General features: G+C 54.2%; 109 protein-coding genes and 1 pseudogene (2 of these 110 running past the window's edge). 48 read left to right on the top strand and 62 right to left on the bottom strand.

The genetic code is table 11. The annotated features are described in order from the left end of the window. From AC1XYH_RS06220 to AC1XYH_RS06210, 3 genes are all read left to right on the top strand, one after another. On the top strand, nt 1–2677 hold the 3' portion of the coding sequence (locus AC1XYH_RS06220) for a ribonucleoside-diphosphate reductase subunit alpha (RefSeq protein ID WP_483325764.1). It extends 203 nt beyond the left edge of the window; the window shows 2677 of its 2880 coding nt (coding positions 204–2880); the start codon falls outside the window, past its left edge; the stop codon is at nt 2675–2677. A gap of 267 nt (nt 2678–2944) precedes the next feature. Further along, nucleotides 2945–4195: a ribonucleotide-diphosphate reductase subunit beta gene (locus AC1XYH_RS06215; protein ID WP_483325763.1), complete on the top strand. Its 1251-nt coding sequence runs from the start codon at nt 2945–2947 to the stop codon at nt 4193–4195. Nucleotides 4196–4559: 364 nt separating this feature from the next. Further along, nucleotides 4560–5093 (top strand): REP-associated tyrosine transposase, encoded by a 534-nt coding sequence (locus tag AC1XYH_RS06210; RefSeq protein ID WP_483325762.1) that lies wholly within the window; start codon nt 4560–4562, stop codon nt 5091–5093. A 68-nt stretch (nt 5094–5161) separates the two neighbouring features. On the opposite strand, the gene AC1XYH_RS06205 is transcribed toward AC1XYH_RS06210, so the two are convergent. Beyond that, the gene (locus AC1XYH_RS06205; protein ID WP_483325761.1) at nt 5162–6394 is read right to left on the bottom strand and encodes a dicarboxylate/amino acid:cation symporter; all 1233 of its coding nucleotides are present in this window, start codon (nt 6392–6394) and stop codon (nt 5162–5164) included. Nucleotides 6395–6500: 106 nt separating this feature from the next. After that, nucleotides 6501–7172 carry a TVP38/TMEM64 family protein gene (locus AC1XYH_RS06200; protein ID WP_483326318.1) on the bottom strand — a complete coding sequence of 224 codons (672 nt, stop codon included), beginning with the start codon at nt 7170–7172 and terminating at the stop codon, nt 6501–6503. Nucleotides 7173–7473: 301 nt separating this feature from the next. Here AC1XYH_RS06200 and AC1XYH_RS06195 point away from each other — a divergent pair, with 301 nt between their 5' ends. Beyond that, entirely contained in the window at nt 7474–7992 is a 519-nt protein-coding gene (locus AC1XYH_RS06195) for a peroxiredoxin-like family protein (protein WP_483325760.1), read from the top strand. Between the two features lie 233 nt (nt 7993–8225). Further along, complete coding sequence (locus AC1XYH_RS06190; protein WP_483325759.1) at nt 8226–8933, top strand: substrate-binding periplasmic protein; 708 nt, start codon at nt 8226–8228, stop codon at nt 8931–8933. A 35-nt stretch (nt 8934–8968) separates the two neighbouring features. Here AC1XYH_RS06190 and AC1XYH_RS06185 read toward each other — a convergent pair whose 3' ends face one another. Further along, entirely contained in the window at nt 8969–9712 is a 744-nt protein-coding gene (locus AC1XYH_RS06185; RefSeq protein WP_483325758.1) for a class I SAM-dependent DNA methyltransferase, read from the bottom strand. 285 nt (nt 9713–9997) lie between these two features. Between AC1XYH_RS06185 and AC1XYH_RS06180 the strand changes: the two genes are divergently transcribed. After that, a complete protein-coding gene (locus AC1XYH_RS06180) occupies nt 9998–10798 on the top strand; it encodes a substrate-binding periplasmic protein (protein ID WP_483325757.1) in 801 nt (266 codons plus the stop codon). A gap of 163 nt (nt 10799–10961) precedes the next feature. Here AC1XYH_RS06180 and AC1XYH_RS06175 read toward each other — a convergent pair whose 3' ends face one another. After that, nucleotides 10962–12410, bottom strand: a complete 1449-nt coding sequence (locus AC1XYH_RS06175; RefSeq protein ID WP_483325756.1) for an alpha/beta hydrolase — start codon at nt 12408–12410, stop codon at nt 10962–10964. Nucleotides 12411–12471: 61 nt separating this feature from the next. Between AC1XYH_RS06175 and AC1XYH_RS06170 the strand changes: the two genes are divergently transcribed. Continuing rightward, nucleotides 12472–12645 (top strand): hypothetical protein, encoded by a 174-nt coding sequence (locus AC1XYH_RS06170; protein WP_483325755.1) that lies wholly within the window; start codon nt 12472–12474, stop codon nt 12643–12645. 178 nt (nt 12646–12823) lie between these two features. Further along, complete coding sequence (gene nadE, locus AC1XYH_RS06165; protein ID WP_483325754.1) at nt 12824–13651, top strand: ammonia-dependent NAD(+) synthetase; 828 nt, start codon at nt 12824–12826, stop codon at nt 13649–13651. Nucleotides 13652–13757: 106 nt separating this feature from the next. On the opposite strand, the gene AC1XYH_RS06160 is transcribed toward nadE, so the two are convergent. Next, nucleotides 13758–15956, bottom strand: a complete 2199-nt coding sequence (locus AC1XYH_RS06160) for an OsmC domain/YcaO domain-containing protein (RefSeq protein ID WP_483325753.1) — start codon at nt 15954–15956, stop codon at nt 13758–13760. 306 nt (nt 15957–16262) lie between these two features. On the opposite strand from AC1XYH_RS06160, the gene AC1XYH_RS06155 reads away from it, so the two are divergent. The 3 genes from AC1XYH_RS06155 to AC1XYH_RS06145 all read left to right on the top strand — a co-directional run bounded on the left by AC1XYH_RS06155 (nt 16263) and on the right by AC1XYH_RS06145 (nt 18980). Further along, nucleotides 16263–16586 (top strand): 2OG-Fe(II) oxygenase, encoded by a 324-nt coding sequence (locus AC1XYH_RS06155; RefSeq protein WP_483325752.1) that lies wholly within the window; start codon nt 16263–16265, stop codon nt 16584–16586. A gap of 199 nt (nt 16587–16785) precedes the next feature. Continuing rightward, nucleotides 16786–17484 carry a haloacid dehalogenase type II gene (locus AC1XYH_RS06150; protein WP_483325751.1) on the top strand — a complete coding sequence of 233 codons (699 nt, stop codon included), beginning with the start codon at nt 16786–16788 and terminating at the stop codon, nt 17482–17484. A 269-nt stretch (nt 17485–17753) separates the two neighbouring features. Beyond that, nucleotides 17754–18980 (top strand): GAF domain-containing sensor histidine kinase, encoded by a 1227-nt coding sequence (locus AC1XYH_RS06145; RefSeq protein WP_483325750.1) that lies wholly within the window; start codon nt 17754–17756, stop codon nt 18978–18980. A gap of 156 nt (nt 18981–19136) precedes the next feature. Here AC1XYH_RS06145 and AC1XYH_RS06140 read toward each other — a convergent pair whose 3' ends face one another. Then, nucleotides 19137–20336 carry an NAD(P)/FAD-dependent oxidoreductase gene (locus tag AC1XYH_RS06140; RefSeq protein WP_483325749.1) on the bottom strand — a complete coding sequence of 400 codons (1200 nt, stop codon included), beginning with the start codon at nt 20334–20336 and terminating at the stop codon, nt 19137–19139. Nucleotides 20337–20518: 182 nt separating this feature from the next. On the opposite strand from AC1XYH_RS06140, the gene AC1XYH_RS06135 reads away from it, so the two are divergent. Next, the gene (locus AC1XYH_RS06135) at nt 20519–21898 is read left to right on the top strand and encodes a sensor domain-containing protein (RefSeq protein ID WP_483325748.1); all 1380 of its coding nucleotides are present in this window, start codon (nt 20519–20521) and stop codon (nt 21896–21898) included. An 18-nt stretch (nt 21899–21916) separates the two neighbouring features. Here AC1XYH_RS06135 and AC1XYH_RS06130 read toward each other — a convergent pair whose 3' ends face one another. Both AC1XYH_RS06130 and AC1XYH_RS06125 read right to left on the bottom strand, forming a co-directional pair. Continuing rightward, a complete protein-coding gene (locus AC1XYH_RS06130; protein ID WP_483325747.1) occupies nt 21917–23185 on the bottom strand; it encodes a J domain-containing protein in 1269 nt (422 codons plus the stop codon). Then, nucleotides 23182–24882, bottom strand: a complete 1701-nt coding sequence (locus AC1XYH_RS06125; RefSeq protein WP_483325746.1) for an Hsp70 family protein — start codon at nt 24880–24882, stop codon at nt 23182–23184. The genes AC1XYH_RS06130 and AC1XYH_RS06125 overlap by 4 nt, the downstream gene beginning before the upstream one ends. A gap of 173 nt (nt 24883–25055) precedes the next feature. Between AC1XYH_RS06125 and AC1XYH_RS06120 the strand changes: the two genes are divergently transcribed. Then, the gene (locus tag AC1XYH_RS06120; RefSeq protein ID WP_483325745.1) at nt 25056–25454 is read left to right on the top strand and encodes a hypothetical protein; all 399 of its coding nucleotides are present in this window, start codon (nt 25056–25058) and stop codon (nt 25452–25454) included. Here AC1XYH_RS06120 and AC1XYH_RS06115 read toward each other — a convergent pair. The 4 genes from AC1XYH_RS06115 to AC1XYH_RS06100 form a co-directional block, all read right to left on the bottom strand. After that, nucleotides 25451–26629, bottom strand: a complete 1179-nt coding sequence (locus tag AC1XYH_RS06115) for an alpha/beta fold hydrolase (protein WP_483325744.1) — start codon at nt 26627–26629, stop codon at nt 25451–25453. The genes AC1XYH_RS06120 and AC1XYH_RS06115 overlap by 4 nt on opposite strands. A gap of 185 nt (nt 26630–26814) precedes the next feature. Further along, complete coding sequence (gene eat, locus AC1XYH_RS06110) at nt 26815–28218, bottom strand: ethanolamine permease (protein WP_483325743.1); 1404 nt, start codon at nt 28216–28218, stop codon at nt 26815–26817. An 88-nt stretch (nt 28219–28306) separates the two neighbouring features. Next, complete coding sequence (eutC, locus tag AC1XYH_RS06105; RefSeq protein WP_483325742.1) at nt 28307–29191, bottom strand: ethanolamine ammonia-lyase subunit EutC; 885 nt, start codon at nt 29189–29191, stop codon at nt 28307–28309. After that, nucleotides 29188–30594, bottom strand: a complete 1407-nt coding sequence (locus AC1XYH_RS06100) for an ethanolamine ammonia-lyase subunit EutB (RefSeq protein ID WP_483325741.1) — start codon at nt 30592–30594, stop codon at nt 29188–29190. The genes eutC and AC1XYH_RS06100 overlap by 4 nt, the downstream gene beginning before the upstream one ends. 206 nt (nt 30595–30800) lie before the next feature. Between AC1XYH_RS06100 and AC1XYH_RS06095 the strand changes: the two genes are divergently transcribed. Continuing rightward, nucleotides 30801–31748: a helix-turn-helix domain-containing protein gene (locus AC1XYH_RS06095; protein WP_483325740.1), complete on the top strand. Its 948-nt coding sequence runs from the start codon at nt 30801–30803 to the stop codon at nt 31746–31748. Between the two features lie 122 nt (nt 31749–31870). Here the strand turns inward: AC1XYH_RS06095 and AC1XYH_RS06090 are convergent, their stop codons facing one another. From AC1XYH_RS06090 to AC1XYH_RS06055, 8 genes are all read right to left on the bottom strand, one after another. Next, nucleotides 31871–33160: an MgtC/SapB family protein gene (locus AC1XYH_RS06090; RefSeq protein ID WP_483325739.1), complete on the bottom strand. Its 1290-nt coding sequence runs from the start codon at nt 33158–33160 to the stop codon at nt 31871–31873. A 544-nt stretch (nt 33161–33704) separates the two neighbouring features. Beyond that, complete coding sequence (locus AC1XYH_RS06085) at nt 33705–34382, bottom strand: glutathione S-transferase family protein (protein WP_483325738.1); 678 nt, start codon at nt 34380–34382, stop codon at nt 33705–33707. Nucleotides 34383–34621: 239 nt separating this feature from the next. Continuing rightward, the gene (locus AC1XYH_RS06080) at nt 34622–35194 is read right to left on the bottom strand and encodes an HNH endonuclease (RefSeq protein WP_483325737.1); all 573 of its coding nucleotides are present in this window, start codon (nt 35192–35194) and stop codon (nt 34622–34624) included. A gap of 86 nt (nt 35195–35280) precedes the next feature. After that, nucleotides 35281–35778, bottom strand: a complete 498-nt coding sequence (locus AC1XYH_RS06075; RefSeq protein ID WP_483325736.1) for an SMI1/KNR4 family protein — start codon at nt 35776–35778, stop codon at nt 35281–35283. A gap of 83 nt (nt 35779–35861) precedes the next feature. Beyond that, nucleotides 35862–36131, bottom strand: a complete 270-nt coding sequence (locus AC1XYH_RS06070) for a hypothetical protein (RefSeq protein ID WP_483325735.1) — start codon at nt 36129–36131, stop codon at nt 35862–35864. Nucleotides 36132–36390: 259 nt separating this feature from the next. After that, nucleotides 36391–37452 (bottom strand): ankyrin repeat domain-containing protein, encoded by a 1062-nt coding sequence (locus AC1XYH_RS06065; RefSeq protein ID WP_483325734.1) that lies wholly within the window; start codon nt 37450–37452, stop codon nt 36391–36393. A 121-nt stretch (nt 37453–37573) separates the two neighbouring features. Further along, the gene (locus tag AC1XYH_RS06060; protein WP_483325733.1) at nt 37574–39184 is read right to left on the bottom strand and encodes a hypothetical protein; all 1611 of its coding nucleotides are present in this window, start codon (nt 39182–39184) and stop codon (nt 37574–37576) included. 42 nt (nt 39185–39226) lie between these two features. Then, on the bottom strand, nt 39227–40420 hold the full coding sequence (locus tag AC1XYH_RS06055; RefSeq protein ID WP_483325732.1) for a hypothetical protein: 1194 nt from the start codon (nt 40418–40420) through the stop codon (nt 39227–39229). 684 nt (nt 40421–41104) lie between these two features. On the opposite strand from AC1XYH_RS06055, the gene AC1XYH_RS06050 reads away from it, so the two are divergent. Continuing rightward, the gene (locus AC1XYH_RS06050) at nt 41105–41551 is read left to right on the top strand and encodes a DUF3010 family protein (RefSeq protein WP_483325731.1); all 447 of its coding nucleotides are present in this window, start codon (nt 41105–41107) and stop codon (nt 41549–41551) included. Nucleotides 41552–41660: 109 nt separating this feature from the next. Here the strand turns inward: AC1XYH_RS06050 and AC1XYH_RS06045 are convergent, their stop codons facing one another. From AC1XYH_RS06045 to AC1XYH_RS06030, 4 genes and pseudogenes are all read right to left on the bottom strand, one after another. Next, nucleotides 41661–42419, bottom strand: a complete 759-nt coding sequence (locus AC1XYH_RS06045; protein WP_483325730.1) for an alpha/beta fold hydrolase — start codon at nt 42417–42419, stop codon at nt 41661–41663. A gap of 183 nt (nt 42420–42602) precedes the next feature. Continuing rightward, on the bottom strand, nt 42603–43307 hold the full coding sequence (locus tag AC1XYH_RS06040) for a methyl-accepting chemotaxis protein (protein WP_483326317.1): 705 nt from the start codon (nt 43305–43307) through the stop codon (nt 42603–42605). A 414-nt stretch (nt 43308–43721) separates the two neighbouring features. Continuing rightward, a pseudogene (locus tag AC1XYH_RS06035) lies at nt 43722–44573 on the bottom strand (nitrate- and nitrite sensing domain-containing protein); the annotation flags it as partial. A gap of 266 nt (nt 44574–44839) precedes the next feature. Beyond that, complete coding sequence (locus AC1XYH_RS06030; protein WP_483325729.1) at nt 44840–45475, bottom strand: FMN-binding negative transcriptional regulator; 636 nt, start codon at nt 45473–45475, stop codon at nt 44840–44842. A 250-nt stretch (nt 45476–45725) separates the two neighbouring features. Between AC1XYH_RS06030 and AC1XYH_RS06025 the strand changes: the two genes are divergently transcribed. The 5 genes from AC1XYH_RS06025 to AC1XYH_RS06005 all read left to right on the top strand — a co-directional run bounded on the left by AC1XYH_RS06025 (nt 45726) and on the right by AC1XYH_RS06005 (nt 49391). Further along, complete coding sequence (locus AC1XYH_RS06025; RefSeq protein ID WP_483325728.1) at nt 45726–46343, top strand: RNA polymerase sigma factor sigma-70 region 4 domain-containing protein; 618 nt, start codon at nt 45726–45728, stop codon at nt 46341–46343. Continuing rightward, a complete protein-coding gene (locus AC1XYH_RS06020; protein ID WP_483325727.1) occupies nt 46336–47070 on the top strand; it encodes a hypothetical protein in 735 nt (244 codons plus the stop codon). Before AC1XYH_RS06025 ends, AC1XYH_RS06020 begins: the two co-directional genes overlap by 8 nt. A gap of 99 nt (nt 47071–47169) precedes the next feature. Continuing rightward, the gene (locus AC1XYH_RS06015) at nt 47170–47748 is read left to right on the top strand and encodes an LOG family protein (protein WP_483325726.1); all 579 of its coding nucleotides are present in this window, start codon (nt 47170–47172) and stop codon (nt 47746–47748) included. A 162-nt stretch (nt 47749–47910) separates the two neighbouring features. Then, nucleotides 47911–48753, top strand: a complete 843-nt coding sequence (locus AC1XYH_RS06010) for an AraC family ligand binding domain-containing protein (protein ID WP_483325725.1) — start codon at nt 47911–47913, stop codon at nt 48751–48753. 50 nt (nt 48754–48803) lie between these two features. Then, on the top strand, nt 48804–49391 hold the full coding sequence (locus AC1XYH_RS06005; RefSeq protein WP_483325724.1) for a LysE family translocator: 588 nt from the start codon (nt 48804–48806) through the stop codon (nt 49389–49391). A 179-nt stretch (nt 49392–49570) separates the two neighbouring features. Here the strand turns inward: AC1XYH_RS06005 and AC1XYH_RS06000 are convergent, their stop codons facing one another. After that, a complete protein-coding gene (locus tag AC1XYH_RS06000; protein WP_483325723.1) occupies nt 49571–49996 on the bottom strand; it encodes a PACE efflux transporter in 426 nt (141 codons plus the stop codon). Between the two features lie 116 nt (nt 49997–50112). On the opposite strand from AC1XYH_RS06000, the gene AC1XYH_RS05995 reads away from it, so the two are divergent. Beyond that, a complete protein-coding gene (locus AC1XYH_RS05995; protein WP_483325722.1) occupies nt 50113–50991 on the top strand; it encodes a LysR family transcriptional regulator in 879 nt (292 codons plus the stop codon). On the opposite strand, the gene AC1XYH_RS05990 is transcribed toward AC1XYH_RS05995, so the two are convergent. Next, a complete protein-coding gene (locus tag AC1XYH_RS05990; RefSeq protein ID WP_483325721.1) occupies nt 50967–51239 on the bottom strand; it encodes a hypothetical protein in 273 nt (90 codons plus the stop codon). The two genes, AC1XYH_RS05995 and AC1XYH_RS05990, sit on opposite strands and share 25 nt — an antisense overlap. A 97-nt stretch (nt 51240–51336) precedes the next feature. Between AC1XYH_RS05990 and AC1XYH_RS05985 the strand changes: the two genes are divergently transcribed. After that, entirely contained in the window at nt 51337–51555 is a 219-nt protein-coding gene (locus AC1XYH_RS05985) for a hypothetical protein (protein ID WP_483325720.1), read from the top strand. A gap of 32 nt (nt 51556–51587) precedes the next feature. On the opposite strand, the gene AC1XYH_RS05980 is transcribed toward AC1XYH_RS05985, so the two are convergent. Both AC1XYH_RS05980 and algB read right to left on the bottom strand, forming a co-directional pair. Continuing rightward, nucleotides 51588–53366 (bottom strand): ATP-binding protein, encoded by a 1779-nt coding sequence (locus tag AC1XYH_RS05980; protein ID WP_483325719.1) that lies wholly within the window; start codon nt 53364–53366, stop codon nt 51588–51590. Next, the gene (gene algB / locus AC1XYH_RS05975; RefSeq protein ID WP_483325718.1) at nt 53363–54709 is read right to left on the bottom strand and encodes a sigma-54-dependent response regulator transcription factor AlgB; all 1347 of its coding nucleotides are present in this window, start codon (nt 54707–54709) and stop codon (nt 53363–53365) included. Before algB ends, AC1XYH_RS05980 begins: the two co-directional genes overlap by 4 nt. A gap of 244 nt (nt 54710–54953) precedes the next feature. Between algB and AC1XYH_RS05970 the strand changes: the two genes are divergently transcribed. From AC1XYH_RS05970 to AC1XYH_RS05955, 4 genes are all read left to right on the top strand, one after another. Beyond that, on the top strand, nt 54954–55385 hold the full coding sequence (locus AC1XYH_RS05970; RefSeq protein ID WP_483325717.1) for a BON domain-containing protein: 432 nt from the start codon (nt 54954–54956) through the stop codon (nt 55383–55385). Between the two features lie 74 nt (nt 55386–55459). Beyond that, nucleotides 55460–55762, top strand: a complete 303-nt coding sequence (locus tag AC1XYH_RS05965) for a DUF1328 domain-containing protein (protein ID WP_483325716.1) — start codon at nt 55460–55462, stop codon at nt 55760–55762. A 58-nt stretch (nt 55763–55820) separates the two neighbouring features. Continuing rightward, nucleotides 55821–56228 carry a GNAT family N-acetyltransferase gene (locus AC1XYH_RS05960; protein ID WP_483325715.1) on the top strand — a complete coding sequence of 136 codons (408 nt, stop codon included), beginning with the start codon at nt 55821–55823 and terminating at the stop codon, nt 56226–56228. Between the two features lie 273 nt (nt 56229–56501). Beyond that, nucleotides 56502–57218: a TorF family putative porin gene (locus tag AC1XYH_RS05955; protein ID WP_483325714.1), complete on the top strand. Its 717-nt coding sequence runs from the start codon at nt 56502–56504 to the stop codon at nt 57216–57218. A gap of 195 nt (nt 57219–57413) precedes the next feature. Here the strand turns inward: AC1XYH_RS05955 and dcd are convergent, their stop codons facing one another. From dcd to dctP, 4 genes are all read right to left on the bottom strand, one after another. Next, complete coding sequence (gene dcd, locus AC1XYH_RS05950; RefSeq protein WP_483325713.1) at nt 57414–57980, bottom strand: dCTP deaminase; 567 nt, start codon at nt 57978–57980, stop codon at nt 57414–57416. A 70-nt stretch (nt 57981–58050) separates the two neighbouring features. Continuing rightward, complete coding sequence (gene apbC, locus AC1XYH_RS05945; RefSeq protein WP_483325712.1) at nt 58051–59142, bottom strand: iron-sulfur cluster carrier protein ApbC; 1092 nt, start codon at nt 59140–59142, stop codon at nt 58051–58053. A gap of 175 nt (nt 59143–59317) precedes the next feature. Next, on the bottom strand, nt 59318–60697 hold the full coding sequence (locus tag AC1XYH_RS05940; protein ID WP_483325711.1) for an NAD-dependent succinate-semialdehyde dehydrogenase: 1380 nt from the start codon (nt 60695–60697) through the stop codon (nt 59318–59320). A 136-nt stretch (nt 60698–60833) separates the two neighbouring features. Then, nucleotides 60834–61991: a TRAP transporter substrate-binding protein DctP gene (dctP, locus tag AC1XYH_RS05935; RefSeq protein WP_483325710.1), complete on the bottom strand. Its 1158-nt coding sequence runs from the start codon at nt 61989–61991 to the stop codon at nt 60834–60836. A gap of 234 nt (nt 61992–62225) precedes the next feature. Here dctP and AC1XYH_RS05930 point away from each other — a divergent pair, with 234 nt between their 5' ends. The 3 genes from AC1XYH_RS05930 (at nt 62226) to AC1XYH_RS05920 (ending at nt 66027) form a co-directional block, all read left to right on the top strand. Next, nucleotides 62226–62819 carry a TRAP transporter small permease gene (locus tag AC1XYH_RS05930; protein ID WP_483325709.1) on the top strand — a complete coding sequence of 198 codons (594 nt, stop codon included), beginning with the start codon at nt 62226–62228 and terminating at the stop codon, nt 62817–62819. A 21-nt stretch (nt 62820–62840) separates the two neighbouring features. Beyond that, nucleotides 62841–64121: a TRAP transporter large permease gene (locus tag AC1XYH_RS05925; protein WP_483325708.1), complete on the top strand. Its 1281-nt coding sequence runs from the start codon at nt 62841–62843 to the stop codon at nt 64119–64121. 184 nt (nt 64122–64305) lie between these two features. Then, nucleotides 64306–66027: a methyl-accepting chemotaxis protein gene (locus AC1XYH_RS05920; protein WP_483325707.1), complete on the top strand. Its 1722-nt coding sequence runs from the start codon at nt 64306–64308 to the stop codon at nt 66025–66027. Between the two features lie 54 nt (nt 66028–66081). On the opposite strand, the gene AC1XYH_RS05915 is transcribed toward AC1XYH_RS05920, so the two are convergent. Further along, nucleotides 66082–66702 (bottom strand): alpha/beta family hydrolase, encoded by a 621-nt coding sequence (locus tag AC1XYH_RS05915; RefSeq protein WP_483325706.1) that lies wholly within the window; start codon nt 66700–66702, stop codon nt 66082–66084. A gap of 367 nt (nt 66703–67069) precedes the next feature. Between AC1XYH_RS05915 and ccoN the strand changes: the two genes are divergently transcribed. The 13 genes from ccoN to AC1XYH_RS05850 all read left to right on the top strand — a co-directional run bounded on the left by ccoN (nt 67070) and on the right by AC1XYH_RS05850 (nt 78824). Beyond that, complete coding sequence (ccoN, locus tag AC1XYH_RS05910) at nt 67070–68497, top strand: cytochrome-c oxidase, cbb3-type subunit I (protein WP_483325705.1); 1428 nt, start codon at nt 67070–67072, stop codon at nt 68495–68497. Nucleotides 68498–68509: 12 nt separating this feature from the next. Next, nucleotides 68510–69118, top strand: coding sequence for a cytochrome-c oxidase, cbb3-type subunit II (gene ccoO / locus AC1XYH_RS05905; protein WP_483325704.1), 609 nt, complete (start codon nt 68510–68512; stop codon nt 69116–69118). Between the two features lie 6 nt (nt 69119–69124). Further along, nucleotides 69125–69313: a cbb3-type cytochrome oxidase subunit 3 gene (locus AC1XYH_RS05900; protein WP_483325703.1), complete on the top strand. Its 189-nt coding sequence runs from the start codon at nt 69125–69127 to the stop codon at nt 69311–69313. Continuing rightward, nucleotides 69313–70203, top strand: coding sequence for a cytochrome-c oxidase, cbb3-type subunit III (ccoP, locus tag AC1XYH_RS05895; protein WP_483325702.1), 891 nt, complete (start codon nt 69313–69315; stop codon nt 70201–70203). The genes AC1XYH_RS05900 and ccoP overlap by 1 nt, the downstream gene beginning before the upstream one ends. 203 nt (nt 70204–70406) lie before the next feature. Continuing rightward, nucleotides 70407–71819: a cytochrome c oxidase accessory protein CcoG gene (ccoG, locus tag AC1XYH_RS05890; protein WP_483325701.1), complete on the top strand. Its 1413-nt coding sequence runs from the start codon at nt 70407–70409 to the stop codon at nt 71817–71819. Nucleotides 71820–71836: 17 nt separating this feature from the next. Next, on the top strand, nt 71837–72352 hold the full coding sequence (locus AC1XYH_RS05885) for a FixH family protein (RefSeq protein ID WP_483325700.1): 516 nt from the start codon (nt 71837–71839) through the stop codon (nt 72350–72352). A gap of 3 nt (nt 72353–72355) precedes the next feature. Then, complete coding sequence (locus AC1XYH_RS05880; RefSeq protein ID WP_483325699.1) at nt 72356–74827, top strand: heavy metal translocating P-type ATPase; 2472 nt, start codon at nt 72356–72358, stop codon at nt 74825–74827. Next, nucleotides 74824–75039 (top strand): cbb3-type cytochrome oxidase assembly protein CcoS, encoded by a 216-nt coding sequence (gene ccoS / locus AC1XYH_RS05875; RefSeq protein ID WP_483325698.1) that lies wholly within the window; start codon nt 74824–74826, stop codon nt 75037–75039. Before AC1XYH_RS05880 ends, ccoS begins: the two co-directional genes overlap by 4 nt. Continuing rightward, nucleotides 75036–75782: a sulfite exporter TauE/SafE family protein gene (locus AC1XYH_RS05870; protein WP_483325697.1), complete on the top strand. Its 747-nt coding sequence runs from the start codon at nt 75036–75038 to the stop codon at nt 75780–75782. Before ccoS ends, AC1XYH_RS05870 begins: the two co-directional genes overlap by 4 nt. A gap of 87 nt (nt 75783–75869) precedes the next feature. Then, nucleotides 75870–76601 carry a fumarate/nitrate reduction transcriptional regulator Fnr gene (gene fnr / locus AC1XYH_RS05865; protein WP_483325696.1) on the top strand — a complete coding sequence of 244 codons (732 nt, stop codon included), beginning with the start codon at nt 75870–75872 and terminating at the stop codon, nt 76599–76601. Between the two features lie 15 nt (nt 76602–76616). Next, nucleotides 76617–77162: an adenine phosphoribosyltransferase gene (locus AC1XYH_RS05860; RefSeq protein WP_483325695.1), complete on the top strand. Its 546-nt coding sequence runs from the start codon at nt 76617–76619 to the stop codon at nt 77160–77162. Nucleotides 77163–77216: 54 nt separating this feature from the next. Continuing rightward, the gene (locus AC1XYH_RS05855; protein WP_483325694.1) at nt 77217–78059 is read left to right on the top strand and encodes an ion transporter; all 843 of its coding nucleotides are present in this window, start codon (nt 77217–77219) and stop codon (nt 78057–78059) included. Between the two features lie 123 nt (nt 78060–78182). Then, complete coding sequence (locus tag AC1XYH_RS05850) at nt 78183–78824, top strand: response regulator (RefSeq protein WP_483325693.1); 642 nt, start codon at nt 78183–78185, stop codon at nt 78822–78824. Between the two features lie 62 nt (nt 78825–78886). On the opposite strand, the gene AC1XYH_RS05845 is transcribed toward AC1XYH_RS05850, so the two are convergent. After that, nucleotides 78887–80674 carry an ATP-binding response regulator gene (locus tag AC1XYH_RS05845; RefSeq protein WP_483325692.1) on the bottom strand — a complete coding sequence of 596 codons (1788 nt, stop codon included), beginning with the start codon at nt 80672–80674 and terminating at the stop codon, nt 78887–78889. Between the two features lie 154 nt (nt 80675–80828). Between AC1XYH_RS05845 and AC1XYH_RS05840 the strand changes: the two genes are divergently transcribed. Together AC1XYH_RS05840 and AC1XYH_RS05835 are read left to right on the top strand one after the other, a co-directional pair. Then, a complete protein-coding gene (locus tag AC1XYH_RS05840; RefSeq protein ID WP_483325691.1) occupies nt 80829–81386 on the top strand; it encodes a hypothetical protein in 558 nt (185 codons plus the stop codon). A gap of 120 nt (nt 81387–81506) precedes the next feature. Beyond that, nucleotides 81507–82541, top strand: coding sequence for an NADP-dependent oxidoreductase (locus tag AC1XYH_RS05835; RefSeq protein ID WP_483325690.1), 1035 nt, complete (start codon nt 81507–81509; stop codon nt 82539–82541). 205 nt (nt 82542–82746) lie between these two features. On the opposite strand, the gene AC1XYH_RS05830 is transcribed toward AC1XYH_RS05835, so the two are convergent. The 5 genes from AC1XYH_RS05830 to AC1XYH_RS05810 all read right to left on the bottom strand — a co-directional run bounded on the left by AC1XYH_RS05830 (nt 82747) and on the right by AC1XYH_RS05810 (nt 88116). Next, entirely contained in the window at nt 82747–83448 is a 702-nt protein-coding gene (locus AC1XYH_RS05830) for a TSCPD domain-containing protein (RefSeq protein ID WP_483325689.1), read from the bottom strand. 72 nt (nt 83449–83520) lie between these two features. Continuing rightward, complete coding sequence (locus AC1XYH_RS05825) at nt 83521–85674, bottom strand: adenosylcobalamin-dependent ribonucleoside-diphosphate reductase (protein ID WP_483325688.1); 2154 nt, start codon at nt 85672–85674, stop codon at nt 83521–83523. A gap of 253 nt (nt 85675–85927) precedes the next feature. After that, the gene (locus tag AC1XYH_RS05820) at nt 85928–86509 is read right to left on the bottom strand and encodes a DUF1285 domain-containing protein (RefSeq protein ID WP_483325687.1); all 582 of its coding nucleotides are present in this window, start codon (nt 86507–86509) and stop codon (nt 85928–85930) included. Between the two features lie 75 nt (nt 86510–86584). Next, nucleotides 86585–87184, bottom strand: coding sequence for a DUF4823 domain-containing protein (locus AC1XYH_RS05815; protein WP_483325686.1), 600 nt, complete (start codon nt 87182–87184; stop codon nt 86585–86587). Between the two features lie 32 nt (nt 87185–87216). Beyond that, nucleotides 87217–88116: a radical SAM protein gene (locus tag AC1XYH_RS05810; RefSeq protein WP_483326316.1), complete on the bottom strand. Its 900-nt coding sequence runs from the start codon at nt 88114–88116 to the stop codon at nt 87217–87219. Nucleotides 88117–88391: 275 nt separating this feature from the next. On the opposite strand from AC1XYH_RS05810, the gene AC1XYH_RS05805 reads away from it, so the two are divergent. Then, nucleotides 88392–90065, top strand: a complete 1674-nt coding sequence (locus AC1XYH_RS05805) for a carboxylesterase/lipase family protein (RefSeq protein ID WP_483325685.1) — start codon at nt 88392–88394, stop codon at nt 90063–90065. Nucleotides 90066–90103: 38 nt separating this feature from the next. Here the strand turns inward: AC1XYH_RS05805 and AC1XYH_RS05800 are convergent, their stop codons facing one another. After that, nucleotides 90104–91084, bottom strand: a complete 981-nt coding sequence (locus AC1XYH_RS05800) for an amidohydrolase family protein (RefSeq protein ID WP_483326315.1) — start codon at nt 91082–91084, stop codon at nt 90104–90106. 109 nt (nt 91085–91193) lie between these two features. After that, on the bottom strand, nt 91194–91844 hold the full coding sequence (locus AC1XYH_RS05795; protein WP_483325684.1) for a TetR/AcrR family transcriptional regulator: 651 nt from the start codon (nt 91842–91844) through the stop codon (nt 91194–91196). A 260-nt stretch (nt 91845–92104) separates the two neighbouring features. On the opposite strand from AC1XYH_RS05795, the gene AC1XYH_RS05790 reads away from it, so the two are divergent. Further along, on the top strand, nt 92105–93271 hold the full coding sequence (locus tag AC1XYH_RS05790; protein WP_483325683.1) for an aminotransferase class V-fold PLP-dependent enzyme: 1167 nt from the start codon (nt 92105–92107) through the stop codon (nt 93269–93271). Nucleotides 93272–93509: 238 nt separating this feature from the next. On the opposite strand, the gene AC1XYH_RS05785 is transcribed toward AC1XYH_RS05790, so the two are convergent. The 13 genes from AC1XYH_RS05785 to AC1XYH_RS05725 form a co-directional block, all read right to left on the bottom strand. Beyond that, complete coding sequence (locus tag AC1XYH_RS05785) at nt 93510–94289, bottom strand: TatD family hydrolase (protein WP_483325682.1); 780 nt, start codon at nt 94287–94289, stop codon at nt 93510–93512. A gap of 3 nt (nt 94290–94292) precedes the next feature. Further along, the gene (locus AC1XYH_RS05780) at nt 94293–94649 is read right to left on the bottom strand and encodes a PilZ domain-containing protein (protein ID WP_483325681.1); all 357 of its coding nucleotides are present in this window, start codon (nt 94647–94649) and stop codon (nt 94293–94295) included. A gap of 39 nt (nt 94650–94688) precedes the next feature. Beyond that, complete coding sequence (locus tag AC1XYH_RS05775; RefSeq protein WP_483325680.1) at nt 94689–95684, bottom strand: DNA polymerase III subunit delta'; 996 nt, start codon at nt 95682–95684, stop codon at nt 94689–94691. After that, nucleotides 95677–96309, bottom strand: a complete 633-nt coding sequence (gene tmk / locus AC1XYH_RS05770; protein WP_483325679.1) for a dTMP kinase — start codon at nt 96307–96309, stop codon at nt 95677–95679. The genes AC1XYH_RS05775 and tmk overlap by 8 nt, the downstream gene beginning before the upstream one ends. After that, complete coding sequence (mltG, locus tag AC1XYH_RS05765; RefSeq protein WP_483326314.1) at nt 96306–97373, bottom strand: endolytic transglycosylase MltG; 1068 nt, start codon at nt 97371–97373, stop codon at nt 96306–96308. The genes tmk and mltG overlap by 4 nt, the downstream gene beginning before the upstream one ends. Nucleotides 97374–97375: 2 nt before the next feature. Beyond that, nucleotides 97376–98203, bottom strand: a complete 828-nt coding sequence (pabC, locus tag AC1XYH_RS05760; RefSeq protein ID WP_483325678.1) for an aminodeoxychorismate lyase — start codon at nt 98201–98203, stop codon at nt 97376–97378. A gap of 14 nt (nt 98204–98217) precedes the next feature. Beyond that, entirely contained in the window at nt 98218–99459 is a 1242-nt protein-coding gene (gene fabF / locus AC1XYH_RS05755; protein ID WP_483325677.1) for a beta-ketoacyl-ACP synthase II, read from the bottom strand. A 206-nt stretch (nt 99460–99665) separates the two neighbouring features. Next, the gene (gene acpP, locus AC1XYH_RS05750) at nt 99666–99902 is read right to left on the bottom strand and encodes an acyl carrier protein (RefSeq protein ID WP_483325676.1); all 237 of its coding nucleotides are present in this window, start codon (nt 99900–99902) and stop codon (nt 99666–99668) included. A 178-nt stretch (nt 99903–100080) separates the two neighbouring features. Then, complete coding sequence (gene fabG, locus AC1XYH_RS05745) at nt 100081–100824, bottom strand: 3-oxoacyl-ACP reductase FabG (RefSeq protein ID WP_483325675.1); 744 nt, start codon at nt 100822–100824, stop codon at nt 100081–100083. Between the two features lie 10 nt (nt 100825–100834). Next, complete coding sequence (gene fabD, locus AC1XYH_RS05740; RefSeq protein ID WP_483325674.1) at nt 100835–101773, bottom strand: ACP S-malonyltransferase; 939 nt, start codon at nt 101771–101773, stop codon at nt 100835–100837. Between the two features lie 96 nt (nt 101774–101869). Beyond that, entirely contained in the window at nt 101870–102847 is a 978-nt protein-coding gene (gene plsX / locus AC1XYH_RS05735) for a phosphate acyltransferase PlsX (protein WP_483326313.1), read from the bottom strand. 36 nt (nt 102848–102883) lie between these two features. Continuing rightward, nucleotides 102884–103066: a 50S ribosomal protein L32 gene (rpmF, locus tag AC1XYH_RS05730; RefSeq protein ID WP_065335934.1), complete on the bottom strand. Its 183-nt coding sequence runs from the start codon at nt 103064–103066 to the stop codon at nt 102884–102886. A 19-nt stretch (nt 103067–103085) separates the two neighbouring features. Beyond that, a complete protein-coding gene (locus AC1XYH_RS05725; RefSeq protein ID WP_483325673.1) occupies nt 103086–103607 on the bottom strand; it encodes a YceD family protein in 522 nt (173 codons plus the stop codon). Between the two features lie 132 nt (nt 103608–103739). Here AC1XYH_RS05725 and AC1XYH_RS05720 point away from each other — a divergent pair, with 132 nt between their 5' ends. Further along, nucleotides 103740–104318 carry a Maf family protein gene (locus tag AC1XYH_RS05720; RefSeq protein ID WP_483325672.1) on the top strand — a complete coding sequence of 193 codons (579 nt, stop codon included), beginning with the start codon at nt 103740–103742 and terminating at the stop codon, nt 104316–104318. A gap of 13 nt (nt 104319–104331) precedes the next feature. Here the strand turns inward: AC1XYH_RS05720 and sppA are convergent, their stop codons facing one another. The 3 genes from sppA to rluC are packed head-to-tail and all read right to left on the bottom strand — an operon-like array spanning nt 104332 to nt 106977. Beyond that, on the bottom strand, nt 104332–105300 hold the full coding sequence (gene sppA, locus AC1XYH_RS05715) for a signal peptide peptidase SppA (protein ID WP_483326312.1): 969 nt from the start codon (nt 105298–105300) through the stop codon (nt 104332–104334). A gap of 29 nt (nt 105301–105329) precedes the next feature. Next, the gene (locus AC1XYH_RS05710) at nt 105330–106022 is read right to left on the bottom strand and encodes an HAD-IA family hydrolase (protein ID WP_483325671.1); all 693 of its coding nucleotides are present in this window, start codon (nt 106020–106022) and stop codon (nt 105330–105332) included. Next, nucleotides 106015–106977 carry a 23S rRNA pseudouridine(955/2504/2580) synthase RluC gene (rluC, locus tag AC1XYH_RS05705; RefSeq protein WP_483325670.1) on the bottom strand — a complete coding sequence of 321 codons (963 nt, stop codon included), beginning with the start codon at nt 106975–106977 and terminating at the stop codon, nt 106015–106017. Before rluC ends, AC1XYH_RS05710 begins: the two co-directional genes overlap by 8 nt. A gap of 707 nt (nt 106978–107684) precedes the next feature. Between rluC and rne the strand changes: the two genes are divergently transcribed. After that, entirely contained in the window at nt 107685–111053 is a 3369-nt protein-coding gene (gene rne, locus AC1XYH_RS05700; RefSeq protein WP_483325669.1) for a ribonuclease E, read from the top strand. Nucleotides 111054–111225: 172 nt separating this feature from the next. On the opposite strand, the gene murB is transcribed toward rne, so the two are convergent. The 5 genes in view from murB to lpxK are tightly spaced (at most 3 nt apart) and all read right to left on the bottom strand, a layout consistent with a single transcriptional unit that may run on beyond the window. Next, on the bottom strand, nt 111226–112257 hold the full coding sequence (murB, locus tag AC1XYH_RS05695; RefSeq protein ID WP_483325668.1) for a UDP-N-acetylmuramate dehydrogenase: 1032 nt from the start codon (nt 112255–112257) through the stop codon (nt 111226–111228). Next, the gene (locus AC1XYH_RS05690) at nt 112254–112730 is read right to left on the bottom strand and encodes a low molecular weight protein-tyrosine-phosphatase (protein WP_483325667.1); all 477 of its coding nucleotides are present in this window, start codon (nt 112728–112730) and stop codon (nt 112254–112256) included. The genes murB and AC1XYH_RS05690 overlap by 4 nt, the downstream gene beginning before the upstream one ends. Beyond that, nucleotides 112727–113485, bottom strand: a complete 759-nt coding sequence (gene kdsB / locus AC1XYH_RS05685) for a 3-deoxy-manno-octulosonate cytidylyltransferase (protein ID WP_483325666.1) — start codon at nt 113483–113485, stop codon at nt 112727–112729. The genes AC1XYH_RS05690 and kdsB overlap by 4 nt, the downstream gene beginning before the upstream one ends. A gap of 2 nt (nt 113486–113487) precedes the next feature. Further along, nucleotides 113488–113673, bottom strand: a complete 186-nt coding sequence (locus AC1XYH_RS05680; protein ID WP_483325665.1) for a Trm112 family protein — start codon at nt 113671–113673, stop codon at nt 113488–113490. A 3-nt stretch (nt 113674–113676) separates the two neighbouring features. Further along, nucleotides 113677–113949: the final stretch of a tetraacyldisaccharide 4'-kinase gene (gene lpxK / locus AC1XYH_RS05675; RefSeq protein WP_483325664.1), read on the bottom strand. Its footprint extends 756 nt past the window's final position; only the last 273 of its 1029 coding nucleotides appear in the window; its start codon lies off the right edge, out of view; its stop codon occupies nt 113677–113679.

The raw sequence follows: 113949 nt of genomic DNA, 5'->3' as shown, positions 1-113949 counted from the left end.
CTCCTCGCGCATTCGCCAGACCGTCGATGAAATGACCGACACCATCAGCGCCATCTTTAAGCGCCGCCTGCCCTCCGGCGGCACCCTGCACATCGAAGAGATTCAAGATCAGGTCGAGCTGGCACTGATGCGCTCAGGCGAGCAGAAGATCGCCCGTAGCTACGTACTCTACCGTGATGAGCACGCCCGCCAGCGCCAAGAGCGCCAAGCCACCGCACCGGCAGATGCCCACCCCAGCATTCGAGTCACGTTGTCTGACGGCACCCGCCAACCACTCGACCTGGGCCGTCTGCGGACTGTGATTAAAGAAGCTTGCGCTGGGCTGGCTGAAGTAGACGCCAATCACATTGAGCAAGAAACCCTGAAGAACCTCTACGACGGTGTGACCCAGCTCGACGTCAACACCGCCATGGTCATGACCGCCCGCACCCTGGTTGAACGCGAGCCTAACTACAGCCAGGTTACTGCCCGCCTGCTGCTCGACAACCTGCGCGCAGAAGCCTTGGGTCATCTGGGCGTGGCCACCAGCGCGACCCACAGCGACATGGCCGAGCTGTATGCCAAAACCCTTCCGGTCTACATCAAAGCTGGCATCGGTTACGAACTGCTCGACGCCAAGCTCGGTGACTACGACCTGGAAGCTCTGGGTGCAGCTATCGACCATAACCGTGACCAGCTATTCGGTTATCTCGGCCTGCAGACCCTGTACGACCGTTACTTCCTGCACCATGAAGGCACACGCCTTGAGCTGCCGCAGATCTTCTTCATGCGCGTTGCCATGGGCCTCGCGATTGAAGAGCAGGACAGAACCGCACGCACCATCGAGTTCTACAACCTGATCTCCAGCTTTGACTACATGGCCTCCACGCCAACCTTGTTCAACGCCGGCACCCTGCGTCCGCAGCTCTCTAGCTGCTACCTGACCACAGTGCCCGACAACCTGTCAGGCATTTACCACGCGATCCACGACAACGCCATGCTGTCGAAATTCGCCGGCGGTCTGGGCAACGACTGGACGCCAGTACGCGCCATGGGTGCCTACATCAAAGGCACTAACGGTCAGTCGCAAGGTGTCGTGCCCTTCCTTAAGGTAGTCAACGACACCGCGGTTGCGGTAAACCAGGGCGGCAAGCGCAAGGGCGCAGTGTGCGGTTATCTGGAAACCTGGCACCTGGATATCGAAGAGTTTCTGGAACTGCGCAAAAACACCGGTGACGACCGTCGCCGCACGCACGACATGAACACCGCCAACTGGATTCCTGACCTGTTCATGAAGCGTGTATTTGAGGACGGTCAGTGGACCCTGTTCTCGCCATCCGACGTACCCGATCTGCACGATCTGACCGGCAAGGCCTTCGAAGAGCGTTACGAGTACTACGAAGCGCTGATCGAGTACGGCAAAATCAAGCTGCACAAAACCATTAAAGCTGCCGACCTATGGCGCAAGATGCTCAGCATGTTGTTTGAAACCGGCCACCCTTGGCTGACCTTCAAAGACGCCTGCAACCTGCGCAGCCCGCAGCAGCACGCCGGTGTGGTTCACAGCTCCAACCTGTGCACCGAGATCACCTTGAACACGTCTGCCGACGAGATCGCCGTGTGTAACCTGGGCTCGATCAACCTGGTGCATCACATCACCGACGGCAAGCTGGATAACGCCAAGCTGGAGCGCACCGTAAACACTGCCGTGCGGATGCTCGATAACGTTATCGACATCAACTACTACTCCGTACCGCAGGCCAAGAACTCCAACCTCAAGCACCGCCCGGTTGGTCTTGGCATCATGGGCTTTCAGGATGCCCTGTACCTGCAGCACATCGCCTATGGCTCGAACGAGGCCGTCGCCTTCGCCGACCAGTCGATGGAAGCCATCAGTTACTACGCCATCCAGGCCTCCTGTGATCTGGCGGACGAGCGTGGCAGCTACTCCAGCTTTGAAGGCTCGCTCTGGTCCAAAGGCATCCTGCCCTATGACTCGCTCGACATCCTCACCGAGCAACGCGGCGCCAAATACATTGAAGTAGACCGCAGCACCACGCTGGACTGGGAGCCGATCCGTGCGCGTGCCAAGAAAGGCATCCGCAACTCCAACATCATGGCCATCGCGCCGACCGCGACCATCGCTAACATCACCGGCGTATCACAGTCGATCGAACCCACGTACCAGAATCTGTACGTTAAATCGAACCTGTCTGGCGAGTTCACCGTGATCAACCCCTATCTGGTTCGCGACCTGAAAGCCCGTGACCTGTGGGACCCGGTCATGGTTAACGACCTCAAGTACTACGATGGCTCGGTACAACAGATCGACCGCATCCCGGATGACCTCAAAGCCATGTACGCCACTGCCTTTGAAGTGGAAACCAAGTGGATCGTCGAAGCCGCTAGTCGCCGCCAGAAGTGGATCGACCAAGCGCAGTCACTCAACCTGTACATTGCCGGCGCCAGCGGCAAGAAGCTGGACGTGACTTACCGCATGGCTTGGTACCGTGGCCTGAAAACCACTTATTACCTCCGCGCCTTGGCCGCTACCAGCACCGAGAAGTCGACCGTCACCACTGGCAAGTTGAACGCCGTGTCCAGTGGCAATACGCCTACCGCCGCTGCACCGGCTGGTCCTGCTCCAGTGCCAAAGGCGTGTGCGATTGATGAGCCCGATTGCGAGGCTTGCCAATAAGCGCACGTATCTGAACGGCGCGCGCGTTGTTGCCGAGCTAGCCGAACCCGGTCACGTACATCAGTACGCTCCCGGGTCCGGCCAGCGCGGCGCCTAGCGCTCACTCGCTCAGCTCCGCGCTCAGACCGCAGCAGGAACTATCCCGCCTAAGCGGGAAGAACAAACCAAACAACAGCGCCGAACTCAAAACTGCTCGGCGCTGCCACACAAACAACTTGCCGCTTGAAGCTTACCGCTTGAGGCTGACGACCAAATGGAGCCAAACCCATGCTCAACTGGGACGAATTCGATAGCGAAGACACCACCACCGCACCTGCCCCGGCAGCCGCTACCAAAGCAGCGCCCACGCAGGCAGACCGTGAGCAGGAACAACAGGTAGCCGCCTCCATCGAACAAGCACGTAACGTAGATGATGCCGACTCCGCCGCCATCGCCCGCGCCAAAGCCGCGCTCGACAGCCTGGATGTAGAAGAAGGCCTGGAGGAGCTCGAAGGTTCCGCCGCACGCGTCAACGTAGACGCTAAACAGATGATCAACTGCCGCGCCGACCTCAACCAACTGGTGCCATTTAAATACGAATGGGCCTGGCAGAAGTACCTCGACGGCTGCTCCAACCACTGGATGCCGCAAGAGGTCAACATGACTGCCGACATCGCCCTGTGGAAGAGCAACGACGGCCTCACCGAAGACGAGCGCCGCATCGTCAAGCGCAACCTCGGCTTCTTCTCCACCGCCGATTCGCTGGTCGCCAACAACCTGGTACTGGCTGTTTACCGCCTGATCACCAACCCCGAGTGCCGCCAGTACATTCTGCGCCAGGCGTTTGAAGAAGCCATCCACACCCACGCCTACCAGTACTGCATCGAGTCACTGGGCATGGATGAAGGCGAGATCTTCAACATGTACCACGAGATCCCCAGCGTCGCGAAAAAAGCCGCCTGGGGCCTTAAGTACACCCGCTCGATCTCCGACCCGACCTTCAACACCGGCACCGTCGAGACCGACAAAGAACTGTTGCGCAACCTGATCGCCTACTACTGCGTATTGGAAGGTGTGTTCTTCTACTGCGGCTTCACCCAGATCCTCTCCATGGGCCGCCGCAACAAACTGACCGGCGTGGCTGAGCAGTTCCAGTACATCCTGCGCGACGAGTCCATGCACCTGAACTTCGGCATCGACGTGATCAACCAGATCAAGATCGAAAACCCGCACCTCTGGGATGCCGCCATGAAGGACGAAGCCACGCAGATGATCCTGCAAGGCACCCAGCTGGAAATCGAATACGCCCGCGACACCATGCCCCGCGGCGTACTCGGCATGAACGCCGCGATGATGGAAGACTACCTAAAGTTCATCGCCAACCGCCGCCTGACGCAGATTGGCTTGAAAGAGGAATACCCAGGTACCAGCAACCCCTTCCCATGGATGAGCGAAATCATGGACTTGAAGAAAGAGAAGAACTTCTTTGAGACGCGGGTTATTGAGTATCAGACTGGTGGTGCGCTGAGCTGGGATTGAACCTGCTCACTTGATCGTTCCCACGCTCCGCGTGGGAATGCATCCCTGGACGCTCTGCGTCCACCCAAGGCGCCATTGCAAGATTAGCCCTATAGCGAACCCGACGGGTTCCCACGCAGAGCGTGGGAACCATCACGATCGGCAAAACCACAAAGCGCTCGGATTTGCGCTCTGATCGTTGATCGTTCCCACGCTCTGCGTGGGAACGCAGCCCCGGACGCTCTGCGTCAAGACCCAGGATAGCGAGTGCGCAAGATCCGTGGCATCACCAGCTAACTCCGACTAGACTCTCCCAAAAAAAGCGCAGCAATTCGGCTACGCCAAGAGCCGTACAACCCCGCCGACCGATTCACGGAAGAATCCCATGGGCCGAAGCCGTTACATCATCACCGAACGTGAAAAGTCGCACTTCCTCACCTGCACGGTAGTTGAGTGGCTGCCGCTATTCACCCGCCCTGCACTGGTCGACATCCTGCTCGACTGCTGGCGTTACCAGCAGGCCAACCAGGGACTAAAACTGTACGGCTATGTGGTGCTAGAAAACCATCTGCACTATGTGGCTCAGGCAACTGATCTGGCCAAATGCGTCAGCGGGTTCAAGTCCTATACGGCACGTCAGGTACTCAATAACCTGGAGCAGCATGGCGCCAACTCCACTCTGCAGCGCTTAAGCTTCGCCAAGAAAGCGCACAAGCAGGATCGCGATTATCAGTTTTGGCAGGAAGGCAGCCATGCGGAACTGGTGTGCAGTACCGCGGTAGTGCGGCAAAAGCTGGACTACATTCACCTGAACCCAGTCAAGCGTGGTTATGTGGATCGTCCTGAACATTGGCGCTATTCCAGCGCGCGGAACTACGAAGGGCAGCCCGGGCTAATCGAGATTGACCGCTGGGAGTGAGGTGACGCGGAGCGTCTAGGGCTGCATTCCCACGCGGAGCGTGGGAACGATGAATCACTACACCAGCTTTAATCAGCTTCAACGCCGTCGTCTTTCTCACTACGGTTAATAATTGCCGCTCCCACCAAATCCCCAGTGACATTCAACGCAGTTGCGCCCATCCCCACCAGCGCATCAATGGCTGCGAGTAGAGCGACGGTTTCAATTGGCAATCCCACTTGGGCGAAGACGGTGGCGATCATGATGATGCCAGCGCCGGGAACGCCAGCCGTGCCTATGGTTGCTAGGGTGCCGACAATTACAATTTGCACCATTTGCATCAGGTCCAGCGGCACGCCTATTACGTTGGCGGCAAAGACGGCTGATATTGCGATTCTGATGGCAGCGCCATCCATGTTAATCGTTGCGCCCAAGGGCAGCATGAAACTGGATACGCGGTGAGACAGCCCCATGCTGCTGGCGGCATTCATGGTGATGGGCAAGGTGCCGGAGCTGCTTTGAGTGGCGAATGCGGTGATCATTGGCGTCCTTGCGTGGCGGATGAAGTTGCCGACTTTGACGCCCGATACCAACATGGCTACAACGTATAAACCCGCGTGCACGAACAAGGCGATATACAGTACCAAAACCATCCCCGCCAGCGACGTGATGGTGTCGGTGCCCTGCTTGGCGACGGTGCCGGCCACGATAGCAAATATGCCGATAGGCAAGTAATGCAGCACGCCACGCATGATCATCATGGTCGCTTCGTTAAGCCCTTCCACGACCGTCAGTACCTGTTTGGCTGCATTGCCATAAACCGGTGATTCACGCAGTTTCAGCAGGGCGATGCCAAAGGTCACGGCGGTAAATATGATGCCGAGCATGTTCATCTGCACAAAGGCGGCAAACAAATTGTCAGGCACGATACTGAGCATCACCTGCACAATACTCGCCTGATTCTTTACCTCGACTACGGCCTCACTATCGATCTCCATACCGGTGCCCGGCGCTAATACAGTCGCCACGGCAATGCCGACGATCATGGCAATGGCGGTTGAGAGTAAATACCAAACTATAGTTTTTCTGCCCAGGCGCCCCACCCCACCAACATCCCCTTGGTTTACACCCATGATCAGGGTGAATAGCACGATGGGGACAATCAAAAATTTCAGTAGCCTCAAAAGAAGCTCGCCTAGAGGGGCAAACAAATCTACGACCGATTGACTGGCGAATAGACCAACACCAATGCCTAATAGTAAGGCAATGGTGATGCGAAGTATCAGAGATGATTCTGTGTATTTTTTGAACAACACTTGCATAAAATCCTCTCTGAATTAAATGAGGTACTCAACGGGCACGCCCGCTGTAATAAAGGTTAGATGAGAGCGCACAGCGCTACTCAATTATTACTCTGACGACGCTGCGTCATACCTTTGGCCCTGCGGCATCCTGCTTGCTTAATTTCAGCCATCGCCCGAGCCTGGAATTAGGGTTGCGACTCACAGACCAAGGTAACCACACCATGACGGCCAGCATCACCAGTGCGGCTATTACAGTAAGTGCCGGATGCAATGTAAAGGTATTGCCGAGGCCGGCGAACACCATTGTCATGGGTAGCATGCCTACCAGAGTCGCGAGAGCAAAACGCCAGGTATGAATAGCGGTAACGCCTGCGGCGTAGCTGATCAAAGCGAACGAGAAGATCGGTATGAGCCGAGTCAGAAAAATCGTGATGGTCAAAAAACGTTGCGAGCCGTCACGCGCCAATATGGGGTTATCCGGAAAGTATTTGCAGACCGCTTCACGCCCAAGAAGCCGTGCAATCCAGAATGCAGCGAGAGCCCCAATCAGAGCGCCTGTGGCGGCAATCGCCGTGCCCATGGCCACGCCAAAGGCCAAGCCCGCAGTCGCGCTCACCGGAAGCGTAGGTATGGGGCCAACCACAACGGCGATCACCATCAGCAGCATGAGCAATAACGGCCCGACAGCGCCCTGACTGGTAAGCCACTCAGCCAGCATCTCTGGCGCGAGACTCGCGGGCATACCAAGCACCTGCAACAACCACCAGGCACTCGCTAGCGCAGCAGCGACAAGCATGGCGACGACGACCTTCAATGACACTCCGCAACCTCCGGGTAAAAGAACCTATGCATAACAATGGCGGCACGCATCCGCTGCAGCGCTATCTTGCCACTCAGCACAACTCGGCTCTCGTGTTCGGATGCATGTCATGCGTGGGGATTCTAACCCGGTAATCAGAGCATCACACGCCTAGCACTGCTGCGTAGAGCAAAAAGCACCCCAGGGTAAGACTGATCCAGTTATAGGAGCTAAGGAACCGCGGGTGATTCGGGGAGTCGGAAAAATAGGACTCATCCATGCAATGTAAGGTGAAAATATGACTCGGCAAGCGAAAGTCGGTCAGCCACTCCCCAATGTCACAGTAAAAACCCTCGATAATCAGACTGTCCAACTCGGGCAGCAAGACAGTGCCAAATGGCAGCTAGTTGTGGTCTATAGAGGCCTGCATTGCCCTATCTGCAAGACCTATCTAAGCCAGATAGAAGAAATGAAAAGCGAATTCGATGAGATGAACGTGGATGTGCTTGCCATCTCCACAGACCCGGAAGCCAAGGCCAAAAAATTCCGCGATGATAATGGTCTGAGCATGACCATCGGCTACGACTTGTCGATCAGCGATGCCCGCACACTGGGCTTGTTCATTTCCGATCCACTGAGCAGCGCGGAAACAGATCAACCTTTTGCCGAGCCCGGCACTTATCTGATTCGCCCGGACCGCAAGCTGCATATTATGGACGTCTCCAACGCGCCATTCTCGCGGCCCGACCTGAAAATGCTCAAGTCCGGTATCGCATTTGTACAGAAGAAGGATTACCCGATTCGCGGCGAGGGTTGAGCCACGGTGCCGTCGCTAGGGTTATAACTTCAACTAGCGGCGTCCCTGATCAAGGGCTGCCGCCAGTTGCGGCCGCCCTTGCTGCAGGTCTGCCGGGTCGGGCTGTGGGTTAGAAGTGGAGCGAGGGCTATACTGGTCATAATCGTTCAGTAAGACTCATTTCTGAAGATCGCCCAGACCACTAGGCACAATACGAGAAACCCTTTACTACTGCGGCAACGCTTCTCTGTTTATTGTTCAGCAGTCTCGCCTCGGCCGAGCAATATCAGGTTGTTACAGAAGAGTGGGCTCCTTACAACTATATGGAAGACGGCCAGCTCACCGGCATGACCACCGAGATCGTTCGGGCCATCATGCAACTGACCGGTGATGACTTTGATGTGACGCTGCTGCCCAGCATGCGCAGCTCCCGCGCGCTGAATACTCACCCAAAAACCATTATGTACTCGATGTTTCGCACCGCGGAGCGCGAGCATTTATACAAATGGGTTGGCCCCATAGTAGAAGAATCCATACATCCATATCAGCTGGCCAATACGCTCCAGCCGATCAATACCCTTGAGCAACTACTGCGCGCTCCCCAGATCACCACGCGCCATGCCGGCCTCATACCGGAGTTGCTCACGTCGCTGGGCTTTCGCAACCTGGACAAAAGCGCGACCGGGAACCTGCAGCTTTATCGAATGCTGCTGGCCGGACGTACGAGTATCATCATCGGCGACACCGCTGCGGGCGTGGCTTACTACAGCCGCCAGTTAAATATTGCTCCAGGCACGCTGCGACAGATCCCTATTGAGACGTATCGCTCAACGCTCTACATAGCCTTCAGCCGTGACTGTGACGATACCCTGGTAGACGCTTGGGCCAACGCTTTAGAACGGCTGCGTCATTCGGGTGAATTGCAGAAAATTCAGCAACGCTACGAACGCCCCGTCGGTTAATCGGAAGCGACCCCAGCGTAGCTCGCTATCCGTGTTTATATCTTCAGGCAGGCAAAGAGCGCATTCCCCGACACGCCATCCCAAGGCAATAACCGCTCGTAATCATGCTCCAGCACCTGTACCTCAAAATACGGCTTAAGCAGCTCAAACAACTCATCAAACCCTACTGCCACCATAGGGTGCTCGTCGCGCCATACTTGCTTTTCATCGTCCGTGGTTTTTTCAATATGCAGTTTTAACGACTGCTGCTCGCCTTCACCGCGGTAATGCCAACCAGAGCTAAAGCTAAACACGGATTCAGCGTGCTTTACGTTGTGTGACACCCAAGAACCGTTATCAATATGCTGCTTATCCACCGCGTTGAAACAGAAAAGCCCGCCCGTGACCAGTGCACTATGCGCGCTGGCGATACAGGCCCTCAGTCGCTCGATACTGGCACTGTAGTGGATGGAATAGAGGAAGCAGGTAATCAGATCGAGCGGCTCACTTACTCTGAAATCACACATATCCTGCAGCGAAAACTGCGCTTCCGGACAACGCACCTGCGCCTTGTCCAGCATGGGTTGGTTGATGTCGAGTCCGCTGCTTTGAAATCCCGCATCCAGAAAATGCCGGATATGCGGTCCTGTCCCACAGGCCAGATCAAGGTGCCTGTTGCCACCGTTCCCCAATAGCTGATGAAGACGTTGAACGCTGCGGCTTTGCGCGTTGTAATCGATATCCGCACACATCAAATCGTAGTAACCGGACAGGTCGGTGTAAATGGCATTGGAAGGCATGTTGGCTTGCTGGTGAGCGATGGGGCGCGAATCATATACCGGCGCCAGGAAATTCACCCGTAAATCTGGATGTACCCCATTACCTACTCATCACGCCCAGTCCTCACCGGCGGAAAACCCGGCATTTCACCTGCGCGCTTAACGCCACACCCGGTTTTGATTGCTCTATACCTCTGAAGCCAGAACGATGAACGCGGTCTTTAAGCGGGTAAACGGGCTTACTGATTCCCGCCCTGCACTGCTAGACTCTGCGTATAACCTATCAAGCCCGCATGAGTGACTAATTTGTCTGTAGCCTCTCACCGTCTACCCCTCGCCCTGCGCCGCAGCTTGATTACTGTCGTTCTGTTTATAGCTTGGCTACCCAGTCTGACAATGGCCGCTTGCGAAAAAACCCTGCGCTGGGATGACGATCCACCGCTCAGCATGCAATTGGCTGATGGCGCTATAGGCGGCATTTATGTAGACGTTAACCGCGCGGCTTTAGAGCGTTTGGGCTGTGAGGTAACCCTGCGGAAACTGCCTTGGGCACGTGCCCTCAAGGAGCTTGAACTAGGCCGTCTGGATGTATTGCCAGGCGCCTTCCGACGACCCGAACGTGAGGTCTATGCCTACTTCTCCGGCGAGGTATTGCCGCCGTCTCGCAACCTGCTGTTTGTGCAAACAGAGGCTTTTGAGCGCTGGCCGGTGGCGCGCTTGATTGAGTTACGGCGTATACCCTTTCGCCTCGGAGCACAGATCGATGTGCACTACGGGCCGGCCTATGAGCAGTTGATGAGTGACCCCGCCTTTGCCGACCGAGTAGCAATGGTCGCCACCCGCGCTAACCTCTGGAGCATGATCGACAAGCGACGCATCGACGGAGCCATAGCCGATGAACACACTGGCGCTTATGAGATCAACCAATTGGGTCTGAGCGAGCAGATCAAAGCCACCAGCGTGGTGGTGTCTAATACAGCTGCCGAAGTCGCTTTCAGCAAGCGTTCGAATACCCCGGAGTTTGTTCAGACTTATGCCGAGGCATTACAAGCATTGGTGGCCGATGGCAGCTACGAGCACATTGTACGGCGCTATATTACGCCGTGAGCCGCTGTATCTTTTTGGCAAAGTGCAGGTGAGTTTCGGCATTGGCCAAGGTCACCGGTTGGGTGATTGAACCAGCTGCTGATGAATAAACAGAGTAGAGGGAATGCTATAGCGGGTGGTGGGGTTAGCCATGGCGAAAGTTCCGCCATGGCCTCTTGTCTTACTATTCCGGGGTGCAGGCTGGTAAGCCCGAGCGCTGACCCACAGTGAAGTTACAGCCGTAGTTTGCATTCGATACGGTAGCTGGATTCAAGACATCATCACCGGACGGCTTGATGTCGTCGTTAACCCATTTCAGCCAATCATTGATCGCTGCTTGGTATTCGCCAGCAGAGAAATCACAGTGACTAGGTGCCCGAATCGCACGCTGTACCAACAGGTCAGCGTTGCCATTTTCCTGCGCGTGCTCACGGTAGAGTTGCTGGTGACGGAACGGTACGTAAAAGTCACCCAAGGTATGCATGGTTAGCACTGGCACATCAAAGTCGCCTTTGACCAGCGGAATCCAGCGCACACCATCCTCGCGCAACGGGTTTGCTTCAGGATCAGCGCTGATTCTGGAAACCTCTTCGTTGAACTCCAACTCTTCAGTTGTTGGCTCTGCACCGCTGGTCCAGCGATATACCGTGTTTTGGTTGTCATAGATGGAGCTCGCCAGGATCCCATTGATGTCTCCGGCTGAACCACCAGTGGCCAACACTATGTCATGTAGAACGGTATCAAACCCGTATTCAAAAATCGGACGCTCACCGCCCGACAAGTTCTCGGCAATAGCCATCAAGCGCTGACCAGCCAAGCCTTTGGGCGAGGTCCAATCTGGTCTACCACCAACCTTCTGGTTAAACAGCGCATTCACCATCGGTCCCGGGGCAACTAGCACTGATACCCTCCCGTCGTTGTAGAAAGTACCCACCAGGCTCTGAAACTCCGAATATTCCTGGTCGCCGTACCCCGACAGCTGCATCATCATGCGGGTGTAATCGCCCAGCCATTGGAACTCATTCTGCTCGGACTGGCAAAAAGGAGCGGCGCCTGCGTATTCAACTTTGAATTGGGTGCGTTCGATATTCTCCCGATCCACCGCTGCTGCGGCGATATGGCCGCCCAGAGAGCCGCCCGAAATAAGGTATTGGTTCGGCGTAGACAGTCTCGCGCCGTGATCCCGTTCGACATACTCCACCAGGTTCAGCGCCAGTTTGTTGGTATCTTCCAGGCCTGCACGCGCGTCGTACCAGTTAGCAGAGTAGGACGAGACAGCCCAAGCGTAGCCCGCACCTATTACCGCTTGCCGCCAAGCCTCCGGTGGCATTTGGAGACTGACCTCCAAAGTGTCGCCACCATAGCCGCGCGTCCACAAGATCAGACCATCACCGTCCCAGCCATCAGGCACTTCAACTCCATAAAGCGCATCGCCTTGCAGGCCGTCATATTTACCGAAATAAATTTGGGTACCTGGCAGTGCGGCCGGCAGAGTAACGGGAAGTTGGGCGGTAAAAACGCGATCATCATGTAAGCGGGTTACTTCCGGCGTTTGCGCGGCAGGCTGATCATCATCCCCTCCGCCACCTCCACCACTCAAACAACCGCTGAGCATAATCGCGGATAAAGCCATGGGCACAGCAGACCGGCACCAATGATGTGTTGGCAACATAAACCTCCAATGTTCTGTTCTTATGATTTTTATTATTGAGCTTGAGCCCAACGCGCTCGTTCTGCGCGTGCCGAGAATAATGAAGTTTCCAGAAAAATGCCGCATCATCATCAAAATTGATATGGTCTCCCATGCGCAAGCGATTATCTGGCTGCGAAGCGGCTGGGGAGGCTCTACCAAACGCGCTGGTCAGTAGCTTGCCTATACCGCGTGGAATGGAAAATAATCATGGCCGAGAGGCTATCTGCACATTAGCGTGATGAACGTCAGCGTTAGGCCGGTTTGCGTTTCTAGACGACTCAACCATGGGTTCTGAATTAACTCGCTCACGAATACCTTTAAAGTGCGGTTGATAGAATACTCAGGAGAAAAGTATGAACACGGTATCCAGTCGCGGCGCTCAGATTCGCGAAGCATTACAGGTGAATCCTGACCTAAAAGGCACAACCGAGATCCAGCGTGAGATCGAGCGACGCGTCGACTTTATCAAGGCGACTGTGCGGAGCTCCCATACCCAAGCGTTAGTGCTAGGCATCAGCGGCGGTGTGGACTCAACAACCGCGGGCCGGCTATGCCAAATGGCGGTTGAATCGCTACGCCAGGATGGCTATGAAGCCAGCTTCTACGCCATGCGCTTGCCCTATGACGTGCAGGCGGACGAAGCAGATGCACAAACAGCGCTGGATTTTATTAAACCGGATCATTTACGCACGGTAGACATCAAGGGCGCAGTGGATGGAATGATGGCGTGTTTTACCGAAGAGCAGGCTGAAGCCGGCAAACGCGACTTCGTCAAAGGCAACGTCAAAGCGCGTGCCCGCATGGTCGCGCAATATACCTTGGCCAATTTCTTCAATGGATTGGTCGTGGGTACCGATCATGCCGCTGAGGCAGTCATGGGTTTTTTCACCAAATTTGGCGACGGCGCTTGCGATCTGGCCCCGCTGACCGGGCTGACCAAAAGCCAGGTGCGGCTAATTGCGTCGGAGCTGAATGCGCCGGAGCAACTGGTGCACAAAGTACCTACCGCCGATCTTGAAGAGCTAAAGCCTGGCCGCCCGGATGAAGACGCCTACGGACTCAGTTATGAACAAATCGATACCTTCCTGCTGGGCGAGCCCCTCGATGAGGACGCCGCCCAACGGATCATTGAGCGTTACGATGCCACAGAGCACAAGCGTCAGGTGCCTTTAGCACCTTGAGCCGCATTCGCTAACAGATGACGCCCTAGCCCTGGCGCTGAACTTCGCGCAACGGGCAGGGCGTCACCCCACCTCCTTGCACGCAAAAATGTAATCGCTTCGAAGATTATTGCCCCGCTACCCTGCCCCGTGCGGCGTGCAACTTCTTATAGCTATCGATTAGGCGCTGATGACGGTCAAGACCTTCGAGCTTCATGCTGGTAGGTGCTAAGCCAAAGAAACGCACGCTGCCATCGACTGAGCCCAATACGGCGTCCATGCGCTCATCGCCAAACATGCGCCGGAAATTGGCCTGGTAATCCTCCAGTTCCAACTCATCGTCCAGCAGCACCTCCAGCACCACATTCAAGGCCTGATAGAACAACCCGCGCTCGACAGTGTTGTCGTTGAACTGCAAGAAGGTTTCGACCAGTTCTCTGGCTTCTTCAAACTGCTGCAAGGCGACATAAATCAGCAGTTTCAGCTCTAGAATCGTTAACTGCCCCCACACGGTATTGTCGTCAAACTCAATGCCAATCAGGGTGGTGATATCGGTGTAATCATCCAGCTCGCTTTCTTCCAAACGCTCAGCCAACGCTTGCAACTCGTCTTCGTCCAAGCTGTGCAGGTTCAAAATGTCAGCACGGAAAAACAACGCTTTGTTGGTGTTATCCCAAATCAAATCATCGACTGGGTAAATCTCTGAATATCCCGGCACCAGTATGCGGCAGGCGGTGGCGCCCAGGTCGTCGTACACGGCCATGTACGCTTCTTTGCCAAGGTCTGCGAGTATGCCAAACAGTGTGGCGGCTTCATCCGCGTTTGAGCTTTCGCCTTCGCCGGAAAAGTCCCACTCCACAAACTCGTAATCCGATTTGGCACTAAAAAAGCGCCACGACACCACACCGCTGGAATCGATAAAGTGCTCAACAAAGTTGTTTGGCTCGGTCACTGCCTGGCCTTCAAAGGTAGGCCTAGGCAAGTCGTTCAAGCCTTCGAAGCTGCGACCTTGCAGCAGCTCGGTAAGGCTGCGCTCCAACGCCACCTCAAAGCTGGGGTGCGCACCGAACGAGGCGAAAACACCGCCAGTACGTGGGTTCATCAAGGTCACGCACATGACCGGGAATTCACCACCCAGTGAGGCATCCTTTACCAGCACCGGAAAGCCCTGCTCTTCCAGCCCTTGAATACCGGCCAAGATACCGGGGTACTTAGCTAACACCTCCTGCGGCACATCGGGCAACGCCAGTTCGCCCTCTAGAATCTCGCGCTTTACAGCGCGCTCGAATATTTCGGACAGGCACTGCACTTGCGCCTCTGCCAGCGTATTGCCGGCGCTCATGCCATTGCTGAGGTAGAGGTTTTCAATCAGGTTGGACGGGAAGTACACCATCTCACCGTCTGACTGCCGCACGTAAGGCAACGAGCAGATGCCGCGCTCTATGTTCCCAGAGTTGGTGTCGTACAGATGCGAACCACGCAGCTCGCCCTCGGGGTTATAAATCGGCAGGCAGTACTCGTCGAGAATCTCCGTCGGCAACGCGTCTTTGCGGCCCGGCTGAAACCAACGTTCGTTCGGATAATGCACGAACGCGGCATGGGCGATGTCCTCGCCCCAGAACTGATCGTTATAGAAGAAGTTGCAGTTAAGGCGCTCGATAAACTCGCCCAGCGCGGAGGCTAGCGCGCCCTCTTTGGTCGCACCCTTGCCATTGGTAAAACACATTGGCGAGTGCGCATCACGGATATGCAACGACCACACGTTGGGAACAATATTGCGCCAGGAGGCGATCTCGATCTTCATGCCCAGGTCGGCGAGAATGCTCGACATGTTGGCGATGGTCTGCTCCAACGGCAAGTCCTTGCCGAGGATGCGAGTACCCTCTGCTGAGGCCAATTGGGGCATCAGCAACGCTTGCGCATCGGCATCCAGATTGTCCACTTCTTCGATTACAAACTCAGGCCCGTTCTGCACCACTTTTTTTACGGTACAGCGGTCGATAGAACGCAGAATGCCTTGGCGGTCCTTGGCAGAAATATCGGCTGGCAACTCAACCTGAATTTTAAAAATATGGTTGTAGCGGTTTTCAGGGTCAACGATGTTGTTTTGGGACAGGCGGATATTTTCAGTGGGGATATTGCGCGTGTCGCAGTACAGCTTTACGAAGTAAGCCGCACACAGCGCCGAAGACGCCAGAAAGTAGTCAAACGGCCCCGGCGCCGAACCGTCGCCTTTATAGCGAATGGGCTGGTCTGCCACCACCGTGAAGTCATCAAATTTGGCTTCAAGCCGGAGGTTGTCGAGAAAGTTGACCTTAATTTCCATGTGCGATTACCAGAGTTGCGAGCAAGACGAATTGGCCGCCATTATCCGGCTTTTGAGCGGGAAGTCATGCGCTGACTGCCACCCGAGCTAGACCTCCTTCCCTTATGGGTGCCTATTTTGTCTGCAAACCCATCACCCATATTGAACGATCGCTCAGAATTAATTTGACTGTCCTTGCGGCTACGCCTAGCATTTGATTAATTATTGAATGATCACTCAATTAACAAGCCTGATAGCTGTAGCCATTGGATTTTCAGAGTTCAGTTTTGCTTATGCCAAAACAAACCATTTTAGGAGGCGAGCACCATGGGCGCTGTCATCAATCGTAGCTTGCTGGCCACCCGGCGCTTGAGCGTCAACCTGGTCACCTACCCCGAAGGCCACCGCGTACCACGCCATAATGACCCCATGGGCGGAGGCAGCTATTACAAATTGAATCTGGTTTTGAAAAAGCCATTAGAAGGCGGAATTTTCCAGGTGGAACGGACCATTTTTTCTTTCTTCAATCGCGTGATTCTTTTCCGCCCCGATCTCTACGATCACAACGTTTCGACCATTACTCGGGGCAAGCGCGTGCTATTGAGCTTCGCTTTTTTAGCGCCGTGGGGAGCGACCGAACAGGGTTTTTAATCCCGTGGTCCAACACCCTTCCAGGTGGTGGTGAACCAAGGTGACGAATACTCGATGCGTGAAGAAGAACATCAGCAAAAGCGTACCGAACAGATAGTCTTTTTACGCGTCTGACGGTAGGTCAACATTCACTTTTGTAAATGTTCTGTGGAAACACTGTGTAGGCAAAGCCAACAGCCACAGGCAAACGAGGTTTTTTATGACTGAACAAAGCCGCACCCCGATTATCGTTTTCGATGTAAATGAAACCCTGCTCGATATCACCACTTTAGCTCCACTGTTCTCCCGCGTCTTTGGTGATAGCACCGTTCTACGCGAGTGGTTTGCGCAGCTGATTCTTTACTCGCAAACCATGACCCTATGTGGCCGTTACGCCCCATTTGGCGAGTTGGCTGTAGGCACCTTACATATGCTCGGCACGATTCATGGCGTGGCTATCAAGCCGAGCGATATTGATGAGTTCAAGCAGTTAATGAGCGTGTTACCGGCGCACCCGGATGCAGCCCCGGCACTGGACACATTGCGCAAGGCTGGGTTTCGGTTGGTAACGCTGAGCAATTCGGCGAGTAGCGCCTCGCCTACGCCACTTGAGCGCGCAGGTTTGGCTGATTTTTTTGAACACAGCTTTAGTGTGGATGCGGTGAAAAAATTCAAACCCGCGCCAGAGACCTATCAGTTCGTAGCAGAACAGCTAAAGGTGCCGATGGCCGATATTGTCTTGGTCGCGTGCCACCTGTGGGATACCGCCGGCGCGCAAGCGGCAGGTTGTCATGGCGCATTGCTGACCCGCCCACACAACGCCGTTCTGCCGCTAGCCGAATTGCCGGCGCCAGACATGGCTGATGCAGATTTGGGTGGGCTGGTTAAGCAAATCATTGATCGTTGGAAAGCGGCTTAATTGAATCAACCTAACGACGATAACCTCCTCGTTCGAGTAATAGGATAAGTATGTAAAGCCGCATTCTTCTGCGCGCAGATGGGTTCATATTTTGCTGGGCAACGCGGGGGGTATGGATACCGCCCGGATATAACCGGCCACTCAACTTCGACGCCATAACACTCGACGAATGCGCGCTAGCAAAACAGTCGCTACAAAATTGTTTTGTGGGCAAGCCTCAAAAAGGGGCATAAAATCGACGGAACTATTCATTCCGCTGCGGGTCGTCGATGTCCAATATTTCCCAATTTGACCGCGATATAAAGAACATCGCCAAGATCGACGCCGTCCCGCTGATTCTCAGCATGGTAAAGCAGACTACGGGCATGCGTTTTGCTACGGTCGCCAGGGTTACCGAGGCAAACTGGGTAGCCTGCGCGGTAAACGACTCAATCGACTTTGGCTTGGAACCCGGCAGTGAATTGGCGATAGACACCACTTTTTGTAACCAGATCAGCCAGAACCGGCAGCCAGTCATTTTCAAGCATGCGAGTGAACATAGCATTTACGCTACGCATCCCATCCCAAAACTGTACCAACTAGAAAGCTACGTTTCTGTCCCTATCGTCAGATCAAACGGCGAGTTCTTCGGCACACTTTGCGCCATCGACAACATCCCCGCGCACTTCGATGAAGAAACAGTGCTGGCGACATTAGGGCTTTTTGCGCAGCTGATTGGCGTTCAGCTAGATATGCAGGAAGCACAAGAAAAGGCTGAAATTGCGCTGAGCAACGAAGCCGAAACTGGCCGCCTTCGCGAACAGTTCATTGCCGTTCTAGGCCACGACTTACGCTCACCATTGACCGCTATCGGCATGAGTGCAGAGCTGCTGGAAGGCAAGCTGACCATCGAACGTGACCGTGGGCTGGCCACCTCGATCAAACAAAGCGCGACGCGCATGGGCGCGCTAATTGAAGACGTTCTGGATTTTTCCAGAGCGAGGATGGGCGGCGGCATTCCAGTCAAGCGCGTACTAACCGACCAGTTAACCTACGCTTTCACCTCGGTGATAAATGAGGTGGCGCTGTCTCATCCCAACGTGTCGATCAAGCATCATATCGCCACCCCGCCGCAGAGCTTTTGTGACGCCGGGAGAATGGGACAGCTGCTGTCAAATCTGCTGGTTAACGCGGTAAGCCATGGCTCGAAGGAGTCACCAGTAGAGGTTTCCGCGATAGTGGAGAACGGTAATGTAGTGCTCGCCGTTACCAACCAAGGCGTAACTATTCCGCCAGCGCAGATGGCGCTACTCTTTCATCCTTTCACCCGGTCAGAAGCGGGTGGAAGAGGTGAAGGCCTGGGTTTGGGGTTATACATCGCAGCGCAAATTGTTGCCGGCCACAATGGCACGCTCAGTGTGTCTTCCACTCCAGAGGCTGGCACTTGCTTCACAGCCAGATTCCCAAGCCTATTGGAAGACGTCCTAGTGTTACCCGCTGACGTCCAACTGGCATAAGCACTAACCGTAATGAGCTAAGTGTACTGGAAGGTCGAGTTCCATCTCGACCATCGCAGTCGCGCCCCACCAAGCTTGCCGAGATAGAACTCGGTCTCTCCAGGAGCTTAGCTAACATCATTCGCGTTGCACACTGATCAGCACTACTACTCGTCGTTAACGCCCAAACCGAAAAATATCGGCGTCTGAATTACTTTTCCCCATATAGAGATCCGCAATAATCTGCGCGGCAGTGACGCTGTAAGTGATGCCGTTGCCGCCGTAGCCGAGTGCAAAATAGGCGTTGGGGAATTCTTTCGTCTCACCTATATAGGCCAGGCCATCCTTGGTTTCACCGAAGGTGCCAGCCCAGGCATAGGCGACCTCAAAGGGTATTTCAGGCATCAGTTCGGCTAGCTTCTTGGTCAGTTTTTCGCGTTTCTTAGGCAAAGCTTTGTCACGCAACTCACTGTTTTTGAAAGGCTCATCCTCTCCACCGATGATAATCCGGTTATCACTGGTGGTGCGCATATAGGTATAGGGCCGTGCGGATTCCCAGAGCAGGCACTGTTTATGCCAGCCAGGAAATTTATCAACCGGCTCAGTGATAAGGGCAAAGGTGCTGTTAAGGTCGACCACTTTTTCTTCCAGCCAGGTTTGCGATTCATAACCGCAGGCAAACACCACCTTCTGAGCGCGAACCTTATGCCCTCTGTCGGTATGCGCTGTCACGCCTGCTTCGGTCTGGTCTATGTCACTCACGGTGGTGCGATCAAAAATCTGGGCACCGTTGCTATCTGCGCGCTGCAGCAATGCGTGGGTAAGCAAGAAGGGATCTACTTGGGCACCCTGTTTTGAATACAACCCGCAGGGCGAACTGAAATTGAAGCGCGAACTGATGTCTTCGCTGTTCCAAAGCTCGATATCAAAACCGGCTTCTTTACGCACCTGATACTCTTTCTCAATAGACTCAACATCATCTTCGTTAGATGCGAAATAAAAACTGGTGTAGCGAGAAAAGCCGCAATCCGGCAGGTCTTTGGTGATCTTGGCCAGCTTGTCTATTGCATCCGAACACAAGTGATAAGCTCGCTCCGCCTTGTCTTTGCCGATGCGAGTGATCAACTCGCTTAGGTGAGTGTCGATTTCGTATTGCAACATTGCGGTGGAAGCACTAGTGCTGCCGCGTGCAACGTCTCGGCGATCCAGCACCACCACCTTCAGCTTTTGTTGAACAAGGTAATCGGCGATCAAAGCCCCAGTGATACCCGCGCCTATCACCAGCACATCGCACTCAAGGTCCTGTGACAAACCAGGATACGACTTAACCAAACCTGACCGAATAGGCCAAAAACAGTCCCCGGAACGCAAATCCATGTTGTTATCCTCTGAAAGACGGGTTTGAAGTAAATAGCGATACCACCCAGCTCTTAAATGACAACGTCGTTACAGAAAAGTGCGCCCAACGTTTGGCGTAAGTACACTCGCCCTTGTCACTTTTAGGCAGCTGAAACACAAAAAATATTCCGTGCCAGAGGGCCTGCCGGTATAGTTGCCCCATGACATCAAACAGCCACTTACCCCACGACAAACTACTCGACATGCTGCTCGATGTTGTATGCATTGTGGATATAGAAGGCCGTTTTCTATCAGTCAGCGCGGCGAGCGAACGGGTTTTTGGTTTTCGACCCGAAGAAATGATTGGCCGCACGACCTTCGACATGATGCATCCGGATGATCGCGACTTCACTCGCGGACTTGTCGATAACATCAATCTCGGCAACCCATCCTCTGACCATGAAAATCGTTATATCCACAAAGACGGACATGTGGTTCACATCATGTGGTCGGCGCAATGGCTTGAAGCCGAGCAAGTGCGCGTGGGTGTGGCGCGAGACATAACCGAGCGCAAACGAGCAGAAGCAAAACAAGCGGCGTTGTACGCTATATCAGAGGCCGCCCATTCGGCTGGAGATTTGCAGGCACTCTACCAAAAGGTGCATGAGGTCATCAGCCAGCTGCTGCCTGCAGAGCATTTTTTTGTCGCACTTCACGACGCTACAACGGAGCAGATCAGCTTTCCTTACTCTGTTGATCAATATGACTCAACGCCTTCATCCAGAGCGATGACATCCTGCACGCTCACTGCTGAGGTGATCCGCACCGGCGCGCCCCTTCTGCGAACCCGCGACACCACCGCGCAACCCGTTACAAAGTCTGATACAGAAAAAGAACAGCAGGCTCTCGCCTGGCTTGGCGTACCGCTAACATCGGGTACGCAAACCATAGGGGCCATGGTACTCAAGAGCTATTCTGGTGCGGTGCGCTACACCGAAAAAGACCAGGAACTTTTGCAATTCGTATCGGACCAGGTCGCTACAGCAATAGAACTCAAACGCACTCGCGTACGCTTGGAGTTCTTGGCGCAATATGACCAACTGACTGAGCTACCCAATCGAACACTGTTTCAGGACCGCTTGAAAAACGCCCTGCACAAAGCCAGCAGGGGTGTTTTGCAGTTGGCAGTGCTTTATCTCGACATGGATAACTTCAAGCAAATCAACGATACCTTTGGCCATACCACCGGCGACCATTTGCTGCGCGAAGTAGCGCAGCGTCTCAGGCAGTGTGTGCGAGCATCTGACACTACCGGCCGCTTGGGCGGTGACGAGTTTGCCATTTTGCTGGATGGCATCAGTAGCCCGAAAGACGCGGCCTTGGTAGCCGAGAAGGTCATCGCCTCGCTGAGCGAGCCTTATCTTCTGGAAGCAGGAACGCTGATTACTGCTCCCAGTGTAGGCATTGCCACCTTTCCGGAGCACGGCAGAGATGACGTGCAGCTGGTAAAACGCGCGGACGAAGCCATGTACATAGCCAAACGCAGCGGCGGCAAGCGCTATGTCGTTGCCGCCCCGCCTGACGAGGCGTTAACCATCTAGGTAGAGAGAGCGGACGGCTCAGCTCATCATTGAATAAACGTTAAGTCCCCAGCTACAGATCACCACATACGCCAAGTTGGGATGAATGCAGCGTATAAAATTGCGCGCATGCGTTGCCATGCTGAGCGTACCCCCCCCTCGAAACAATTCTGCAAGCGCTACCTCATATAAATCAACAAACTTGCTTTGTGGGTTATTGGCATTCAACTCGCGCTCCCGGCCCAGCATAGCAAACACAAAAAAAGCAAAAGGCAGTGCAATGCCGACAAGTAAAGCAACCAGGATGTTAGTTCCGGAATCACCCAGCCGCTTCATATACGAAATGAGGAAGCTGTAAACCAACAACAACAGCGCTACAAGCCATACTTTATCTTGTAGACCACTCGGTAGAAGCGCATCGGTCAGACGCAGAACACTCGCTGCTATACCTAACACAGCCGCCATACCTAAAAGATATTCGCCGCGGGTAATTCGACCTTTTAAATTGAACATGGTCTGGCCTAACCAGCGCCAGCAAATCTTACGTGGTGGTGCCGCCAAGCTTTCGCGAGCGGCTGCAAGTAGCAGACTGAGTCGCTCAATAGACTCATCCTCCAGCGACCACTGCAAACTCTGATCAGCACCCCACTGGAAACACTCATCCAGACGGACCAAGATCTCAGCGGGGATGGGAGCACTCGCCCGATCGCTTAGCTTGCCCATTAATCCAACTAATAGGCCACGGCCCACTGCTAGTCTCACCTCGAGGCTGTGCAACTCCGGCTGCAGCAAGAAGGCCTCCCAACTCGCTGAGTCTGCGCATCGTTCGGGGTCATTTAATAGCCGCAGCCCATAGTCGACTAGCTCGTTCAAATGCTGCTGCGCACGGCCCCGTTCTTCGCGTAAAGCCTGCTCTCGCTGCCAGTGTTCCTGTTGGATCCGCGTGCGCCCATCCGCCAGAACTTGCCGCGCGGCTTCCCGTTCAGCTACATGTTTAGCCTGACTCTCTAACGAGACACCGGGTTCAGGATTGAGAGCCTGTTCCGGCATAGGTAAGGATTCGGGCGTGGATTCAGAATTAGGCTGCGACAGCCATTCGCTTTCAGGTCTACCTAAATCAGTATCAAAGACGCGGCGCGGCGATGCTTTGGGTCCCTTGGCCAACGCAAGCTCATAAGCTTCACGCAACGCCATAAAGTCTTCTGGGTGTTCTTCGGGATGTACATTTTTGAGTAGCCGGGCATAGGCACGTTTGATAATTCTCTGATCGCTGCCAGGTTCAACACCCAGTGTCTGCCAACAGCTCACCAGTGACCTCGCTGAGCTTTAATATCGCCTAGGCGTTTTTCAAGCTCAACTCGGGCTGCATCACAACGTCGCACATCCTGAGAATCCATCACCAGCTCAAACACTTGAATCAGCTCCTCGATGTATTCGCGCTCCTCGCCCAGAGATTCTGCCCACATACGCTCAGCTTCGCCCAGCAAGGCGATGTTGGCGCTGTGCTCGCGTGGATGAAACTTAAGCTTTTCCATCTCTTTTATTAGCCTCGCGAGTTGCGATTCATCCAGCTCAGTAGTCGTGTTCTGAATAACCAAATGTGAGCGCGTACCGGTGCTGATCACCTCGGCTTGGACTTCCAAAACACCGTTTATGTCGTAGGTAAAACGGACGTCCACTGACTCAAGACCCGCCTTATTACGGGGTACCGACACCTCTAGACGACCGATTTCTATGTTGTGACGCACGAGCCGCTGCTCACCCTGAAACACCACCAGCTGAACTGCTTTTTGATGATCGCTAACGGTATAAAAGCGGTCTACTCGACTTACCGGAACCACCGTATTACGCGGGATAATCACGTGATAAAAACCAGCTTTATGGCCCTGCGTGAGGTCCTTGGCGGTCTCAATGCCCAACGAAAATGGGCATACATCAGTGAGAACGGTATCGCGTAAGCTTTGATTACGTTGCTTCAGTGCTGCCTGAATAGCTGCGCCCATGGCTACCACCAAATCAGGGTCAATGATGCTAGAGGGAATGCGGCCAAACAGCCGACCAACAAAGTTGCGCACCAACGGCATGCGCGAGGCACCACCCACCAAAATCACCTCATCGAAGTCTTCACGGCCCATGCCCGAGTCGCGCACAGCCCGTTCAATCGGATCGCGAATGCGCTGGAGCAAAGCATCACAACAGGCGCTGAAATCCTCACGAGTAAAGCGAATATCTTGTGCGGCGCCACCAATGTTCGCGGTCAAATACACCTCATGTTGTTCAGCCAACGCCTTTTTCGCTTCATCACACAAGCGATACAGGTGCGCGCTCTCCTCTCGTGTAAGCGACTGACGCTCGCGCTTTAGCTGTTCGCACACAGCACCGACCATCGCAAAGGTAAAATCTTCACCGCCCAGGAAGCTATCGCCACTGGTGGCGTGTACTTCCAACAGGTCTTCGAATTTCTCAAGAATGGATACATCGAGTGTACCGCCGCCCAAATCGACTACTATAAATCGGCGCTCTTCTTCAGATTCCTGAATACCGTATGCCAGAGAAGCTGCCGTGGGCTCGTTGATCAAACGTTCAACTTTCAAACCAGCCAGTCGAGCAGCATTTAAGGTTGCAGTACGCTGATGGTTATTAAAGTACGCCGGTACGCTGATAATCGCCTCATCAACTGGCTCACCCAGATAATTCTCAGCATCTGCCTTGAGCTGTTTGAGCAACAGTGCAGATAGCTCCTCAGGGGAGTAAGTACGCTTGCCGAGCCTGACTTTTTCAGCTGAGCCCATCAAGCGCTTGAACTGGGACGCAGTGAATTCCGGATGGGTAACCAGGCGGTCTTTGGCAGACTTGCCCACCTGCACCATACCTTGCTCGTCCACACTGACCACCGAAGGGGTTAGCAGGTCGCCAAGCGCGTTGGGGATAATAACGCTGGCGTCGTCACGCCAAACACTCACCAGGCTATTGGTAGTACCAAGATCAATGCCGACCACGGCCATACAGCATCCTTTTATCGGGTTATCGACTTCGCGCGGAATTATACACGCGCCCTTCCGCAGAATTAGCGAAAACGGTCTTATGTAAATGTCTTGCTCTACCGTGGAGGGTAAGCTCATTGCGCCCAAGCGAGAAAAAACGCAGGATAATCACACACCCGATAGCGCAGCCTGCCATGACGTCTAACGCACTACGCCAACCTTGCCCGCCCTGCACCTGCGATTGTGATCGCGACGCCTTAGTGGATGGTCCAGCTGCTGACGCCCGCATTCTGCGGCTGACGCTGCATGAAGAAAAACGCCTGCTCGTGCGACTGGAAAGCATCACCGACCTGCCAGAGTTGGAAATGTTACAGCAGCGCATGTACGAACAATTGGGTATTGTTCTGGAGATAGGTCCCGGCCTGAATGAGGTGCGCACTATGCGTGGCATTGGCTTTCGCTTTGCGCCGCAAGCCGGGCTATGCCGCAAGACGCGCAAATCAATTCCCGCAGCGATTCGACGCAGCTTTGAAGCGCACCCAGAGATCGTCTACGCCCTGCTCGACAGTCAAGACCTCTTGCGCGGCGCTTAAGCTTTTTGCAGCGAGGCAAGGAACCCAAGTAGCTTCTCAATCACAATCTGGGGTTTTTCCAGCTCTAACCAATGGCCCGCACCGGGAATCAGATCGCAGCTGCGCATATCGCTGCAGGCACGGCTCTGCATTGCCTCAAAAGCCCCGGGGCTTTGGTAGATTCCCCAGTCACTGGCTCCTGCCATAAAACAAGACGGCACTGTAATCGTCTTGCCAGCAAACAACAGCATCTCAGCCTGATTCTCCGCCGAGCCCAGCGCGCGATACCACTGCAAACCGCCTTGCAAACCTGTGTCCGCAAAGACGCTCGAATACACCGCCAGCTCCTCGTCTGGCAGCCAATCGCAGGCTGCAATCTCACGCGCGGAGGGCATGGCAGCGGCAACAGTTTCCGGCATGGTTTTGCCCAGGGCCATAACATAGTACTCAGGCATGGCCGCTAGATCCGCAGCATTGGCCGATGCTAAAGGCGCGGGATCATTACCGGCCCAATCGGCACTTTTCATATGGTAATAGGCACGCAGAAAATCATGCATACCCTGCGGGCAAGCCAGCATGTGGGCATTGGCGTCCGGCATGCACAAGTAAAGCTGATAATGCAGACGCGGTGGCGTCAGCGCCGCTAGATCCTGATGCACCTTAGCCGCCTTTGCAGCGCTATTAACGCCATCAAAACGAAAACCGGGCACGCCGGGATAAGGTGCGCTCATGAGTGCTACCGAGCAGAAAACATCCGGGCGAGTCAGAGCGCAGGTCGCGGCCACCGGTGAGCCGATATCACGCCCCACCACGGCGGCCACTGACTTATAGCCCAAGGCAAAAACCAGTCCTAAAACGTCACGTACCATATTGAGCAAACGGTACTGACTGATATCGCCCTCATAGCGCGTATCGCCACCTTCGGTCAGGCCATAGCCTCGTTGATCCGGGGCGATCACGTGGTAGCCCGCTTCCGCCAGCGGCAACATGATTTTGCGCCACGTGTAAGCCAGCTCCGGAAAGCCATGCAACAACAACACACACTCGCGTCCCGGTTGCTCGAACCCGGCCTCCAGAATATGCATATTTAAGCCGTTGCCATTATCTATCTGGCGCGACCGAATGCCGGGCGGCAGTTGCGAAGCCAGGTTTGCTTTGATGGTGGCTGTAACCGTATTGGGGCTAACGTCAGGCATGCGGGTATCTTCTTTTTTAAGATGCTGCGGTAAGCAAGCACTTCACGCTAGCCATCCCGCCATCTTGGGTCAAGCAGTCCCGCGGCTGCTCTACTATGGCAATAGGCAGACATTTAACGAATGGATAAACCAAAAAAGGGCCGCTGAATTAGCGGCCCTTTTTTATAACTCGACGCCCTACTCGCTCAGCTTGCAACCACCAGATCAGACTCGGCCTCTGCCAGCATGGCAAATTCCTCGTCGGCGGTTTTAGCTACTAAGTGCTTGCGGCTATAGCCGAAGTAGTAAGCACCCCCGATTACGAAGAGCACCACGGTATAAAAGAACGCGCGTGGATCAAAGGCATACACGCCAGTCAGTGCGATCAACGATAGCACCAGCGCGATACTTGAGGTCACCACACCGCCCGGCGTCTTGTAAGGGCGTACCAGATCAGGTTGCTTAACGCGCAACAGGATATGACTCAGCGCCATCAACGCGTAAGAGACTGTCGCACCGACTACCGCCATCGCCAGCATCAAGTCGCCCTCACCGCTCAGAGAAGCCAAGAATCCGAAGATGCCCGGCACGATCAGCGCCCGTGCTGGCACCTTGCGCGACGTGGTCAATGACAAAGACTTGGGCAGATAACCCGCCCGAGACAGCGCAAACACCAAACGGCTGTAGCCGTAGATGATCGAGAAGAACGAGGCCACCAGACCCGCCAGACCCAGCACGTTAACCAATGTCGCCAGGCTGCCGTTGCCGGTAGCATTCAATGCATCGACTAGGGGCACCGCGCTTTCACCCATCAGCTTGGCGCCTGCTGCACCCGGTACCAGTACCACCACCATAAGCGCAGTAAACAGCAGGAAGACCATAGCACCGATGATGCCCTTGGGTACGTCCTTGCCCGGGTCTTTGGCTTCTTCTGCAGCCAACGGCACGCCCTCTACTGCGAGGAACAACCACATGGCAAACGGCAACGCCGCCCATACGCCGTACCAGCCCAGCGGCAGCATATCGCTTGCGCCCGCAGCATCGGTTACTGCGATATCAAACAGATTTGATGCATCAAAGTGCATCAACAACGCAATGCCAGTGGCAACAATCGCAAACACCGCCAGACCACTGATGACCATCATCACCTTCAGCGCTTCACCCACACCGGCCAGGTGAATACCCACGAACACCAGATAGAAAGCCGCGTATACCCAAGGGCCGTTAAAACCGAGTAGGGATTCCACCGCAGAGCCAATAAAGATAACGATAGCCGCCGGTGCTAATGCGTACTCAATCAACACTGCCAAGCCCGTCATAAAGCCACCGGTCGGCCCCATCGCCTGCCGGGCAAAGCTGTAACCGCCACCCGCTGCCGGGATAGCGGCGGACATTTCTGCCAGCGACAGCACCAGCGTCAGGTACATCACCGCCATCAGCACGGCGGCAATCGCAAAGCCGCCCCAACCCGCTTCCGCAATACCGAAGTTCCAGCCGGCAAAATCACCGGAGATCACATAAGACACACCCAGCCCCGCGAGCAGAATCCAGCCTGCGGTACCGCGCTTGAGTTGCCGTTTGGCAAGGTACTCCTGATTGTCTGTCGACATGGTGAATCCTCTACTTTTCTAGTTGAAAGTTACGTCTGGTTTAAAGCGCTTTATTGCTGATCTCCGAGCCATTGCTCCCTCTTCACCGCTACTCAGAAACCAAGAAATTCTTGCCCCCGCTGTGTTCAATCACATCGTCCTGGGTACGATCTTTCAGCTTCACGCCAGACAGCTTCAGGCGCCGTGCTTCGCGCAGCAGATACAGCACGCGCCGCGCTGCCTCGGCATAACTCAGGCCCGCCGGACGCACGTTGGAAATACAGTTACGCGCCGAGTCGTTAAGGCCGGGCTTGGCGTCCCACGTCAGGTACAGGCCCAGGCTGTCTGGCGAACTGAGACCGGGGCGCTCACCGATCAGCAGCAACACCGCACGGGCATTGAGCAGCTCGCCAATGTCATCACCCACAGCGACGCGGCCCTGCTCCACCACGCTGATGGGGGCTAAGCTCCAGGGCTCTTTCTCGGCTTGCAGTAACGCCAGCAGGGGCGACAAAAACGCAACCGTGTTCTGCTGCACCGCCAATGACGACAAGCCATCGACGATGACAATCGCGAGGTCGCTCTTGGCTGCGGCGCTGGCTGAAGGCAAAGCGATGATTTGTTCTCGTGAAGCGTCGTCCAACACACGGCCTAAATCCGGCCGCTGCAGATAACTCACGCGATCCGCTGCCTGTGAATGCAATCGCAAGGCAGGCGATTGCGATAGGCCAGGCAGATCGCTCAGCTCCCGGCACAACGCCTGCACATCCAGCGGAAAATGCACCGCGTCACGGGCCTGCGCATGGCACAATTGAAACGCCAGCATCTCACTGGTGGGTAGGCTGATACCGGCGCGACCAAGGCCAATGCGGGCGTCGGTAAATTCGCGCAGTCGACGCCAAGGATTTTCTACTACCTTGCCGTTTTGCAGGTGCTGTTCAGCCTGGCTATCTGCAGGCTGGACGCTAACGCCCTCCGGTTTGCGGTCGCTCATGCGCGGCCTCCCGGCATTGCCTTAAGCGAGCGAGCGAAAGGCTCGGGCAGCGCGTCGTTCAAGATGTGACGATCAGCATCACGCATGATCTGCATGCGAGTTAACCACTGCTCAAACTCCGGCGCCGGGCGTGAACCCAGCACACGGCGTACGTAGAGCGCATCGTGAAAAGAGGTAGTCTGGTAATTCAGCATGATGTCGTCTGAACCGGGAATACCCATCACAAAGGAGCAGCCCGCCACACCGAGCAGCGTGAGCAGATTATCCATATCATTCTGGTCAGCTTCGGCATGATTGGTGTAGCAAACGTCACAGCCCATGGGCACACCGAGCAACTTGCCGCAGAAGTGATCTTCCAGTCCGGCGCGGGTAATTTCCTTACCGTCAAACAGATACTCAGGGCCGATAAAACCCACCACGGTATTCACCAGCAGCGGTTTGAATTTGCGCGCTACCGCGTAGGCGCGCGCCTCACAGGTTTGCTGGTCCAGCCCACGATGCGCGTTGGCCGAGAGCGAGCTGCCCTGCCCCGTCTCAAAGTACATCACGTTATCGCCAACGCTGCCGCGCTTGAGGCTCAACGCCGCCTCTTGCGCCTCGGCCAGGGTATTCAGATTGAAGCCAAAGCTGCTGTTGGTCGCCTCTGTACCGCCGATCGACTGGAACACCAGATCTACCGGGGCGCCCGCTTCAATGCACTCGATGGTATTGGTCACGTGTGTCAGCACACACGACTGGGTTGGGATCTCGTACTTCTCGATCACCTCGCCCATCAACTGCATCAGTTTGATCGCTTGGGAAACGTTATCGGTTGCCGGGTTGATGCCGATCACCGCGTCGCCGTTGCCGTACAGCAGTCCGTCGAGAATACTGGCGGCAATGCCGTTCACATCATCAGTCGGGTGATTGGGTTGCAGGCGCGTAGAGAGATGGCCCGGCAAGCCGATGGTGTTGCGAAAGGCCGTGGTGACGTGACACTTTTTCGCGACCAGAATCAGATCTTGATTACGCATGATCTTGCTGACCGCCGCCGCCATTTCAGGCGTGATACCCCATTGCACGGCGCGCAGCACCTCAGGGGTAGCGTGATCGCTCAGCAGCCAGTTGCGAAAGTCGCCTACGGTAAGATGCGCAATAGGCGCAAAGGCCTCGGCGTCATGCTCATCCATGATCAGTCGGGTGATTTCGTCCTGCTCATAGGGCACCAGCGCTTCGTTCAAAAAAGTCTTGAGCGGTACATCAGCCAAGGTCATCTGCGCCACGGCGCGTTCTTCCGCCGATAACGCGATTACGCCTGCCAAGCGATCGCCTGAACGCTGCGGCGTAGCCTTGGCCATCAAATCGGCGAGGTTGTGAAACTGATAGGTCTTGCTACCCAATATGTAGCGATAGGTTTGGCTCATGGTTACCTCAGGCACAGAACTTGCTGCTAAAATGCGACAACGTCGCGTAACCGCAGCAATTGATACCTGTTAGCCTGCGACGACCGTACCAAACCACTATCAAATTTTGGCAAATCGGATTTTTTTATGTAATTCAGTGGCTTGGCGTCATACCAACACTTATGACGAACAATTCCTACGCAGAAGAAGACCCCGGGCGCCCACCCATGCAACCAACTTCATCGCTCAATGCACCAGGACGGAGCACACGCGAGGCACAGGACGCCGATGAACACGCCCACAACCTGACCAACTGGCAGCAGGAATATGACCAGTTAGCCGGCGGCCGATTTTATGGGCGTATTGACGAGGTCGCGCTGGAGGGATTTCAGCTCTTCAAGGAACACACCAACCGCGCCTTGAGGCAACAATGCAACGTCTGGAAGGAATCAATCTGGCTGGGCATTCCCGCGCAAACGGCGGACTGCCGCATCAACGGCCTGACCGTCGACAGCAATCAGTTGATGTGCCGCCCCGGCGACCGCGATTTTGAATTGATGACCCCAGATGCCTTCGACATCTACGGCATAGTCGTCAAAGAAGACGTATTGCTGCGCGCCGCAGAGCGTGAAGGCCGCACGCTAGACCTTGCTCGCCTGGAAGAGGCGACACGCCTGACCGTTGCCCAAAAGCGCCTGGATCAAGTGCGCTACCTGCTAGAAAGGGTGGTCAACCACAGCGCCAACGGCCTAAACAGCCAACTACAGCAAGATCTCGCCAGCAACGCCCTGCTCGAGCTACTCAGTGAAGACAACCTGACCACCGAGACAGCGCCCAGTTACACCCATCGCAAACAGGTAGTCGATAAGGTTAAAGCACACATCGTCGGCAACCCCAACGCCGCCGTGAGCATGACTGAACTCTGCGAACTCACCCACGTTAGCCGTCGCACCTTGCAATATAGCTTTGAAAGCATCCTCGGTATCAGCCCACTGCAATTTCTGCGCACCGCTCGCTTAAATCAGGTACGCCGTGCGCTAAGCGACCCACGGCACGAGACCCCCATCGCCATAACAGCTGCCAACTGGGGCTTCTGGCATCCGGGCCAATTTGCAAAGGATTACAAAGCGTTGTTTGGGGAGAACCCGTCGGAGACGGTGAGGCGTGTTAAGTAGGCCTTATTGAAAATACGTATGAAAAATGAGTGTTCAATCCCGAATGCTCTTCAAATATTGTCAATTAAAACAGCCAGATAGTTAGAATAAGAGTTAAACCATCTGTGATCATAGCTGAGTTATCAGGCCATCAACCATATGCACAGCAGCCCCGCAATAGGTGACAACACCATGGGCACAGCTACCTTGCGACCGAGACCATGTTTACCGATCGCCACCGCAAGCCCTGCCTTGAAGAGATTGTTCACAGAAGCAGCGATCACGATGCCTGTGACCGCAACGGAGGGATCAATAGTTTCGGCCACATTCAACCGGGTTAGCGACAAAGTAATAGCGTCTACGTCAGTCAGACCTGAAACGGCAGCTAATAGATAAATACCTGCATCCCCCAGCCATACCTGCAACCATTCGGCCAGCAATAGAATAATTACCAGCAACCCCCCAAGGATCAGGGCTGACTTGAGATCCAGTGGGTTCTTGCTCAGTTCAGGCTGACTGATATTGGCGCTTCGATCCCTATAGCCGATCAACAGGGCCGGTAAATACAGTACCAGCGTCATAACTAGTAACGGCAACACCAGCATGCTGAGTAAAGACGGACTGATAATCAGACAGTAGAGCAAGATACGCGGCAACATGGTGCCACAGGCTAGTAAAATGCCAGCCGCTAACAGCGATGAAAGCTGATTCTGGTTACGCGAAATACGGGCAAAATGCAGTGTTAATGCGGTTGAAGAGCTCAACCCAGCAAACAGGCTAGTGAACAGAATCCCTTTTTTGGGGCCAGCGATTCGTACTGCAAAATAGCCCACAAACGAGATCGACGCGATCAACACGACCATCCACCAGATCTCATACGGATTCAATGCCTGCCCAGGGCCAAATCCTTGGCGCGGCAAAAGCGGTAATACAACTACCGATATCACCAGTAGTTTTAGGGCTGCATCCAGCTCATACGCTTGCAGCTTTTTTAATGCACCGTGAATTTCCTGTTTATTGTCCAGAATCATGGTGGTGATCACGGCAGCCATTGCCGCTGGGACGACCTCGCCAGCGGTAGCCAACGCACCAAAGCTAAAGGTTAAAAGCAGGCCTATGATGCCGGTAATACTGTAATCATGGGTAGCCACGCTGCGAGCGTAATAGGCGCTGATAGCAAGCCCGGCGACCACCAGCAACATCGTTGGCAGCAGCCACAAAGTTACTGCCTGGGCCAACAATGTAGCTATGCCACCGGTGAGCCCCACCAACGCATGGGTGCGCAAACCCGCGATGCGCTCACCGGCTTGTTTATCACGCGCCTCCCAACCTCGTTGCAGGCCTATCAATGCGCCCAGCAACAGCGCCACAGTTAAGTGAAAGGCAGTTTGCATCTGGCCGGTGACGGCAAATGGCATTTGCAGCTCTGGCATAAACTCGCTTCAACCCGCGGAATCGCTTCTGAATCTGGAATGAAACCGTCCACCGCTATAGGTAAACGAAAAATGTACTTATTCTCTCTACCGTGCCCTGCAGCACAGTTTTATCTGCACTCCTGCCGCGCATTCTAAGTGCAGGCTCAAATCAGAGACGCCGTGCGCGGAGCGCTCCGCGACAAGGCACACCATAGCAGTAAACACCACCAACTCGGGCTTCTTCAATCTAAGGCCGTTAGCTAAAGAATGTTCAGGCTTTGTTTGAGGAGAATACGTCGGCGCCTGCATATTGAGGATAAGGTTGGGAACCAAACCCTGCTTCCAACACTGATTTGCCGAGCCAGAACAAACTCATCCATAAGTCGCCGCTTAGGCACCCATATGAAGGTCTAGGAGAGCCCCACACCTACAGACGCCGACTATCATTCGTAGATCAGCAAACAAGAAGTTAGAAAAGCATTAAACCCATGATTACACTCCTTCCCCTGACACACGCGTATGTGCCGGGGGAATGGAGCACTGGGTTAAAAAGCTACTAGCATTAGAACCCGTATAACATCTTCAAATGCGCCATAAAGCCCGGGCGATCTGCTTCTGCATCAGCGCGAATTTTCTTAACATGGGGCCGCTCTTCCATTCGCATGCAATAAGCATCCAAGCCCGGAACCTCGGTCAACAGATCCTTACCCAGGAATTTTTTACCCACGTTACGCACGATGGGAAGATTCAAGATGGCTGCAATATCCGCCAAGGTAAATTGGTCGCCATAAGCGAACTGCTCAAAAGTCGACAGTCTCTTGAGCGCAGCTACTGCCTTAACGAGGCTAGCCTCAACCTCTTTTAGCACGGTCGGATCCGGCTCGGTACCTGTCAAGAGATTAGGGATCAGGCGGCGAGCCACAAGCTCAAAGTAAAGCTCAATGAATTGTGCCAACTCATGCACTTTCGCAACGCCAAAAGCCGTATCTGGCAGAAGTGAATGATCCGGATATGCTCGCTCGATGTACTCTAAAATGGCACGGGATTCGCTGATAAAGCCTTCAGCTGTTTCCAGAGCCGGCACTTTACCCATCGGACTTTTATCAAGATATTCAGGCTTATACTTTGGACCCACACCGGTATAAGAAAGAACTTCTTCAAACGCAACCCCTTTCTCAAGGAGTGCAAGCTTAGGCACGTTATAATAATTGCTAGCAGAAAAACCGTGAAGTTTAATCATATTACTCTCATTATTCCTAATAGAAATACAAAGCTATAAGTGAAAGCTTAGCCACACTCAGCCAACAATAATCTTAATCTTGTAAAACCACCATAACAAGTTTACCGGTAGTTGGAATGACCTTTACTTATAACGTTTTATTGAGAGGCCGGCTTTAGCCCGCCCCGAGCGAAGCGCTGCGAACGGGGCCGGCTTTAGCCCGCCCCGAGCGAAGCGCTGCGAACGGTATGAGCCAGTTGTTAAAGTGCTTTATAGGCAATTGCAACTTCAGAATTAACTTTGACAGCAAGTACCTGTGATTCGCGCATGAGTGCCTGTACTCGCTTTAAATTATTTTGATGCTGTGCCCATATTTCATTTCCAACAATGGCCTCGAAATTCATTTTGGTTGGTGCTTTCGAAGCTTCGTAAATTTCTAAGCGCTTGATACGTTCATCAATGTCACTAACTCCGCGCACGGTAGGAGATAGTTGTGCGCTACTAAGCATCCATGCTTTCCAATTCTTGTTGCCCTTATATTGGTTACATTTTCCGCAAAATGGCACCAGATTATGAATTTCTGAAATAAAACCCGTTGGCTTCTTGTCTTTAATTAGAGGGCGAAGGTGATCCCATTCCGAAGCGATACCACCGCAATAGGCGCATTGATAGGTTTGCGGTGTCATACCCAGAATTTCTAATGCATTTTGTACTTCACAAGCGGTAGGGTAGACAACCGGAATTATGGAATTGATAAACGCATTCGTGATACTTGAAGATCGCCCTGTGATCTTCATTGGTGTTGGCATTCTGAATAGCGATAGGTGTTCCATAGAGAAGTACTCTGACCTAGCGCTTTGCGGCAATTTTGTAGCCGCGAAGCAGTGAATAAATTGTCCGGCAAAGGCGAATAGTTAGCCTAAGCTGCATAATACTCTATAAACCTTGATAGAAAACGGCAGAAGTTTTTATACACGATCAGTCTACCATCGCTATTTCCTATCACTTCATACTCCCCGTCTTTCAACCCTTTTCCGATATTAAAATAGGCTTCATGATGGTCACCTTCATAAAAGTAAAGTTTGTCGCTGGACTCTAGACCAAGATTCTTTTTATTAGAAATTGCATTAGAAACAATATCGCCACCAACGACGTTTTCAAACGCCATGCCGTAAATACTATAAATCTCATTACCGAAACCAACTTCACCGCCGCCAAAATTCTTCAACCACCATTTATATGAACCAGGCAGCTTATAGCCCAAATAATCTTCCGCCTTAACTATCCAATTCTCAGAGCAACCTTTGCCATAGTCATCGAAATACACATGCGGACTACGCAGCGTCAAGTCTTTCAGCATTTCACGTTCGCAGTCCAATATCTCAATCTCTGCTTGTTTAAAGGCTAACGCCGCCATTTGCGGTCGTAGTTTGATGGCGACTTTTATGCGTTTCTTTGCATAAAAGTTGACGGAAAACGGAGATCTGCAAGATGGCCTTGTTATGCATTATTTTGAACATACCAGTCAGTTAAGAAAGTTAACCGCTTACTTTCGACTAAACTAAATGATTGATTATTGTTACTAGTAAGAGATCTGAACCAACCAATAAAATCAGGAAAAACTACCCAAGGAGGAAAACTGGATTGCTTTGGCTCAGCAGACCTAGCATTAAAACTTGTATGGCCATGTTGAACTTTTACCGTTGCAATTCCTCGTTTACTTGCATACTCAATAGCACCATTTTGAAAACCTGATGTAGAAAAAACCATACCTTTATGAGCACCTGAGTGCTCTTAGCTTTGACTCCATTACCATAATCACATCACGTGTTACCTAACTGCTATACCTTTGGAAACAACGGGGTCAGGTTCGATTGAAAAGGTTAATCAAGGCTAGCAAACGCTAATCCTCGGCACCTCAATTTGACACAAGGTATTTATCAAAAATATATGCATACATTGAGGGGCAATGCTTTTAAAGTGTGCCTGTCAGGCATTTTTTCATTGATCATGCCTAGATATAGCTGTCTTAACGCAGTTCTCCTCCACCATCTATACATGACTGTTTAAAGTAAAAACTGTCTGAATTGTAGGCGTAAGAAATCTTTAAACCCCAAGAAGTCCTATAGGAGCAATTTGGAACTCCCACCTTACATGATGCTTCTACATTACCAAATGACTGAAAGCACAATGTTTTCATATCATCTATTTGTCCTTTATCATCCATTATGTACTCGTCACACTGATTTCTAGAATAAAAAGCACATGCGAAATCAATTTGAGGCGATGATGGTATAGAGATTTGCGTGGATGCTTGTGTTTCTCTCCCTTCTGCCTTTTTTTCCTCTAACGGAATTGGTTGAGCATTGCTCGCCGTACTCTTCGATAGAGGTTTATTAGACTCTTCTGATTGTGGAATCTGGTTCGTTTCAGCTGCCAATTGTTCTTGCTGGAGTTCTTTCGCATCTGATTCCGTCACGACAACGCTTGCATTTACCTCAGGCTCATTCATTGACTCTAATAATGCTACTTTCAACTTAGCCTCATCCGAGTGAAGTGCCTTCGGGTATTGCTCTAGATATTCTTTGAAAGCATTTATCTCGTTGTCTGACTTGGCTTTTTGCCAATCATTTTCATAGGAGTTAATCATTTCTTCAATGTCGTGATAGCCTTCCTGCTCTGCTATACCTAAAGGCGTTTCACCATCGGAATTTTCAATATTTGGGTCGGCGCCATTTGCTAATAGAATAGATGCATTCTTAATTGAGTTGCCCTTTACAGCTTCATGGAGAGGGGTTGTGAAATAACGGTATATACCTGAGTGACAGGAATTTACAGCCCCCCCAATTTTTATCAGGTACTCAAGAATTTCAGCGGTATTTTTATTATCAGCAAAGCCGCAAGTAGGAATTGTATAATGTGTGCCATCGTTTACCTGCGCTCTAAATCCAGGTGAATCCATCAGTGCTTTCATCTCATTAAAGTCAGCACCCATATCATACTTCCCGTATAGATCTCCTGTAGGAGTAGAAGTACAGCCAGTTAAAGCTGCGGTCGAAATTAATGCTAAGCTGATGGATCTTTTAATCATCGATTGAAGTCCTTTTGATTTCCATATTTCACTACAGGGATTAATTTGCTTGGGTACTTAACGCCGCGCTCTGCGGCAAATTTGGAGCGCAGCGGAAAATTTGTCCGACAGCAGCGCTTTGTTAGGCATGTTGCTCATTATCGCTCTCTAAGTCCAATTTCATAATTTCTTCGAAAAGAAAGTGCATTCCTAATAAAAGTTGATCGAACTCAGAAGCGTAGTCCCCTTCATCAATATTTAGCTTTGACATAGTCTTTTCGTATTCCGTACCTTTTCTATGTGCTACACCAGTTGATCTAACAGACTGAACTCCTTTCAATAGACTGGATAGAGCCGAAAAATGCGGGGATTCTAACTTTTCAAGAAGATTTTCCATTAATGATATTGATTTAGTCGATTTGTCAGTTACTCCGAGGTGATTTCTAAGAGACTTAACGTTTATTGAGTCTATCGTGATTTTTGTAAGAGCAAGTACTTGAGCGTCAAATTCCGACTGTTCATTACTTAGCATTGATCGCAACGATTCATAGAAATGCTCATCCTTAGTAGAAAGAGGCAAGAAAAGATACCAGCCGTATTTTTTGTACCAATATGCTTGGATGTCTCTAAACTTTTGTTTAAATCTGTGCTCTGGATTTTCAGCATCGTAGAAATTGCCCAAAAAGCTCCGCTCAAAGTTTGTTCTACTAATTTTTCTTCCGTCGGGTATCAAATTAAAGCTTTTCCAATAAACTTGTTCTTTACTCGGCAAATCCCTGCCTAAATCACCCAAAAATACTGACACATGATTTGGTGAATTATTATCAAACCTCAAACTCCACGCACCAGTCCTATATAAATGCCCATCTGTGATTTCATAATCAGAGGAACTATAGTATTTCTGCATAACTTCTTTACGAAAAAATACTGGAGTTAGGTAATGAGGAGCATCAGGATTAGCGCCGAAATAATTAGCCAACAAATCAGGGTTACACGAAAACATTTCGGGATCATCAATATCGCCACCAATAATGAAATCCTGATACACCTTCTCTTGCTCAAATGGCCATACACCACACTTTTCCACGGATTCACATCGAATCAGCTTTTTTCCTAAGATCCTCGAAAAAGATGTGTATCCATCTGAATATGAATCTCCGGAATAGATTGTGTAGGTAAGCGATTCACCATTTACGTCGTCAGAAAAGCCTGTTCTCTGCTCGTAATGCCGAGTCATTTCAAAATATAGAAGCAGGTTCATCTGGCGTGCGGCCATAAAGGAACGTAAGTATCGTTTTCGGATTTTTACTTCATTTCGTTCCACTTTTATCACTTCAACTTCATCACCGACTTCATCAAAGCTAAGAAAAGAGCCAGTTTTGTTGTCATGATATAGGTTGTGAAACAGGCGAAACTCTTCAAGAATTTCTATGTAGTCTTCCTTTCTTCCATGAAAATCTCGAACTAGAATTGGTCTCAAAAAATCATCATCTGAATTGGTGTAGTAAGTCGTAACTTCTTCACCATCTTGATATGACGTACAAAAACCCGGCCCCCCACTGCCTATCATCAAATCCCAGCCAGGTTGCTTTATTGCTTGTTCCGTTTTTTCTTGACTAACAAGGGCGCAATACATTCCACCATCATGATCAGTATTGTTAATTGGCTCGCGCTTATAGACTGTAACCCAAAGCTCTTCGCCGTGCTTGTTGGCTAAAAAGTCGATAAAGTCTTCAAAAGGATTATTTGGCATACTTAAATGTTATTTCCTTTTTCGCCGACAGCGGCGCTGTTGTTAGGCATTTTCTGGTCTCTTAGTCCAGGATGCGTTTTCGAAGTAACCGAGCTCCTTTTGTATTCCAGTTACTTTTTCTTCGAAATCATCATTCCATTCTGGGATGTCTACATAAACAATATCATGAGAGTACCCAACCTCTGACGGACCCAACTTATCTCTTGATATGCCAACTACAATTTTGACATCTGGAAGGCGACCTCTTACAACCAAGCACCTTAAGCCTAGCTCTTGAACCCTGGCTTCTCGATCACTGCTTGGCCCTAGATGGAATACAAATGCCGTGTTTTTGTGCGCCAAAACTACTCTTGCAGCAATTTTTAACTCAGGTTTCTGTAAAAACTCAGAAAAGGCATCGACTAGATTTGCTCTGTGGCCACGCGGCTGGAGGGCCATTTGAACAAGAGCCAGCTGATTATCAGTGACCTGATTTGTGCCGTATTCAAACATTCCGTCAGTAAGGAGATCGCCCACAAAATGCTCGATCAACTTGTCCCAAAAATATGAATCCTTATAGGACTCTTGGATCGCTTTGTAGTCATCAGAGTCTATGAACCCTCGAAAAACCGTATCATCAATTATTAGTAAATCAGCTTCTTCGTAAGGGAACGAATGATTGTTTAATAAGTAGATTGCCAATAAGTCTTCAATGCCACCGCCGCTGAAAACTATATTGGCTCTGTTTATTAGAGCCTCAACTTCGGAAAGAAAACCAACGAAGTCCGTGATCGTATCTAGAAGGCCAAAAATTGCTCCAAGGCTAAACTCATCGCAAACATGTACGACTCCATAACCTAGATCTCCAGACTTTGTGGGCATTCTTCGCTGAGCCCCAAGTGATACAGATACACGATGTACGACTCGATCCTCTTTTGGTGGCAATTCGACCTTTCTGCCATCGTGCCTGGTGAACTCAACAGAAGAATCTAGCCATCGTTCAGCGCCCCATATTTGAGAAGCCGATTTATCTATTGCTGCTTTAGTCCACCTCTTCCAGCCCGCTTCATCACCTGTATCTTTGTACTTAATATCCTTCACTGAAATAATAACGATATGGTTTCCGCAGACAATTAAGCAATCACAAAGCTCTTTTCCTTTCTTCCCAATTGGATTTGGATGAGTCCAAAGATTAAGAAAAGCTCTCTCACTTATAGAGTTCACAAATTTTTCTGATTCAGTCAATCCCTCGGACATGCAATCCTCTCTGCGTGATGCCTAACAGTGATTAGATAGCACGCGGCATCAATACATAACCGCGCGTTCGATATAACTCCGGGCGCCGGGCAGAGATCGCATAATTTTTTAAAATATAATCAAACTCTTACACCCCAACCTATAAACCCAAACGTATTCGCTTGACTTCGACATTTTGTGATTTCATTACTACTGTATGGCATGCAACTTGTCATCCATCTTGCAGCCGACGCCGAAGGGCGAATGACCACCAATGTATTTATTCCAGACGAATGAATGTGCCCGGCGATGCAAGTCAGAATGGGAAGCCAGAAAGATAGGATGGTTAATTTAGAACGGCGATTGCAATGCAGCAGCGCGGGCGGCTTAGCAAGGTTCTGTAGTGTTGATGCGTTGGGTACTTTGCTTGCCATCCGTGGGCTCCTGCGAACTGGCTCACTGCCATATTCAGAAGGTAACGCCATCGCGCTGTGGCGTAAAGTAGATCTCCGTCGCGAAACACGATTTATCTGTCGGAGCCGTTAGCTTCCCGCTTTGCTGATGTGTGAGCGGCCAGCATTCCCGCCTATCCTGCGTGCAGCCCAGGGGGCGACCTGCGCACGCACTGCGCCTGCTGCCTATAATCGAAAGATCGGCGCGGCGTTTTGCGCTACACTGCGCCCATCTAGTCAGGTTGGGTGTTCTATGAAAGTGTGCGGCGTTGAAATTAATAGTAACGATGTGAATGTATGTTTGCTGTCCCTGACAGGCGACATTTTTGAGCTACCTGATTTTCGCTCACGTCGGCTGACCTTAACGGACATTAATAGCACGCGCGAGCTACGCTATTTTCAGCAGACTTTTGCTAAGTTGATGCATGACTACCAGGTGGATAAGGTCGTCATACGCCAACGTCCGATGAAGGGCAAATTTGCTGGCGGCGCAGTGGGCTTCAAGCTGGAAGCGGCAATTGAGCTGATCAGTGAGCTTAATGTGGTGCTTATGTCGCCTACCGACATCAAGGAATCGCTCAAGCGCAACCCGGTACAGATCGCTTATGCAGATACTGGCCTGAAGGTTTATCAAGAAGTGGCTTTTAATACGGCCTTTGCCTTTTCTATGAAAGACAAGTACGCCTCTGACAGTGAATAACCATCAATAAAGATGGCTACCTGTTATTAAAAAAGGCGCCTAGCGCCTTTTTTAATGCCTGCATTTTACGAGCGCCTCGCGTCTTACGGCGCTATGTACAACAAAATTATCAGCCTTCCAGAAACTCCACTATTTCCCGCTGAAAACTTGGCCTGATCAGTACGCTTGAATGGTCCCCTGGCACAACCTTGAGCTGCGCGCCTGGAATCGCTTTCTGCAGTTTGCGCGGCTGTTTTGCGAACGGGTCTTTGTCACCGGCGATGATCAGCGTAGGGGCAGTAATCTGTTCCAGCGGGATGCGACTCGAATGAAACGCCAGTGCCTGTGCTGCCATGGCTTTACGGTCTGCCCAGACCAGATCAGCCAGCAGACGAAAACCCGCAAGGGTGGGATTGCGGATGCTCCAGCGGCTGGCAAGCATGGCACTCGATAGCGCTTTTCTACCTTGCACTTGGTAACGACTATCCAGATGCAGAACGTTGCCGCCAACACCGCCGGCCACCAAGCGTCGAATACGCGGTTCTTGTGTGCCGGCCAGTAGGGCCACAGTAGCGCCCATGGAGTAGCCGACTAGGTCTACCTCTTCCGGCCCCAGTTCATCTAATAGACAGCTGAGGTCTCTTGCCATGCGCGACTCGCCGTAGGCTTCGGGGTCGTGCGGTTTGTCTGAGCGGCCGTGACCTCGTGCATCCAGTGCGATGACGCTGCGCCCGGCCAGTGTAAGTCGCCGCACCATGCCGGGGATGACCCAGTTTATACGGGCGTTGGCCACATAGCCGTGGTGCAGCACTACCGGTGGTTCAGCGGACTTTTGCCCCCAGCGCTGGTAATAAATTTCTACCCCATCGAACGACTTGAATCGACTCATACGCCCTCCAAGACACGCGTCAGTGTTGGCATGAGTATTAAGCGCACCTGCCTGCGATGCAAATTACATTTTTGTGTTTTTTTGATACTAAAACGAAAAGGTCTAATTCAATGTTTTTTCGCTGACCGCGCAGGTCTTGTCGGTATGCGGATAGGTCAACGGGCTAGCTTATTTATCAAGTACTCATATCCGAAAACCCTGCGCCAGTACCTGCAACTCGCTGGCAAGTTCTGCCTGGCTAACCGTAACTTGCGAGATTTCCTGTGAGCCGCTGAGGGTTTGCAGGGAGGTTTCGCGCACTGACGCCATGCTGCGAGAAATGTCGCGGGTAACGGCGACTTGCTCTTCCGCTGCTGCGGCAATTTGCGTTGCCATGCCGGAGATGCGGTCGACGTCTTGCAGGATATCGGCGAGCGTGCCTTCAAGTTTTTCGGCTTCATCAGCGCTGGTATTGGCCAAGCTGTGGCTTTGGCTTACCGAGGTTTTTACGCTGTCGGCTATGTCGCGAAAGCCGCCGATCAGCGATTCGATTTCGACCGTGGAGTCGTGGGTCTGGCGCGCCAGGTTGCGCACTTCATCGGCTACGACGGCAAAGCCTCGGCCTTGCTCGCCTGCTCTGGCCGCTTCAATGGCCGCGTTCAGCGCCAGCAAATTGGTTTGGTCTGCCACGGCTTTGATGACATCAATCACCCGTGTGATGGACTCGCTGCTGCGCTGCAGGCGCTCCATCTGAGCGTTGACCTCGTCTATCGAACTGGCCAGATGTCGAATGCGCGCGACGCTCTGCTCCACCACCTTGCGGCCCGCGGCGTTTTTACCCGAGGCATTACTAGCGGCTTCAGCAACCTGTTGAGTGTTGCGTGAGATTTCCTCGGAGGTGCTCGACATCTCTTCTGCCGCCGCCGCGACCTGATCAACCAGTTGCTGTTGCTGGCCAACCTGATCCGAATTCTGGCTCGCTGTGGCGCGGGTCTGTTCGGAGGCTGAGGCCAGGCGCACGCTGGTTTGATCGATCTGGCTGAGGGCGCCCGAGAAAGTTTCTATTAGGCCATTCAGTGCGCTACCGATTAGGCCCATCTCATCTCGCGAGCAGACTTTGGTGCGAATCGAGAGGTCTTTCTCTTCCATGATATGGCGGAAGTCGCCGAGCAACTGATTCACCTGTCCGGTCACACCCAGAATGATCAACACCGCCAACAGCAGTACCCCAACCACTACTATGCAGCCGATGATTGCGGCATGCTGCAGTTGGCTGCGCGCGCTACCGATCACAAAATCGGTGCGAGCGGCCATCTCACCGGCGACGTTTTCCTTCAGTTGGTAAACGTCGTTGATGGCACCACTGGCACTGTCGAACCATTCAATATTGGCCATACCTAGAAAGCCGTATTCCGAGCCGATCAACTTGTTGCGTAACTCGGCAAAGCCGAGGAATTCCGGTTGTTCGCGCAATGCTTTTACGCGCGACTGCATGGCGTCGCCCAGTAAATCTGCGGCGGTATCCAATAGCGCTTGTTTACGTGCACCGGCAGCGCTGACGTCACCTGCGAGCCCCAGCGATACCTCTCCTTGACTCAACACTAGCGCGCCGGCAGCCATCTCACGCGCAGCCCATTCGGTCGACTGCGTTAGCGCGTAAAAAGCGCTCATCAGTCTAGTGAGCTGGGCCTCATCAGAATGGTGCAGAATCTCCGGGGTCAATGCGACTAACTGCTCTACAGCTTGGGTATAGACGTTGTAGGCAAGCGCCGCTTCAACGTCTTCAATCATGACCCGTTCGCGCAGCGGCATCAGCTCTGACAGTGCGGTCGATGCCCGCGCCAGTTGAGGTGCAATGGTGACTCTCACGCTGCCATCCAGCGTGGTTATCACAGACCGAAACTCTGACAGGCTGGCATCGGTTAGCTCCCGCTGGACTTCCAACCGTTCTACCACCCGCCCGTCTGAACCGCCGCTAGCGATAAGGAGCGCATTGAGGCCACGTTCTTTTTGCAGGTTCTCAACTAGCGGATCAGCTACCAACACGAGCCTGAACAGATCGCGCGATTCTTCCGTGCGCTCTAGGTTAGCGTAGCGGTCATTGACGGTCGTAATCGAGAAGTACAGCGTGCCCAGCAATGCTGGGAGAATGAGCAACAATAGTTTGCCGCGCATTGAAAGATTTCGAAGCATGGAGAGCATGATTGGCGCCTTGAGATAAAACCTGACTAAATGGACAGACTTATCTAAAGACAACAGCAAGAAGAGTGCCATCACTTTGCCACTCGCACTTCCGGCATTCGCACTGAAAGCGCCGCACCAGAGCGGTGCAAGGCTCGCTATCGACGAGCCAAAATGCAGCTTCTTTGTGATGGAAGACCGTGTGACGGACAAACGTAAAGTGCCCCATGAATGCAAGGTCCAACAGTCATTCGCGCCACTCAGTCGTTGCTTTGGTTTCTCATACTATTCGCTAGCGCACTCTGGCCCAGCGTATCCAGCGCTGCTGTTGCTCCATTCACATCGGCGGCAGTCTTGTTCTGGCTCAACTTAAATTTACCCACTAAGCGGTCTATCTCAATCTCAATACCCACGATCGCCGCCAACATCTGGCTGATATAGGCCGTACTGGAATCAGTCATTTTCCAGGGGCGGCTTTGCTGTGATTTACTCTCGTGGTCACGAGTCAGACGCGCTACCAGCCCTCGGACAAAACGCTCATCGTCACGCAGTCGAATACGGCCATGTGCATGCACAACCTGATAATTCCAGGTAGGCACCTGCCGGTGAGTTTCGTGCTTACTGGGGTACCAGTTCGGCGAGATATAGCCCTGCGGCCCGTTAAAGATGACCAATACCGGCATGCCATCGGTGATTTGCTCAATTAGGGGATTAGCGCGAGCAATATGGCACTGCAATACGCCCGGCTCACCCTCCTCTGCCAGCAGCTCAAAGGGGATGTGGTTTGCACACAGGCCTTCGCCGGTCTGGATAATCAGCGTGCCCAACGGGTAGGATCGCATTAAGGCATGCAGCTGATCAGGGCGATTTTCGGCAAAGTGCTCGGGCAAGTACACGATGGTAAAGCTCCATACGCAAAAATTGAAAACAGCGCCGATGCTAGCACGAAGATGCACCCTCCACTGAGCGTCGATAGCGGTTGGCTGATCAAGCAAAACAGCTGCATCAATACCTGCAGTCGCGTGACCTTACTCACAGTTATTAGCCAAATCAGGCTAATTTTGCAAAATTAGCCTTTTAAGGCTACATTTCATAATGTATGAAATGGAAATACCCACTATCAGTAGCCCATCACGGACCGCATAAATGAGCATCTCTGCCGTACTCACTGGTGACCTGATCGACTCGCAATCGGTGCAAGACACCAACGCCTATGTCGCTCAGCTAAAAGCCACGCTTGACCGGCTTGCTGCAGCCTACGACTTTAAGGCTGAGCAGTACCGTGGTGACGGCTTTCAGTTAACGCTCAACGAGCCAAGCCGGGCCTTTGAGTGCGCTGTGGTTTTGCGTGCTGGTTTAATTGCCAGCAGCCCAGACAACGAGCGCTTTGATGCACGTATCGCCATCGGCATTGGCGGGGCACCCAGCGACAATCATTACGGCGAGGCCTTTGTACTCTCCGGACAGGGGCTTGATGGTATGAAGAAGTCGACGCTGGGTATCTTCAGCCATGCCGAGCAGTTGCTCGACCGCACTGCGTTGCCCACCGAGTTTGTCGCGAGCATCATTGATGGCTGGACGCGGATAGAAGCGGAGACTTTTTTCCTGCACGCCACGCAGCAATCAAGCCAGAAGGATCTTGCCCAGCTGCTGGGCAAGTCCCGCGTGACCGTACACAAGGCGCTGCAACGCGCCAACGCCACGCTGATCGACCGTTACATTGAACGTACTCAAGATTGGGTGCGGGAGCTACACCATGTCTGAGGTCACTGCGCTGCTGCTGTTCATACTGATTCACATCGTCGCCACGATGTTGATCTACATGTTTCCGTTAGCTGCCGACGCTAGCGCCGCGGGCAGAGTGCGCTGGATTGCCGCCAAAGCCGTGCCCTATGGTTTAGCGGTCGGTTTGGTGATGCTGATAGCTGCGTTTGGTACAGGTTGGAGCCTGTTGATCGGGCTATTAGTGATGGCCAGCCAGTTCACAATGGAATGGTTAAAACAGTCCCGAGTATGCCGTTTTTCAGTTGACCTGGCACTCACCCACTTGCTGCCGCTGGCGGTCTTGTTGTTGGTCTGGTTCAGCCTCACCCACAACTGGTACGGGCTGGGTGAGCTTATTTTAGAGCTACTGGGACCAAAGCCGCTGATTGCGCTGATAGCCTATTTGTTTATTCTGCACCCCACCTCGGCGCTGATTTCACAGCTGCTGCGGCCCTGGCTGAACCATGCCGATCTCACCGATGAAGCGTCGCTGAAACATGCAGGCAAACTGATCGGCTTTCTTGAGCGCTTCCTGATAGTGACCTTCGTGCTGCTCGGCCAGTGGTCTGCCATCGGCTTTTTGCTCGCGGCCAAAAGTATTATGCGCTTCAACGATACGCGCACAGCCAAGCGCCCCGTCTCCGAATATGTGCTACTGGGTACTCTGTTGAGTTTTACCTTCAGCCTGATGGTAGGTATCGGCCTTTCTGGCGTCCTGAGTAGTTAGCTTAAAAAGGCTACTATGACAAAAGTAGCCTTTTTAAGGTAATGTCCCAGCATTGTTAGCCTCATAGGCTGGCCCACCTGTTTAAACCAAGGAGCAACTGTGCGAATTTGCGTTTTCTGCGGCTCTAGCGCCGGCAATAACCCTGTATATCGTGAAGCCGCTATTGAACTGGGCACCGCGCTGGCCAAGGCTGGCATAGGGCTGGTGTATGGCGGCGCGCAAGTCGGTTTAATGGGCGCGGTAGCGGATGCAGGCATGGCCGCTGGCGGCGAGGTGATCGGCGTAATCCCACGGCACCTGGTCGAACGCGAACTCGCCCACGACGGCCTGACCGAGCTAAAGGAAGTGGGTTCCATGCATGAGCGCAAAGCCATGATGGCTGACCTGTCTGACGGCTTTATTGCGTTGCCCGGCGGCGTCGGCACCTTTGAAGAGCTGTTTGAGGTCTGGACCTGGGGCCAGCTCGGCCATCATCAAAAGCCCTGCGCGCTGCTCAACGTGGGCGGCTATTACGACACACTGGTGACCTTCCTTGATCACGCCATGAACGAAGGCTTTATGAAGCAACCCTACCGCGAGATGCTGATTGTCGCATCCGACGTAAGCTCGGTGCTCGCCAAGGTCGAAGCTTACGAAGCACCAAAAGTGTCAAAATGGATGACAAAGAACGAGCGCTAAATAGGCGGTATGACGGCATCACCGAAAGGCGATGCCGTTGTAATGCTTAGCCCTACCCCGTCATCTTCACTTCAAGCCTGATACGCCTGCACAAATCTTCCAGACATAGCCCACCTCCGCGTTATTATTCGAGCACTCCCCTCACCTATCGACTGAATGCCCATGAGCGAACGCAACTGGATTGATCTCAAACAGGACGCCGATACGGGTATTGAGACCATCCGGGCGCACTTTGAGGGGCATGCGTACGATCCACATTGGCATGACAGTTATCTGGTGGGATTTACCGAGCAGGGACTGCAGCGCTTTCACTGCGGGCGCCAACGCTACGACAGCGTACCCGGCAAGGTAATGTTGCTGGAGCCGGGCGAAATATACGATGGAGAGGCACCAACAGCAGGCGGTTTCACTTACTCCATGCTGTATCTGGACCCCCACTGGCTGGAACGGGAGCTGCGGGGTCTGTTTGGTGACGCGCCCGAAGACTGTATACCCGCCATGAGCATGACCGTTGGGCAATCGCCCGAGCTTATCTTTGCTATTGCCAGCACCTTTCAAACGCTGCACCAACAGGAGCTACGCATCGTGCGGCAAACCGCACTGGACTACCTGCTAACCCAGCTGACCAGCCAGACCCATTGGCGCAAACGCAGCGAGTCGGATCCGCGCATGCCGCAGGTCGCGCGGCTGGCAAGAGATTACCTGCATGCCAATCTGCACGAAGAGACCAGCCTGACGGACCTGGCCAATGAAGCCGGAGTTGACCGTTTTCGTATGCACCGTGCTTTCAAAGCTGCGTTCGGACTGGCGCCGCATGCTTATCTGGTCCAACTGCGGCTGGCTCAAGCACGCCGACGCTTGGCGGCGGGCGAGACGCCCGCCTTCGTGGCTGTAGGGTTGGGCTTTGCCGATCAAAGCCATTTGGGGCGCTGGTTCAAACGCGCCTACGGTTTGACGCCAGCGAGCTATAGGCAACGCTGCACGCGCCTTCCAGACGCAACTTAAGCACTCCCCGACAATGACTCCCGATATCCATTACGATCGGGAGACCTGCCTTGACTCACCTGCTACCTTTTCTGCTGTTCGCCTTTGTCGCCTCCATCACCCCCGGCCCCACCAATTTACTAGCCATGAGCAGTAGCGCGCGCTTCGGCTTGCGCGCCACGTTACCCATCATCATCGGCGGTTGCCTGGCTTCAGCAGCACTGGTACTCGCGGTCGGGCTAGGCCTGGGTAGCATCCTGCTGCAAACCCCTTTATTGGCGCACATGCTTGGGCTGGGTGGAGCGCTCTGGCTGAGTTATCTGGGCTGGCAGATTGCGCGCACACCGGTTGAGATCGACGCCGGAACGCAAAGCGAGCGTCCCTTGAGCGGTTGGGCAGCGGCTCTGCTGCAGCTGATCAATCCCAAACCGTGGACAGTCGCGCTGGCCGTCGTCAGCGTATTCATGGCGAGCGCGCATGCACCTGCATGGCTGTTGGCGCTGCTATTTCTACTGATAGCGATTCCGTGCATGTTGCTCTGGGCGTGGTTGGGTGTGCGGGCACGAATCTGGCTGCACTCGCCTGTTCAACTGCGTAGATTCAATCAATTGATGGGAATGCTTTTGGCCGTCTCAGGCTGGCTGGGCCTACTAGGCTGAATGCTAACAATGAGCTCGGCACTGCCTTGGCTCCGAGTATCAGACGCTCTCGCAACCCCTGAATCGCGAAGAGTTTGTTTCTGACCGGTTGCGCAGGGTCGATAGTCGCGGCAACGCTGTATGGCTGGAAGCAACCTACAATCCAATCTTGGCTGCTGGCAAGGCAATAAAGCGGCTATTTAAGCCGCCGCCTGGGCCGACGCAGGCAAACCGAATACCTTGTCGAACCCCAGAGTAAATACGAAGGTGTAGCACACAAAAAACACCAACAACCCTAGGTCCAATACCAAAGCGTGATACAGCGAAATCTCCAGCCACCACGCCATAGCGGGCACCAGAGTCGCCAGCAATCCCAATTCAAACCCTAATGCGTGGGCCACGCGGCGCTTTATGGTGCGCGAGCGCTGTTGCTGCTGGCGCTCCCAGCGTTCAAACGCAGTGTTCCACACCAAGTTCCAGCTTACCGCCACGATGGAGGTAATGATCGACGCAACGCCTGCGCTGATCATCGGATGCCCTAAAACCAATAGGGTCAGGGTCACCACTGTTACAGCGATTAGTTCATAAAAGGTCACGTAAACCAGCTTGCGCTTAACGCCTTGCATATCAACAACTCCAACAACTGATACAGATAACTCAGCGGTAACTGAGGAACAGCCCGAATTTTATGTTTTAATTTCTGATAGAAAAAGAAACCTTCTATCAGAAAAACTGACAAGTCATGGCATTCACTAGCGAAACCGTAAAAGTATTCCTCGAAGTGCTGGATAGCGGCTCCTTTTCCGCGGCGGCGAGGCGCCTCAAGCGCGTGCCCTCCGCGATCAGCATGAGCATCTCCCAGCTGGAAGCCGAGCTGGATATGCAGTTGTTCGACCGCTCGGCACGTGAGGCCATCCCTACCGCGGCCGCACGTGCACTGGAGCCCAAAGCGCGCCAGGCTCAGCAACAGCTGCGCGAGTTGCAGACTCAAGCGTTGCAACTGCACCAGGGGCTGGAAAAACGCCTGACACTCGCCATTGCCCCGGAGTTACTCTCCGCCGCCTGGAACGGCCCACTGGCGACCTTGGCTCAGGAGTTCCCGGCGCTGGAAGTGGAAGTGAGATCGGAGCCGCAAGCAGATGCACTGCGTCTGCTACACGAAGGTGCAGTCCAGATTGCTCTGGTCTTTGAGCGACCAAACCTCGACGAACGTGAACGCTTTCAAGAATTCGGCAGCGAACTACTGGTAGCCGTTGCAGCACCAAATTATCCAGAACTCAAAGCCTATGGCGGGCCCATTCGGCAAGAGCACCTGATGAATATGCGCCAAATCCTGGTGGGTAGCGGTAACGTTACAAAAGCCGACACGCGCATGCCGCTGTCCAGAAAAATCTGGCTGACGGACAGCCATTTGGCAACATTAAGTCTGGTGCAAGCTGGTCTGGGATGGGCATGGTTGCCAAAAACACTGATTCAACATCTACTCAGTGCAGGGCAATTGGTGGAAATAGCCTTTGAGAATGTGAGCAACGAATTATGCCTATGGGTTGATATCGTATGGGTAAAAGACCGACCACTCGCACTAGGGGCTAAGCGCTACCTCGAGCTCATGCGCGCATAGCCTTCACGTGTCAACAATACCAAGTGAACTGTACTGGCATAGATTTGGCCTGAAGCCTTGAGGTCGTCTATTAAGGCTTTGTGTTCATCCGCCGGCAGATAGAAGTAGTCATGCCCTTGCTGCAATTGCGCTTCACAACGTTTGAATGCCTTGAAACTAGTGCCTTTGGGCACGGCGTTAAGCTCATCCAGTTGACGTAAGCTAAGGGTTTCGACACCCGCATGGGGGATCGGAGTGAGTATGGGCATGAAGCTCCTACTGTACAAAAATCAGACAAATCGCTTAGGACTCGAGGAGGAAATCAGTATACTTGCCGACCTTTTCCCATGCACAACCGAGCGAACTATGACCGAGCAAGCCAACAACGACAACATATCCGCGCCAGTAGCGGAGACCGCCACAGAGTCCAAGGCGTTGCCGGGGCTGGGTTCACTGTTTGCCGCCGCTGCCAGCGCCAATTCGCGCAAGGGCGATACGCCAAAGAAAGGCAAGACTGGCGACCAGCACGAGCAGCGTATTGGTATGCCGCCGCGCAATACACGGCGTTCGATGGGTAAGCGCTAAACACAAGCGAGTTACCCGGAGCACGTTGAAGGTTAAAGGGGCAGCGACACGTAGAACTGCGCGCCATGCCCCCGCTTGGACTGCACGCCGATATGACCACCGTGCAGTTGCACAATTTCTCTGCACAACGCCAGCCCCAAGCCAGCACCGCCTTTTTTGCCGCCTACCTGCACAAATGGCTCAAACACACGGCCCTGCTGACTGAAAGCGATACCTTCGCCGTTGTCTTCCACACTCAATAGAATACGTTCGCCCTGCCGGCGGGCTTGCAGGCGTACATTGCCATCGGTAGGCGTATGCCGCAACGCATTGCCCAGCAGGTTATCGAGCACGCGCTCAATCTGCAGACGATCCCATCGCGCGTGGGGCATCTCGTCGTGTATATCCACCTCAAGGTTGATATTCAACTCACGTGCCTGCACCGCGAAGCGTGCCGCGGCGTGCTCTACCAATTCGCCAGGATCACAGGGCGTCAGCTCCAATTTCTGCAGGCCGTTCTGATAGCGCGAGAAGTTCAGTAGGTCATTGATCAGATCAACCAGACGCCGCATTTCTTCGTCTACAACAATCAGTAAATCGGCCTCGCGGCTGCCTTCCGCGAAACTGGCACGCTCTTGAAATAGCGAAAACGCCATATGCATTCCGGTAACCGGAGTACGCAATTCGTGTGAAGCGCGTAACACAAACTCTCGACGCACACGCTCAAAGGCGCGCTCGTCCGTCACGTCGCGTAATACCATGACAGCTCCCTGCACCCAGGTATCGGTGCGCAGCACCGGGGTCAGGCTGTAGTCCAACAGGCGCATTTCGCCCGCCACTTCAACTTGCAGATCTTCCTGCTCGCTACTGCTATGCGGGTTGCCGGCTAAAACATCGCGTACCTGCTCATCCAACTCAGGCCGGCCCATAGCGACACCCAAGCTTTGCCCTAGCTCGCGCGAGTCCCAATCCAGTTGGCGGCGTGCTACCGGGTTAAAGTGCTCGACTTCACCATCCTGATCCAGAATCAAAAGACCATCATCAATGCTGTCGAGCACCGCCTGCAAACGGCGTTGTTCGCCTTGCAGGGCATTCACGTCGCTACTTTTGAATTCACGCAGCGCTTCAGCCATTGCGCCGAAGCGCCGACTCAGCGCTGAAATCTCCAACACTGGCGATATCGGCAGCAGCACATTGAAGTCACCGGTACTAATCTGATCGGCCGCCCGCGCCAAGCCTTCAATAGGCTGGGCGAAGCGCCTGGCGATGCTGTTCGCCGTGAGCAAACCTAACAACAATACAGCGAGGCCAATCAAGCCAAGCAAACCTGCAATCAACCACGCGCGCTGATGGGCAGCAGCTTCAGCCCTTTCTACTTTGTCAAGGTAGCGGTTTTGAATTTCGTTCAGTTGATCCCGCATGATCGAAATCTTGCTACTGAAGATATCATTGGACAGCAGTTCACGGCGCAGGGTGATTGGGCGCCGCAAGATATCGTCGTAACTGGCGTAAGTGGCTTCCAGCTCCGCCATCGCGACACGATCAGACTCGACTACCGCGTGCGCTTTGGCGACTGAGAGTGACCGTTTAAAGCGCGCATCCGACGCTTTGAGTTCCTCTCGATTTAGGTCTTCTTCCAGCAGCATGGTGACCTGCGTGCCTATTTCTTGCCGCATCGCCAACGTTGATTTGATGATGTTCAACGTGCTGGTCATCGACAGTTTTTGCGACTGAGTCAGACTCAGCACGCCAAACATGCCCACCACCAACCCCACCAGCGCTACGGTAATCAGTGCGCTGCTGCTAAGAAACAGTTGCGTGCGTAGCTTCATAACCCGAGCTGCTTCCTTTTGCGATAAAGCGTAGAAGCATCAATGCCTAGCGTCTTGGCGGCTTGGTCGAGCGTCGAGCTGGAGCCCAGTACCCCAGCAATGTGGGCTTTCTCAAGCTCTTCAAGGCTCAGCTCGGAACCGACCCGGGGCGCGCCGCTGTTGGCTTCAGCAGCACTTAGCCCTAAGTGAGCAACTTGCACCAGCTCTTCACCACAAATGATGCTGGCACGCTCAATTACGTTGCGCAGCTCACGGATATTACCTGGCCAGTTGTAACTCAACATAGCGTCTCGGGCCTCGCCGCTGAAGCCAGTGGCTGGGCGAGCATAATCCTTTACAAAACTGGCTAGAAAGCGTTCCGCCAGGGTCATAATATCGTCATGTCGTTCGCGCAGCGGCGGCAACATCAAGGTAATGACGTTCAAGCGGTAGAGTAGGTCTTCGCGGAAGCGGCCACTTTTGACCATTTCGCCCAAATCCAGATTGGTTGCTGCGAGAATACGCACATCGGCGCGGCGGGTGACCGGGTCGCCAACGCGCTCGTATTCTTTATCTTGAATGAAACGTAACAGCTTAGGCTGCAAAGTCAGTGGAAAGTCGCCAATTTCATCAAGAAAAAGCGTGCCACCATCGGCTTGGTTAACTCGACCTAGGGTATTCTCACTAGCCCCAGTGAAGGCGCCCTTACTGTGACCAAACAGCTCGCTTTCCATCAGCTCAGCAGTGAGCGAAGGGCAATTGATGGTCACGCACCCTTTCTTGGCGCGCTTACTCCAACCATGAATAACCCGAGACAACTCTCCTTTTCCGGTACCCGACTCGCCCAGAATCAAAATATTGGCATCCGTCACCGCTACCTGCCGCGCCGTTTCCAAAACCGCCATCATCGCTGGGCTTTGTGAATCGACCTTGGCGTGCGTTTGCTTTACTTCGCCCTCCAGTACTTCCAGACGCGCCGCCATCTGTCGCATTTCAAGCTGTTTGGTCGCCGCCATACGCAATTGGTCTGGGCTGCAGGGCTTGACTAGATAGTCAGAGGCGCCGGCCTGCATAGCATCAACGGCGGTATCTACTGCGGAATGTGCGGTGACTATCACTACGCGCATCCATGGCGCTATTACGCGCATCTTCGCCATCACATCCAGACCGTTGTCCTCACCCAGGCGCAGATCGAGAAAGCACAGGTCGAATACTTGGGTGTGTAACACAGACTCAGCCTGCAAAGCCGTAGCTGCGGTAGCAACATGATACCCCTCATCCTCAAGACAATAACGAAAGGTTCTAAGGATTGCTGGCTCATCGTCCACCAACAAAATCCGCCCTTTGGTCTGTGCTGCTTCCATTTTTTCGTCTGCTCCAGACTTGATATGAGGTATTAGTCAATGCGTATTCGTGCAAGTTGCATGACGCCAATGCGGCAATCTTGCAACTTGCACTTTGGCTCACGCAACAAATATTTTCAACTTATTGATTATAAAGGATTTTAATTATAAAAATAACTGGCACAGCTGTTGCTCTGTCTCACTATGAATAAGTCATGGCCCAAATCGCCGGCCTTGATACGGACATTGAATGGAGATTGATCCCATGCACAGCATCAACCGCACGGCTCTGCTTGCACTCTCAATCAGCTTCGCTAGTTTGCTGCCTCTTACCGCTCACGCGGAAGATAGCGACAGCAAAAGCCGTCCTATGCCCACAGAGCAACGCAAGGATCAGAGCCAACCCTTTGATGATGACCGCATTCTCACGGCCACTCTGCAGTCTCGTTTGCAGTGGGATGGTAACACGGACGGTATAAGCATTCGGGTGGCAGCACAGGACGGCGTAGTGAACTTAAGTGGCAATGTATTGCACACCAATGACAAGCGTGTTGCCATCGCGACAGCACGCAACACGCCCGGTGTACGCGCTATCAACGCTAGCGAGTTGAAGGTAGGGCGCATGTCTGCACTGGACGAGCCACGCTGGGCAACTACCAGTGTTGTTACAGATCGCGGCCCAACACTGCGTCTGTAAACCACTACTTTTTTGCTTAATTTTTTCTACTGGACCTCCACCGCACTTTTACTTTCGATTACGGACGACAACACATGAACATGGAGCAAAAGCCGGCTATCTACTTCCACATAAAGGAAGCCACCCTGCCCGGCGCGATCGAGTGTATGAGTAGCCAGTCCGGTAGCACCGCACACTTCAGGAGGCACCCCTTGCTTAACTGGGCAATCGCGTTTTTCGTCATGACAACCGCCGCTGCGGTATTTACTTTTGGTGGCTTTGGCGCAACAGCAGCCGTTCTGGGTCAAGCGCTTTTCGGTATTTTTCTGCTGATGCTGATCGGCACCATGTTGTTGAGCAAGTATCGCCGGACTAGCCCGCCACATTCCAGGCATTGAGCCGGTATGAGACAATAGCGCGTGACTCATCTTCCAGCGCGCGGCGACCAGACCCAGCATGCCACTCAGCACCAGCCAATTAGCAAGCGACCGCTACCCACTGGTCAACCGCTTCTACCGCCAACATCAACGCGGTACCAAAGCCAACAGTCAGCACCTTGTGTGGGTGGGTGAAGAGCATGGGCAGATCGTCTGTAGCCTCTGCCTGCAACCTGTTTCCAACGGCCACTGGCTAACCAGTCTGCTGGTAGCTCCGCAGTCCAGAACGCGCGGCTACGCCACTTCTTTGCTAGCACAAATTAGAAATCAATATACCGGCCCCATCTGGTTATTCTGTGCCCCAGAGCTCAGCGCATTTTACCTGCGCGCCGGTTTCGCAGAGGCTACGGTTTTGCCCGAATCGCTGGTTGATCGTTTGGCGCGCTATCGCCGCCACAAGCAGTTGGTGGCCTTGGCCAGCGAATAGATCGTCGTATTACCCACAGTCTTCCCCCCAGAAAAAACCCCACGCTCCGATATGGCCATTAGTGCGCCATTGCGCTGCCACGCTTTGCGTCATTGGCAGTTTTTGGCGCACCCCGACAGTGCAAGCGCACAGCACACACTCGCAAAAAAACCACTTAACATTGTTAAAAAAACATATAACCAACTGAAAATAAAAGAATTTAAAAAGATGGCAAGCAAAATGCTATGTGAGGACTGCCAACGCATTTAATCAAAACATTTGGGGAAACACGCGATGATGAAGAAACTTGCAGTTGCCGTTGCTACCGCCAGCACCTTGTCTTTTGCCAACATGGCACACGCTGAAGCGTTCGATACAGCCCTCGGCGAATTTGACACCAGCATGACTGCGACGCTTGCCACTGATTACATCTGGCGCGGTCAGTCACAAACTGATGGCGCTGGCGCAGTACAAGGCAGCCTGGACATCGCTCACGAAAGCGGCCTGTATATTGGTGCCTGGGCTTCTAACGTAGACTCCGAGGACTTCGGTGGCTCCAGCGTCGAATTTGACTATTACGCTGGCTACGGCGGCGCTATTACCGACGATATCGGTTACGACCTGCAATGGGCTACTTACACTTATCCTGGCAACAGCTCAATCGACGTACAAGAAGCTCTCGCCAGCGTGAGTTTGTATGGCTTTGTACTCGGCGCCAAATATGCTTATGACCCAGGCAGCGCGCTCTACACCTATATTGATTATGGCTTCGCACTGCCTTGGGATATGGGCCTGGGCCTGCACTACGGCCTGACCGACACTAAGGATCCATTGGATGGCGTCAGCGGTGACGAGGAGTACGGCGACTGGGCTGTCAGCATTGGCAAAACGGTTCTTGGTCTTGACCTTAACCTGATGTATAGCGACACCGACTTGGGTGACGACTGCGCCTACACCAGTTCCGACTCTTGCGACTCGAACTTCACTTTCTCAGTATCCAAAACGTTGTAAGGCCATACTCGGCGCCCTCCCGTGGCGCACATCAGCTGATGTAATAGCATTAAGCCAATCGAGGTGCGTTGTTCCACGACAACGCCTCTCTGATTGGCTTTTTACTGCGTGGCGCAACGCTGCAATTGCCATCACATTAAAGTGACCACAAAAAAACCGGCCAATGGCCGGTTTTAGTTTTGTCGCAAAAGTCCATCAAGCCCGCGGCAAGGTCACACCACGCTGCCCTTGATACTTACCACCACGATCGCGATAGGAGACTTCACAAGACTCATCGGATTCGAAGAACAGCATCTGCGCCACGCCTTCATTAGCGTAGATCTTTGCCGGCAAGGTGGTGGTGTTGGAGAATTCCAACGTCACGTGCCCTTCCCACTCAGGCTCCAGCGGCGTGACGTTGACGATAATGCCACAGCGCGCATAAGTGCTCTTGCCCAGGCAGATGGTCAGAACATCACGCGGAATACGGAAGTACTCAACAGTGCGGGCCAGAGCAAAAGAGTTAGGTGGAATAATGCAAACATCGCCTTTTACGTCCACAAAGCTCTTCTCATCGAAGTTCTTGGGATCGACGGTAGCGGAGTGGATGTTGGTGAAAACTTTAAACTCATCAGCGCAGCGCACATCGTAGCCGTAGCTGGAAACACCATAAGATATCACCCGATCGCCCTCATCACCGCGCACCTGGCGCTCAACAAAAGGTTCGATCATCCCGTGTTCTTGGGACATTCTGCGGATCCAACGGTCGGCTTTGATGCTCATGATGTTTCCTGAACTGGTCGAAAAAGAGCCTGCATGTTACCGGTTTATGGGTACTTACAAAAGACCGCGATCAGTCATCGCTGATGCTGATCTCTGGCATCCCCTGCGCGCCCGCCTGCTGAGTGATGCGCGCGCCCACATGTCGAGCCATATCCTGATAGATCATACTGATCTGGCATTCTGGTTCAGCAATCACCGTCGGTTTACCGCTATCGGCCTGCTCCCGAATCATCATCGACAAGGGCATGGAAGCCAGCAGATCAACTCCATACTCCTCAGCCAGACGCTCTCCGCCGCCTTCGCCAAACAAATGTTCGGCATGACCGCAATTGGAGCAAATGTGAATCGCCATGTTCTCGACCACGCCCAGCACCGGAATATTCACCTTCTCGAACATGCCGATACCCTTTTTGGCGTCCAGCAGTGCGAGATCCTGCGGGGTTGTCACGATAACAGCGCCGGTGACCGGGACTTTCTGAGCGAGCGTCAGCTGAATATCGCCGGTGCCCGGCGGCATATCGACCACTAGATAGTCCAGCTCATCCCAGGCGGATTGGGTCAACAACTGCATCAACGCGCCAGAAACCATGGGCCCACGCCAAACTACCGGAGTATTTTCATCAACCAGAAAGGCCATCGACATAACTTGCAAGCCGTGTGCACGCGGCGGTATGAACCACTTATTGTCGTGTACCTCGGGGCGAGTGCCTTCGGGCAGCCCCAGCATCATGCCCATGCTAGGGCCGTAGATATCAGCATCCAAGACACCAACCTTGGCGCCCTCGCGCGACAAAGCCAGCGCGAGGTTGGCGGCGGTAGTGGACTTGCCCACACCGCCTTTACCCGAGGCTACGGCAATTATATTTTTGACCTTAGCCAGCGCCGGCACCTTGCCCTGCAACTCGCCAGCAATCACTTCACAACGTACCTTTATATGCGCTTCGCTGACTTCGTCCAGATTCTCGACCGCAGTCTGAATCATGTGCGCTATACCGCCGACGATGGAACCAGCCGCATAGCCCAGCACCAGTTCGGCGCTAACCACACTACCTTCAATATCCAACTGCCGCAGACAACCGCTGCTGATCAAGTCAATTTTCAGGTAAGGGTCTTGGTATTGGGCGATAGCTTGCTCTACGGCAGCACGATCAACTTGGCTCATATCGGTATCCGGTTCACTAAGGAATGGGCGTTATGCTACTGATTCGCTAACGAGGATGAAAGCACGGGGTTTGCGCCGAGCGGCGCCGAGAACACCGATAAAGCGTAGGGAGCTAACCCTACACTTAAAATAGAAACGCCGCCCTGCGGTGAAAGACCACAGAGCGGCGAATGATTTACTGGTGAGTGATCATCACCGCTTTAATGTTAACGAACTCCCGAATACCAAAACCGCCATGTTCGCGACCATAGCCACTGTCTTTTACACCGCCAAAAGGCAGATGCGGATGAGCCAGGCCGTAGCCGTTGATATTCACCATGCCGGTATCGAAATGCAGGCGAGCTAACTCAATCGCCCGATCTTCGTTACGTGAGAAAATACCCCCACCCAGTCCGTAACGTGAGTCGTTAGCAATGCGCATAGCGTCTTCGTCGTCCTTCGCTTTAATCAACGAAGCCACCGGACCAAACAGCTCACCATCGTAGGCAGGCATCCCCGGCTTGACGTTTTCAAGCACGGTAGCTGGGTAATAGAAGCCCGCACCTTCCGGGATTTTGCCACCGGTACTGATTGTGGCGCCCTTACGAACCGATTCTTCCACCTGCTCGTGTAGGGTGTCGCGCAGGTCTTTACGGGCAATCGGCCCCAGCTGCGTGCCCTTCTGCGTTGGATCGCCGGTTTTGATCGCCGCCATCTGCTTCACAAACTGTTCGCGAAACTCATCGTAAACGTCTGCCGACACCACAAAGCGTTTGGCCGATACGCAGGTTTCACCGTTATTGACCACGCGCCCTTGCACACAGGTTTTCACTGCCAGCGCGATGTCCGCATCGGATAGCACCACATAGGCATCGTTGCTGCCCAACTCCAATACCGTCTTCTTGACCACTTTGCCTGCGGCCTGCGCGATCTTCTTACCGGTGTTGTCGCTGCCAGTAAAGGTGACACCGCGCACCTTGGGGTGCTCGACCAATTTGCCGGCACTGGCGCCATCGAGTAGCAATGATTGGAATACGCCTTTAGGCAAACCTGCTTCTAGATAAAGCTGCTCAATCTTCTGCGCCATGCCAAATACATTGCTGGCGTGCTTAAGCACCGTCGTGTTGCCCGCCATAATGTTGCAGGCGCTGTAACGAATAACCTGATACAGCGGGAAGTTCCACGGCTGAATACCCAGAATCACACCAATGGGCTGATAAGTGATCAAGGCTCGCCCGCCTTCCAGAGGCCGCGTCTCGTCTTTCAGCTGGTCGGGCCCTTGCTCCGCAGAGTACCGACAGATAGCAGCGCACAGCTGGCATTCTTGCCCGCCTTGCTCAATCGGCTTACCCATCTCACGTGTCATCAGCTGGGCCAGCTCATCGCTGTTCTGTTCAATCAGATCAGCCATTTTATTTAAAATTTTGCCTCGGTTGGCGAGGCTTTCCAGCCGCCATGTCTGAAAGGCCGCGTCTGCGCGATCAATCGCGGCGCCGGCCTGCTCTTCGCTCAGCAGCTGGTATTCGGCAATTTTCTCACCTGTGCTTGGCTCAATCGTGTTGACTGTCTTGCTCATGGTGTTCTCCGTTCGGGTGGTTAACTGGAGTACTTGCCATAGTTCCGACCACAAAAAACCCGGATCAGCTCACGCCGATCCGGGTTTTTCTGCAATAACTTACAGCTATTGCACCTACCTTGGAGTCTTCTGCTTATTAGGCAGCGTCATCCATGGCTGGCTCTTCAGCCTCAGCCTCTGGCTGCTCAGCTGCTGGCTCAGCTTTAGCTGCACCAGCCTTACCCGCTTCTGCTTTCTCGACTTGCTCAAGCAGTGCGTTCATCAAACGCGTACCACGCTCACCGACCATCTCAGAGAACACATCACGCACTGGCAAGCTAAGCTCACGGAAGGCTGCACGCTCTTCAGGAGTAAGATAAACCAGCTTGATATCGCTGTTCTCGGTGATGATATCCAAGCGCTCGGTATTTAAACGCGTTTGAACATCGTGGGTGTATGGCACCAGCTCGGTTACCACTTCTTCGATGACGTCCTTACGCTCTTGGCTCAGACCGTCATACCAAGGGCTATTAGCCATAAATGTGGCAATGAACTCAGCCTGGTTAGCGAAGATGAGATAATCCTGCACCTTGTAAAAGTCCATTTCTTGATGGGCAAATACTGGCTGGATATTGCCGTCAAGCTGACCCAGTTGCATGCCGCTGAACAACTCACCGTACTCCATGGTGGTCGGATCAGCGCCGTAGGCACTGTAGGTTTCGCGCAACAGGCGATTGTCCATGGTACGCAACGCTAGACCGTCAAGGTCGGCCGGTGAACGCACTTCTTTGTTGGCACTCCATACCTGCCAGCCTTCGGGCACAATCGCCAATGGCTGCAGATCACGCTCACGGAAAGAGGCGACCAGATCTTCGTTCTTACGGAACTCAGGTGCGTTGAGAATTTCAGCATTGGTTTTTTCGTTATCGGTCAGCACAAAGTTAAGGCTGAACAACTGCGACTCAGGGACAGTGCCACCAAGAAAACCAGAACCAAAAGCAAACTGCACCGCACCAGACTGCACTTGGTCATAGATGTCGGTCAAACCGCCCAACTGGCCATAAGTGTAGAGTTTCACCTCCACCTCGCCATCGGTTTTCTCATTGATCAGTTCGGCAAATTTAGCGCCGTACTCGTACTGGACGCTACCTTCGATTTCCTCCAGCGCAAAGCCCCAAGTTTCTGGTTCTGCTGCTGCGGTGGTTTCTTCTGCGTCTGCCTCAGGTGCTGAGGTATTTGCGGTCGGCTCTTCGTCGGACCCGCAAGCGGCCAGCAAAACCGCTGCTGCACCAATACATCCATTACGCCAATTCATGGAACGCTCCTTATAAATTGTTCTGGTTAGCTAAATAACCCTAACATACGACCGGCGTATGTCCAGCCGTGCAAAACCGCTTTGGATAAGGTATGTTCAAAAAGAGATCGGAATTGGGCAGCTCACTCACGAGCTGACTACAGCGTCGATCCACGTACACAAATTCAAGCCAGAGCGTGTTGCAAAGCGCGATGGTCAGAGCCTGACTAAACAGGCCAAGCAGAGGACAGCTCGATGCCCGAGCCTGGCGACACGTCGGCCAGACACTCTCCAACGGCATTGCTCAGCAAAGCGCTGCGCACCTTGGATCGCACGTCGGAACACATCGAAAAAACCATACTAGGAGCCAGCGTGCTGTTTCTTGCGGGGCTGCTGATCATCCATGTATTGGGTCGCCAGCTGTTCGGTAATGGCCTGACCGGCCAAGTCGAGTTAACGCAGATCAGTCTCATCATCATGACCTTCGCTGGCCTCGGCTACGGCGTGCGCCGCGCAAGGCATATCTGTATGTCAGCCTTCTACGACCAGCTCAGCGGCTGGCCGCGAAAGGCCTTGCTGGTATTCATCAGCTTGCTCACTGGCGCTTTGATGTTCTATTTCGCTTGGTACGCCTGGGAGTACGTCAGTTCGATTCACAGTCGCGGCCGCACCTCATCGGCACTGCAGATCCCACTGTGGATACCCTATCTAGCAGCTCCCATCGGATTCGCACTGGCGGGCATCCAGTATTGGCTGACCGCCATCCGCAACCTTACCTCTCGAGACATTTACCGTTCCTTCAATGAGAAGGAAGAGTACGACGCCGTTCCTGATGATGGCGCCATCTAACCGCTAGTTACTGGACCCTGCATGCTGACTCTGACCGTTATAACCATGTTCGTGCTGCTGATGCTGGGCTTCCCGATGATGGTGCCGCTGCTGGTGGCCAGTTTAATGCTGCTGTTTTTGGTGATCGACATGGGAAATGTCGGGCTGCTCATGGGCCAGATGATCAGTGGCGTGCAGTCGTGGGCATTGGCCGCAGTGCCGCTATTCATATTTGCTGCGGATGTGATGACCCGTGGACATACCTCACAACGCCTGCTTGATTTGGTACAGAGCTTCGTTGGCCACTTACGCGGCGGCTTGCCAATCACCACCGCAGCCAGCTGCACGCTGTTTGGCGCAGTCTCTGGCTCCACTCAGGCTACCGTGGTGGCAATGGGTGGTCCGATGCGTCCCAAGCTGCTGGAGAAAGGCTACTCCGACGCTTTCAGTATCGCGCTAATCATCAACGCCAGCGACATCGCCCTATTGATTCCCCCCAGTATCGGCATGATCATTTACGGGGTGGTTTCGGGCGCCTCCATCGGCGACCTGTTTATTGCCGGCATCCTGCCCGGCTTACTGATTTTGGTACTGTTTTCAGCGTATTGCTGGATCAGTTCGATCCGAATGGGCATAGAACCAGAAGAGCGCGTCGGCTGGGCAATGCGCTGGGAAGCGCTAAAAAAAGCACTATTACCCTTAGGTTTCCCGTTAGTGGTAGTTGGCGGTATTTATGGCGGTATTTTCAGCCCAACTGAAGCAGCAGCCATCGCGGTGCTCTACGCGCTGATTCTTGAAGTCATCATACTGCGCGCAGTGAAAGTGAAAGAACTTTGGGACGTGGCACTTTCAACCGGCCTGATCACCGCCGTAGTATTCATTCTGGTCGCAGCTGGTAACGCCTTTACCTACACCATTTCCTTTGCCGGCATTCCTCAGGCCATCCTGGACCCAGTCATCGCCAGCATTGGCGACAGCCCCACCCTGGTATTAGGGCTGATTGCAGTATCCTTCTTTGTCGGCTGCATGTTTGTTGACCCCATCGTTGTTATTTTGATTCTTACTCCACTGTTCAAGCCAGCGGTCGAAGCCTCCGGCTTGGATCCTATTCATGTTGGCGTCATCGTTACTCTGCAAGCCGCCATTGGTTCAGCAACACCGCCCTTTGGTTGCGACATTTTTACCGCTATGGCCATCTTCAGGCGCCCTTACTTTGATGTCATCAAGGGCACGCCTCCCTTTATTATGATCCTGCTATTTGCCACTCTCTTGCTGGTTCTGTTTCCCAGCTTGTCTCTGTGGCTGCCCTCTCTGGCTCACTGAAGCCAGTAAGCAGCTACAGTAACTTACAGAAAAGCTGAAAAATGACGCCAAAATTGGCGTAAATGGCCTATTGGTTTCTGCTACACCTGCCGATACTGTGTTTATAACGAGACCAAAGTCTCATTTTGTGACAGTCTGCTCACACAGAACTGCTCAATAAAAATAACACCGCAGCGAGCCAATCATGCCCAACGATTATTCCGCCACCTCTTTGTCCGCCAACCGCAATGACAAAGTCGCATCCGCCCCCTCCCTATCACCTGTGGCGCGCTGCATTGCCCTAATGGCCTGCGAACTGTTCTTCTTCATCGCCTTGATTTCAGTCAGTGATGGCATTCTTTTCTGGGTTTCCATTGGCATGGTGACCCCCACCCTGCTGCTGACCTGGATGGGATTGCCCTCCAGCGGCAGCGCCGGTGGTTCGATCAGTAGTCTTTTGAGCAAAACCAATAGCCAACAGATTGACCTGCGCGCCAGCAGCCAGCCCGCCAAAGAAGAATCTTCTCGCCAGTTCGCCGAATTGAACAACCGCTTGCGGGGCATCATGCTCGAGCTGCAGCAGAACAGCTTGGGTACGGCTCTCGCGTCTGCCAATAGCCGCCTGCTGTCCGAACAAGCCGCCCGCGATGCGGGGCAACAGCAGCAGTTATCAGAGCTTATCTTTCACGCCAGCGAGCAAACCACCATGGCCCTGCAGGACATTTCGTCCCGCGCGACCGGGGTAACTTCAGTCAACACGCGCAATCTGGACATGGCTCGCGAGTCGAAGGTGCAACTGGGTCACGCCCGCGACAAAATGAAGTTAATTAACGATGCCATGTCGGGTTTTCAGAACAATATCAATGCTTTGGATGCAACATCGAGCAAGGTACGTGAAATACTCAAAACAGTTCAGGACTTCTCCGCTCAGACCAACATACTGGCGCTGAACGCAGCAATCGAAGCCGCACGCGCCGGTGAGCAAGGCAGGGGCTTCGCCGTAGTCGCTGACGAGGTGCGCAACCTGTCATTCAAGGTAGGTAACGCCGCAGAACAGATCAGCCAGCTGATGGCACAGATGACCGATGCGATGGCCGGTGCTGAACAACAAACCCAAGGTATGCTTGAACAAACCGAAACAACCGGCGCCGCAGTAAGCAGCGCCGCGGATCAATTTGACACCCTGGTGGAAGACTTCCAGCAGACAAACGATGACCTGCTAATGGTCAGCAGCGCACTGGAGGAGTTAACAGCTACCAACGCAGAAACATTGCAACACGGCGGCGAAATTCGTGAACTCAGTATCACCATCAGCAAACACATGGAGAGCACCTTTACCCAGGCAGACTCTTTACGTGACAACACTAACTTGGCACTTCGTTCTCTCGCCGGTTTCCGCCTTGGCGAAGGTCATCTTGAGGCAGTAACAGAGCTGTTGATGGCCCGCCGACGCGAGCTGGAAGGTCGTCTGGAACAGCTGTCTGCCAGCGGCGTAGATCTGTTCGATCAGCACTACACGCCGATCGCCAATACCAACCCGCCCAAGCACGACGTCAGCTGGGCCAACCCCTTTATCGAACGCATACGCCCACTGCTGGACGAGTGGGATAAAGGCGGCAAAGACGGCGTGGTCTACACTGCGGCGGTCAACGAGAAAGGGTACCTGCCGACCAGCCGCAGCGCTTCTTCGCAGCCACCAACAGGCGACCCAAAGATCGACGCCGCGCGCAGCAACTACAAGCGTTTCGCGGTAACCAATGACACCGACCTGCGCATCATGGGCAGCTGTACCTACATCAACATGGGCACCTTTGTGCTGCCAGGCACCAGCATTGTGGTGTTCGTGCTCTACGTGCCGCTCTTCGTCAATGGCCGGCGCTGGGGCACCATGTCCGCGGCCATTATGCCGGCCGCTTTGGGCGTCTGATGGGCAAACAGATGGCGAGCCGTTGAGCGAAGGAGATAGATTGTTAACGGCTTGCTAGGCGTTCTGACGACAGAAATCAGCAGCACGTTCAGCGGCCTCCTCAATCAGTTGCTGCTGCGTCTGGCCGCTGGCCTTCAACGGCTTAAAATCGTGATCCCCGCTATTCAACCAGTGCAACTGCAGGCTCGAGTCGAGCGGATAGCTCGCTACTTCCTCCGGCTTGCCAAGAGGGTCTCGCGTACCCTGCAAAATCAAACCCGGGCATGTCAGCTGCTGCAAATGCGCTATGCGGGTTTTTTCCGGCTTGCTCGGCGGATGAAAGGGATAACCAAAGCAGATAAAGCCCCGCGCGCCTAGCTCGCCGGCTGACATGCTGGCGACTCGTCCGCCCATTGATTTGCCGCCGACAAAGAACGGTGCATCCAATCCTTCACATAGCTCGCGTAGATGGGCCTGCAAAGCTGGCATAGGGTTGGGTGGTCGCTTGCGCCCGTCAACACGCCTGGCCTGCATGTAAGGAAACTCAAACCGCAGCACGTGCACTCCGTGTTGCGCCAAACTTTGCGCCAACAACGTCATGAATGAGCTATCCATGGGCGCGCCCGCGCCGTGTCCCAGCAATAAGGTTGCCAAGGGCGCGGTAGCTGGCTCGTCGGAAAAAGTGCTATCGGACATATATATCCTCAAAAGTGTTATGCGACATCTTGTCACAGCTACAGCTGCTCAGCGCTCCGCTTCACATATCCACAAAGCACAACTACGCTAAATAAGAGTGCAGCGGCGCTTGAGGGTATGCCGACCAAGCAGCGATCAGAACGCCCGCCCAACAGCCGCAGGGGCTATCCGCGAGCCGATGACATGCCACGCAAATACAGACAATGTAAAGCATCGTTCAACAGTACCCTAATTGCTCGCAGCGCCGTTCCAGAGGCCTTTTCCCGCGGCCAAACAATGACCTATGTCATTGCAATGCGCGCGGGCTTTCCTCATACTTGCCAGCGCTTTAATACACATAAACTAACTGCTATCCGTGGAATCTCGCATGAGCACAGCTACCACTCCGACAGCCTATAATTATAAGGTGGTACGCCAGTTCGCCGTCATGACGGTCGTCTGGGGTATCGTAGGTATGGCCATGGGCGTCTTTATTGCCTCCCAATTGGTCTGGCCTGAACTTAATTTTGGCTTGCCCTGGACCAGCTTTGGGCGTCTACGTCCTCTGCACACAAACGCCGTCATCTTCGCCTTTGGCGGATGCGCCCTGTTCGCTACCTCCTATTACGTGGTGCAACGCACGTCACAAGCACGTCTGGTTTCAGACGGGCTGGCTGCCTTCACCTTCTGGGGTTGGCAAGCTGTGATCGTGCTGGCCGTTATTACCCTGCCGCAGGGTCTGACGTCTACCAAGGAATACGCCGAGCTGGAATGGCCGATCGATATTCTGATTGCAGTCGTCTGGATCAGTTACGCGCTGGTGTTTTTCGGCACCATCATGAAACGTCAGATGAAGCACATCTATGTCGGCAACTGGTTCTTCGGTGGTTTCATCATCACCGTCGCCGTGCTGCACATCGTTAACAGCATGGCTGTGCCGGTATCGCTGACCAAATCGTACTCCATGTACGCTGGTGCGACCGATGCGATGATCCAGTGGTGGTATGGCCACAACGCGGTTGGTTTCTTCCTGACTGCGGGCTTCCTGGGCATGATGTACTACTTCGTACCCAAGCAGGCCGAGCGTCCGATCTACTCCTATCGCCTGTCGATCGTGCACTTCTGGGCACTGATCTCCATCTACATCTGGGCCGGTCCTCACCACCTGCACTACACCGCGCTGCCTGATTGGGCGCAGTCACTGGGTATGGTGATGTCGCTGATTCTGCTGGCACCCTCTTGGGGCGGCATGATCAACGGTATGATGACGCTGTCGGGTGCCTGGCACAAACTGCGCACTGACCCGATCCTGCGCTTCCTGGTTGTGGCGTTGGCCTTCTACGGCATGTCCACTTTTGAAGGCCCGATGATGGCCATCAAGACCGTGAACGCGCTGTCCCACTACACCGACTGGACCATTGGTCACGTACACGCCGGTGCACTGGGCTGGGTAGCGATGATCTCCATTGGCTCGCTCTATCACATGATTCCGAAGATTTTCGGTCGCGAAGCCATGTACAGTACCCCGCTGATCAACGCCCACTTCTGGTTGGCAACTATCGGCACCGTGCTTTACATCGTCGCCATGTGGGTCAACGGCATCACTCAGGGTTTGATGTGGCGTGCAGTTAACGTCGACGGCACACCAACCTACTCCTTCGTCGAAGCGCTGGAAGCCAGCCATCCGGGTTACATCGTGCGGATGATCGGCGGCGCCTTCTTCCTGCTGGGCATGCTGCTGATGGCTTACAACGTGTGGCGTACCGTGCGTCACAGCAAGCCAGCGGAAGTTGTCGCTGCAGCCCAGACTGCCTGAGGGACGAATTAGATGAAAATGCATGAAACAGTAGAAAAAAACCTGGGCCTGATGGTCGTGCTGATGGTCGTTGCCATCAGCTTCGGTGGCTTGGTCCAGATCGTCCCGTTGTTTTTCCAGCCGGAAACTACACAGCCGGTCGAAGGCTTGCGCCCTTACACCGCGGTTGAACTGGAAGGTCGCGACCTCTATATCCGTGAAGGCTGCGTCAGCTGCCACTCGCAGATGATCCGCCCGTTCCGTGCGGAAACTGAGCGTTACGGCCACTACTCGGTCGCCGGTGAAAGCGTCTGGGAGCACCCTTTCCTGTGGGGCTCCAAGCGTACCGGTCCCGATCTGGCCCGTGTTGGCAAACGTTACTCCGACGATTGGCACCGCGCTCACTTGATCAACCCACGTGACGTGGTACCTGAATCCAAAATGCCCGCCTTCCCCTGGCTGCAAGACAACGTTCTCGATGGCGAATACACCGCCAAGAAAATGGAAGTACTGCGCGGACTGGGCGTTCCTTACACAGACGAAGACATCGCCGGCGCTCAGGAAGCGGTTGAGGGAGTTGCCGAAATCGACGCCCTCATCGCGTACCTGCAGCACCTTGGCACCGTCCTGTCGGACCGGTAAGCAACTATGGATATCAATACTCTCCGGGGCCTGGGCACCATCTTTGCGATGCTTGCTTTCATCGGTGTCGTGATATGGGCCTACAGCTCATACAAAAAGAAGGACTTCGACGAAGCAGCCCAGCTGCCCTTCGCCGACGAGAACGACGCCAAGGCCCGGGACGAGCAGCAAGATGATGCTAGGAGTAACAAGTAATGACTAATTTCTGGAGCGGGTACATTGTTGTCCTGACCCTGACCTGCCTGGGCCTGATTTTGTGGTTGCTGTTGGCTACACGCAAGGGCCAGCGTTCAGAACAGACCGATGAGAAGGTCGGCCACAGCTTTGACGGTATTGAAGAATACGACAACCCCCTGCCCCGCTGGTGGTTCGTACTGTTCATTTCTACCATGGTTTTCGGCGCTTTTTATCTATTCCTATACCCAGGCTTGGGTAAGTGGGAAGGATATCTGGAATGGACCTCGATCAAAGAGTACCAGGCCGAAGTCGCTAAAGCAGAAGAGCAATTCGCGCCGATTTTCGCACGCTATCGTGAGATGCCGGTTGAAGAAGTAGCCAAAGATCGAGACGCTACGCGCATCGGTCAACGCCTATTTGCGACCAACTGCTCGGTTTGCCACGGTTCAGACGCCCGCGGTGCATTCGGCTTCCCGAATCTGACCGACGACGATTGGCTGTATGGCGGTGAGCCGGAAACCATTAAAACCACATTGCGCGGCGGCCGTCAGGCAGCCATGCCAGCTTGGCTGGGCGTGATTGGTGAGTCCGGAGTGCGTAACGTTGCTGGCTATGTACGTAGCCTCTCAGGTATGGAAACCGAGAATGTCGATTTGACTGCCGGTGCGGAAACCTTCAAGAACACCTGTGTGGCCTGCCACGGCGCTGACGGCAAAGGTAACCACCAGATGGGCGCGCCGAACCTGACCGACGATGTCTGGCTCTATGGTTCGAGCTTCCTGCAAGTGCAGCAAACTCTGCGTTACGGCCGTAACGGCCACATGCCTTCGCAAGCACATCTGGGCGAAGACAAGATTCACATGCTGGCTTCCTACATTTACAGCCTGTCCCATAAGGACGAAAAGTAAGTTGTAGCTCGCAAGTAGTGCCGCGCAGTAGCAGATGGGGGAACTTGGTTCCCCCATCGTGTTTCTGGCAATCGTCAATTGCGACCACTGGTCGCATTGTGCGGCTGGCCGATAAGGTCTATTTTCAGTATTACAGGCAAAGTCTGACCCTACGTGAGGTCAGTCCGCCCACACTTCCCTTCGCCTGAGAGGGTCAGCCTGATATGAGCAGTAAAATCCCCCTGCAAGACGTTACACCCAAAGTAGAAACTTACGACCTTTATGCCAAGCGCGAGAAGATCCAGACGCGTTCATACACGGGCCTGTTTAAAAACATTCGCCTTGCCGGTGCGGGCTTTTTGTTTTTGCTGTATTTCGGCACCGTTTGGTTGAAGTGGGGCGATCGCCCAGCAGTACTTTGGGATTTGCCTGCGCGTCAGTTCCACATTTTCAGTGCTACCTTTCAGCCGGAAGACTTTTTCCTGCTGTCTTTCTTGCTGATCATCTGCGCCTTCGGCCTGTTCTTCATTACCGTATTTGCCGGCCGCGTATGGTGCGGTTATACCTGCCCGCAAACGGTCTGGACCTGGGTGTTCATGTGGGCTGAGCGCGTTACCGAAGGTGAGCGCAACGCCCGCATCAAGCTTGACCAGGCCTCCATGAGCCTCAACAAGTTCATGCGCCGAGCGGCCAAGCACAGTATCTGGCTGGCGGTATCGCTGGCCACAGCACTGACCTTCGTTGGCTATTTCACACCTATTCGCGGCTTGATCGTAGACATGTTTACTTGGCAAATGGCCGGGTGGTCATTGTTCTGGGTGTTTTTCTTCACCGCCGCAACCTACATCAATGCCGGCTGGCTGCGTGAGCAAGTGTGCATTCACATGTGCCCCTATGCGCGCTTCCAGGCTGTCATGTTTGACGCTGACACACTGATCGTCTCCTACGATGTAGCCCGTGGCGAGCCGCGTGGCTCACGCAAAAAAGGCGTAGAGCCGGCAGAAATTGGCAAAGGCGACTGCATCGACTGCGAAATATGCGTGCAGGTATGCCCAACGGGTATCGATATTCGCGATGGCTTACAGGTCGAGTGCATCAGCTGCACCGCCTGTATCGACGCCTGCGATGAGGTAATGGAAAAGATGGATTACCCGCCGGGGTTGATTCGCTACACCACCGAACACAGCCTGGCGGGCAAACCAACCAAGGTTTTCCGTCCACGCTTGTTCGGCTATGGCACCGCCCTGCTGGTGATGATCGGTCTGTTTATTATCACCGTTGGCAATATTTCAGAAGTCTCACTGGATATCGAGCGCGATCGAAATGTTCTGTTTCGAGAAACCCACGGTGGACAGATCGAGAACGTGTACATTGTCAAAATTTTCAACAAGGGCACCACTGAGCGCAGTTATGACCTGAGCATGCAAGGCCGCCCCGGGCTGACACTGCAGCTGCCTGACAGTCGCTTATTGGTTGGCCCCAGTAGCAAGCTGCAACTGCCGCTGAATGTGCAGATAGACCCTGCGCAGCTGAATGGTGAAACCAATATACCTATCACCTTTGAAGTTATCGCCACCGACGACGACAGCGTAATAGCTACATCCGAGAGCCGTTTCATGGCGCCCAAAGTACGTTAATGACCACAGGAACACGCATGCAAGCTGATAATCAAATCGCGCCCTGGTACAAGCAGTTCTGGGCGTGGTTCGTCATTGCCATTCTCGCCTTCGCCGTCTTCATTGGCCTTGGGCTGCTATTTATTGCCATGCTTAATCCCGACAGCCTGGTACGCGACAACTATTACACTGAAGGCAAGGCGATCAACATGTATCTGGGTCGCGACCATATGGCTCGCGATCTGAATGTGACCGCTAACTTTGATATTGACGAAGTCACCGGCGATATCAGCATGCAGCTACAGGGCGACTTTGCCGCCATGCCACGCAGCCTGACACTGGATTTGATTTCCCCCGCACATGCATCAAAAGATCGCGCGATCACCCTGCGGCAGATCAAGGACAACACCTACACCGGTCAGCTGGAACAGCAGATTGAAGGTCGTCGTTATATTGAGCTGAGTGATCCGGACAAGCCGGGTGACCATGGCTGGCGCGTGACCGGCGAGCTGCAAATGGCGCCCGGGCAGCAATACCAGATCACCGCGCAGTAACTGATGGCGCAACCCAACCCCTGTTTTCACTGCGGCGAACCGGTTCCTACCAGCGCTCCTTGGCACACGCAAATACTGGGCGAGCAGCGACCCATGTGCTGCCCCGGCTGTCTCGCCGTGGCGCAAGCTATTTGCGGTGCGGGACTAGAGTCCTATTACCAGCATCGTACTGAGCGCTCTGCCAACCCCGAGGCTATGCCACGGGTGTTGCAGGAAGAGCTAGAGCTGTATGACCGCGACGACGTGCAACAGCGTTATCTCCAGAACAGCCAGAGCAAGCAAAACAACGGTGAGCAGCCGCACATTCAACTGCTAATCGAGGGCATCAATTGCGCCGCTTGCTGCTGGCTGATTGAGCGCCACCTGCGCGCCCAACCGGGCGTGATTGATGCCAGCCTTAACATGGGCAATCAGCGCCTCAGCCTGAGCTGGCAAGCAGACCAGATTAAGCTTTCCAGCCTCATCGCCGGGCTACGCCGTATCGGCTATACCGCCCACCCCTATGAGCCTGACAAGGCCGCCGAACAGATCGCCACAGAGAACCGTCGCTACCTGCGTCGTTTGGGCCTAGCCGGCTTGATGTTCATGCAGGTGATGATGGCGACCATGGCGCTCTACGAAGAGTTTGATCAAGACCTCACCGAGGGCATGGCACACCTACTGCGCTGGGCCAGCTTGCTGATGACCACCCCGGTGGTGTTCTACAGCTGCGCGCCTTTCTTTCAAGGTGCCTGGCGAGACATAAAAAATCGCCGACTGAGCATGGATGTGTCTGTTTCACTGGCAATCGGTGGCGCCTATCTCGCCGGCATCTGGGCCACCATCACCGGCACCGGCGAAGTTTATTTCGACTCGGTCACCATGTTCGCCTTCTTCCTGTTGGCTGGCCGCTACCTTGAACGCCGCGCTCGCCAACGCACAGTAGAAAGCACCGCGCGACTGGTCAATTTGTTACCCCCCAGTGCTGTGCGCATCCAGCCTGACGGCAGCAGCCTGCGCATCATGCTGGATGAACTCAAGACCGGCGACACAGTAGAGGTTAAACCCGGCGAGAGCATCCCCGCAGATGGCCGCATCCTACACGGCAACAGCAGCGTGGATGAGTCGGCGCTGTCGGGCGAATACTTACCGATAGCCAAACGTACCGGCGACCCGGTAACCGCGGGTACGCTGAACGTCGAAGGTCCCTTGCAGATTGAAATTACCGCGCTAGGCGATCAGACCCGTCTATCGGCGATTGTGCGCCTGCTGGAACGTGCGCAATCCGATAAGCCTCGGCTGGCGCAGCTGGCTGATCAAGTAGCGCAGTATTTTCTGCTCACCGTACTGCTGGCAGTGGTCGCGGTAGGTAGCGCCTGGTGGTGGCTGAGTGATCTGAGTACCGCTTTTTGGATTGTCATCGCTATGCTCGTCGCCACCTGTCCCTGCGCGCTTTCTCTCGCCACACCCACAGCACTGACAACCGCCACCGGTAGCCTGCATAAACTCGGACTATTGATCACCCGCGGGCATGTGCTCGAAGGTATCAACCAAATCACCACCGTAATTCTCGACAAGACCGGCACCTTAACCGAAGGCCGTATGACTCTGGAGCAGATCCAACCCTTTGACGGCCACAACGCCGAGCAAGCACTGCACTGGGCACGTATGCTTGAGAGTTGCTCAGAGCACCCCATCGCCCGCGCGTTCGGCCGAAGCGTGCAGAGCGCCAGCAGCGTAGACAATGTGCCGGGGCAAGGCTTGCAGGGCGACTGCGAGGGTCACACCTTGCGCATCGGCAAGCCCGACTTCGTCAGTGCGCTGGGTCAGTACCCTGCCCCAGCCTATCCCGACGGCCCAGGCCAGTGGTTACTACTGGGCAGCGCCAGCGCGCCGATTGCCTGGTTTGCTTTGAATGACCGTTTGCGCAGTGACGCAGTCGCTATGGTCGCGGCCTTGCAGGCGCGCAACCTGCGTGTAGTGTTGCTATCAGGTGATCAATCACCCGTAGTGCAACGCATGGCGGCGCAGCTCAACATCAGTGAAGCCATTGGCAACGCCGATCCCGATGAGAAGCTGGCTTACGTGCAGGCGCAGCAAGCGCGTGGCGAAAAGGTGCTGATGCTGGGTGACGGCGTCAACGATGTTCCGGTACTGGCCAGCGCTGATATTTCCGTCGCCATGGGCAACGCTTCTGATCTGGCCAAGACTAATGCCGATGCGGTACTGCTCAATAGTCGGCTTCTGACCTTGGTAGACAGCCTGCGAGTGGCCAGGCGTACGCGTATCATCATGATTGAAAATCTTACTTGGGCCAGCCTGTACAATCTCGCGATATTGCCACTCGCGGCGCTCGGTATGGTCTCCCCAGCCTGGGCCGCGCTGGGTATGTCTGCCAGTTCATTGCTGGTGGTGCTCAACGCGTTGCGCCTTACTCGTGTAAAAGTGCAAACGCCGCAACAACCCATCACTTCAGCCGTGGAGATCAGTGCATGACCGTACTCTACATTCTGGTTCCGATCGCCATACTCTTGGTGGTCATCGCCATCTGGGTATTCAACTGGGCGGTCAACAACGGCCAGTACGATGACCTCGACAGCCCCGCGCATAGCATTCTATTTGACGAAGACGATCCTGCTCACCTGGCTGCGCAAAGCCAGCATGACGACCAACCGGCGATAAAAACACCCGACGACAAGTCGTTATGACTGCGGATTTGCTGCCACAGGTATTGACTGCTTTAGCGCTCGGGCTGCTCGGCGGCGGCCATTGCATTGGCATGTGCGGCGGCTTGATGGGCGCGCTCACGCTGGCCATTCCGGCGGACCAGCGCCAGGGCTGGCCGCTATGGCGCATCCTCCTCAGCTATAACCTGGGCCGTATCACCAGTTACACCATCGCGGGCGCGCTGCTGGGTAGCTTTGGCTGGGCTCTACAAGGTATGGGGTTGGCGCCGGTATTGCGTACTATCGCTGGCTTATTGATGATTTGCATGGGCCTGTATCTAGCCAATTGGTGGTCTGGTCTCACCCGCATTGAAAGCGTGGGCCGTGGTCTGTGGCGGCATATCGAACCACGCGCGCGCAAGCTGCTGCCTGTCCATCGCCCAGGACAAGCACTGGTGCTAGGTGCGCTTTGGGGCTGGCTACCTTGCGGCCTGGTCTACAGCTCGCTGGTGTGGGCTAGCAGCCACGGCAGCAGCGCCACCTCTGCCTTGCTGATGTTGGCTTTTGGCGTGGGCACCCTACCCACTTTGCTGGCAACCGGTGCCGCGGCCGACAAACTCACTACGCTGCTACGCAAACGCAGCCTACGTGTTGGCGCCGCTAGTCTGATCATCGCTTTCGGTCTTTGGACACTGCCGGGGCCCCACCAACAGTGGGTTATAAGCGCCCTGTCACCACCGGCGAGTTTGCAGGAATCCAGCCACCAAGAGCACGCTCATCATTAATGGCAACATTTTGCGCATAGCCCGGCGTGTATCCCATCGAGCCTTGTTGTACGCTTGCATTTAACGCATCACGAGACAAACCCTGCCATGACTGACGCCATCAAACTTCGCGCGCTCCCTGAAGCCCATTGCAAAGATTGCAGTCTCGCGTCAATGTGCCTGCCGTTAGCGCTGCACGACACCGAAATGGACACTCTCGACGCCATCGTCAAACGCGGCAAGCCGCTGCGCAAAAACGAGCTTTTGTTTCGTCAGGGCGATACTTTCGGCTCTGTGTATGCCTTACGCTCCGGCACTATCAAGACCTTCAGCGTCAACGATGCGGGCGTAGAGCAGATTACCGGCTTTCATCTGGCCGGTGAACTGATCGGCTTGTCGGGCATGGACGGCGCGCGTCAGCCGCTCTCAGCCAAGGCGCTGGAGACGACTTCGGTCTGCGAGATACCATACGAGCGCCTCGATGATCTTACCGCCAGCATACCGAACCTTCGCCGCCAGGTGATGCGGCTGATGAGCCGCGAAATCCGCGATGACCAACAGATGATGCTGTTGCTCTCGAAAAAGACCGCCGATGAACGTATCGCCACCCTACTGATTAACCTATCCGCGCGCTTGCGCTCACGTGGCTATTCAGCCAACCGTTTCCGCTTGTCCATGTCGCGCAACGATATTGGCAACTATCTTGGCCTCGCGGTAGAAACGGTATCGCGCGTGTTCACGCGCTTTCAGCAACAGGGCTTGATCGCAGCTGAGGGCAAACAGATAGATATTCTCGACCACGCCGAGCTCTGCGCTCTGGCGGGCGGCCAACTCGACTGACCCGCAGGAAAATTCATGATCTTTGACGAATACACCATCAAATCGCTAATCCGCCCGGTGCCCGACTTCCCTAAACCCGGTGTCACCTTTCGCGATATCACCCCCCTCTATCAATCGCCGCGTGCCATGCGCATGGTTGCCGACAGCCTGATTCAACGTTATGTCGAATCACCGGTCACCCATATTGGGGCCATCGATGCGCGGGGCTTTCTGCTAGGGGCAGTGCTAGCTTATGAGCTGAATAAACCGCTGGTACTGTTCCGCAAGGCCGGCAAATTACCCGCTGACACTCTGCGCGAGAGCTACACCACCGAATACAGTGAAACCACGCTAGAGATGCACCGTGATGCGCTCAGCGGCGGCGAACAAGTCTTACTGCTCGATGATCTGATCGCTACCGGCGGCACTTTTATGGCTGCGGCGAGCCTGGTTCGTCAGTCTGGGGCCAGCGTGTACGAAGCGGCCGCGATCATTGACCTGCCCGATCTTGGTGGCTCACGCAGCATGCAGGATGCCGGCATTCCCACCTTCACCCTTTGCGCCTTTGCCGAGGACGAATAGTAGACATTTTCTGGCTCGCCGCTCGCGCGAGCTTGAGATTAAACGACGACTCCCATGACCGACACTCTGAATTTGACTCTCCCTTGGCGTCAGCGCCTGGCCGACTGGCTAGACCGCCCAGGGGTGCAGTACCTGGTTACCACGTTGATCTTGATCAACGCGGTGATTCTCGGACTGGAAACCTCCAGCACCGCCATGCAACATTGGGGCGGGTGGTTAAAAGCGCTTGATCAACTGATCCTCGCCTGCTTCGTGGTAGAAATTACCCTGCGCTTCGTGGCTCATGGCTGGCGTTTACTGCGCGACCCATGGGGGCTTTTTGACACGACAGTCGTCGCCATCGCCCTGGTTCCCGCTAGCGGGCCGCTCGCGGTGCTACGCGCCCTTCGCGTATTGCGCGTGCTACGGTTGATTTCAATCGTACCCAGCATGAAGATGGTGGTGCAGTCGCTCCTGTCATCATTGCCCGGCATGGGTAGTATTGTGGCATTACTGGGGCTGATTTTTTACGTCGCTGCAGTCATCGCGACCCAGCTTTTTGGCGCGCACTTTCCCGAATGGTTCGGCACCCTCGGTGCCAGCCTCTATACCCTGTTTCAGGTAATGACACTGGAAAGCTGGTCGATGGGCATTGTGCGCCCGGTTATGGAGGAGTTCCCCTACGCCTGGCTGTACTTCATACCTTTCATTCTGATTGCCACCTTCATGATGCTCAATCTTTTCATTGCCGTCATCGTCGATGCCATACAGAACCAGCGCGAGCGGGTTGCCGAGCAGGAGCAAGAATTCGCTCCGCCCAGCGAGAACGCTCAGTTACTCGAGGAAGTACGTCAGCTACGTGCAGAATTACGCAGTCTACAGCGCCGTCTACCGCCACCTACTTCAGCGGACGAGTAATAGCGCACAGCCTCGACGCCTACCGCTGGACCTACCGGGTGCGGTTGCTTATTATCACTTCGGTGAACAATAACAAGTCTGCCCGGCCTTCTGGCATGAAGGCAGCTGTCGAGGATGACGAATATGAGCAGTAACCTGCCGCCGGATACCCGGCTGTTGTTGATTGATGATCACCAGATTTATTTAGACGGCCTCAGCCTGACACTGGGCAGCCTCTGCGAAGGAATTCAGCTAGACCACGCGCACAACGCTGCGCAAGCCATCCAGCAAGTCCAGAACAACACCTACGACCTCGTTCTGCTTGACCTGCAGCTGCCCGATAGCAGTGGCTTAGCGCTGCTACAGAAGTTACGTGCAGAAGATGCCATGGTTCCGGTAGCTATTCTCACCGCCAGCAACAGCCCCAGCGATCTGGACGCCGCCCTGCAACTAGGCGCGGCAGGATTTATTAGTAAAACGGCTGATGGCAAAACCTTACTGGATGCGGTGACCCAGCTGCTTTATGGCGCGCAAGTGGTGATCGGCGACGAGAACCATCCGTTGGATCGTCGCAGTAGCGCGCGCGACGTGGGCATCACACCAAGACAATTAGAAATTCTCGATCTACTCGCCGAGGGCCTCCCCAACAAAGTAATCTGCCAGCGCCTGTCGCTGTCCGAAGACACTGTAAAAACCCACCTGAAAGCGCTATTTTCCTCGCTGGACTGTCATAACCGCACTGAGTGCGTCAGCAACGCGCGTAAATTGGGCTTGGTCAGCTTCTAAGCTCTGTCCGCTGGCATTGAGTCCTCCACCGGGCACGGATGCCCGCCGTGCCCGGTGCCCTATTAAACCCTTAACCCCAGCAAATTATGCACCACGCGCCGCAAGCGGGCCGGTAGTACCGGTTTGTAAAGCAGCTCAACGTCGGCCAATCGTGCTGCTTCCGTCACATCCTCAGAGGTATCTGCGGTTACCAACGCAGTAGGGCCCGCGAAAATACCTTGTTCGCGCAGGGTTTTTATCAGCATCAGACCATCACTCTCGCCTTCCAGACGATAATCCGTCAGTAGCACATCCACTTCTATGCCTTTAAGCCCCTGCACCGCCTCCTCAGCGTTTTCAAACGCCCAGACAATACAACCCCAGGCTGACAACAGCGCTTGCATGGCTTCGCGACTCACTCGATCATTTTCAATTAGCGCCACCTGACCGCTTAGCGCAGGCGCCTGCTGCTGCTTGGGCGTTTCGGCATGGGTTTGCCACTCGCCCAAAGGCACGTCAAACCAAAAACGCGAACCCTCGCCAGTGCGTGATTGCAGCCCGGACGGGTACTCGAGCAAATGCACTATTTGCCGACAGATACTCAGCCCGAGGCCAACGCCCTTGTCGAGCGTACGAGCGGGGTTACGCAACTGGGTAAACTCTTCATATATGCGTTCCTGATCGGCTTCCGCGAGCCCGCAACCGTCATCCACCACACTGATACGCAGACGCCCATCCACACGTTGCACCTCAATAGTCACGGCCGTTGCATTCGCGTGAATCAGCGCATTATTTAGGTAATTGCGAATCAACCGCTCCAATAACACGGGGTCGCTCAGCACCGCGTAGGCTTTATTGCAATGTAGTTGCAGCTTGATACTCCGCCGCGCCGCAAATGGCTCGAGACTATCGAGCAACTGCCTTAACCAAGGCTCAAGATTGAACGACCGCGTCTGCGCGCGCACCATACCGACCGACAGCCGAGACATATCCAGCAATGAGTTAAGCATGGCCTGTAGCAGGTGCGTCGAATCTGCCAGCTTGGCCACCGTCTTGCTGGCTGCTGGGTTGTCTACCTGCTCATACAAATGTTGGATAAACAGCGACATGGCATGCAATGGTTGCCGCAGGTCATGGCTGGCGGTAGCCAAAAAGCGCGTTTTACTTTGGCTTTCTCGTTCGGCGCGGGTGCGCGCCGCTTCTAACAAGTTCTCGTTAAGGTAAGCGCGACGTTGCATATATTCGTACAGATACGCGCCAAACGCGCCCATCATCGTGAAGTTGATTAGATAAATACTGGCAGACGTCACCATCGAGCGGCTAGAACCAATGAAATACTCCGCCAACAGATAAACCAAAACGATGGCACCGGAACCCGCGACGGCATGGCGCATCGGCAAGGCCAGCAAAAACATACCCGATAGCAGCACCAGATAGAGACCATCGTGGGTAACGCGCACCGACACTTCCGCCAGTCGCGCTACTATGATGATCATCACGACCATCAACCCCGCACAGAAATAAGCCACCGTGGCGGCCGCAAAGGCACGCTGCGGTGCAACTCTGCCGAAACGATTTGAGTACCAGAGAGCAGCGATGACGATCAACAACCCAGCGCCCCGCACACAGAGCGTGTAGTTGCTAACCCAATGCGGCAAATAGACGTAATCCAGCAACATAAACAGCAGCATGAAAGTAATTGATGAGATTGCCACTATCTTCACGCGCGCACACATTCTTGCATGCAAAAACAGCTGAAAGTCAGGTTCAAGTTGTGCGCTGAAGCGCAGGCTGGCAAAGCCCCGCTCCTGCGCCAGCAGCGCAGGCTCATCAATAGCGGTGCCCGTAGCGACCAGCCTGGTCTCACTCATAATATTTCATCCGGTTTTATTATAATCATTCCGCTTTATAGCAAGCGGTTATATTGTTTTACATCAAAGGATTAAAATAATTTAAAAACAGTACTTTACAACAACAATTTGCGACTACGCTTTAGCTTAAGCAGGTAAATAACAGGATGTAGTCGTGATTGCCAATTCCATTGCCCCCGTACCGCAAGATTGTATCGCTCAAGACCTTTTCCCTCTCAACCTGTTGGCACTGAGTGCCGCCGACAATCTCTTGGAAAATATTCTACGCCCCACGTTGACGTACTTAGGCGTCAGTTGCATCGCAATGGAACAACTACTACTCGGCACACTGCTCACCACCGCACGCTTGCCAGCCCTGCAGCGTAATACACAAGCCATAGGTCCCTACGCGATCACTCCAGAGCAGCACACCGACATCTGGGATGCACATCTCGCATTGCAGCCCGAGCTGGCCAGCAAAGTGCGAGGCCTGGCTAGTCAGCATTGTTTTCTGCTGAACCCGCATGCCGAGCTGGGTTACAACCTAGCCTATGCTACCGCCATTGCCTGGCTGATTTACGAGCGCCAGCAGTTATCTATTTCAACTGAAAACGATCTACCAAGCCTAGCGCGAATATGGGAGCGCTCCTACCCCCATAAGGGTGGCCGAGCGCAGGATTTTCTGCGCGCTTGGCGTTCCGCCTGCAATACTAAAAGCCCAGTCTCGGCCTGATCAATATCGCCCCATCACCCCCAGTTTAGTCACCTTGACCGCCTGCAAGTGCGCGCGCATCCTGAGTATCCGCCGTTAACTCGGCAACCTTTCAAGCCAGCGCGCACAGGAGCCTTTTTTATGCCCCAATCAGCCAAGATCAACCGCCAGATTCTACTTGCCTCACGCCCGGTCGGCGCGCCAACCACTGCCAATTTCAACCTGGTAGAGACAGCTATTCCCGAAGTTGCTAACGGCCAGATGCTGTTACGCAACCGCTGGATGTCGCTTGATCCCTACATGCGCGGACGCATGAGCGATGCAAAGTCCTACGCCGACCCAGTGCCCGTCGGCAGCGTAATGACTTGCGCCACGGTCAGCGAAGTAATCGAGTCAAAGCTGGATGGCTACGCCAAAGGCGACCTGGTCATGAGCTTCGGTTCCGGCTGGCAGGACTACACCTTGTCCGACGGCGCCATGGTGTTCCGCCTCGACAAAAACATGAAAGAACCCTCGCAGGCCTTGGGTGTACTGGGCATGCCTGGTTTTACCGGTTACATGGGCCTGACCGATATTGGCCAGCCTAAAAAAGGCGAAACCGTCGTGGTTGCCGCTGCTACCGGCCCGGTCGGCACCGTCGTTGGCCAGGTTGCCAAGCAGATGGGCTGTCATGTGGTGGGTATCGCCGGCGGTGCGGAAAAATGCCGTTATGCTGTTGAGGAGCTCGGCTTCGATGCCTGCATCGATCACAAAGATGCAGACCTCAACGACAAACTAGCCGCCGCCTGCCCCAAGGGCATCGACATCTACTTTGAGAACGTGGGCGGTAAAGTGTTCGACGCGGTCATGCCGTTGCTCAACCCCCACGCGCGTATTCCGCTCTGCGGCCTGATCTCTCAGTACAACGCCACCGAAGCGCCAGCCGGCCCGGATCGCATGCCACAGCTGATGCGTCTGATGCTTAGCCAACGCATTCGCATGCAGGGCTTTATCATTTTCGACAACTACGGCGGCCACTTCCCAGAGTTTTTGAAAACCATGACGCCTTGGGTCGAATCCGGAAAAGTGCGGGTAAAAGAGGATCGCGTGGAAGGCCTGGAAAATGCGCCAGAGGCCTTTATGGGGCTGCTTGAGGGTAAAAACTTCGGAAAGTTGGTGGTTAAGATTGCGGATTAATCTTTAGCACCAATAGCGTTTTGAAAATGCCGGCCTTGCCGGCATTTTTTATGGTTTCTCTCCCCACAACTTCAGTCTTTCTCAGATTGATGATGGACCTTGGCGAGAAGTGAAGCCATGAACAGCTATAGGAAAGACTGCAATACACAAAAAAACCGCCCAAAAGGCGGTTTTTTTGTGGGATACAAATAGCTAACTCAAAAACTTAGCCGCACTTGCTATCACCACAACTCAAGCAGGTAAGACACCCATCCATCTGTACAGCTGCCTTGGTGTGACACTTACCGCACATCTGCGAGCCAGCAGGATAAGCTGACGCACTGTCATCACAATCCGCATCTGCTTGGCTTTGCGGCTTAAGACTGTTGAACTCAGCGCGCTTCTGCTCAAGATAGGCAACTTGATGCTCATCCATCTCATCTGACAGCATACCGATGCTCTTCAGATGCTGATCCAGCACATCGCCAATCTCAGCAACCAGCGACGGCATCCAACGACCACCGCGCTTCATATAGCCGCCCTTGGGATCAAACACACTGCCCAGTTCTTCCACCAGGAAAGTGCAATCGCCGCCCTTACGGAATACCGCGGAAATAATCAGCGTCAGGGCTGAAATCCACTGGTAGTGCTCCATGTTCTTGGAGTTGATGAATATCTCAAATGGGCGGCGGGTTTCATGATCACTGCCGTGGTTGAGTACTACATCGTTAATAGTGACGTAGATCGCATGCTCTGATGTAGGCGTCTTGATCTTGTAAGTAGAGCCTTCAAGAAACTCGGGACGCTTGAGCTTTTCATGCATTTCTTCAATCGCTGGGGCGACGCTCTTGGAGTCTGGAGCCTTGGCTGGCTCATCGGCTTTGACTACTGCGTAGTCAACAATCTTGCTATTGATCTTCAATACCATGTAACGCATTCCTCGCTGCGCATGTGCGCAGCTTTCAATTCGGTCGTGTTCGGTACGCGATAGCGCACCCCATCAAAACTTGCCGTAATAGCCTTCTTTCAAGGCGTCGTATAGGTTCGCTGCGGAGTGCATCTCGCCATCGTACTCAATTTCGTCGCCGCCCTTGGCCTCGATAAAGCTGCCATCTTCCAACTTGAAGCGGTAGGTGGTGTTGGCCAGATCCTGTTCCTTGACCAGCACACCCTGGAAGGCCTCTGGGTTGAAGCGGAAGGTGGTGCAACCCTTCAGGCCCTTTTTGAATGCGTAAAGATAGATATGCTTGAAGTCTTCATAGGCGTAATCAGTGGGCACGTTAGCGGTTTTGGAGATCGAAGAGTCGATCCATTTCTGCGCAGCAGCTTGCACATCTACGTGTTGAACCGGGCTCACATCATCAGCCGCGATAAAGTACTCCGGCAGGTTACGGGTTTCCGCTTCCATGCTCGGCAATGCATCGGCATTGATAAAATGACGATAGGCCAGCAACTCAAAGCTGAACACATCGACCTTTTCTTTCGACTTCTTACCGGCGCGAATCACGTTACGGAAATAGTGATGCGCAAAGCTGGGTTCAATACCGTTTGAAGCGTTGTTGGCCAACGACAGCGAGATAGTGCCGGTCGGTGCAATTGAACTGTGATGGGTAAAGCGGCCACCTTTCTCAGCCAAATCAGCAGCCAACTGGGCATCCTCAGCGCCGACTTGTTGCATGTAGCGGCTGTACTTGGCCCAGAGCACTTTGCCGGGCAGCACATCGCCGGCCTTGATACCGTCTTTGGCCATCTCCGGACGCTTGGCCAGCATGGCTTCGGTGACGGTGAACTCTTCATCCATGATGGGCGCGGCGCCCTTCTCTTCTGCCAGTTCCAGCGCGGTGCGCCAGCCCTGCATAGCCATTTCCTTGGACACTTCTTCGGTAAATTCCAGCGACTTTTCTTCGCCATACTTCATGCACAGCATGGTCATAGTTGAGCCCAGACCCAGGAAGCCCATGCCATGACGGCGCTTGCGGAAAATCTCGTTGCGTTGCTGCTCCAGAGGCAGACCATTGATCTCGACTACGTTATCGAGCATCCGGGTAAAGATGGCGACTACGCGACGGTACTCGTCCCAATCGAAACGGGCTTTCTCTGTGAAGGGGTCGCGAACGAACAGGGTAAGGTTGATCGAACCCAGCAGACAGGCGCCATAAGGCGGCAGCGGCTGTTCGCCACAGGGGTTAGTGGCGCGAATCTCTTCACAGAACCAGTTGTTATTCATCTCATTGACGCGGTCGATGAGGATGAAGCCTGGTTCAGCAAAATCATAGGTCGATGCCATGATCATGTCCCAGATTCGCCGCGCCTTGATGGTGCGGAAAATACGACAGGCGACCATGCCATCTTCGCGGGAGACGTAACGCTCGGCACTCGGCCATTCGCGCCAAATCACCTGTTCTGGATCATCCACATTGATACCGTCGGCCAAAACTTCAGCTGCATTCAACGGGAAAGCCAGCTGCCAATCAGTATCGTCTTCAACCGCCTTCATGAACTCGACAGTGATTAGCAGCGAGAGGTTGAACTGGCGCAGACGACCGCCTTCACGCTTGGCACGAATAAAGTCCATTACATCCGGGTGGCCAACATCAAAGGTCGCCATCTGCGCGCCACGACGGCCACCGGCTGAAGACACGGTAAAACACATCTTGTCGTAGATATCCATAAACGACAGCGGCCCGGAGGTGTAAGCGCCAGCACCAGACACATAAGCACCCTTAGGGCGCAGGGTCGAAAACTCGTAACCGATACCGCAGCCAGCTTTCAGAGTCAGGCCGGCTTCGTGCAACTTGGACAGAATATCGTCCATAGAGTCGCCGATGGTGGCTGATACAGTGCAGTTGATGGTCGAGGTCGCTGGTTTGTGCTCAAGCGCGCCGGCATTCGAGGTGATCCGACCGGCCGGGATAGCACCGTGGCGCAGGGCCCAGAGAAATTTCTCGTTCCACTCTTCGCGCAGTTCGGGTGCTTCCACATCAGCCAGGGCACGAGCAACACGCTGGTAAGTCTCATCGACCACCCCATCGATAGCGACGCCATCTTTGGTTTTGAGTCGGTACTTGGTATCCCAGATGTCTTCTGAGGCGGGCTGCATGGGGATGCTGGTAACCACATTGCGCAGGCGCTGTACCTTGGCTGTCTGACTCATTTATTTCTCCTGAAACACTCGACCGAACTCGCTTAAGGGATTGACTTACAGGCTTTTGGCCTGTAGACCCCTCTCGCGCACGAAACACTAGTTATTGTGCAATTTGGGAATGCTAGACCCACATATGGTAAATATCAACCGTAAAAAAAGCGTGATTAGCCGCTTTTCTGGTTGACTTTACAGGCCGTTCCGGCAGGCAGAAGGGTATAGTAAGAACGCGCCCAGCAATGACGCGGGGCGCTGAAGGATGCTCTTATTTGGAACCGTCTATCGGGAAAAATTCTCCGGTGCTCCACACGCCCAAGCGCGTGTGCCCGTCGACGCTGTGTTCCACTGCGCGTTCAGCCAATTCGTAGAACAGGTTTCGACTGATCAGCGCTTCCAGGTTGCCGCGTAACAGTACATAAGGCGATGGTTCTTGAGTTTCACTATCAACCTCAACGCGAATCGGATGCTCGGCATCGACCGTCACTTCATCTTCAAGGTTAGTGGTGAAGATCAGCTGCTGATCCTGGCCTTCGCCCTCAACCTGCAAACGTGTTGCGACAAAGGGCGCGTCATCGACCTTAATAGCCCAGCGTTCAACCGGTGTGACCAAGTAATAACGGCCGTCATCATCGAGTCGCAAAATACCGGAAAATAGCTGAGCCAAGGCCTTGCGCTCAATCGGATCACCTTCGTGGTACCAGGTGCCATCGCGGGTAATATGCATATCCATCTCGCCGCTCAGCTCAGGATTCCAGAGATGCACTGGCGAAGGCTCTCGGCGCTGAAGCGCACCGCGTTGAGGGATACTATCGAGCAAGGATTGCGCCGGCAAAGGACGATCAGCCATATCAATCACTCCTTGGAAAGGTGAAACGAGTAGACAGCGGGCTGAGGTGACAGGTTCACCAAATCGAAGCCAAACTCAGCGACGCCCCAGCAGCTGACGGGTGTAATCCTGCAACGGAGGGCGCAACAGATCTTCTGGGCTGGCTTTATAAAATTGCAAAAAACCACCCTTGGTGTTGATGGTAGTGAAGTCCACCAGATGACGAGTGCCAACCTCCATCAGGATCAGTTGCAGCACGCCACTGTCGGCACCTACATCTTCCCAGCGCTCGGACGTTTCCCATTGCTCCTGACTGCCAACCGCGTCTTCGGCTGAAGCAAACCGCGTGTACAGCAGATAGTCATACTGATAACTGCGAGCCTCCAGCAGCGCCTCTTCTAACCCCAAGGGTTGATGTGCTCGGCGCACCATCGGAAACACCTCTACCGCAGCTGCGGAAGCTTCTTCAGCTACAACGTTAGGCCTGGTGTAAGGGCTACCAATTGGCAAAAAATGGCCTTGCGCGATATAGAGCTTGGAGTCCGGCTGTAACGTCCAGGTGCTGCTGCGCTTGATGTCGTAGTGATCGAGTACTCCCGCATCGCCCAAATAATAACCGGCTTGCTGGGTCATGTCAGAGGGCTTCATGCAGCCAGCAAGCAATACCAGCATTAGAGCCAAGCTCAAACGCATCATGCACCTTCTCCTTTCAGCCATGACCAAGGGATTTACAACCCGCGCATCCACTCGGGTCGCAACTGCGCTCGCTCAGGGCGAACTATAGCGTTCTCGATCTGCGCCAACAGGCGTGCCTTGTCTTCCCCAAGCACACCTTTGAGCACCAACGCGTTGGATGCATGGTCGCTGCGAAACACCGTATTGTCCAGCGCCAGGGCACCGACAAACTGCTGCAACTCATTGAACAAGGCAGACTGATCCAACTCTTCGAAATCAGGATACTGCGCCTTGAAACGCTCCAACCCCTGCGGAAAGTTTACTACCAGCGTAGACACAAATTCTGGCTGCGTCAGATTCACCAGCTTCGCTGAGTTCGCCGCGTGTTGAGTACTAAGTGCTTTGCCGCCCAGACCATTAAGAATCATCACCGAGCGCTGCAGGCCGGCTTCGCCCGCCTTATTGAGGGCATCGGCGGTAGAGGCAAAGGTCTCGCCTTTGTTGACCCGCGCCAGCACCTCATCATCACCGGACTCAGCACCCACGTAGAGCATCTGTAGGCCTGCTTCTTTGAGTTCGCGCAGCTCTTCAACACTCTTGCGTTTTATGTTGCGCGGCAAGCAATAGGAAGTCACCCGCTCAACGCTGGGAATATTCTCACGTATGGCTTCTAGGATTCGCAGCAGACGGCGCGCGGGCAACACCATGGCATCGCCATCCGCCAAAAATATGCGTTGCACTATGTAACTCTCACCTACCCGGCGGATTTCCTCCATTACTTCTGCTTCATCGCGGGCGCGGAATTTTTTCTGCGGCGCTGTGTACATCTCACAAAAGGTGCACTTGTTCCAGGAACAGCCGTTGGTGACCGGCAGGATCAGTGAGTGAGCCTCACTGGGCGGACGAAACACCGGCTCTATATAACTGACAGGGAAATCCTGCTCTAAGGGCATGGTGGCACTCCATTGGTTGCTCAAGGGCAGAGCCTTGGACTGGATAATCGTGAGAAAGATTGAATACGCGAGGTAGCCCGGCAGGCAAAAGGCTGAAGAAAACCGAGCATATTAAGCAAATAGCACCGTAAAACCAATCCCCCGCACGGGTTTGGAATCTGTCGACTCCATCACATATAGTCAGCGCAGGGGTTGAACACATAAAGATTATGTCTCACCTCGCCAGATTAAAAACGCATAAAAACAATAGTTACAGCGCAACGGAAGAAACAATAATGAAAGAGATCGCTTTCCAAGCCAGTACCGGCTTTTTGCTCAAGACCCTCACCGCCTCGATTCTCGCCATCACCCTATCGGGATGCCTAAGTAGCGGCGGTGGCAGCGATGATGACGAAGTAGCCACGCCTGATCCGCTGGCTGTCACCACCACCGAAGGTGATGTTAAAGGTGTCACCATCGAAGGTATGGACGGCATCCGCGTATTCCGTGGCATCCCTTATGCCCAGCCGCCTGTTGGCGAACTGCGGTTTGCCCCCACCGAAGCAGCAGAGAAAAGGAATGAAACACTGCAACTTAGCAGCGCATTCGGTAACAGCTGCGTGCAGGTGGATATTGCCACACGGAGCGTCGCCGGCAATGAAGACTGCCTATACCTCAATGTGTACGCTCCAAGCTCCGGCGAGAACTTGCCGGTAATGGTATGGGTTCACGGTGGTGCGTTCGTGTTTGGAAATGGCGGTGGTGAATACGACCCAACCCGCTTAGTACAGGAAGACGTGATTGTCGTGACCATGAATTATCGTCTAGGCCTGCTGGGCTTTATGGCCCACCCAAGCCTAGATTCCGACGGTGGCAACTTTGGTTTAATGGATCAGCAACAGGCGCTGCGCTGGGTGAAGGAAAACGCTGCAGCCTTTGGCGGTGATCCTGCAAACGTCACACTATTCGGCGAGTCAGCTGGCGGCCACAGTGTAATGAGCCACATCGTTTCACCGCGTGCTAAAGCTGAGAACCTCTTCCAGCGCGCAATTGTTCAGAGCGGGTCATACGCGCCATTCCAGTCCAGTAAAGAAGCTGCTCAAGCTACTGGTACTAAAGCCGCTACAGCCCTCAGTTGTAGCGACGCTGACACAGCTGCCGCTTGCTTGCGAGCGTTGCCGGCTAGCAGTTTTCTCGCCGTACAAGGGTCCCAGGTTATACCTAACATGGATTCTTCAACGGATTTGTTGCCAAAAACGATTCAAGCCTCTTTGGCGGCTGGCGAGTTCAACAAGAATCTTGATGTAATGATCGGCAGTAATCAAAATGAAGGTACGTTATTTGTAGCGCTGGACGAACTCACTAACGGAAAGTCTCTCGATACGCTGGGTGAGGCGGAGTACCGGTCTCGCGTCGCAGCTCTTTTCGCTGGCTCCGGATTAGATGCAGATGCAATTGCCACGAAGTACCTGGAATACTATCCCGAAGGTGAGAACCGCTTATCGTTGGCGCTATCTGCCATTTGGACAGACTCCAACTTCGCTTGTAACAGCTATGCGCAGGCAAGCACATTCTCTGCCGCTGCGATGAATACTTATCAGTATTGGTTCCGAGACGAAGACGCGCCTTGGACTCTCGTGCCCGGCGCGAGCTTTCCGCTAGGCGCTACGCATGCTGGTGAGATCCCTTACGTTCTCTACCCCGAGACTGTGATGAAATCTCGCTATACTGGCACCGATGCAAATATTGACTCTCTAGCAGGTCACATGGTCGGCTACTGGACTCAATTCGCCAAAGACGGCAACCCCAACAGCACCGATGGGGTCGCCCCTAACTGGGGACAAACGTCTCTGGGGCAGATTAATACCCTTGATGTGCCAGACCCTGCAAGTGGTTCAGTCCTAAACTTCCTGGGCTATCACCGTTGCAGTTACTGGGCAGCTCCACCGATGGTTAAAGCACCGATCTAACCATCCAGCAGTATCGCCCGCAAACCACAACAACCCGGCTATTCGCCGGGTTGTTTAGTATCATTTTGCTCCTGCGGCAAAATCGCCAAAAAGTTATCCCGCGCGACCTTATGCGCCACATCTTCCGGCAGCGCATCCAAAAAAACATCAAAACCGTGCATGTACTTGCCAACACTGTCGAACTGCCCCACCACGTCTGAGCCGAGCATAAAGCGGCCGGGGTAATCCTCAACTAGCTGAACCCACTCAGCATTGGGCTTTCCATCCTTATCTAATAAATAAGGCTCACGCACCGTCCAAGACAAGTCGATATACAGATTGGGATAGGCCTTGAGCATGCGTTGGAGGGTGGGCAACAAAAAATCGAGTTTGGTTTGGTGGCGATGAATTTCCATACTGGTGCCAGCGTGGGCCCAGATAAAGCGTACTCGCGGGTGATTGCGCAGTGGTTCTTCTACTTCCTGCAAATACAAAGGGTTACGCTCACGCTGTGACGTAATATTGCTATGCACCATGACCGGTAAATCGTACTCGGCAGCCAAGTCATAAACGCGCTCCATAGCATCGCTGTTGGCGCGTGGAGGCTCGCCATGAATCAGCGCAGTCAGGTCATCGTGCCGAGTAAAGACTTCGCCAATCCCTTGCCAAAGGCCAGGATAAAGCTCAAGCATGCGGCGAATGTGCGCATCCGAATTTTTGTCGTTGGGATTAAAGCCCGAGAGAAAAGGATGAAAACGGGGCTGCTGTTCCGCAGGCAATTTTTTGTAGGCCTCGGCTACCAACACGTCAGTTGCACTAAACCAATAGGCGCTACCATCATCCCCCGCGTAATAGCGCGGGCGCTTGGGTTCGTTTTCACTCCACTTCTTGGCAACCGGGATACCCGACAGCATCACGTGCTCTACGTTGCTTTCATCCATTTTATCAAGCAACACTTGCATGCCTTCAGTTTCCTGAAAGAAATCGACGTAATGCAGGTGCGCATCGGTATAAGCATAATCTCGCGCCAGTAACGGCATGGACAAACAACATGCTAACAAACCGCAAGTAATACGTGATGGGGTCAAAGGTAAGCTCCTATGTGGACTGCCAGATAGACCCCGCCCCTAGGTTCGGAGTTCAGTACGCTCAGCTTTGCGGTTCAATGATTTCATGATCTTTTTTGCGTTTGGAGCGGTTACCCATGCGTACCCCTATATCCATAAGAAACTGCATGTAGCCCTCCTGATCCTTGATCACATCTTTCCAGAATGGCGAGTGATACATGGCCATAGCGCCGTGCACCAGTGCCCAAGCGGCGGAATAATGGAAGTAGGCTGGCACATCTTCCAGCTTGCCATCATCAATACGGGTTTGGATTACACCGGTGAGATGATTGAAATTGGACGTACGGATCGCGTGCAACTCCTCCACCATGGCAGGCAACTGATTGGCCTTGACGACTTTCTCTTCCAACCGATCAAACAGTCGATAGCGCTCAGGGTCGCTCATACGGAAAGCAAAGTACTCGCGTGACAAAGCCTCCTGATCACGCTCTATATCCTTGGAATGCAGCAATTCGGCCAGATCGCGCTCGTAATCCAGCATCAGCCGCAAATAAATCTCCGCCTTGGATTTGAAGTGCTTATAGATGGTGCCCTTACCGATGCCGACTTCATCGGCGATCATTTCAACGGTGACGCTGTCTTCCCCTTGCTCAAGAAACAGACGCAACGCGCTATCCAGGATCTCTTGCTCCCGACGACGAAATTCGCGAACTTTCCGTGACTCTTTCTGCATGTAAGACACCTAGAACTCAAACTGAGAATGTCTCCTATTATGCCAAGCCGATGACCCGATGCCCATATTTGATTACAAGCTGACTAGCGGGTTCAAGCATGTCCAAATATGCCTATTTACTGGCCTACGCTTATCCTGCTGCTGAGCGCGGCCGTTGAGTACGCAACTTTGTCCGAAATGCCTTTTTTGGTCGGATTGGCAGCTCGGCATGGCCCACAAGAAATACAAGCACTATGCTAAAAGACCCTAAGGAGGCCCGCATGCACACATCGCACACTTGGCAACACGAATTCCCGATCGATCCGGCGATCTGCTATCTCAACCACGCTGCGGTAGCGCCATGGCCGCAACGCGCCGCCAAGGCGGTCAGTCGCTTTGCGCAGGAGAACACCCATCAAGGTGCGCGTGATTATCCGCGTTGGGCCAAGCTGGAAAAACACCTGCGCCAGCAGTTAAAACAGTTGATTAACGCGCCATCTACTGACGATATAGCCCTGGTAAAAAACACCTCTGAGGCACTCTCATTTGTTGCGCAAGGCATCGATTGGCAGAAGGGGGACGAGATCATCACCAGCAATCAGGAGTTTCCCTCCAACCGCATTCCTTGGGAGGCACTAAGCTCACGGGGTGTCATCTTGCAGCAAATAGCCTTGGAGGGTGACGATCCCGAACAGGCATTGATCGACGCAATGACTGCACAAACCCGGCTACTGACCATTAGCTCGGTACAATATGCCAGCGGCCTGAGGATGGATCTCGAACGATTAGGTGCTGCCTGCAAAGCGCGTGGCGTGCTGTTTTGCGTAGACGCCATTCAATCAATCGGCGCCCTGCCTTTTGACGTACAAGCGATCAATTGCGACTTCGCCATGGCAGATGGTCATAAATGGTTATTAGGGCCTGAAGGCTTAGGCGTTTTCTACTGCCATGAGTCTGTACGTGAGCACTTACAGCTAACCCAACACGGCTGGCATATGGTTGAGGCAATGGGTAATTACGATTTGCAGCAGTGGACGCCCGCCAGCTCAGCACGGCGCTTTGAGGCAGGCAGCCCAAATACCTTAGCGCAGCACGCGCTGTCCGCCAGCCTTGAGCTACTGCTGGAAACGGGCATGAATGAAGTAGCCGAGTTGCTACAAGAGCGCGTGAGCTACCTGATCAGCCAGCTTGAGCAGATTCAGGGCTGCCAATTGCTCAGCCCTAAACATAAAGAAAGAAGAGCGGGTATCGTGACCTTTGCCATCGAGGGTATTGATCACGCCGTGCTGCATCGCGGTCTCATGCAAGCGGGCGTCATTTGCGCTCAACGGGGCGGCGGGATTCGCTGGTCACCGCATTTTTACACGGCAAATACCTGCTTGGATAAAGCCGTCTCTCGACTGCAAGAACTGATCGCCCAACAAAGGGCTAACAGCGCTTCACGATAAAGCGAGGCGCACGTATTCCAAATCAGTTTATAAAAAGCCGGAGAAGCGCTGGAAAGCGCGGGGATTTCAACAATACTCAAACTATCAGATGAGCATCTCCCCCAAGTGCCTGTCTGAGCTGACAGGTTCTATCCTGTCTCAGTATCACTCCTAATGGTCTTAACCCGAACTCTTCCCCCAGAGCTCGGGTTTTTTTTAGGGGTAATTCAACAGGACGAACAGGCGTCTACGCAGAAAGTCAGCGAGCAGTGAGCGGAAACAGTCGGTGGAAGTTATCGCCGGTTTGCTGCCACAGCGTTTCGACCGGCACACCACGCAATTCAGCTAGGAATGAGGCCACCTCACAAACAAACTGCGGCTCATTCGGCTTGCCGCGATGCGGAATCGGCGCCAGATAAGGGGAATCCGTCTCAACCAGCAAGCGATCAGCTGGCACTTGACGCGCCACCTCACGCAGCGCCTCGGCGTTGCGAAAGGTCACGATACCTGAGAGGGATATGTAGTAGCCCATATCCAGTGCAGCGCGGGCCATCTCCCAATCTTCTGTGAAACAGTGCAGTACGCCCGCGTTGGGCAGGTCAGCTTCACGCAGCAGCGTCAGGGTATCGGCACGTGCCGCACGGGTATGAATAACCACTGGCTTGCCGGTTATTTTTGCCGCTTGAAGGTGAACCGCAAACGAGTCTTTCTGTTGCTCAGCTAAATCTGGCTCGTAGTGGTAATCCAGCCCCGTCTCACCAATGGCGACGGTACGCGGATGGTCCAGGGTAGTGAGTAACCAGTCCAGGTCTGTCTGAGCGCTGTCTTTCAGATCTAATGGGTGAACACCGACGCTGCAAAAAACGTCAGCATATTGTTCGGCCAACGCTTGCACTACAGGTGCATTCGTAGCATCCACGCCGATGCAAAGAAATTTCTCTACGCCGCGCGCTCGGGCTGCGTCCAGCGCAGCATCCAGCGAACCGTCATAAGGCGTGAGATCGAGACGATCAAGGTGGCAATGCGAGTCAATGAGCATGAATTACATGGTGTGAGTAGGACGGTCTGATTTAAGCGCGCCGGCAAGATAGGTTTCGATCTTGCTGCGTGCGGTGTTGTCTTGATCGCTGAACTGCACGCCGATACCGGCAGCGCGGTTACCCTGGGCGCCTTTGGGCGTGACCCAGATCACCTTGCCAGCAACCGGAATTTTTTCAGCCTCTTCCATGAGGTTCAACAGCATGAAAACTTCATCACCCAAGCGATAATTTTTGTTGGTCGGAATGAACAGACCGCCGTGTTTCACAAACGGCATGTAAGCCGCATACAGAACCGACTTATCCTTAATGGTCAGCGACAAAATACCGTTGCGCGGGCCAGGAGGAGTGGGATTGCTCATCGCTCTATCCTTGTTGTAAGGGGTATCACGGAAATCAGGTTAACGCTTTTCCAGCAGGCTTTTCCACTGCACCAGCGCCTTTTCAAGAAAGAGTACGCGATTCAGGTTGGCTTTGCTGGCAAATAGCCTACGGTGCTCCAGTAGCCAATCCTGCCAAGCCAGCAAACGCGTTACGTCCAGTTTAGTTGCCATGTAGCCGAGCACTTTGTCCATATCGGCGCTGACCGATGCGTCACTGGCTTGCTGCTGTAGTTTGAGCAGATCCAGCGTCCATGCGCAGAACCAGTCCAACAGCAAGTCAATGGGAATCGGATTCCATTGCTCGGCCAGCCGAGACGGGGCCACCTGCCCCTTGAGTAAAGCCTTAATACCCTCAACCACTTTCTCGCGCTGAGCCAACGCATCCAGCTGCGCCAACGAAAGCGCGCGCAAGGGCGCACCACCCGCCATCTGCAACAACAGTTCACAGTCGCTGCTGGAGCGCTCGGGTAACTGTTCGGATAACCAAGTTGACGCCTCCTCGAGGCTCGGCAACCCCAATGGTTGTACCCGGCAACGACTGCGAATGGTCGGCAGCAAGCGGCTTGGCTGATCGCTGACCAGCAACAAATAAGTTTCAGCCGAGGGCTCTTCAAGCGACTTCAGCAAAGCGTTGGCAGCGTTCACATTCATCGCCTCCGCGGGCTGCAATACGACTACCTTGCGGCCACCCTGCTGGGATGTCTGGGAGAGAAAGTCGACCAACTGACGGACCGCATCAACGCGTATCGCCTTGCCCTCTTCCTCGGGCTCCAGCATCAACAAATCCGGGTGACTGCCAGCGAGGCGCAGATGGCAGCTGCGGCATTGATCACAGGCCGCTCCAGCATCGGGCGTATCACACATTAAAAAGGCAGCAAAAGCGCTAGTGAAGCGCCGCTTCCCACAACCAGCTTGCCCAGTAAACAGGTAAGCGTGGGCAAAATCCTGTTGCGCTGTTAAGCGCTGCCACAGCGGCTGGTGCCACGGCGCTGGATGCCGAGCAGGTTCAAGCATGCCAGCGCTCCAGTACCCACTTGATAATCGGTTGCAAGTCAGCCTGCACAGATTTCAGCGAGCCACTGCCGTCGATTACCCGGTAGCGCGCAGGCGCGTCTGCTGCCCGTGCCAGATAGGTATTACGCACGCCATCAAAAAAAGCACGCTCCTCCTGCTCGAAGCGGTCGAGCGCACTTCGTGCTTTAGCTCTTGCCAAGCCAACCTCTACTGGCACATCGAACAGCAGCGTGAGCTCAGGGCGCAAGTCACCCTGAACCCAAGTTTCCAAGTCCGCGATGCGGCGGACGTCTATGCCTCTCCCACCACCCTGATAAGCATAAGTCGCATCGGTAAAGCGATCGCTGATAACCACTCGCCCGGCAGCCAGCGCAGGACGTATGACTTGATTAAGATGTTGCGCGCGGGCGGCAAACATCAACAGCAGCTCGGCGTCGTCGTTCATCTGTTCAGCGTGGTTCGCCAATAATAAATCGCGGATCTGTTCGGCAATTGGCGTACCGCCGGGCTCACGGGTCAGTAGCGGATCGCAGCCAGCCGAGCGCAGAGATTCCGCGACGTGCTGCAAGTTGGTCGACTTGCCCGCGCCCTCTGGCCCCTCAAAGGTGATGAATAGACCGCTCATTGCTCGCCCTCCTCTCCTGCCGAGACGGGCGCGGGAGAGGATCGATAGTCTGCCCGCCGACGCATCTGGTACTCACGCACCGCACGGTTATGCTCAGCAAGACTATTGGAAAACACATGCGAACCGTCACCCTTAGCAACAAAATACAAACTCTTGCCGGGCTTGGGATTCACCGCCGCCAACAAAGCTTCTTTACCGGGCATAGCAATAGGCGTGGGCGGCAAACCATCGATGGTGTAAGTGTTGTAAGCCGTTGGCTTGGTGAGATCTCGACGGGTGATCCTGCCGTCGTAATCAGCGCCCATACCGTAGATTACCGTTGGGTCCGTTTGCAGCTTCATACCAATATTTAGGCGACGCGTGAATACCCCGGCGATCTCTGGCCGCTCGCTAGGCACACCGGTTTCACGCTCAACGATGGATGCCATGATCAGCGCCTTGTAGGCGGTATCGAAAGGCAAATCTTTGGCCCGAGCCTCCCAGGCTTCGGCCAGTTGCTGCTCCATACGCTGATAGGCGCGCTGCAAAAGGTCGCGATCGCTCATGCCCAGCGTGTATTGGTAGGTGTCGGGGAAGAAACGCCCTTCCGGATGTACATCTGACAGTTCCAGCGCATCCATCACCTGCGCATCGCTCCACTCTTCGGGCAAGGTCTGCTCGAGACGTTCGGCCTGCCGCAGTGCCGCCCGCACCTGAGTGAAGTTCCAGCCTTCAACCAGCGTCAAATGGCGCTGCAGCACGTCGCCACGTTCGAGCAAGTGCAGTAGCTCGGCGGCGGTCATCTCAGGCTGCAATGCGTATTCACCTACGTGCAGCACCGCGCCTTCCATTTGCCATTGCCAATAACGACGCAACCAGGCGCTATCGTCCAATACCTGCTCGCGCTCGAGTTTGGCGAATACGCCTGCAGGTGTACTGCCGGGCGGAACGTCCAGCGTCCTTGGCTCCTGCAATTGCAGCGGCTGATGCAAAGCGGTTTGCAGCGTTAAAAAGCCCCAAAGCCCTCCACCCAATACCAGCAGGGTTCCCACCACGAAAAGAAAGACGATGATCTTGCCGAGAATTTTCACAAATAAACCTGTTTTGCCAAGGATTGCATCTGTCGCGTGAACGGGCCAACCGGCCAATGCCGGTCTTTCAATTGAATCACCGGCCAGACGCCAAATAAACTGTTACAGCACATGATTTCGTCTGCATCGAGCAGCTCACGATAGCTAACCGCGCGCACCTGCACAGGTTCACCTTGCTGCGTGCTCGCTTCTATCAGCAGATCACGCATCACCCCCTGCACACCACACTGGGTCAATTCAGGGGTCACCCATACACCAGCGATCCGTAAGAAAAGATTACTCATGGTGCACTCTATCGGTTGCCCTGTCAGGTCACACACCAGCCCTTCAGCGTAGTCGTCAGACTGCCACTCACTACGCGCCAATACCTGCTCCAATCGGTTCAAATGTTTCAAACCGGCGAGTGCAGGTTGATGACCCAAGCGGGTTTGACAGGCAAACAGACGGATACCTTGTTCAGCGTTTACCAAGGGATAAGCAGGAGCCGGTGAGCCCAATAATATGCGGTTGGGTTCAGCCGGTAACGGCATTGCATAACCGCGCTGACCACTACCCCGAGTGAGAATTAGCTTGATCACGCCGTCAACCAGACGTTGCGCCAACAGATCGACCTCGGCGGTCAATTGCTCAGCCGGCAGGTCAAAACGCAGGGAATGGCAGCCGCGTGCCAAGCGTTGCAGATGTCGCGACCACAAAGGGGCCGCGCCACCAATCACTCGAATGGTTTCAAATAGTCCGTCACCATAGGCCAGGCCGCGATCACTCAACGGCAAGCAATCAGCTGCTTGGCCGTTGAGCAAGGTAACTGCAGTTGCGCCTGACATCGTAGCGTCAGCTGTCATTCGCAGCGGCGAAAAACCAGACTGCCGTTGGTGCCACCAAAGCCGAAGGAGTTGGAGAGCGTCACATTCAGAGGGCGCTGCTGAGCGGTATGCGCCACATAGTTGAGATCGCAGCCCTCATCAGGGTTGTCGAGGTTAATGGTCGGCGGCGCAACCTGATCGCGCAATGCCAATACGCTGAACACCGCTTCTACCGCGCCGGCAGCACCCAACAAATGACCGGTCATAGACTTGGTCGAGCTGATGGCCAGCTTGTGTGCGTGCTCACCAAATACGCTTTTTACTGCGCGGGTCTCGGCCAGATCTCCCGCTGAAGTGGAAGTACCATGCGCATTGATGTAGTCGACTTCGTCTGGGTTCAGTCCAGCGTCTTTCAACGCATTGACCATACACTTGGCACCGCCGCGACCGTCCTCCGGTGGCGCTGTCATGTGGAAGGCGTCACCGCTCATGCCAAATCCAACCAGCTCAGCGTAAATATTGGCACCGCGTGCTTTAGCATGCTCGTACTCTTCCAACACCATGGCACCGGCACCATCAGACAGCACAAAGCCGTCGCGATCACGATCCCAAGGGCGACTGGCAGCTTGCGGGTCATCATTGCGGGTAGTCATTGCTCGAGCCGCACTGAAACCACCCAAGCCCAAACCACTGGTTGCCATTTCCGAACCGCCCGCCACCATCATGTCGGCTTCGCCATAGGCGATGTTGCGCGCCGCCATGCCGATGCTATGCGTACCTGTGGTGCACGCAGTGGTCATCGCGTAATTCGGGCCTTGCAGACCATATTGAATGGACAGGTACCCGGCCACCATATTGATGATCGACCCCGGCACAAAGAAAGGGGAAATACGGCGCGGACCACTATTGAGCAATTGCTCACAGTTCTTTTCGATATTGGTTAGGCCACCGATACCAGACCCCATGACTACGCCAATGCGATCACGATTTTCATCGGTGATCTCAATGCCGGAGTCTTTGATCGATTGCGCACAGGCAGCCAAGCCGTACTGAATGAACAGATCAAGCTTGCGCGCCTCTTTCGCAGCCATATACAGCTCGACATCGAAATCACGTATGGAGCCACCAATGCGCGTATTGAAAGCGCTAACATCCATATGCTCGATAGTGGCAATACCGCTTTTGCCAGCCAAGGCGGCCTGCCAACTGCTCTCTACCGTGTTACCCAACGGTGACAGCATACCCAGACCGGTTACCACGACGCGTCTACGCGACACAGCGAACTCCTTATTCATTCAACTCTGTATAGCAACGGCAAAAGAGCAGAGCCCTCGCCGCGAACCTGCCATATTGTCGGTGCAAACGCGCCGGGCAGCAAGGCAACCCGCACAAGGCTGCGTATCACCATAATTCGGACATACAAAAAAGCCGCAGTTACTTGAGAGCACTGCGGCTTTTTGTGACCTTTCAGCAGACTGCGTGATTACTTCTCGTTAGAGTTCACGTAGTTGATTGCTTCTTGGACGGTGGTGATTTTCTCGGCTTCTTCATCCGGAATTTCGGTCTCGAATTCTTCTTCGAGGGCCATAACGAGCTCCACGGTGTCCAGGGAGTCAGCGCCAAGATCTTCAACAAAAGAAGCGCTGTTGGTCACTTCTTCTTCTTTGACGCCGAGCTGCTCGGCAACGATTTTCTTGACGCGTTCTTCGATGGTACTCATACCTTGTTCTCACTCCTATTTGCAGTTCCGAGAAGCCGGACTGCGGGTAGTTTATAGAAACAAATTGCTTAGTTTCAAGCGTCAATCGCTTCTATCGTAAAAGGTGCTAGGCCTGTTGGACCTGTACCCAAGAAAAAATCATGCAAAAACATGAGTTTAGCCTAGATGGAAACCCACCTTAGCTCATGTACATACCGCCATTGACCGGCAATGTTGCCCCGGTAATGTAGCCTGCCGACTCGCTGGCAAGAAAGCCTACTGCGGCTGCAATTTCATCAGCTTGACCCAAACGACCAAGCGGAATTTGCTCCAGCATCACGTCACGCTGGCTGTCATTAAGCGCACGCGTCATGTCTGTGTCAATAAAACCTGGTGCTACGGCGTTCACAGTAATAGCACGAGAGCCCACTTCACGCGCAAGTGCGCGAGTGAAACCTTCCATGCCAGCCTTAGCCGCAGCGTAGTTTGATTGACCCGCATTACCCATGCCGCCAACCACAGAACTGATGTTGATGATACGCCCCCAACGGCTCTTGGTCATGCCCCGCAACACAGCCTTGGACAGGCGGTAAACGGAGCCAAGATTGGTGTTCAGCACATCATCCCACTCATTTTCTTTCATGCGCATCAGCAGATTATCGGCGGTGATACCTGCATTATTAACCAAAATTGCTGGCGCGCCATAACTATCAGTAATACTGCTCAGCACGGCAGCAACCGATTCAGCGTCGCGTACATCGAGCTTTAAACCGGTCCCTTTGTAGCCTGCTTCTGCCAACTTATCGGCAATCGCCTGCGCGCCCTGATCACTGGTCGCAGTACCCACCACAATGGCGCCTTGGGCAGCGAGAGCGTGAGCAATAGCCTGGCCGATACCACGACTTGCGCCTGTAACCAGCGCGACTTTTCCTTCAAGACTCATATCAAATTCCTTATGCAAAGAGTTCGCTGAACGCCGTGAAGCCCGCAACGCTTTCTAAACTGTGGTTGTTGACCGCTTTAGTGCAGCGTTTGTTCAAACCACCCAGCACTTTACCTGGACCACATTCCACCAGATCGGTAACGCCTTGCTCTGCCATATAAAGCACCGATTCAACCCAGCGTACTGGACTGTAAAGCTGCTCAACCAACAATTGGCGTACATCAGCAACGTCGGCGGCTGGACGCGCCGTCACGTTCTGTACCAGCGTAATGCTAGGCACCTGCCACTTTAAAGCGGCAAAGTCGACTGACAGCTGCTCAGCTGCAGACTCCATCAACGCACAATGTGACGGCACACTAACCGGCAGCGCAATCGCGCGCTTGGCGCCGGCATTCTTACAGGCATCGATAGCACGGGCTACGGCATCAGCCTCCCCAGCAATAACCACTTGGCCGGGAGCATTAAAATTAACAGCGCTAACCACTTGGCCTTGGGAGGCTGCTGCGCACAATTCGATGATTTGCTCATCCTCAAGCCCCAGGATCGCTGCCATAGCACCCTGACCCTCAGGAACCGCCTGCTGCATCAATTGACCACGACGCTCAACCAAACGAACCGCGTGGGCAAAAGGCAAGACTTCAGCCGCGACCAGCGCCGAGTACTCACCCAAACTGTGCCCAGCAACGAAGCCAGGACGCACCGAGCTGCTCTGGCACCATAGGCGCCAGAGGGCTACAGAAGCAGTAAGGATCGCCGGCTGTGTGCGATCAGTGCGATTCAAGTCAGCTTCTGGCCCGTTTTGGCTCAGCGCCCAAAGGTCGTAACCGAGCGCATCGGAAGCTTCATTGAAAGTCTCTTTGATGACAGCGTGTTGCTCGGCCAATTCGCCCAACATACCAACAGACTGCGAGCCTTGCCCGGGGAAAACGAAGCCAAGGGAATTAGTCATACCATCTTCCTGTTATCCAATGAGTGAGGAGAGTTTAGACACATGAGTGCGGCAATGGAATTTGGATGCGCTGCGCCCCTGCCAGGTCACAGCAACTCAACGAGGCGCCTGCAGACGCAGCGCAATCCGCGCAGGCAAATCAGCCTCGCAGGCTTTAACTGCTTTGCCGATGGCGGCCAGCATGGCCTGCTCGCCAGCGCCGCCGTGGCTTTTAATTACCACGCCGCGCAAACCCAGCAAACTGGCCCCATTGTGACGATCAGGATCATTACGCTGTCGCATCGATTTCAGTGAATGGCGCACCCAAGGCGATATCCAGCGCAACAGTCGACTGGCCTGCATCGCGTCACGCATCTCCGCTTGCAGGTAGCTGGCCACGCCCTCGCTGGCCTTGAGCAGCACATTACCAACGAAGCCATCACACACCAGCACATCAGCCTCGCCGCGAAACAAACCGTCACCTTCAACATGGCCAACATAGTTGAGCTGATCGCTGGCCGCCAACAATGCAGCAACAGCGCGCACCTCCCGCGCACCCTTATTGACCTCGTGACCGATATTCAACAATCCGACCCGCGGATTGGGGTTACCGGTCAGCTCCGCCGCTGCCGCCGAGCCCATCAAAGCGAACTCGAATAATTGCTCGGCGGAACAATCAACATTGGCGCCCAAATCCAAAACGTGGCAATCGTGCCCAGCGACGGGTAAAGCGGCCATGATTGCCGGGCGCTGAACTCCTTCCAGCATACCCAGCACAGAGCGCGCCAACACCATCAGCGCTCCTGTATTACCCGCACTCAGACAGCCCTCTGCATGCCCGTCGCGTACCAACTGCAGGGCCACCCGCATAGAAGCATCAGGCTTGCCACGCAGCACTTGTGCCGGCGCATCATCAGCCAAAATTTGCTCAGAAGCAGGTACCACAGAGATTCGATCGGCGGAATAACGGGCAGCAGAAAGCAGCGGTGCAATAACGTCCGCAGAGCCAACTAAGATAAGGTGCAACGAAGGGAAAAGCGCAAGACTACGAATAGCAGCGGGGATAATGCAACGGGGACCGAAGTCCCCGCCCATCACATCAATCGCTAGACGGATTGACGTGGACAAAACTTATTCGTCGTTGTCCTTGTTTACAACCTGACGACCGCGGTAGAAACCGTCAGGAGAAACGTGGTGACGAAGATGGGTTTCGCCAGTGGTCTTGTCTACAGACAAGGCAGCGGAGGACAACGCATCGTGTGAACGACGCATGCCGCGTGCGGAACGGGACTTTTTGTTCTGCTGAACAGCCATGACTAATAAGCTCCTAAGCTCAGGTATCGCGTTTTAACTTGGCCAGCACGCTGAAAGGATTAGGCTTCTCAGACTTTTCCTCCGGCTCCGCCGTTTCAGGGCGATACCCTGGCGGATGCTGACATGTGTCCTGCGGGTGCATCGGAACTGCAGGCAAAGCCAGAAGCAGTTCGTCTTCGATCAAAGAAATCAGATCGAGCGGTTCTTCACCCACAATAACCGGTTCATAAAGACGGGGCAGCTGTTTGGCAGCCTCATCAGTTTCGACAAAACCTACATCACATTCGCTATCGAGCGGCACAATGACCTGCTCGAGGCAGCGCTGACAGATCAACGGTGCATTGGTCCGATAATGACCATGCATGGTGCCGATCTTTTGCTCGTCGCGGGCGAAATGCAATTTTACTTGCACATCATCAGCGGGAGCAGATAGCAATGCCGCCAAACGATGCATGCTGTCCGCTTTAACCACGCCTTCAAGGGTGATTTGGCGATCAACAAGCCGCATTGGCTCGACGTATGAGGGTATGGTTCCAGACATAAGCGCGCAATTCTAGGGGCAGGAGAGCCAACTGTCAAAACTATTTGCAACCCAAACAACAACTGCTAGTCGACTCGCCAGCTTTATTGACGTGCAGGTAATATACACCACGTAAAAAAAGGGAGAAAACCCATGCTGCCATTGATTCTGGCCTCGAGCTCACGCTATCGCAAATCGCTTCTCGAGCGCCTGCACTTACCGTTCGAGAGCGCCGCGCCCGACGTCGATGAAACACCGTTACAGAATGAGCAGCCAGAGCAGCTCACACGGCGCCTGGCACTGGCCAAAGCGCAAGCACTGCAGGCACGCTACCCCGCTCATTTGATAATTGGCTCAGACCAAGTCGTGCTACTCGACAATGAATTGGTGAGCAAGCCAGGCACACACGCTGAGGCCCGCGAGCAACTCACGCGCAGCAGCGGCAAAACCCTGACTTTTTCAACTGCGCTGTGCCTGCTAAACAGCGCCAGCGGCAAGCACCAGGTTGCGATGGAACCGTACTCGGTTACTTTTCGCGAATTGAGTAATGAACAAATAGAGCGCTACCTACTGCAGGACAAACCGTACGATTGCGCAGGCAGCTTCAAATCAGAAGGTTTTGGCGTCAGCCTGATTGAGCGGATGCACGGAGACGACCCCAACAGCTTGATCGGCCTTCCTTTGATCCGCCTATGCCAAATGCTGGCTCAGGAAGGTATTTACCTGCCCTGAGCCAGAACAGCTGTTAACGCAAAGGCGGACCGGAGAAGCCCAGCTCGGCTGCCAAGCTGGAACCCATACTCGCACCCAGCTGGCGAGTGAAGCGAGTGAACGGCGACTCCTGATGTGTGAAGTCGACCAATTCTTCAGCACCAATAACGTCACGCGCAACCGCTGATGTACTGGAAAGACCATCAATCAAACCTAACTCGAGCGCCTGCTCACCAGACCAGATCAAACCACTAAACATGTCGGGCGTTTCTTTCAGGCGATCACCACGTCCAGCCTTGACCTGACGAATGAACTGCTGGTGAGTGGTATCCAGCACGGTTTGCCAGAACTGGCGCTCCTCCGGCTTCTCCGGCTGAAAGGGGTCAAGAAATGCCTTATGCTCGCCCGACGTATAAGTGCGACGTTCCACGCCCAATTTATCCATGGTGCCGACAAAACCAAAGCTGGCCGCCGTCACGCCAATAGAGCCAACCAAGCTAGCCTTATCGGCATAGATCTCGTCCGCTGCGGCAGCAATATAGTAGGCGCCGGACGCACCCAGGTCAGAGATAACCGCATATAATTTGATATCTGGATGCAGAGCGCGAAGACGCTTGATTTCGTCATACACGTAGCCAGATTGCACCGGACTGCCTCCAGGGCTATTGATACGCAAAATCACACCCTGGGTGTTGGCATCTTCAAATGCCTCACGTAGCGCACCTACCAAGTTGTCGGCACTGGCTTCCTCTTGGTCGGCAATCATGCCGCGCAATTCGATCACCGCCGTATGCGGCCCACCAACGCTACTGGCCTCCATTTTTGCCCAAGGCGAAAACAGCATAATGGCGCCAAATAAATAGGTGAACGTCAGAATTTTGAAGAAAATACCCCAACGACGCGAACGGCGCTGTTCCTGCAACGAGGCCTGCAGCGTTTTATCCAGCAACTGCCAAGCCTTTTTATCCTCGGCGGACTGCGCCCGCGCTTCCTTGGAGACCATCTCGCCTTCGGTCCATTGATCATTGCCCATCAAGCTTCCCCTATCGCGGTTTTGCGGCCAACGCGGCCAGACTTACTCAACCAGCCAGCCAACTCGGCGAACTCGTCAATACAGTGCACCGGCGCGCAACGCAGCAACTGCTCACGTGACTGCGCCCCGTAAGTTGCTGCCACGGCGCGCACATTAGCGTTTGCGGCCATATCCAGATCAAAAGAGCTATCGCCCACCATAATGGCAGCGGATGACAGCGAGCCAAGTTCCTGCAAAATCTCCTGCAGCATAAGCGGATGCGGCTTGCTCGCCGTTTCATCCGCGCAACGAGTAGCATCAAAATAACCGAGCAGATCGTGCTGAGCCAACATTCGACCCAGCCCATTGCGCCCCTTTCCGGTTGCCACCGCCAGGCGATAGCCTTCCGCCCGCCAGCGAGCCAAGGCCTCTAGAACACCCGGAAACAAGGATACAGGCTGCACTTCCTGGCTGCGATATTGATGGCGATAGCAGCCCACAACCGCCGCAAGGCGCTGGTTATCGCCCTCTTGCGGATACAAAGCCGCCACCGCTTCAGGCAAACCCAAACCAATAATCCCTCGCACCGCAGACACATCAGGTACCGGCATCATTGCCTCTTCTGCAGCTGCGCGCATGGCGGAGACAATATGACCAACAGAGTCAGACAGGGTGCCGTCCCAGTCGAAAATCAGGGTATCAATATCAGGCATTACGCAAACGCCCTAGGGTGTCATCCCACATTTTGCCGGCCGGCGCCTCCACCTTGAGCTCTTGACCGTCAGCCATCACTACGCGTAGCGAGCGAGCGTGCAAGAACAGACGCTTACCACCCAGCTCGCGCAGTTCGCGGGAGAAGTCATCATCGCCGTACTTAGGATCACCGGCGATGGGATGCCCGGCATGCTTGGCATGCACGCGAATCTGGTGAGTACGCCCCGTGATCGGCCGCGCCTCAACCAAGGTGGCGTAATCACCAAAGCGCTCAAGCACCCGAAACTCAGTCAGGCTTTCCTTACCCTCAACATTGACCTCAACCATGCGTTCGCCGGAGCGCAGGTTGCTCTTCTGCAACGGCGCATGCACTTTCTTGGTTGAAGCAGACCAGCGCCCACGCACTAGCGCCTCGTAGCACTTGGTCACACCCTTGCCTGGCCCATCACCGCGCAACTCTGCGTGCAAGTGCCGCAGCACACTGCGTTTTTTAGCGATCATCAAACAGCCGGAAGTGTCACGATCCAAACGATGCACCAATTCGATCTGCGGGCAATCGGGACGTAACTGACGCATAGCCTCAATCACACCAAAATTCAGGCCGCTACCGCCATGAACCGCCAGCCCAGCAGGCTTGTTCACTACGATCAGCCCTTTATCCTCAAACAAGATACCCGCCTCAAGCGCATTAAGAATGCCCTGCCCCACCAGGGCTGGCTCATTTGGGGCAGGTAGACGCACAGGCGGAATGCGCAATATATCGCCAGCCTGCAGGCGGTAGTCAGGTTTAATCCTACCTTTATTAACTCGCACCTCACCCTTACGCAAAATACGGTAAATAAGAGTTTTTGGCGCACCTTTAAGGCGAGTGATCAAATAGTTATCGATACGTTGCCCGGCTTGGTCAGCATCGATCTGATCAAACTGAACCTGGACTGGGAGTTCGGAAGACATGTTTTTCATCTGCGCATAATACATTTTTTCATTCAATTGAAGCACTTAAAAAATGCTGCTATAGTCCGGCGAGCTGCCGCATTTGCAGCCAGGGAGTCCAGCCCAAATAGAGCTGCCGAGCCCTAGAAATAAAGCCATATGGTCTCCGCCAACAAACGAAAACGAATGATCGGCGCGACTTATGATTGCAACACTGCATGCCATGAGGGCATGCAGAAAATTAACCCGCTAACAGACAACACGTTGAGCGGCACCCGATTCAAATGGGTAAGTGTTTAGGTGGAGATGCACAGCTTCAGGATCATGTGACGAGCGCAGACACTTGCCATTCAGCGTGTCCCCGTTACCAGTCCAGCTGATTCCTCCCTAAGGACGCCTTGAAGCAACATCCGGTCAGTACGCGAAGCCGGCTAGAGCGCTGATCCGCAGAACCTGCGTTGACAGCCTCTTAGTCGCCATCCGGCAGCATAAAAAAGCCTGTCGCCGTAGCCAATCCCTTGTTGCCGCAAGCCTGTCCCAAAGCAGTTTCTCTGTGTAGAAGTAACAGATAGAACTGTCGCTGATGCTGCCAACCAGCAGCGATGCGATGTGAGCTCTGCACCCAGGTAATCAATGCCTAGGCCAGAAACACACCTGACACCGAACGCATGAGTCGCAGGTGCCGTCCACGTGATATCCACTTAGCCCTGGAATCACAACGGTACTTCATGAAAAGAATGCTTATTAACGCAACTCAACCCGAAGAGTTGCGTGTCGCCCTGGTAGATGGCCAGCGCCTTTATGACCTCGACATCGAATCCGGTGCGCGCGAACAGAAAAAGGCCAATATCTATAAAGGCCGTATTACCCGCGTTGAACCCAGCCTCGAAGCCGCTTTCGTCGACTTCGGCTCGGACCGCCACGGTTTTCTGCCCCTTAAGGAAATCTCCCGCGAATACTTCTCCAAGCAGGTAGAAGGCCGCGTCAATATCAAAGACGTCCTCAAAGAAGGCCAGGAAGTCATCGTCCAGGTAGATAAAGAGGAGCGCGGCAACAAAGGCGCCGCCTTGACCACGTTTATCAGCCTGGCTGGCCGTTATCTGGTACTGATGCCAAACAACCCTCGCGCCGGCGGTATATCTCGCCGTATTGAAGGTGAAGAACGCAATGAGCTGCGCGAAGCACTGAACAGCCTTAGCGTACCTGCCGATATGGGCATGATCGTGCGTACTGCTGGCCTGGGCCGCAGCGCCGAAGAACTGCAGTGGGATCTAGACTACCTGTTGCAACTCTGGGAAGCCGTCAAAGGCGCCTCCTCCGAGCGCAACGCACCTTTCCTGATTTACCAGGAAAGCAACGTTATCATCCGCGCGATCCGCGACTATCTCCGTCAAGACATCGGCGAAGTACTGATCGACAGCGAAACCGTGAAAGAAGAAGCACTCAACTTCATCGGCCAGGTCATGCCGCAGTACGCGAGCAAGGTTAAGCTGTACGAAGACAGCGTGCCGCTGTTCAACCGATTCCAGATTGAAAGCCAGATTGAAACCGCTTTCGAACGCGAAGTGAAGCTGCCCTCCGGTGGCTCTATCGTGATCGATCACACCGAAGCACTGGTTTCCGTCGATATCAACTCTGCCCGCGCCACCAAGGGTAGCGATATCGAAGAAACTGCATTGCAGACCAACCTGGAAGCGGCTGAAGAAATCGCCCGCCAGCTACGCCTGCGTGACATCGGTGGCCTGATCGTCATCGACTTCATCGACATGAGCCCGGCCAAGAACCAGCGTGCTGTTGAAGAACGCGTGCGTGAAAGCCTTGAAGCTGATCGTGCCCGCGTACAGGTCGGCCGCATTTCTCGCTTCGGTCTGCTGGAAATGTCCCGTCAGCGCCTGCGTCCATCCCTGGGCGAGACCAGCGGTATCGTCTGCCCGCGCTGTAACGGCCGTGGCACTATCCGTGACGTCGAATCACTGTCCCTTTCTGTGCTGCGTCTGATCGAAGAAGAAGCATTGAAAGAGCGCACCGCCGAAGTACGCGCTCACGTGCCCGTCGCCGTTGCCACCTTCTTGCTGAACGAAAAGCGCGAAGCATTGGCCAAAACGGAAGCGCGCACCAAGATTCGCATTCTGATTCTGCCGTCTCCGCACATGGATACACCGCACTTTGAAGTGCAGCGTCTGCGTGACGATCATGAGTCAGTGCTGAACAACGAAACCAGCTTCACCATGAGCAGTGAAGTGGAAGCCGAGGAGCCTACTCCGGTAAGCCAAACCCGCGCTATCGTTCGCGAAGAAGCCGCGGTCAAGGCGCTCTCCCCTGCTCGCCCAGCACCGACGCCGGCAGCACCAGTGGAAGCAGCGCAACCAGCACATGCCGCTCAGCCCAGTCTGTTTAAAGGCCTGATCAAATCTCTGGTTGGTCTGTTCGCACAGGAAGAAGCGAGCGCCGAGCCCACCAAAGAAGTTGAGCAGAGCGAAGCACCTAAGCGTCCGGCCCGTGATAGCGGCAACCGCAACAGCCGCAATCGCCGTCAGCGTAGTGATCGCAATGAGCGTGGCAACCGTACCGAGCGTCCTGAAGGCGAGCGTAAACAAGCGCCGCGTAACGAACGCGCTCCGGTAGAAGCCGTTGCTCCGGCTCCGGCCGAGAAGCCCGCTGAAAACAGCCAACCTCAAACCCAGACTGGCTCGCGTCGCCGTCGCCGCCCAGCTGATGCTGAGCAGCAACGCACTCCCCGCGAAGATGACAACCAAGCCAGCCAACAAACTCGCGAACGTCGCCCAGTGCAACGTCCTGACGAGCAAGAGCAACCAGCAGAAGACGTTAATTTAAACGCGACTGCCGCAGCCAGCGAAAGCACCGAGCAAAGCACCGAAGGTAACGATACCGATCGGCCAAAGCGTCGTTCACGCAGCAGCCAGCGCCGTCGCAACAACCGTCGCCGTCCGCAGCAAGAAGGCACTACCGAGGAATCAGGCGAAACTTCCGCTAGCCAGGAAAGCCCAGTTGCCGAACCTCAGGATGCAGACAAGACCGCTGTTGCCGCAACAGTCGTCAGCACCGCTACTGCCGCTGCTGAACCAGCTGCCGCACCTACCACACCGGCAGTCGAAGCAACCGTCGACAACAATACTGTCAGCGACGTGCAGACGCCGGTCGAGGCAGGCCTGAACGAAGCAGCCAGCAAGGTAGAAGCTTCAATGGAAGATGCGATCGAGGCCTTTAGTCAGGCACAACCGATTGAGAAAGCCAGCGAAGTATCGGAAGCCTCTGAAGCAAACGAAGCTATTGAACCTGCTGCCGAGGCCGTTGCGGACATTAATACCGCAACCTCAGCTGAGAATGCAGCGAACGCCGAGAGCGACCAGGCAGAAGCCAGTCGTCCAGCTCGTCGTCAGCGTCAGGAGCGTAAGAAACCGGTAGAAGCCACTACCCCGGCAGAACAGAGCGATAACGCTGAACAGCCAGCTGCGCAGCAAAGCGCACCCGCACTGGAAGCCAAGGTAGAGACCGAGCAAGTGGACGTGGCGGTAGCTGCAGAAACAGCCAAAGCTCAGCCACAGGATGCGCCGGTCGAAGCCCCTGTTGTTGCTGCTACCCCTGAAGTAGAACAGGTTGTTGCCGAAGTCACTGCCAAACCGGAAAGCAGCATTCCTGCTCTGACCGAAAGCGGTCGCGCGTATAATGATCCGCGCGAAATTCGTCGTCGTCAGTTGGAGGCCAAGCGTCAGGCAGAAGCCGCACCGCAACAGCCAAAAACGCCCAGCGAGCCCGCGATTGTCGAGCAAACTGAAGTCGAGCCCAAACAGCAAGAACCCGTTACTGAGGCCGTAAGCCAGGACGCAATAGCTCCTGCAGCGGTTGCAGAACCAATTGAGCAACCGACTGAAACTGAATCAGCTGAAAAGCCTGAGCCTGTAGCTGAGAAGTTGAAGCAGGCAGATCTACTGGAGACGCCTCTGTCAGAGAGCAAAGCTGAGACTGAAAGCAGCGCTGAAACCGCAGCCGACAGCAAAGCAACCTCAGATGCGGAAGCCGAGCAGGAAGATAAAGCCAAGCAGTCCGAGCAGGAGGACGACACCAACAAGTCGTAAATCCTGCTACAAAGAAAAAGGGATGCCATAAGGCATCCCTTTTTTTGTCTGCGCGGTGGCCGACAAAGCCAACACGAAAGCGAGTAGACCGCTGATAACTGCCGCTGGACGGAACAAGTGATCAGAAAAGTAGCGCTTAAACGCTATCAATCTACTGCTGATCCAACACCTGTTAAACCGAAAGCTTGCCGAGCAAAGGCGGTTCTTGCTCCAGCCTCACGCCAAAACGTTGCTGCACATCTTCGGCAATGTCTGCAGCCAAGATCATTATGTCTGCACCTCGCGCCACGCCGTAATTAACCAATACCAACGCTTGCGCTGTGTGCACACCAACGTCTCCTTTACGAAAGCCCTTCCAGCCAGCCTGTTCTATCAACCAGCCCGCGGCTAACTTGCGGCGACCATCTGCTTGTGGAAAGTTCGGCATATCAGGAAAACGTTGCAACAGCGCCTCAGCGGTTGCTTGCGACACCAACGGGTTCTTGAAAAAACTGCCCGCATTGGGCAAAGCTGCAGGGTCGGGCAATTTACTACGCCGAATCGAGCAAACCAACTCACTGACCACCCGAGCATCAGGCGCATCTAATCCAGTCGCCCGCCATGCCGCTGCCAAGGGCGTGTATTCAACATTGATATGTGGGCGAGGAGACAAGCGAAAGCGCACCCGCAGAATGACGTAGCGGCCGGGCGCGCGCTTGAAGTGGCTGTCACGATAAGCAAATTCGCAGTCGGTCAGCGAGAAGCACCTAACTTCGCCCGTTTCCCGGTCCAGCGCATCCAGACTGTGAAATACGTCCTTCACCTCGACGCCATAGGCGCCAATATTTTGTACTGGCGCTGCACCCACCGTACCTGGTATCAACGAGAGGTTTTCCAACCCATTAAGCCCCAAATCCAACGACCAGCACACGAAGTCATGCCAATTTTCGCCCGCAGCAGCCTCAATGATTAGCTCGGATGCAGAGCGCGAAAGCACTCTGCGCCCACGGCTTCGCATCAACAACACCAAGCCCGAAACTGGCCCAGCCAGTACCAGATTGCTGCCACCGCCTAATAAGGTAACCGGCCAGCTGTGCTGGTCGGCCAAAAGCAAAGCTGCTTGCAGTTGGCGGTCGTCTTCTACAGTTAAAAGGTACTCAGCCCGCTCGCTCACCGCCAGGGTGTTGTACGGACGTAAATCGACCTGAGATTCAAGCTCACTCAACGGCTCACCTGTCGATCAAGCAGCGCATCAGCTGCAGTCTCAAGCATATCCAGTACCTGCTCAAAACCATCATCGCCGCCAAAATAGGGGTCCGGTACTTCCTGTGGCAGCTGCGGCGCAACGCTCATAAACAACTGAATCTTGGTGTGAGTAACTTCTGGCGCTCTCGCCAGCAAATTCTGCAAGTTGCTGTTATCCATCGCCAAGATCAAATCAAACTCGTTGAAATCACTGTCACGCACAGCCCGCGCTCGCTGACGGGAAAGATCATAGCCACGTTTGTGTGCCGCGGAGGTGGCGCGTTTATCCGGTGGCTCGCCAGTGTGATAGCCGCCAGTACCAGCAGAATCAACCACAAATTGCTCCTGCAATCCTCGCTCGGCGAGCCGGGCTTCAAACACGCCCTGCGCACTCGGCGAGCGGCAAATATGACCCAGGCAAACAAACAGCACCCGCGTCATATCGTTGCTCATGCCTGCTCCAACAAAGCTCGCACGCGATCTAAATCAGCTTGGGTATCTATACCCGCCGGTAACGACTGACAGGCATCGGCCACGTGGATGCGAGTACCGAACCAAAGTGCACGTAATTGCTCCAGCGATTCCGCCGTTTCCAGAGGGCTAACTGGCCACGTAACGTAATCATGCAAAAAGCCGACTTTGTAGGCATAGATGCCGATATGCCGGCGAAAAGGAATGCCTTCAGGCAAAGGCGCCTGACCGGCCGCAAAAGCATCGCGACACCACGGCATGGGCGCGCGACTAAAATACAGCGCAAAGCCCTGATGGTCGCAAACCACTTTCACCGCATTGGGGTTGAATAAGGTCTCGGTGTCTTCAATCGGCTCGCACAGGGTGGCCATGCCAGCATCGGTGAACGCCAGCAGATTTCCGGCCACCTGATCAATAACGGCTGGCGGAATCATTGGCTCATCGCCTTGCACGTTGACCACGCACGCATCAGACGGCAGACCAAGCTTGCCCACCACTTCCTGCAAGCGGTCAGTACCCGAAGGGTGGTCCTCACGAGTCAGTACTACCTGCGCACCAAAAGCATGGCAAGCGTCCACAATGCGTTGATCATCAGTAGCGATGGTGACCGAAGTAGCGGAACTTTTACGCGCCTGCTCCCATACATGCTGCACCATGGGTTTGCCGGCAATCAGCTGCAAGGGTTTGCCGGGTAAACGGGTAGAGGCATAGCGCGCGGGGATGATGACGTGAAACATCTTTAGCGATCCAGTTTTTCGTCAGCGTTGAGCGCACGAGCTTCTGTTTCCAGCATCACCGGTATGCCCTCTCGTACCGGGTAAGCAAGGCCGTCGGCGCGACACCACAATTCGGTCTTTTGCGCATTGAGTACCAGCGGCCCCTTGCATATCGGGCACGCCAAAACATCTAATAATTTAGGGTCCATTGATTACTCCTGAAGTAACTTATGCTGAGCAGGTGCAGTGGGCAGCAAGGCTGACAGAGCGCTGGCAAAGGCGTCGCTTAACTCAGCGTCGACGCTCAGGTACCACCAGTTATCTTGTGCCAGCGCGTGGCATTTAACAGCGTCTTTCTCGGTCATTATGACCGTTTTTTCGGACGGAAGATCACCCAGAGATTCATTTGAATAGGTAGCGTGATCAGCAAAAACTCGCTGATCACAACTAAAGCCACAGTTCTGCAATGTGCGGAAAAAGCGTTG

Source organism: Pseudomonas sp. GW-45 (assembly GCF_056896675.1).
This window is presented reverse-complemented; position numbering and strand designations above follow the sequence as displayed.

Bases quoted from the DNA above. Each gene is read 5' to 3' on its own strand.
- AC1XYH_RS06215 (WP_483325763.1), top strand. From the start codon at position 2,945: ATGCTCAACTGGGACGAATTCGATAGCGAAGACACCACCACCGCACCT.
- AC1XYH_RS06210 (WP_483325762.1), top strand. From the start codon at position 4,560: ATGGGCCGAAGCCGTTACATCATCACCGAACGTGAAAAGTCGCACTTC.
- AC1XYH_RS06205 (WP_483325761.1), bottom strand. From the start codon at position 6,394: ATGCAAGTGTTGTTCAAAAAATACACAGAATCATCTCTGATACTTCGC.
- AC1XYH_RS06200 (WP_483326318.1), bottom strand. From the start codon at position 7,172: ATGCTTGTCGCTGCTGCGCTAGCGAGTGCCTGGTGGTTGTTGCAGGTG.
- AC1XYH_RS06195 (WP_483325760.1), top strand. From the start codon at position 7,474: ATGACTCGGCAAGCGAAAGTCGGTCAGCCACTCCCCAATGTCACAGTA.
- AC1XYH_RS06185 (WP_483325758.1), bottom strand. From the start codon at position 9,712: ATGCCTTCCAATGCCATTTACACCGACCTGTCCGGTTACTACGATTTG.
- AC1XYH_RS06175 (WP_483325756.1), bottom strand. From the start codon at position 12,410: ATGGCTTTATCCGCGATTATGCTCAGCGGTTGTTTGAGTGGTGGAGGT.
- AC1XYH_RS06170 (WP_483325755.1), top strand. From the start codon at position 12,472: ATGATTTTTATTATTGAGCTTGAGCCCAACGCGCTCGTTCTGCGCGTG.
- nadE (WP_483325754.1), top strand. From the start codon at position 12,824: ATGAACACGGTATCCAGTCGCGGCGCTCAGATTCGCGAAGCATTACAG.
- AC1XYH_RS06160 (WP_483325753.1), bottom strand. From the start codon at position 15,956: ATGGAAATTAAGGTCAACTTTCTCGACAACCTCCGGCTTGAAGCCAAA.
- AC1XYH_RS06155 (WP_483325752.1), top strand. From the start codon at position 16,263: ATGGGCGCTGTCATCAATCGTAGCTTGCTGGCCACCCGGCGCTTGAGC.
- AC1XYH_RS06150 (WP_483325751.1), top strand. From the start codon at position 16,786: ATGACTGAACAAAGCCGCACCCCGATTATCGTTTTCGATGTAAATGAA.
- AC1XYH_RS06145 (WP_483325750.1), top strand. From the start codon at position 17,754: ATGTCCAATATTTCCCAATTTGACCGCGATATAAAGAACATCGCCAAG.
- AC1XYH_RS06140 (WP_483325749.1), bottom strand. From the start codon at position 20,336: ATGGATTTGCGTTCCGGGGACTGTTTTTGGCCTATTCGGTCAGGTTTG.
- AC1XYH_RS06135 (WP_483325748.1), top strand. From the start codon at position 20,519: ATGACATCAAACAGCCACTTACCCCACGACAAACTACTCGACATGCTG.
- AC1XYH_RS06125 (WP_483325746.1), bottom strand. From the start codon at position 24,882: ATGGCCGTGGTCGGCATTGATCTTGGTACTACCAATAGCCTGGTGAGT.
- AC1XYH_RS06120 (WP_483325745.1), top strand. From the start codon at position 25,056: ATGACGTCTAACGCACTACGCCAACCTTGCCCGCCCTGCACCTGCGAT.
- AC1XYH_RS06115 (WP_483325744.1), bottom strand. From the start codon at position 26,629: ATGCCTGACGTTAGCCCCAATACGGTTACAGCCACCATCAAAGCAAAC.
- eat (WP_483325743.1), bottom strand. From the start codon at position 28,218: ATGTCGACAGACAATCAGGAGTACCTTGCCAAACGGCAACTCAAGCGC.
- eutC (WP_483325742.1), bottom strand. From the start codon at position 29,191: ATGAGCGACCGCAAACCGGAGGGCGTTAGCGTCCAGCCTGCAGATAGC.
- AC1XYH_RS06100 (WP_483325741.1), bottom strand. From the start codon at position 30,594: ATGAGCCAAACCTATCGCTACATATTGGGTAGCAAGACCTATCAGTTT.
- AC1XYH_RS06095 (WP_483325740.1), top strand. From the start codon at position 30,801: ATGCAACCAACTTCATCGCTCAATGCACCAGGACGGAGCACACGCGAG.
- AC1XYH_RS06090 (WP_483325739.1), bottom strand. From the start codon at position 33,160: ATGCCAGAGCTGCAAATGCCATTTGCCGTCACCGGCCAGATGCAAACT.
- AC1XYH_RS06085 (WP_483325738.1), bottom strand. From the start codon at position 34,382: ATGATTAAACTTCACGGTTTTTCTGCTAGCAATTATTATAACGTGCCT.
- AC1XYH_RS06080 (WP_483325737.1), bottom strand. From the start codon at position 35,194: ATGGAACACCTATCGCTATTCAGAATGCCAACACCAATGAAGATCACA.
- AC1XYH_RS06075 (WP_483325736.1), bottom strand. From the start codon at position 35,778: ATGGCGGCGTTAGCCTTTAAACAAGCAGAGATTGAGATATTGGACTGC.
- AC1XYH_RS06070 (WP_483325735.1), bottom strand. From the start codon at position 36,131: ATGGTTTTTTCTACATCAGGTTTTCAAAATGGTGCTATTGAGTATGCA.
- AC1XYH_RS06065 (WP_483325734.1), bottom strand. From the start codon at position 37,452: ATGATTAAAAGATCCATCAGCTTAGCATTAATTTCGACCGCAGCTTTA.
- AC1XYH_RS06060 (WP_483325733.1), bottom strand. From the start codon at position 39,184: ATGCCAAATAATCCTTTTGAAGACTTTATCGACTTTTTAGCCAACAAG.
- AC1XYH_RS06055 (WP_483325732.1), bottom strand. From the start codon at position 40,420: ATGTCCGAGGGATTGACTGAATCAGAAAAATTTGTGAACTCTATAAGT.
- AC1XYH_RS06050 (WP_483325731.1), top strand. From the start codon at position 41,105: ATGAAAGTGTGCGGCGTTGAAATTAATAGTAACGATGTGAATGTATGT.
- AC1XYH_RS06045 (WP_483325730.1), bottom strand. From the start codon at position 42,419: ATGAGTCGATTCAAGTCGTTCGATGGGGTAGAAATTTATTACCAGCGC.
- AC1XYH_RS06040 (WP_483326317.1), bottom strand. From the start codon at position 43,307: ATGTCGAGCACCTCCGAGGAAATCTCACGCAACACTCAACAGGTTGCT.
- AC1XYH_RS06025 (WP_483325728.1), top strand. From the start codon at position 45,726: ATGAGCATCTCTGCCGTACTCACTGGTGACCTGATCGACTCGCAATCG.
- AC1XYH_RS06020 (WP_483325727.1), top strand. From the start codon at position 46,336: ATGTCTGAGGTCACTGCGCTGCTGCTGTTCATACTGATTCACATCGTC.
- AC1XYH_RS06010 (WP_483325725.1), top strand. From the start codon at position 47,911: ATGAGCGAACGCAACTGGATTGATCTCAAACAGGACGCCGATACGGGT.
- AC1XYH_RS06000 (WP_483325723.1), bottom strand. From the start codon at position 49,996: ATGCAAGGCGTTAAGCGCAAGCTGGTTTACGTGACCTTTTATGAACTA.
- AC1XYH_RS05995 (WP_483325722.1), top strand. From the start codon at position 50,113: ATGGCATTCACTAGCGAAACCGTAAAAGTATTCCTCGAAGTGCTGGAT.
- AC1XYH_RS05990 (WP_483325721.1), bottom strand. From the start codon at position 51,239: ATGCCCATACTCACTCCGATCCCCCATGCGGGTGTCGAAACCCTTAGC.
- AC1XYH_RS05985 (WP_483325720.1), top strand. From the start codon at position 51,337: ATGACCGAGCAAGCCAACAACGACAACATATCCGCGCCAGTAGCGGAG.
- AC1XYH_RS05980 (WP_483325719.1), bottom strand. From the start codon at position 53,366: ATGAAGCTACGCACGCAACTGTTTCTTAGCAGCAGCGCACTGATTACC.
- algB (WP_483325718.1), bottom strand. From the start codon at position 54,709: ATGGAAGCAGCACAGACCAAAGGGCGGATTTTGTTGGTGGACGATGAG.
- AC1XYH_RS05970 (WP_483325717.1), top strand. From the start codon at position 54,954: ATGCACAGCATCAACCGCACGGCTCTGCTTGCACTCTCAATCAGCTTC.
- AC1XYH_RS05965 (WP_483325716.1), top strand. From the start codon at position 55,460: ATGAACATGGAGCAAAAGCCGGCTATCTACTTCCACATAAAGGAAGCC.
- AC1XYH_RS05960 (WP_483325715.1), top strand. From the start codon at position 55,821: ATGCCACTCAGCACCAGCCAATTAGCAAGCGACCGCTACCCACTGGTC.
- AC1XYH_RS05955 (WP_483325714.1), top strand. From the start codon at position 56,502: ATGATGAAGAAACTTGCAGTTGCCGTTGCTACCGCCAGCACCTTGTCT.
- dcd (WP_483325713.1), bottom strand. From the start codon at position 57,980: ATGAGCATCAAAGCCGACCGTTGGATCCGCAGAATGTCCCAAGAACAC.
- apbC (WP_483325712.1), bottom strand. From the start codon at position 59,142: ATGAGCCAAGTTGATCGTGCTGCCGTAGAGCAAGCTATCGCCCAATAC.
- AC1XYH_RS05940 (WP_483325711.1), bottom strand. From the start codon at position 60,697: ATGAGCAAGACAGTCAACACGATTGAGCCAAGCACAGGTGAGAAAATT.
- dctP (WP_483325710.1), bottom strand. From the start codon at position 61,991: ATGAATTGGCGTAATGGATGTATTGGTGCAGCAGCGGTTTTGCTGGCC.
- AC1XYH_RS05930 (WP_483325709.1), top strand. From the start codon at position 62,226: ATGCCCGAGCCTGGCGACACGTCGGCCAGACACTCTCCAACGGCATTG.
- AC1XYH_RS05925 (WP_483325708.1), top strand. From the start codon at position 62,841: ATGCTGACTCTGACCGTTATAACCATGTTCGTGCTGCTGATGCTGGGC.
- AC1XYH_RS05920 (WP_483325707.1), top strand. From the start codon at position 64,306: ATGCCCAACGATTATTCCGCCACCTCTTTGTCCGCCAACCGCAATGAC.
- AC1XYH_RS05915 (WP_483325706.1), bottom strand. From the start codon at position 66,702: ATGTCCGATAGCACTTTTTCCGACGAGCCAGCTACCGCGCCCTTGGCA.
- ccoN (WP_483325705.1), top strand. From the start codon at position 67,070: ATGAGCACAGCTACCACTCCGACAGCCTATAATTATAAGGTGGTACGC.
- ccoO (WP_483325704.1), top strand. From the start codon at position 68,510: ATGAAAATGCATGAAACAGTAGAAAAAAACCTGGGCCTGATGGTCGTG.
- AC1XYH_RS05900 (WP_483325703.1), top strand. From the start codon at position 69,125: ATGGATATCAATACTCTCCGGGGCCTGGGCACCATCTTTGCGATGCTT.
- ccoP (WP_483325702.1), top strand. From the start codon at position 69,313: ATGACTAATTTCTGGAGCGGGTACATTGTTGTCCTGACCCTGACCTGC.
- ccoG (WP_483325701.1), top strand. From the start codon at position 70,407: ATGAGCAGTAAAATCCCCCTGCAAGACGTTACACCCAAAGTAGAAACT.
- AC1XYH_RS05885 (WP_483325700.1), top strand. From the start codon at position 71,837: ATGCAAGCTGATAATCAAATCGCGCCCTGGTACAAGCAGTTCTGGGCG.
- AC1XYH_RS05880 (WP_483325699.1), top strand. From the start codon at position 72,356: ATGGCGCAACCCAACCCCTGTTTTCACTGCGGCGAACCGGTTCCTACC.
- ccoS (WP_483325698.1), top strand. From the start codon at position 74,824: ATGACCGTACTCTACATTCTGGTTCCGATCGCCATACTCTTGGTGGTC.
- AC1XYH_RS05870 (WP_483325697.1), top strand. From the start codon at position 75,036: ATGACTGCGGATTTGCTGCCACAGGTATTGACTGCTTTAGCGCTCGGG.
- fnr (WP_483325696.1), top strand. From the start codon at position 75,870: ATGACTGACGCCATCAAACTTCGCGCGCTCCCTGAAGCCCATTGCAAA.
- AC1XYH_RS05860 (WP_483325695.1), top strand. From the start codon at position 76,617: ATGATCTTTGACGAATACACCATCAAATCGCTAATCCGCCCGGTGCCC.
- AC1XYH_RS05855 (WP_483325694.1), top strand. From the start codon at position 77,217: ATGACCGACACTCTGAATTTGACTCTCCCTTGGCGTCAGCGCCTGGCC.
- AC1XYH_RS05850 (WP_483325693.1), top strand. From the start codon at position 78,183: ATGAGCAGTAACCTGCCGCCGGATACCCGGCTGTTGTTGATTGATGAT.
- AC1XYH_RS05845 (WP_483325692.1), bottom strand. From the start codon at position 80,674: ATGAGTGAGACCAGGCTGGTCGCTACGGGCACCGCTATTGATGAGCCT.
- AC1XYH_RS05835 (WP_483325690.1), top strand. From the start codon at position 81,507: ATGCCCCAATCAGCCAAGATCAACCGCCAGATTCTACTTGCCTCACGC.
- AC1XYH_RS05830 (WP_483325689.1), bottom strand. From the start codon at position 83,448: ATGGTATTGAAGATCAATAGCAAGATTGTTGACTACGCAGTAGTCAAA.
- AC1XYH_RS05825 (WP_483325688.1), bottom strand. From the start codon at position 85,674: ATGAGTCAGACAGCCAAGGTACAGCGCCTGCGCAATGTGGTTACCAGC.
- AC1XYH_RS05820 (WP_483325687.1), bottom strand. From the start codon at position 86,509: ATGGCTGATCGTCCTTTGCCGGCGCAATCCTTGCTCGATAGTATCCCT.
- AC1XYH_RS05815 (WP_483325686.1), bottom strand. From the start codon at position 87,184: ATGATGCGTTTGAGCTTGGCTCTAATGCTGGTATTGCTTGCTGGCTGC.
- AC1XYH_RS05810 (WP_483326316.1), bottom strand. From the start codon at position 88,116: ATGCCCTTAGAGCAGGATTTCCCTGTCAGTTATATAGAGCCGGTGTTT.
- AC1XYH_RS05805 (WP_483325685.1), top strand. From the start codon at position 88,392: ATGAAAGAGATCGCTTTCCAAGCCAGTACCGGCTTTTTGCTCAAGACC.
- AC1XYH_RS05800 (WP_483326315.1), bottom strand. From the start codon at position 91,084: ATGCCGTTACTGGCGCGAGATTATGCTTATACCGATGCGCACCTGCAT.
- AC1XYH_RS05795 (WP_483325684.1), bottom strand. From the start codon at position 91,844: ATGCAGAAAGAGTCACGGAAAGTTCGCGAATTTCGTCGTCGGGAGCAA.
- AC1XYH_RS05790 (WP_483325683.1), top strand. From the start codon at position 92,105: ATGCACACATCGCACACTTGGCAACACGAATTCCCGATCGATCCGGCG.
- AC1XYH_RS05785 (WP_483325682.1), bottom strand. From the start codon at position 94,289: ATGCTCATTGACTCGCATTGCCACCTTGATCGTCTCGATCTCACGCCT.
- AC1XYH_RS05780 (WP_483325681.1), bottom strand. From the start codon at position 94,649: ATGAGCAATCCCACTCCTCCTGGCCCGCGCAACGGTATTTTGTCGCTG.
- AC1XYH_RS05775 (WP_483325680.1), bottom strand. From the start codon at position 95,684: ATGCTTGAACCTGCTCGGCATCCAGCGCCGTGGCACCAGCCGCTGTGG.
- tmk (WP_483325679.1), bottom strand. From the start codon at position 96,309: ATGAGCGGTCTATTCATCACCTTTGAGGGGCCAGAGGGCGCGGGCAAG.
- pabC (WP_483325678.1), bottom strand. From the start codon at position 98,203: ATGTCAGGCGCAACTGCAGTTACCTTGCTCAACGGCCAAGCAGCTGAT.
- acpP (WP_483325676.1), bottom strand. From the start codon at position 99,902: ATGAGTACCATCGAAGAACGCGTCAAGAAAATCGTTGCCGAGCAGCTC.
- fabG (WP_483325675.1), bottom strand. From the start codon at position 100,824: ATGAGTCTTGAAGGAAAAGTCGCGCTGGTTACAGGCGCAAGTCGTGGT.
- fabD (WP_483325674.1), bottom strand. From the start codon at position 101,773: ATGACTAATTCCCTTGGCTTCGTTTTCCCCGGGCAAGGCTCGCAGTCT.
- plsX (WP_483326313.1), bottom strand. From the start codon at position 102,847: ATGGGCGGGGACTTCGGTCCCCGTTGCATTATCCCCGCTGCTATTCGT.
- rpmF (WP_065335934.1), bottom strand. From the start codon at position 103,066: ATGGCTGTTCAGCAGAACAAAAAGTCCCGTTCCGCACGCGGCATGCGT.
- AC1XYH_RS05725 (WP_483325673.1), bottom strand. From the start codon at position 103,607: ATGTCTGGAACCATACCCTCATACGTCGAGCCAATGCGGCTTGTTGAT.
- AC1XYH_RS05720 (WP_483325672.1), top strand. From the start codon at position 103,740: ATGCTGCCATTGATTCTGGCCTCGAGCTCACGCTATCGCAAATCGCTT.
- sppA (WP_483326312.1), bottom strand. From the start codon at position 105,300: ATGGTCTCCAAGGAAGCGCGGGCGCAGTCCGCCGAGGATAAAAAGGCT.
- AC1XYH_RS05710 (WP_483325671.1), bottom strand. From the start codon at position 106,022: ATGCCTGATATTGATACCCTGATTTTCGACTGGGACGGCACCCTGTCT.
- rluC (WP_483325670.1), bottom strand. From the start codon at position 106,977: ATGTCTTCCGAACTCCCAGTCCAGGTTCAGTTTGATCAGATCGATGCT.
- rne (WP_483325669.1), top strand. From the start codon at position 107,685: ATGAAAAGAATGCTTATTAACGCAACTCAACCCGAAGAGTTGCGTGTC.
- AC1XYH_RS05690 (WP_483325667.1), bottom strand. From the start codon at position 112,730: ATGAGCAACGATATGACGCGGGTGCTGTTTGTTTGCCTGGGTCATATT.
- kdsB (WP_483325666.1), bottom strand. From the start codon at position 113,485: ATGTTTCACGTCATCATCCCCGCGCGCTATGCCTCTACCCGTTTACCC.
- AC1XYH_RS05680 (WP_483325665.1), bottom strand. From the start codon at position 113,673: ATGGACCCTAAATTATTAGATGTTTTGGCGTGCCCGATATGCAAGGGG.